This is a genomic window from Streptomyces sp. PL-29, assembly GCF_058344425.1.
In genome coordinates this window covers 6,788,282-6,902,269 of record NZ_CP136996.1, presented here as the reverse complement: position 1 = coordinate 6,902,269, position 113,988 = coordinate 6,788,282, and the positions used below count along the sequence as shown (strand labels likewise).

The 113,988-nt window shown below is 74.2% G+C and carries 87 protein-coding genes, 1 tRNA gene, 3 pseudogenes and 1 riboswitch (2 of these 92 only partly in view); of the genes and pseudogenes, 40 read left to right on the top strand and 51 right to left on the bottom strand.

Going from position 1 to position 113,988, the window contains the following annotated elements; genetic code table 11:
* Positions 1–437 carry the 5' portion of a lysophospholipid acyltransferase family protein gene (locus tag R4Z63_RS31380; RefSeq protein WP_384453765.1) on the bottom strand. 223 nt of this gene lie to the left of the window's left edge, so only the first 437 of its 660 coding nucleotides appear in the window; the start codon lies at positions 435–437; its stop codon lies beyond the left edge, outside the window.
* Positions 438–655: 218 nt separating this feature from the next.
* On the opposite strand from R4Z63_RS31380, the gene R4Z63_RS31375 reads away from it, so the two are divergent.
* Positions 656–2,965 (top strand): serine hydrolase, encoded by a 2,310-nt coding sequence (locus R4Z63_RS31375; RefSeq protein ID WP_384453762.1) that lies wholly within the window; start codon positions 656–658, stop codon positions 2,963–2,965.
* Between the two features lie 69 nt (positions 2,966–3,034).
* Here the strand turns inward: R4Z63_RS31375 and R4Z63_RS31370 are convergent, their stop codons facing one another.
* The 3 genes from R4Z63_RS31370 to R4Z63_RS31360 all read right to left on the bottom strand — a co-directional run bounded on the left by R4Z63_RS31370 (position 3,035) and on the right by R4Z63_RS31360 (position 6,553).
* Entirely contained in the window at positions 3,035–4,225 is a 1,191-nt protein-coding gene (locus R4Z63_RS31370; protein WP_384453759.1) for a S8 family peptidase, read from the bottom strand.
* A gap of 247 nt (positions 4,226–4,472) precedes the next feature.
* Positions 4,473–5,276 carry a hypothetical protein gene (locus R4Z63_RS31365; protein WP_037917353.1) on the bottom strand — a complete coding sequence of 268 codons (804 nt, stop codon included), beginning with the start codon at positions 5,274–5,276 and terminating at the stop codon, positions 4,473–4,475.
* On the bottom strand, positions 5,276–6,553 hold the full coding sequence (locus R4Z63_RS31360; protein WP_384455648.1) for a VWA domain-containing protein: 1,278 nt from the start codon (positions 6,551–6,553) through the stop codon (positions 5,276–5,278). Before R4Z63_RS31360 ends, R4Z63_RS31365 begins: the two co-directional genes overlap by 1 nt.
* A 104-nt stretch (positions 6,554–6,657) precedes the next feature.
* Here R4Z63_RS31360 and R4Z63_RS31355 point away from each other — a divergent pair, with 104 nt between their 5' ends.
* Positions 6,658–7,023: a DUF6204 family protein gene (locus R4Z63_RS31355; protein ID WP_384455645.1), complete on the top strand. Its 366-nt coding sequence runs from the start codon at positions 6,658–6,660 to the stop codon at positions 7,021–7,023.
* A gap of 39 nt (positions 7,024–7,062) precedes the next feature.
* Here the strand turns inward: R4Z63_RS31355 and R4Z63_RS31350 are convergent, their stop codons facing one another.
* Both R4Z63_RS31350 and R4Z63_RS31345 read right to left on the bottom strand, forming a co-directional pair.
* On the bottom strand, positions 7,063–8,694 hold the full coding sequence (locus R4Z63_RS31350; protein ID WP_384455642.1) for an FAD-dependent monooxygenase: 1,632 nt from the start codon (positions 8,692–8,694) through the stop codon (positions 7,063–7,065).
* A 115-nt stretch (positions 8,695–8,809) separates the two neighbouring features.
* Positions 8,810–9,220 carry an organic hydroperoxide resistance protein gene (locus R4Z63_RS31345; RefSeq protein ID WP_037917345.1) on the bottom strand — a complete coding sequence of 137 codons (411 nt, stop codon included), beginning with the start codon at positions 9,218–9,220 and terminating at the stop codon, positions 8,810–8,812.
* 128 nt (positions 9,221–9,348) lie between these two features.
* On the opposite strand from R4Z63_RS31345, the gene R4Z63_RS31340 reads away from it, so the two are divergent.
* Together R4Z63_RS31340 and R4Z63_RS31335 are read left to right on the top strand one after the other, a co-directional pair.
* A complete protein-coding gene (locus R4Z63_RS31340) occupies positions 9,349–9,858 on the top strand; it encodes a MarR family winged helix-turn-helix transcriptional regulator (protein ID WP_384455638.1) in 510 nt (169 codons plus the stop codon).
* A gap of 51 nt (positions 9,859–9,909) precedes the next feature.
* Positions 9,910–10,944, top strand: coding sequence for a PHP domain-containing protein (locus R4Z63_RS31335; RefSeq protein ID WP_037917341.1), 1,035 nt, complete (start codon positions 9,910–9,912; stop codon positions 10,942–10,944).
* Between the two features lie 86 nt (positions 10,945–11,030).
* Here the strand turns inward: R4Z63_RS31335 and R4Z63_RS31330 are convergent, their stop codons facing one another.
* The gene (locus tag R4Z63_RS31330) at positions 11,031–11,918 is read right to left on the bottom strand and encodes a UbiA family prenyltransferase (protein WP_384455635.1); all 888 of its coding nucleotides are present in this window, start codon (positions 11,916–11,918) and stop codon (positions 11,031–11,033) included.
* A gap of 76 nt (positions 11,919–11,994) precedes the next feature.
* Here R4Z63_RS31330 and R4Z63_RS31325 point away from each other — a divergent pair, with 76 nt between their 5' ends.
* The 3 genes from R4Z63_RS31325 to R4Z63_RS31315 are packed head-to-tail and all read left to right on the top strand — an operon-like array spanning position 11,995 to position 14,644.
* Complete coding sequence (locus tag R4Z63_RS31325; protein ID WP_037917339.1) at positions 11,995–13,053, top strand: type III polyketide synthase; 1,059 nt, start codon at positions 11,995–11,997, stop codon at positions 13,051–13,053.
* 5 nt (positions 13,054–13,058) lie between these two features.
* The gene (locus R4Z63_RS31320) at positions 13,059–13,622 is read left to right on the top strand and encodes an isoprenylcysteine carboxyl methyltransferase family protein (protein ID WP_384455632.1); all 564 of its coding nucleotides are present in this window, start codon (positions 13,059–13,061) and stop codon (positions 13,620–13,622) included.
* Complete coding sequence (locus R4Z63_RS31315; RefSeq protein WP_384455629.1) at positions 13,619–14,644, top strand: NAD(P)/FAD-dependent oxidoreductase; 1,026 nt, start codon at positions 13,619–13,621, stop codon at positions 14,642–14,644. Before R4Z63_RS31320 ends, R4Z63_RS31315 begins: the two co-directional genes overlap by 4 nt.
* 68 nt (positions 14,645–14,712) lie before the next feature.
* Here the strand turns inward: R4Z63_RS31315 and R4Z63_RS31310 are convergent, their stop codons facing one another.
* Entirely contained in the window at positions 14,713–15,747 is a 1,035-nt protein-coding gene (locus R4Z63_RS31310; protein WP_384455627.1) for a hypothetical protein, read from the bottom strand.
* A gap of 176 nt (positions 15,748–15,923) precedes the next feature.
* Between R4Z63_RS31310 and R4Z63_RS31305 the strand changes: the two genes are divergently transcribed.
* Complete coding sequence (locus R4Z63_RS31305) at positions 15,924–17,525, top strand: carboxylesterase/lipase family protein (RefSeq protein WP_491522642.1); 1,602 nt, start codon at positions 15,924–15,926, stop codon at positions 17,523–17,525.
* Positions 17,526–17,552: 27 nt separating this feature from the next.
* On the opposite strand, the gene R4Z63_RS31300 is transcribed toward R4Z63_RS31305, so the two are convergent.
* The 6 genes from R4Z63_RS31300 to R4Z63_RS31275 all read right to left on the bottom strand — a co-directional run bounded on the left by R4Z63_RS31300 (position 17,553) and on the right by R4Z63_RS31275 (position 30,746).
* Positions 17,553–17,792, bottom strand: a complete 240-nt coding sequence (locus R4Z63_RS31300) for a hypothetical protein (protein WP_384455624.1) — start codon at positions 17,790–17,792, stop codon at positions 17,553–17,555.
* Between the two features lie 120 nt (positions 17,793–17,912).
* Positions 17,913–19,835, bottom strand: a complete 1,923-nt coding sequence (locus tag R4Z63_RS31295; protein WP_384455621.1) for a hypothetical protein — start codon at positions 19,833–19,835, stop codon at positions 17,913–17,915.
* Entirely contained in the window at positions 19,832–23,704 is a 3,873-nt protein-coding gene (locus tag R4Z63_RS31290; protein WP_384827349.1) for a DUF5682 family protein, read from the bottom strand. The genes R4Z63_RS31295 and R4Z63_RS31290 overlap by 4 nt, the downstream gene beginning before the upstream one ends.
* Positions 23,701–24,858, bottom strand: coding sequence for an ATP-binding protein (locus R4Z63_RS31285; protein ID WP_037917330.1), 1,158 nt, complete (start codon positions 24,856–24,858; stop codon positions 23,701–23,703). Before R4Z63_RS31285 ends, R4Z63_RS31290 begins: the two co-directional genes overlap by 4 nt.
* A gap of 102 nt (positions 24,859–24,960) precedes the next feature.
* Positions 24,961–29,877 carry a DNA-binding protein gene (locus R4Z63_RS31280; RefSeq protein WP_384456143.1) on the bottom strand — a complete coding sequence of 1,639 codons (4,917 nt, stop codon included), beginning with the start codon at positions 29,875–29,877 and terminating at the stop codon, positions 24,961–24,963.
* Positions 29,874–30,746, bottom strand: coding sequence for a DUF4132 domain-containing protein (locus R4Z63_RS31275; protein ID WP_037917327.1), 873 nt, complete (start codon positions 30,744–30,746; stop codon positions 29,874–29,876). Before R4Z63_RS31275 ends, R4Z63_RS31280 begins: the two co-directional genes overlap by 4 nt.
* Positions 30,747–30,945: 199 nt before the next feature.
* Here R4Z63_RS31275 and R4Z63_RS31270 point away from each other — a divergent pair, with 199 nt between their 5' ends.
* Positions 30,946–31,662 (top strand): HNH endonuclease family protein, encoded by a 717-nt coding sequence (locus tag R4Z63_RS31270; protein ID WP_384456147.1) that lies wholly within the window; start codon positions 30,946–30,948, stop codon positions 31,660–31,662.
* On the top strand, positions 31,659–31,976 hold the full coding sequence (locus tag R4Z63_RS31265; protein ID WP_384456150.1) for a hypothetical protein: 318 nt from the start codon (positions 31,659–31,661) through the stop codon (positions 31,974–31,976). Before R4Z63_RS31270 ends, R4Z63_RS31265 begins: the two co-directional genes overlap by 4 nt.
* Here the strand turns inward: R4Z63_RS31265 and R4Z63_RS31260 are convergent.
* From R4Z63_RS31260 to R4Z63_RS31245, 4 genes are all read right to left on the bottom strand, one after another.
* Positions 31,963–32,706: a lytic polysaccharide monooxygenase auxiliary activity family 9 protein gene (locus R4Z63_RS31260; RefSeq protein WP_384456153.1), complete on the bottom strand. Its 744-nt coding sequence runs from the start codon at positions 32,704–32,706 to the stop codon at positions 31,963–31,965. The two genes, R4Z63_RS31265 and R4Z63_RS31260, sit on opposite strands and share 14 nt — an antisense overlap.
* A 59-nt stretch (positions 32,707–32,765) precedes the next feature.
* Complete coding sequence (locus tag R4Z63_RS31255; protein WP_384456156.1) at positions 32,766–34,103, bottom strand: fibronectin type III domain-containing protein; 1,338 nt, start codon at positions 34,101–34,103, stop codon at positions 32,766–32,768.
* A 248-nt stretch (positions 34,104–34,351) separates the two neighbouring features.
* Entirely contained in the window at positions 34,352–34,885 is a 534-nt protein-coding gene (locus R4Z63_RS31250; protein WP_384456158.1) for a GNAT family N-acetyltransferase, read from the bottom strand.
* A 270-nt stretch (positions 34,886–35,155) separates the two neighbouring features.
* The gene (locus R4Z63_RS31245) at positions 35,156–36,142 is read right to left on the bottom strand and encodes an isopenicillin N synthase family dioxygenase (protein WP_384456161.1); all 987 of its coding nucleotides are present in this window, start codon (positions 36,140–36,142) and stop codon (positions 35,156–35,158) included.
* A 250-nt stretch (positions 36,143–36,392) separates the two neighbouring features.
* On the opposite strand from R4Z63_RS31245, the gene R4Z63_RS31240 reads away from it, so the two are divergent.
* The 3 genes from R4Z63_RS31240 (at position 36,393) to R4Z63_RS31230 (ending at position 38,639) form a co-directional block, all read left to right on the top strand.
* The gene (locus R4Z63_RS31240; protein WP_037918455.1) at positions 36,393–37,166 is read left to right on the top strand and encodes a VOC family protein; all 774 of its coding nucleotides are present in this window, start codon (positions 36,393–36,395) and stop codon (positions 37,164–37,166) included.
* A gap of 403 nt (positions 37,167–37,569) precedes the next feature.
* Positions 37,570–37,758, top strand: a complete 189-nt coding sequence (locus tag R4Z63_RS31235; RefSeq protein WP_030657858.1) for a DUF6381 family protein — start codon at positions 37,570–37,572, stop codon at positions 37,756–37,758.
* A 299-nt stretch (positions 37,759–38,057) separates the two neighbouring features.
* On the top strand, positions 38,058–38,639 hold the full coding sequence (locus tag R4Z63_RS31230; protein ID WP_384453218.1) for a TIGR03086 family metal-binding protein: 582 nt from the start codon (positions 38,058–38,060) through the stop codon (positions 38,637–38,639).
* A gap of 102 nt (positions 38,640–38,741) precedes the next feature.
* Here the strand turns inward: R4Z63_RS31230 and R4Z63_RS31225 are convergent, their stop codons facing one another.
* Positions 38,742–40,124 (bottom strand): M64 family metallopeptidase, encoded by a 1,383-nt coding sequence (locus R4Z63_RS31225; RefSeq protein WP_384453221.1) that lies wholly within the window; start codon positions 40,122–40,124, stop codon positions 38,742–38,744.
* 140 nt (positions 40,125–40,264) lie between these two features.
* Between R4Z63_RS31225 and R4Z63_RS31220 the strand changes: the two genes are divergently transcribed.
* Positions 40,265–41,641 (top strand): tetratricopeptide repeat protein, encoded by a 1,377-nt coding sequence (locus tag R4Z63_RS31220; protein WP_384453224.1) that lies wholly within the window; start codon positions 40,265–40,267, stop codon positions 41,639–41,641.
* Here the strand turns inward: R4Z63_RS31220 and R4Z63_RS31215 are convergent.
* From R4Z63_RS31215 to R4Z63_RS31205, 3 genes are all read right to left on the bottom strand, one after another.
* On the bottom strand, positions 41,604–43,127 hold the full coding sequence (locus R4Z63_RS31215) for an MFS transporter (protein WP_384453227.1): 1,524 nt from the start codon (positions 43,125–43,127) through the stop codon (positions 41,604–41,606). The genes R4Z63_RS31220 and R4Z63_RS31215 overlap by 38 nt on opposite strands.
* Before the next feature lie 98 nt (positions 43,128–43,225).
* A complete protein-coding gene (locus R4Z63_RS31210; protein WP_384453230.1) occupies positions 43,226–43,630 on the bottom strand; it encodes a hypothetical protein in 405 nt (134 codons plus the stop codon).
* 362 nt (positions 43,631–43,992) lie between these two features.
* The gene (locus R4Z63_RS31205) at positions 43,993–44,253 is read right to left on the bottom strand and encodes a DUF6158 family protein (protein ID WP_037917315.1); all 261 of its coding nucleotides are present in this window, start codon (positions 44,251–44,253) and stop codon (positions 43,993–43,995) included.
* Between the two features lie 141 nt (positions 44,254–44,394).
* Here R4Z63_RS31205 and R4Z63_RS31200 point away from each other — a divergent pair, with 141 nt between their 5' ends.
* Positions 44,395–44,997: a TetR/AcrR family transcriptional regulator gene (locus R4Z63_RS31200; protein ID WP_037917313.1), complete on the top strand. Its 603-nt coding sequence runs from the start codon at positions 44,395–44,397 to the stop codon at positions 44,995–44,997.
* A gap of 38 nt (positions 44,998–45,035) precedes the next feature.
* Positions 45,036–46,295: pseudogene (locus R4Z63_RS31195) on the top strand (MFS transporter); the annotation flags it as partial.
* On the opposite strand, the gene R4Z63_RS31190 reads toward R4Z63_RS31195, so the two are convergent.
* Entirely contained in the window at positions 46,263–47,171 is a 909-nt protein-coding gene (locus R4Z63_RS31190; protein ID WP_384453234.1) for a LysR family transcriptional regulator, read from the bottom strand. The pseudogene R4Z63_RS31195 and the gene R4Z63_RS31190 overlap by 33 nt on opposite strands.
* 267 nt (positions 47,172–47,438) lie before the next feature.
* Complete coding sequence (locus R4Z63_RS31185; RefSeq protein WP_384453237.1) at positions 47,439–50,327, bottom strand: TIM-barrel domain-containing protein; 2,889 nt, start codon at positions 50,325–50,327, stop codon at positions 47,439–47,441.
* Positions 50,328–50,738: 411 nt separating this feature from the next.
* On the opposite strand from R4Z63_RS31185, the gene helR reads away from it, so the two are divergent.
* Entirely contained in the window at positions 50,739–52,949 is a 2,211-nt protein-coding gene (gene helR, locus R4Z63_RS31180; protein ID WP_384453239.1) for an RNA polymerase recycling motor ATPase HelR, read from the top strand.
* A gap of 188 nt (positions 52,950–53,137) precedes the next feature.
* Here helR and R4Z63_RS31175 read toward each other — a convergent pair whose 3' ends face one another.
* From R4Z63_RS31175 to R4Z63_RS31165, 3 genes are all read right to left on the bottom strand, one after another.
* A complete protein-coding gene (locus R4Z63_RS31175; RefSeq protein WP_384453242.1) occupies positions 53,138–53,374 on the bottom strand; it encodes a hypothetical protein in 237 nt (78 codons plus the stop codon).
* A gap of 143 nt (positions 53,375–53,517) precedes the next feature.
* Complete coding sequence (locus R4Z63_RS31170) at positions 53,518–54,195, bottom strand: response regulator (RefSeq protein WP_384453245.1); 678 nt, start codon at positions 54,193–54,195, stop codon at positions 53,518–53,520.
* The gene (locus R4Z63_RS31165) at positions 54,192–55,361 is read right to left on the bottom strand and encodes a sensor histidine kinase (RefSeq protein WP_384453247.1); all 1,170 of its coding nucleotides are present in this window, start codon (positions 55,359–55,361) and stop codon (positions 54,192–54,194) included. Before R4Z63_RS31165 ends, R4Z63_RS31170 begins: the two co-directional genes overlap by 4 nt.
* Before the next feature lie 269 nt (positions 55,362–55,630).
* On the opposite strand from R4Z63_RS31165, the gene R4Z63_RS31160 reads away from it, so the two are divergent.
* Positions 55,631–57,832 (top strand): MMPL family transporter, encoded by a 2,202-nt coding sequence (locus R4Z63_RS31160; RefSeq protein WP_384453250.1) that lies wholly within the window; start codon positions 55,631–55,633, stop codon positions 57,830–57,832.
* A 52-nt stretch (positions 57,833–57,884) separates the two neighbouring features.
* On the opposite strand, the gene R4Z63_RS31155 is transcribed toward R4Z63_RS31160, so the two are convergent.
* The 3 genes from R4Z63_RS31155 to R4Z63_RS31145 form a co-directional block, all read right to left on the bottom strand.
* Positions 57,885–58,658: a GntR family transcriptional regulator gene (locus R4Z63_RS31155; protein ID WP_384453253.1), complete on the bottom strand. Its 774-nt coding sequence runs from the start codon at positions 58,656–58,658 to the stop codon at positions 57,885–57,887.
* Positions 58,659–58,798: 140 nt separating this feature from the next.
* Positions 58,799–59,659, bottom strand: coding sequence for an MBL fold metallo-hydrolase (locus tag R4Z63_RS31150; RefSeq protein WP_384453256.1), 861 nt, complete (start codon positions 59,657–59,659; stop codon positions 58,799–58,801).
* A gap of 96 nt (positions 59,660–59,755) precedes the next feature.
* The gene (locus R4Z63_RS31145; protein WP_384453259.1) at positions 59,756–61,315 is read right to left on the bottom strand and encodes an IucA/IucC family protein; all 1,560 of its coding nucleotides are present in this window, start codon (positions 61,313–61,315) and stop codon (positions 59,756–59,758) included.
* A 131-nt stretch (positions 61,316–61,446) separates the two neighbouring features.
* On the opposite strand from R4Z63_RS31145, the gene R4Z63_RS31140 reads away from it, so the two are divergent.
* From R4Z63_RS31140 to R4Z63_RS31130, 3 genes are all read left to right on the top strand, one after another.
* Entirely contained in the window at positions 61,447–62,961 is a 1,515-nt protein-coding gene (locus R4Z63_RS31140) for an IucA/IucC family protein (RefSeq protein WP_384453262.1), read from the top strand.
* Between the two features lie 33 nt (positions 62,962–62,994).
* Positions 62,995–63,765 (top strand): class I SAM-dependent DNA methyltransferase, encoded by a 771-nt coding sequence (locus R4Z63_RS31135; protein WP_384453265.1) that lies wholly within the window; start codon positions 62,995–62,997, stop codon positions 63,763–63,765.
* A 148-nt stretch (positions 63,766–63,913) separates the two neighbouring features.
* Positions 63,914–64,312, top strand: a complete 399-nt coding sequence (locus R4Z63_RS31130; RefSeq protein WP_384453267.1) for a VOC family protein — start codon at positions 63,914–63,916, stop codon at positions 64,310–64,312.
* Positions 64,313–64,416: 104 nt separating this feature from the next.
* Here the strand turns inward: R4Z63_RS31130 and R4Z63_RS31125 are convergent, their stop codons facing one another.
* Positions 64,417–65,619, bottom strand: a complete 1,203-nt coding sequence (locus R4Z63_RS31125; RefSeq protein ID WP_384453270.1) for a cytochrome P450 family protein — start codon at positions 65,617–65,619, stop codon at positions 64,417–64,419.
* Positions 65,620–65,803: 184 nt separating this feature from the next.
* Between R4Z63_RS31125 and R4Z63_RS31120 the strand changes: the two genes are divergently transcribed.
* Positions 65,804–67,360: an FAD-binding oxidoreductase gene (locus tag R4Z63_RS31120; protein WP_384453273.1), complete on the top strand. Its 1,557-nt coding sequence runs from the start codon at positions 65,804–65,806 to the stop codon at positions 67,358–67,360.
* Between the two features lie 12 nt (positions 67,361–67,372).
* Positions 67,373–68,515: a hypothetical protein gene (locus R4Z63_RS31115; RefSeq protein ID WP_384453276.1), complete on the top strand. Its 1,143-nt coding sequence runs from the start codon at positions 67,373–67,375 to the stop codon at positions 68,513–68,515.
* Here the strand turns inward: R4Z63_RS31115 and R4Z63_RS31110 are convergent.
* Both R4Z63_RS31110 and R4Z63_RS31105 read right to left on the bottom strand, forming a co-directional pair.
* The gene (locus tag R4Z63_RS31110) at positions 68,469–68,861 is read right to left on the bottom strand and encodes a hypothetical protein (RefSeq protein WP_384453279.1); all 393 of its coding nucleotides are present in this window, start codon (positions 68,859–68,861) and stop codon (positions 68,469–68,471) included. The two genes, R4Z63_RS31115 and R4Z63_RS31110, sit on opposite strands and share 47 nt — an antisense overlap.
* 67 nt (positions 68,862–68,928) lie before the next feature.
* The gene (locus R4Z63_RS31105; protein WP_384453281.1) at positions 68,929–69,876 is read right to left on the bottom strand and encodes an AEC family transporter; all 948 of its coding nucleotides are present in this window, start codon (positions 69,874–69,876) and stop codon (positions 68,929–68,931) included.
* An 83-nt stretch (positions 69,877–69,959) separates the two neighbouring features.
* Here R4Z63_RS31105 and R4Z63_RS31100 point away from each other — a divergent pair, with 83 nt between their 5' ends.
* From R4Z63_RS31100 to R4Z63_RS31085, 4 genes and pseudogenes are all read left to right on the top strand, one after another.
* Positions 69,960–71,378, top strand: a complete 1,419-nt coding sequence (locus R4Z63_RS31100; protein WP_384453284.1) for a sensor histidine kinase — start codon at positions 69,960–69,962, stop codon at positions 71,376–71,378.
* Positions 71,375–72,055: pseudogene (locus R4Z63_RS31095) on the top strand (response regulator). The gene R4Z63_RS31100 and the pseudogene R4Z63_RS31095 overlap by 4 nt, the downstream one beginning before the upstream one ends.
* Positions 72,056–72,246: 191 nt before the next feature.
* The gene (locus R4Z63_RS31090; protein ID WP_384453290.1) at positions 72,247–73,305 is read left to right on the top strand and encodes an alpha/beta hydrolase; all 1,059 of its coding nucleotides are present in this window, start codon (positions 72,247–72,249) and stop codon (positions 73,303–73,305) included.
* Between the two features lie 8 nt (positions 73,306–73,313).
* A pseudogene (locus tag R4Z63_RS31085) lies at positions 73,314–74,540 on the top strand (acyltransferase family protein); the annotation flags it as partial.
* 122 nt (positions 74,541–74,662) lie between these two features.
* Here the strand turns inward: R4Z63_RS31085 and R4Z63_RS31080 are convergent.
* On the bottom strand, positions 74,663–75,085 hold the full coding sequence (locus R4Z63_RS31080) for a DUF350 domain-containing protein (protein ID WP_037917286.1): 423 nt from the start codon (positions 75,083–75,085) through the stop codon (positions 74,663–74,665).
* 94 nt (positions 75,086–75,179) lie between these two features.
* Between R4Z63_RS31080 and R4Z63_RS31075 the strand changes: the two genes are divergently transcribed.
* A complete protein-coding gene (locus R4Z63_RS31075) occupies positions 75,180–76,973 on the top strand; it encodes a GNAT family N-acetyltransferase (protein WP_384453293.1) in 1,794 nt (597 codons plus the stop codon).
* A gap of 23 nt (positions 76,974–76,996) precedes the next feature.
* Here the strand turns inward: R4Z63_RS31075 and R4Z63_RS31070 are convergent, their stop codons facing one another.
* Positions 76,997–79,060 carry an AMP-binding protein gene (locus tag R4Z63_RS31070; RefSeq protein ID WP_384453296.1) on the bottom strand — a complete coding sequence of 688 codons (2,064 nt, stop codon included), beginning with the start codon at positions 79,058–79,060 and terminating at the stop codon, positions 76,997–76,999.
* A 135-nt stretch (positions 79,061–79,195) separates the two neighbouring features.
* Here R4Z63_RS31070 and R4Z63_RS31065 point away from each other — a divergent pair, with 135 nt between their 5' ends.
* On the top strand, positions 79,196–81,109 hold the full coding sequence (locus tag R4Z63_RS31065; RefSeq protein ID WP_384453299.1) for an ABC transporter ATP-binding protein: 1,914 nt from the start codon (positions 79,196–79,198) through the stop codon (positions 81,107–81,109).
* A 7-nt stretch (positions 81,110–81,116) separates the two neighbouring features.
* Positions 81,117–81,503, top strand: coding sequence for a VOC family protein (locus R4Z63_RS31060; protein WP_037917279.1), 387 nt, complete (start codon positions 81,117–81,119; stop codon positions 81,501–81,503).
* Between the two features lie 154 nt (positions 81,504–81,657).
* On the opposite strand, the gene R4Z63_RS31055 is transcribed toward R4Z63_RS31060, so the two are convergent.
* Both R4Z63_RS31055 and R4Z63_RS31050 read right to left on the bottom strand, forming a co-directional pair.
* Positions 81,658–82,005, bottom strand: a complete 348-nt coding sequence (locus tag R4Z63_RS31055; RefSeq protein WP_037917277.1) for a hypothetical protein — start codon at positions 82,003–82,005, stop codon at positions 81,658–81,660.
* Positions 82,006–82,155: 150 nt separating this feature from the next.
* Complete coding sequence (locus R4Z63_RS31050) at positions 82,156–82,878, bottom strand: FadR/GntR family transcriptional regulator (RefSeq protein ID WP_384453302.1); 723 nt, start codon at positions 82,876–82,878, stop codon at positions 82,156–82,158.
* A gap of 158 nt (positions 82,879–83,036) precedes the next feature.
* Between R4Z63_RS31050 and R4Z63_RS31045 the strand changes: the two genes are divergently transcribed.
* Positions 83,037–83,531 (top strand): gluconokinase, encoded by a 495-nt coding sequence (locus R4Z63_RS31045; protein WP_384453311.1) that lies wholly within the window; start codon positions 83,037–83,039, stop codon positions 83,529–83,531.
* A 7-nt stretch (positions 83,532–83,538) separates the two neighbouring features.
* Here R4Z63_RS31045 and R4Z63_RS31040 read toward each other — a convergent pair whose 3' ends face one another.
* The 4 genes from R4Z63_RS31040 to R4Z63_RS31025 form a co-directional block, all read right to left on the bottom strand.
* Entirely contained in the window at positions 83,539–84,501 is a 963-nt protein-coding gene (locus tag R4Z63_RS31040) for a hypothetical protein (protein WP_384453305.1), read from the bottom strand.
* Between the two features lie 79 nt (positions 84,502–84,580).
* Positions 84,581–86,167 (bottom strand): cytochrome P450, encoded by a 1,587-nt coding sequence (locus R4Z63_RS31035; RefSeq protein WP_384453308.1) that lies wholly within the window; start codon positions 86,165–86,167, stop codon positions 84,581–84,583.
* 88 nt (positions 86,168–86,255) lie between these two features.
* The gene (locus R4Z63_RS31030) at positions 86,256–87,038 is read right to left on the bottom strand and encodes a serine hydrolase domain-containing protein (RefSeq protein ID WP_384584264.1); all 783 of its coding nucleotides are present in this window, start codon (positions 87,036–87,038) and stop codon (positions 86,256–86,258) included.
* A 153-nt stretch (positions 87,039–87,191) separates the two neighbouring features.
* Positions 87,192–90,800, bottom strand: coding sequence for a S8 family serine peptidase (locus R4Z63_RS31025; protein ID WP_384456184.1), 3,609 nt, complete (start codon positions 90,798–90,800; stop codon positions 87,192–87,194).
* A 176-nt stretch (positions 90,801–90,976) separates the two neighbouring features.
* Here R4Z63_RS31025 and R4Z63_RS31020 point away from each other — a divergent pair, with 176 nt between their 5' ends.
* The 3 genes from R4Z63_RS31020 to R4Z63_RS31010 all read left to right on the top strand — a co-directional run bounded on the left by R4Z63_RS31020 (position 90,977) and on the right by R4Z63_RS31010 (position 94,859).
* Positions 90,977–92,485: a DHA2 family efflux MFS transporter permease subunit gene (locus tag R4Z63_RS31020; protein ID WP_384456187.1), complete on the top strand. Its 1,509-nt coding sequence runs from the start codon at positions 90,977–90,979 to the stop codon at positions 92,483–92,485.
* A gap of 4 nt (positions 92,486–92,489) precedes the next feature.
* Complete coding sequence (locus R4Z63_RS31015; protein WP_384456190.1) at positions 92,490–93,116, top strand: DUF6629 family protein; 627 nt, start codon at positions 92,490–92,492, stop codon at positions 93,114–93,116.
* Between the two features lie 90 nt (positions 93,117–93,206).
* Positions 93,207–94,859, top strand: a complete 1,653-nt coding sequence (locus tag R4Z63_RS31010) for a GMC oxidoreductase (protein ID WP_384456193.1) — start codon at positions 93,207–93,209, stop codon at positions 94,857–94,859.
* 110 nt (positions 94,860–94,969) lie between these two features.
* On the opposite strand, the gene R4Z63_RS31005 is transcribed toward R4Z63_RS31010, so the two are convergent.
* From R4Z63_RS31005 to R4Z63_RS30985, 5 genes are all read right to left on the bottom strand, one after another.
* The gene (locus tag R4Z63_RS31005; RefSeq protein WP_037917262.1) at positions 94,970–95,449 is read right to left on the bottom strand and encodes a carboxymuconolactone decarboxylase family protein; all 480 of its coding nucleotides are present in this window, start codon (positions 95,447–95,449) and stop codon (positions 94,970–94,972) included.
* The gene (locus tag R4Z63_RS31000; protein ID WP_384456196.1) at positions 95,446–96,528 is read right to left on the bottom strand and encodes an NAD(P)H-dependent amine dehydrogenase family protein; all 1,083 of its coding nucleotides are present in this window, start codon (positions 96,526–96,528) and stop codon (positions 95,446–95,448) included. Before R4Z63_RS31000 ends, R4Z63_RS31005 begins: the two co-directional genes overlap by 4 nt.
* Positions 96,529–96,597: 69 nt before the next feature.
* Positions 96,598–96,762: a DUF6126 family protein gene (locus tag R4Z63_RS30995; protein ID WP_384456199.1), complete on the bottom strand. Its 165-nt coding sequence runs from the start codon at positions 96,760–96,762 to the stop codon at positions 96,598–96,600.
* Between the two features lie 18 nt (positions 96,763–96,780).
* Positions 96,781–97,413, bottom strand: coding sequence for a helix-turn-helix domain-containing protein (locus R4Z63_RS30990; RefSeq protein ID WP_384456202.1), 633 nt, complete (start codon positions 97,411–97,413; stop codon positions 96,781–96,783).
* A 106-nt stretch (positions 97,414–97,519) separates the two neighbouring features.
* Positions 97,520–99,055, bottom strand: a complete 1,536-nt coding sequence (locus R4Z63_RS30985) for an ATP-dependent DNA ligase (protein WP_384456205.1) — start codon at positions 99,053–99,055, stop codon at positions 97,520–97,522.
* Between the two features lie 150 nt (positions 99,056–99,205).
* Here R4Z63_RS30985 and R4Z63_RS30980 point away from each other — a divergent pair, with 150 nt between their 5' ends.
* Positions 99,206–101,989 carry a CocE/NonD family hydrolase gene (locus R4Z63_RS30980; protein WP_384682665.1) on the top strand — a complete coding sequence of 928 codons (2,784 nt, stop codon included), beginning with the start codon at positions 99,206–99,208 and terminating at the stop codon, positions 101,987–101,989.
* Positions 101,986–102,858 carry an ABC transporter permease gene (locus R4Z63_RS30975; protein ID WP_037917251.1) on the top strand — a complete coding sequence of 291 codons (873 nt, stop codon included), beginning with the start codon at positions 101,986–101,988 and terminating at the stop codon, positions 102,856–102,858. The genes R4Z63_RS30980 and R4Z63_RS30975 overlap by 4 nt, the downstream gene beginning before the upstream one ends.
* A 78-nt stretch (positions 102,859–102,936) precedes the next feature.
* On the opposite strand, the gene R4Z63_RS30970 is transcribed toward R4Z63_RS30975, so the two are convergent.
* Positions 102,937–103,887 (bottom strand): aldo/keto reductase, encoded by a 951-nt coding sequence (locus R4Z63_RS30970; RefSeq protein WP_384456261.1) that lies wholly within the window; start codon positions 103,885–103,887, stop codon positions 102,937–102,939.
* Between the two features lie 209 nt (positions 103,888–104,096).
* Here R4Z63_RS30970 and R4Z63_RS30965 point away from each other — a divergent pair, with 209 nt between their 5' ends.
* Positions 104,097–105,080: a phosphotransferase family protein gene (locus tag R4Z63_RS30965; RefSeq protein WP_384456264.1), complete on the top strand. Its 984-nt coding sequence runs from the start codon at positions 104,097–104,099 to the stop codon at positions 105,078–105,080.
* Between the two features lie 613 nt (positions 105,081–105,693).
* Positions 105,694–107,517, top strand: coding sequence for a CocE/NonD family hydrolase (locus R4Z63_RS30960; RefSeq protein ID WP_384456267.1), 1,824 nt, complete (start codon positions 105,694–105,696; stop codon positions 107,515–107,517).
* A gap of 81 nt (positions 107,518–107,598) precedes the next feature.
* Here the strand turns inward: R4Z63_RS30960 and R4Z63_RS30955 are convergent, their stop codons facing one another.
* The 4 genes from R4Z63_RS30955 to R4Z63_RS30940 form a co-directional block, all read right to left on the bottom strand.
* Positions 107,599–108,420, bottom strand: a complete 822-nt coding sequence (locus tag R4Z63_RS30955) for an ABC transporter ATP-binding protein (RefSeq protein ID WP_384456269.1) — start codon at positions 108,418–108,420, stop codon at positions 107,599–107,601.
* Complete coding sequence (locus R4Z63_RS30950) at positions 108,417–109,478, bottom strand: FecCD family ABC transporter permease (RefSeq protein ID WP_037917243.1); 1,062 nt, start codon at positions 109,476–109,478, stop codon at positions 108,417–108,419. The genes R4Z63_RS30955 and R4Z63_RS30950 overlap by 4 nt, the downstream gene beginning before the upstream one ends.
* Positions 109,442–110,431, bottom strand: a complete 990-nt coding sequence (locus R4Z63_RS30945; RefSeq protein WP_037917241.1) for an ABC transporter substrate-binding protein — start codon at positions 110,429–110,431, stop codon at positions 109,442–109,444. The genes R4Z63_RS30950 and R4Z63_RS30945 overlap by 37 nt, the downstream gene beginning before the upstream one ends.
* Positions 110,432–110,492: 61 nt before the next feature.
* Positions 110,493–110,572, bottom strand: a riboswitch (cobalamin riboswitch).
* A gap of 196 nt (positions 110,573–110,768) precedes the next feature.
* A tRNA-Trp gene (locus R4Z63_RS30940) sits at positions 110,769–110,845 on the bottom strand.
* A 200-nt stretch (positions 110,846–111,045) separates the two neighbouring features.
* On the opposite strand from R4Z63_RS30940, the gene R4Z63_RS30935 reads away from it, so the two are divergent.
* Positions 111,046–112,383, top strand: a complete 1,338-nt coding sequence (locus tag R4Z63_RS30935; protein ID WP_384456273.1) for a glycoside hydrolase family 18 protein — start codon at positions 111,046–111,048, stop codon at positions 112,381–112,383.
* A gap of 534 nt (positions 112,384–112,917) precedes the next feature.
* Positions 112,918–113,988: the 5' portion of a sigma-70 family RNA polymerase sigma factor gene (locus tag R4Z63_RS30930; protein ID WP_037917236.1), read on the top strand. Its footprint extends 519 nt past the window's final position; 1,071 of the gene's 1,590 nt are visible here — the first part of the coding sequence; the start codon lies at positions 112,918–112,920; its stop codon lies off the right edge, out of view.

Here is a 113,988-nt window from a genome sequence, read left to right as displayed (position 1 = left end):
ACGGGTACGACGGGGGCTCCCGTGGCGGCGGCGAGCCGGGCCAGTCCGCTGCGGAAGGGGCCCGGAGCGGACTCCCCCGCGTCGCGGCGCGTCGGCAGCCGGCCCTCGCCGTAGAGCAGCACGCTGCGGCCCGAGGCGAGGGCCACGGCGGCGGCGTCCAGCGCGTCGCCGGCCCGGGCGGTGCCGCGGTGAACGGCGATGTGCCCCTCGCGGCGCAGTGCGGGGCCCAGCAGAGGTACGCGCCAGAGACCAGCGGTGGCCAGGATGACCGGCTCGATCCCGTGCCGGCGCAGGGCCGTGACCACGACGGCGGGGTCGGCGAGCGAGGTGTGGTTGGCCACGAGGATGGAACCGGTGGCGGGCCGGGCACCGGGGTCGGCGGTGACGGTGAGCCGCCCGAAGGCGGGGACCAGGGCGGCGGCGATTCGGCTGAGCATGGGCGGGCCCGTTCGTTCGTGCGGTGGGGTCGCGCTCCATGGTCGACGGCGGCGGCGGTGCGGTCATGAGTAGGCGTACTCACCGAATATGACCGAACGGTCACAAGATCGGGGTCGGGGAACGCGTGGTGCGGGGCCCGCATCTAGCAGCGTGGCGGGGCCCTCTCGGCTGCCCGTCGAAGGTATCTGCACGGTGTGAACGGCAAGGCGGGGCTTGGATGAAGGCGGTAACAGTGACGGACGGTTCCTCGGACGACCCGAAGGACACGGGAACCACCGTCGCGGGGGCGGAACCCGGGAAGGCGGGGTCCCCTTCGGCGGACACGAACGCGGAGGCCGAAGACACCGCGGCGGACGCATCGCGGCCCGCGACGGGGTCGGACGACGAGCCGGAGGACACGGCCGAAACCAAAGCGGACCAGGAGTCCGCGCAGACCCCTTCGACGGCGCGGAAGGAAAGCCGGGCGGAGGCCGGCGCGGGGAAGACGCCGGACGCCGCCTCGGCGGACGACGAGCCCGCGGCCGACACACCGGCCGACACACCGGCCGACACCGATGCCCGGGACGACGGGCCCAGCGCCGCCGCCCCGGACGCCGAGCCCGCGGCCGAGGCACCGGCCGGCCCCGACACCGACCCCGAGGCCGACGCCGACGCCGACGCCGACGCCGACGCCGACAGCGGTGCCCGAACCGAAGACCCCCGGGCCGACGCCCCCGACGACGACACCGACGCCGAACCGGCAGCGGACGCCGGGGACTCGCGCACGCAGATCCTCCGCCTCCCCCGCGCCACCGCCGAGGACCGCAAGGCGCGGAGCAAGCCTGAACCTGAGGCCGAGGTCGAGGCCGACGCCGACGCCGACGCCGACGCCGACGCCGAAGACTCGCGCACGCAGACCCTGCGCGCGCCGGGCGCCGCCGCTCCGGACCGCAAGGCTGGGGAGACGCCCGGCACCGCAGGCGCCGGTGTGGGCGAGAAGGCGTCCGCCGCCGGAACCGCTCCGAAGGTGCCGTCCTGGGCGGCAGTACGTGACAAGGCGGCACGTGAAGAGGCGGCGCGTGCAGGGGAATCCGATCCGGTGTCGGACTCCGATCCGGACTCGGATGCGGTTTCCGACCCCGAACGGACGAGCCGGTTCGTCGCGCTGAAGGATCCCGACGCGCCGGCGCCCGTCGCGGCGCGCCCCCTGCCTCAGGCGCCCGCGCAGCCGGCCGCGCCGGGCCCCCTGCCGCCGCTGGACCTGCTGGCCGAGCTCACCAACACCCCTCCCCCGCCGGAGACCCCTCGCCGGACCGTGCTGCGCCGCGTCAAGGTGTGGACGCCGATTCTGCTGTTGCTCGCCGGTGCCTGCATCGGCGGCCAGATGCTGCGGCCCCTGCCCGCCCCCCGGCTCGTCGCCGCGGAGACCGAGCACACCGTCGACGGGCAGTTCTCCATGCCGTGGCCCGGCCAGGGCCAGGGAGCCGTCCGCGTCGTCGGTTCCGGCGACATCGGCACCTTCGGTGAGCAGCGGCCCGTACCGACGGCCAGCGTCGCCAAGATCATGACGGCCTACGTGATCCTCAAGGGCCATCCGCTGCGCAAGAACGAGGCCGGCCCGGACATCACCGTCGATGCGAAGGCGGTGGCGGACGGAAATTCCGAGCACGAATCCCGGATCAGGGGTCTCACCGCCGGGTCGAGGTTCAGCCAGCAGGACATGCTGAAGATGCTGATGATCCCCTCGGGCAACAACATCGCCCGTCTGCTGGCGCGCTGGGACACGGGCACCGATTCCGAGGCCGCGTTCGTGGAGAAGATGAACGCCGCCGCCCGGGAACTCGGCATGAAGGACACCACGTACACCGACCCGAGCGGTCTGGACGCGGGCACCGTCAGCACGGCCGCCGACCAGCTGAGACTCGCCGAGGCGGTGATGAAGGACGACGCCTTCCGGGCGATCGTCGCCCTGCCGGAGGCCTCCATCAAGGGCCTGGGCGAGAAGCTCGTCAACAACAACCACCTGCTCACCGACTCCAACCTCAGCATCCGCGGGATCAAGACCGGCTCCAGCACACCCGCCGGCGGCACCTTCGTGTGGGCGGCCTACAAGACGGTCGGCGAGGAGACCGAGCTGATCGTCGGTTCGTTGATGGAACAGCGCGCGCCCGCCCCGGACGTGGACGCCCTCAACAGCCTGGCCCTGGTGAAGACGAACAGCAAGAAGATCATCGAAGCGGTACGGACGGCCCTCGCCTCCGGCCCGCTCGTCCGCAAGGGCGACGTCGTCGGCTACGTGGACGACGGACTCGGCGGCCGTACTCCGCTCGTGGCAGTCAAGGACCTGAACGTGACCAGCGTGCCCGGGCAGCGGTTCAGGCTGTCCCTCGACGCCGGCTCCTCAGCGCTCCCGCGCACGGCGAAGTCCGGGACGGAGGTCGGTGTGCTGACGGCGGGTGAGGGTGAGGGCGCCAAGAGCGTCCCGGTGGCCGTCAAGGGAGCTCTGGCGGAGCCCTCGTTCGGGACGAGGCTCACGCGTCTCGGCTGAGCAGGGTCCCGTCCGCCGGTTCGGCCCCGAACCGGCGGCAGGCGGCTGAGGACGGGCGACGACCGTCCGTCACATGCCGTCCGTGAACAGCAGTCGGCCGGGGCTGCCTGCGTCGGTGCCGGTCAGGACGTCCTCGGTGGCCTTCTCCACGAGCCACCCGGCGACCTCCTGCGGGGCGGCCGCCGGATGGGCCGCCTTGTAGAGGGCGCCCGCTCCGGTGACGTGCGGGGCGGCCATGGACGTGCCGTCGAGGGCGATGGTGCCGCCGCCGAGCAGCGCGGAATCGATCTGCTCGCCGGGGGCGTGGATCTCCACGCACTCGCCACGGTTGGAGAAGCGGGACTGCTCGTCGCGCCGGCTGCTGGCGGCCACGGTCACCACCCGCTCCGCCGAGGCCGGGGAGACCGTGCAGGCGTCGGCCGCCGCATTCCCGGCGGCGACGACCGGGAGGGTGCCGGCCTCGGCCACGGCGGTGGCGGCCCGGTTGACGGCCTCGGAGCGGCCACCGCCCAGGGAGACGTTGAGTACAGCGGGCTGCCGGGCGTTCGCCGCCACCCAGTCCAGTCCGGCGATGACCGCCGAGTGGTCGCCCCGGCCGTCGCAGCCGAGTACGCGGACGCTGACCAGGCGCACGGAGCGTGCGACGCCGTACGTCCGGCCGCCGATGGTGCCCGCGACGTGGGTACCGTGGCCTTCGCAGTCCTGGCCGCCACCGCCGTCCCCGACGGCGTCGAAACCGGGCTCGGCCCGGCCCTCGAACTCGGGGTGGGAGTAGTCGATGCCGGTGTCGAGGACGTAGGCCGTCACGCCGGCGCCGTCGCCGCCGGTGGTGAAGTGACCGTCGAGCGGGAGGGTCCGCTGGTCGATGCGGTCCAGGCCCCATGTCGGTGCAGGGGCCCGGGCGGTGGACGGTGCGGCCGGGCCGGGCGGCGTCGGTGGGGCCGAGATCTCCGCGTCGGCCTCCACCGAGCGCACCCCGGGGGTGGTGCGGACGTCGTCCAGCTGGCCGGGGGTCAGCGGCACCGCGAAGCCGTTCATCGCCGATTCGTAGACGAAGGTGGGCTCCAGTCCGAGCCGGTGTGCGAGGGCGGCGGCGTCCACGCCGTCGTCGAGGCTGACGATGAACGCGCCGGGAACCGCGGCGGCGGGCAGCAGGAGCGGAGCCGGCACGGGTTCCGGAACGTCCGCGGCCGCGGCGCCGGCGCGTGCGGGGGCAGCCGCGATCAGGGCGGCGACGGTCAGGCGGACGAGCAGGCGCATGGAGGTACTCCCCGGGAGATGGGCGGTCATCAGGAGACGGCCGCGCCCTCGCCGGTGTCCAGGTGCGGCCTCCCTCTCCTTCGGACAGGGCCCGGGCGGGCTTGAGGAGCCGCCCTCACATGGCCCAGCACTCCTGCCGGGCCCGGCCTCGGACCGGGCGGTCACGACCGGGGCGGCGACCGCCCTCCGCTCGCCCGTCACCGGCCGTTCTCCCGCCGAGGGCGGGAGAACGGCCGGTGAGCCGGGGTCAGGCGCCGGGCGGCACCCGGGACGGGCGGCCCCGGCCGCGCGTCAGGGAGTAGCCGAAGATGCCCGCGAGGGCTCCGAGCACTCCGCCGGCCGCCGTCCAAAGCCAGCGGTCGGACCACCAGCCGCCGGACCAGCCGTCCTCCGGGTCGCGCAGGGAGCCGGTCACCGTACCGGCGACCAGCGGTTCGGCGAGGGCCCCGTCCACCGCGAAGGCGCCTCCCTGCTCCCGGGCGTCGGCCTCGACGGCCACGCGCACCGGCAGGCCCAGGTCCTCCTCCGGCAGGTCCACGACCGTCAGGCGGACGTAGTAGCTGCCCGGGAGCGGGTCGTTGGCCCACGGCTCCGCTCCGGCGCGTACCGTGCGCAGGGTGCAGGACAGCTCGACCGAGGCCGCCTCCTTGGCCGCCGCCCTGCTCTGCATGCCGTACGTGCAGGCCTGCCGGCGGCGGAGCCCGTCGTACACGTCGAGCCGCCAGGTCGAGGTGCCGTGCCGGGCGGCGGACTCGGGCAGGGTGACGTCGGCCTTCACGGTGACGCGCTGCTGGGCATCGACCGGAAGCACCCAGTACAGGTAGTCGCCGCTGGAGGCGCCGGCCGTGGCCTTCTGGCCGGGCCACAGCGGTGTGGCGGTGCGGAAGCTCGTGCCCGCCTCGGTCGGGGCGGCGGCCCCGGCGGTGTCCTTTCCGGGGGTGGCACTCGGCGACGGGGTGTCGGCGATGGCCGTACCGGCGGCCGTACCCGCCACCGCGAGGGCGGCGGCCGCCGCGAGCAGGCCCGCGGCCAGTCTGCGTACGGTACGCATCAGTTGGTCCTCCAGACGGAGATGCGCCAGCGGGAGATCCATCCCCACACCAGTCCGGCCAACAGTCCGGCCAGCACCAACACGGCCAGCGTCCACCAGCCGCGCCCGAGGCCGAAGGCCGCGGCGTCGGAGGCGTCACGCGGGCCGTCGACCAGGTCGATGGTCAGCTCGACGGGCATGCCGGGAGTGGTCTTCACGGAGGCGGGAGCGGAGAAGGAGTTGCTGACCTGGAGGCAGACGGTTTCGGCCGCGGGCTTCGCGTCCGAGCCGGTGTCGTCGGTCTCGGCCTTGGGGTAGCGCAGGCCGGTGGAGAGGACGTCGGTGCGGCCGTCGCCGGCCTCCGAGCCGCGGACGATCTCCCGCCCGTGGATGGTCGTGGCGCGCAGCAGGACGCCGTAGTCGTTGTTGACCGCCCTGTCGGCTCCGATGCTCACCGAGGCGCGCAGTTCCTGGCCGGGCAGCACGTCCACCCGGTACCAGCGGTGCTCGCCGAAGGTCTCGCGGTCGCTGTAGAGACCGGCCTTGAGCTGCGGGGCACTCGCGCACTGCTTCGCGCCCTCGGTCGCCACCGGGTTGACGACCGGGTCGGCGGCCCGGTCAACGAGTTGGCGGACCCGGCCGGAGAGGTCCGCCTTGTGCTGGACGGAGGTGTAGGTACCGCCGGTGGCTTCGGCGATGCAGGTCAGCTGGGCCCGGGTCTTGGCGTCGGGAACCAGGCCGAGGGTGTCGATGACCAGGTGGATGCCCTTGGCCGCGATGTCGCGGGCCACTTCGCACGGGTCGAGCGGGGCACAGGTGTCCTCGCCGTCGGTGATGAGCACGATCCGCTTGGTGGCGTTGCCTCCCTCCAGGTCCTGGGCCGCGCCGAGCAGGGCCGGCCCGATCGGGGTCCAGCCGGTCGGGGCGAGGGTCGCCACGGCGGTCTTGGCCTCGGTCCGGTCGAGGGGGCCCACCTTGTAGAGCTGCTTGGTGTCCTTGCAGCCGAGCGTGCGGTCGTCACCCGCGTAGTCGGCGCCCAGGGTCCGTATCCCGAGCTGGACTTCCGCGGGGACGGCGTCGATGACCTCGTTGAAAGCCTGCTTCGCGGCGGCCATGCGGGACCCGCCGTCGATGTCGTTGGTCCGCATGGAGCCACTGACGTCCAGGACGAGGTCGACCTTGGGGGGTTCCTTCGCCGCCGGTCCGTCGGCGGCCGTGGCGCTCGCCGGGAAGAGCCCGACGGCCAGAGCGGCGAACAGGGCGCAGGCCCTGGCCGCGAGCCGTTTTCTTGTGATCATCGCCGGATCGTATTGAGGATCGTCCGGCAATCCAAAAACGGGGGTGGGGCGGACCGGTCGATATCCGGATGCGGGGTACGGAGCCCCCGTCCTAGGCTGCGCGGATGAGTACCCGTACTTTCCGTATCACCGTCCGCGGCGCGTTCGACGGACTGACCGACGACCAGCGGGCCGAACTGCTCGCCGCCGCGTCCGAGCACGACATGCTCCGCGCGGAGTTCACGGCCGAGGGGCATCTGACGTACGACCTCGCGGCGCGCCCCTTCTTCACCTTCCGTTTCTTGGACTCGGGGGAGGCGGAGGAGGACATCCTCGACGCGGCGGCCCGGGCGGAGCTGGCGGCAGAGGCCTGGCTGACGGAGCGCGGCTACGGTTTCAAGCAGCTGCGGTCACAGGCGCAGGACCTGTCGCTGGCGGCGCTGGGCAAGCGGGGGCGCCGGGAGGCCGCGCGCGCCGGGGCGCGGGACTGACGTCCGGCGAGGAGCCCGTCCGGGCGGGCCTCCGAGGGGTCAGCCACGGACGTCCCGGGCGAACACGGTCGCGAGATGTGCGGCCAGTCGCCCCGGGGTCGGCGGGGAGAGCCGGGCGCCGAGGTATCCGTCCGGGCGCACGAGGAGCGCGGTCGGCGGCCGGGAGGCGTAGATGCGGGCGAACTCGCCGCCGGTGTCGTGGTACGCGGGCAGGGCACCCGGGCCCGCCGGGGCGTCGGGCGGGGTGTCGGCCGGCAGGACGACGCACGTCTCGACCCGGCCGCCGGAGTACTCCCGCGCCGTCAGGGCGAGTTCGTCGAGGCCGGTACCGTGGAGCAGGAGGACGTGTTCGCGCCCGCGGAGCAGGTCGGCGAGGCGCAGCGGGACGGCCGCGATCGGCGAGGTGAGGCCGCCGCAGTCCGGGGCCCGGTCGCCGGGACGGGGTCCGGGGCCCTCTCCCGGGGGGTCGGTGATGGGGCTTCCGCGGTAGCCGACGAGCAGTTGGGCCTCGCGCAGGATCAGGGTGCGGGCGTTCTCGGGGTCGGACTGGACTCCTCGGGCGGAGGCATGGCGCACCGTGCGGCCCACGACCTCCTCGCCGACGGGGCGGCGTTCGGCGTCGTAGCTGGGCAGGAGGCCGGGGTGGGCGGCGCCGTCGACGGCCAGGGCGAGCTTCCATGCCAGGTTCCAGGCGTCCTGGATTCCGGTGTTCATGCCCTGGGCGCCGGTCGGCGGGTGGATGTGCGCGGCGTCGCCGGCGATGAGGACGCGGCCATGCCCGTACCGGTCCACGATCCGGTGGCTGATCCGGAAGACCGAGGACCAGCGCATGTGCGAGGCGGTGGCGGGGGTCGGCGAGAGCCGGTCCAGGACGGTCTGGATGTCGGCCAGTTGCGGAGCCGGGCCGTTCTGGAGGCCGTGGGCGACACCGTCGGCGGCCTGTTCGGCCGTGGACAGTTCGGGCGGTACCTTCATGGACATCCGGTAACGGGCGCGGCCCGGCAGCGGGATGCACACGAGTACGTCGTCCACGGCGCCGGCGGCGTCCAGGTGCATGGCGCGCAGGGAGTACCCGTACGGCAGGTCCCCGTCGGCCTCGACGTCGGCGAGCATGTACTCCTCGGGGAAGGCGCCGCCCTCGAAGGACAGCCCGAGTCCCTTGCGCACGACGCTGTGGGCGCCGTCGCAGCCCACCAGGTAGCGGGTGCGCAGCTCTTCCTCGGCGCCCGAGCGGGTGCGCAGCCGGCTGGTGACGCCGTCCGCGTCCTGGCGGAACGAGACCAGTTCGGTGCCGCGTTCGACGGCGGTTCCCCAGCGGGCCAGGTGCTCTTCGAGGATGCGCTCGGTCTCGTACTGCGGCAGCGCCGCGAAGCGGTAGGGCACTTCGGGCGGCAGGACGAGGTCGATGCGGGGCTGCTCGACGCCGTTGACGTACGTGAGCTGGCCGCGCAGCGGGACGGCCGCGTCCAGCACGGGGCGGACCATCCCCATCCGGTCCCAGATCTCCAGGGTGCGCGGCTGGATGCCCACGGCCTTCGCGTAGGGCAGCCGGGCGGGGAGCCTGTCGACGATCCGGCAGGCGACGCCCCTGCGGCGCAGCTCGGCGGCGGCGGTCAGGCCCACCGGACCCGCGCCGACGACCAGTACGTCCGTCGTGTTGGTGTGCGCCACTGGCGCCTCCCGGCGTGCGGCCCCCGTCGGAGTCGGTCCGACTCCATGGTGGCCGCACGCCGGGCGTCCGGCATCTCCGCCGGTCCCCGGCAGGTTCCCGGCCGGACGGCCCGCGTCACTCGATGACGAGGTCGACCTCGATGTTGCCGCGGGTGGCACGGGAGTAGGGGCAGACCTCGTGGGCCTGCTTGACCAGCAGGGCGCCGGTCTCACCGGCGAGGGAGTCCGGGAGTTCGACGCGCAGGGTGGCGGCGAGGCCGAAGCCGGCGCCGTCCTTGAGGATCGAGACCTCCGCGGTGACCGAGGCCTCGCTGGTGTCGACCTTGGCCTGGCGGCCGACCAGGCCGAGCGCGCTGGCGAAGCAGGCGGCGTAGCCGGCGGCGAAGAGCTGCTCGGGGTTGGTGCCCTGTCCGTTGCCGCCCAGCGCCGGGGGCATGGCCAGGGCGAGGTCGATCTGGCCGTCGGAGCTGACGGCGCGGCCCTCGCGGCCGTTGGCGGTGGCGACAGCGGTGTAGAGCGCGTCCATGAGAGTTCCTCTCGCAAGCGGTGAACCGTGGTGGCGGCCGAGGCCGGCCGCGCCCCATCAGTAGAGCACGCAATTAAGTTGTGCGCAATTCAATGCCTCTCCAGGTCTTGCCGGGTAGACTGGCCGGCATGACCGAGCAGCCCACCTCCATCGGCTCCGACCAGGACTTTCTGCGCCTCGACGGGCAGATCTGCTTCGCGCTGAACGCCGCGAGCCGCGCCTTCGGAGGCCTCTACCGCGTGGTCCTCAAGGACCTGGGGCTCACCTACCCGCAATACCTGGTGATGCTGGTGCTCTGGGAGCACGGCCAGCTGCCGGTCAAGGAGATCGGACAGCACCTGCGGCTGGACTCGGGCACCCTGTCCCCCTTGCTCAAGCGGCTGGAAGCGGCCGGGCTGGTACGCCGCGAGCGCAGCACCGAGGACGAGCGCTCCGTCCGCGCTCACCTGACCGAGGAAGGTGCGGCGCTGCGCTCCCGCGCGGCGGAGGTGCCCCGGCGGATCGCGGCGGCCACCGGTTTCGAGCTCGCCGAGGTGGCCGATCTCCAGGACCGCCTGGGTCGGCTCACCGCCGCGCTGGACGCCGCCGTGCCCCTGGCGGAGGCGCAGGAGGCGGCCCAGGGTCCACGGGAGGCGTAGCCGCCGTCCGCGACGGACACTGGGGCCACCCCGTGCGGCAGGAGGTGGCCGATGGACCCGGCTGCGGCGCTGGACCGGATCGCGTTCCTGCTGGAACGCGCGCAGGCGCCCGGCTACCGGGTGCGGGCATTCCGCACCGCGTCCGCGGTGGTCGTGCGCCTGGGGCCCGAGGAGGTGGCGGAGCGGGCCGCCGCCGGCTCCCTGGAGGCGGTCAAGGGACTCGGCCCCAAGACGGCCGCAGTGGTACGGGAGGCACTCGCCGGCGGGGTGCCGGCCTATCTGCGCGGCCTGGAGGACCAGGCCGCGGCGCTTCCGGAGGGCCCCCCGCCGTCACCGGCCGCCGCCGCACTGCGGGCGGCCCTGCGCGGGGACTGCCACCTGCACTCGGACTGGTCGGACGGCGGCAGCCCGATCGAGGCGATGGGCCGGGCGGCTGCCGACCTGGGCCACGCATGGGCCGTGCTGACCGACCACTCGCCGCGACTGACCGTGGCACGCGGCCTCTCCCCCGACCGCCTGCGCGAGCAGCTGGACGCCGTGGCTGCGCTCAACGCCACCTGGGCGCCCTTCCGGCTGCTCACCGGGATCGAGTGCGACATCCTGGACGACGGGGCCCTCGACCAGGAGCCGGAACTGCTGGACCGGCTCGATCTCGTGGTCGGCTCGGTGCACTCGAAACTGCGGATGGACGCGCCCGCGATGACCCGGCGGATGCTGGCCGCCGTGCGCAACCCGCTGATGGACGTCCTGGGGCACTGCACGGGGCGGCTGGTCACCGGCCGGACCCGGCCGGAGTCCCGGTTCGACGCCGAGGCGGTGTTCGCGGCCTGTGCGGAAACGGGCACGGCCGTGGAGATCAACAGCAGGCCCGAGCGGCTTGATCCGCCGCGGCGGCTGCTGCGGACGGCCGTGGCGGCCGGGACCTTCTTCGCCATCGACACCGACGCGCACGCCCCGGGCCAGCTGGACTGGCAGGTCCTCGGCTGCGAACGGGCCGTGGAGTGCGGTGTTGCGACGGAGCGTGTCATCAACACCTGGCCGGCCGGCCACCTCCTGGCCTGGACCCGCACCCGCCGGGCCCCCTGAGGCGCGACCGACCGTGAGGCCGTCGCGGGGGCGGACGTCGCGGGGGCGGCCCGGCCCCGCCGGGCGAACACCGCCCGGCGGGGTGCTCAGGGGCGGAGCTCGGCGACCAACAGGACCACGTCGGCCGCGGCCACCGCCATCACCGTCAGGAACGGGAGCTTCCCCGCGGGCCTGCGGGACGCCAGGAGCAGTGCCGCCGCCGTCGCGCCCAGTAGTGCCCAGCCGTACGCCGTCACCCGCCCCGGCGGTCCGGCGACCAGGGCCGCGGTCGAGCCCAGGACGAGCAGCCCGGCCACCGTGGCCGAGCGCCGGGCGCCCAGCCGCTGCGGCAGCCCGAGCACCCCGGTGGCCAGGTCGTCGTCGATGTCGGGCAGCACGTTGGCGAAGTGGGCGCCCGCCCCGAGCAGGGCCGCCGCCGCCATCAGCCACGGCGGCGGCCAGGGCCCACCGGGCAGCCCCAGGGTGACGAAGGCCGGCAGCAGGCCGAAGGCCAGGGCGTACGGGGCCCAGGAGGCGGCCGTGCCCTTCAGCCGGAGGTTGTATCCCCAGGCGGCCGCCACGCCGACCAGGTGCACCGCGCCGGCGAGCCCGCCGGCCGCCAGGGACAGCGGCACACAGAGCAGGAGCGCGACGACCGCCGCCCGTGCCACGGCGGCGGCCGACACCCTGCCGGCGACCAGGGGCTTGTCCCTCCGGCCCGAGACCAGGTCGCGCCGCAGGTCGGCCCGGTCGTTGCACCAGCCGACCGACAGCTGGCCGGCAGCCACGGCCCCCGCCGCGAGGGCGGCCCCCGCCGGCCCGTGCCCCGCCGCGACGGCCAGCACAGCGGTGAAGAGCGTGACGGCCGCCGCGGGCAGCGGGTGGGAGGCCGCAGCCAGGGCGGCCAGGGCGCGGGCGGCGCCGACCGCGCCGGGGCCCTCGGCATTCTCGGGGCGCTCGGGACGCTGGGCACTCTGCGCGGTTCGCACGGGCACGGCGACACACTAGGCGGCGCCGCGCCCGAATCAGCGCATTCGTAACGAAGTGTCAGTTCTTTTCTATGGTGACTCAATGACACGTGTTCTGGCAGTGCGCAGCGTGTTCCCGCCCCACCGCCATTCCCAGGCCGAGATCACGGAGGCGCTCGTCCGGTTCCAGCCGCCCGGCGCCGACACCGCCCTGCTGCGCCGGGTCCACGCCTCGGTGCGCGTGGAGAGCCGTCATCTCGCCCTCCCGCTGGAGCGCTACGGGCCCGCCAACGACTTCGGCACGACGAACGCCCTCTTCCTGGAGACGGCCCGGGAAATCGGATCACGGGCGCTGGAACTGACCCTCGCCGACGCCGGTCTGACGGCCCCCGAGATCGATCTGGTCATGTCGACCACCGTGACCGGGCTCGCCACCCCCTCGCTGGAAGCGCGCCTGGCCGCACCCGCCGGGCTGCGACCCGACGTACGGCGGCTGCCGCTCTTCGGCCTCGGCTGTGCCGCCGGGGCAGCCGGAGTGGGCCATCTGCACGAGCTCCTCGCCGGCCGGCCGGGTCACGCGGCCCTGCTGCTGTCCACCGAGCTGTGTTCGCTCACCCTCCAAGCCACCGACTCCTCGATGGCGAACCTGGTGGCCGGGGCCCTCTTCGGCGACGGTGCGGCCGCCCTGGTGGCGGTGGGCCGCGGCCATCCGCTGCACGCGACAGGCACCGGCCCCGAGGTCGTCGCCACCCGCAGCCGCCTCTACCCGGGCACCGAGCACGCCCTGGGCTGGGACATCGGCCACTGGGGCATGCGCATGGTCCTCGGCCGCGAGCTCCCCGATCTGGCGCGGCTGCACGTGGCCGAGGAGGTGGAGAGCTTCCTCGCCGCGCACGACCTCAAGCCCGCGGACGTCGACGCGTGGATCTGCCATCCCGGCGGCCCGAAGATCCTCGACGCCCTCTCGGACGCACTGGCCCTGCCGGAGGCGGCCTTCGCGGCGAGCCGGCGGTCACTGGCCGCCGTGGGAAACCTCTCGTCCGCCTCGGTCCTGCACATCCTGGAAGGCGTCCACCGCGACGGACCGCCGCCCGGCTCCGTCGGGCTGATGCTCGGCATCGGCCCCGGCTTCGCCTCCGAACTCGTCCTCCTGCGCTGGTGAACCCCGTGAACTCCCTGAGCCTGTACCAGCTGCTCGTCTGTCTCGTCGCCGCCGAACGGCTCGCCGAGCTGGCCACCGCCCGCCGCAACACCGCGTGGAGCCTGGCGCGCGGCGGCCAGGAGTACGGCCGCGGCCACTACCCGGCCATGGTCGCCCTGCACACCGCGCTGCTGGTGGGCTGCGTCGTCGAACCCTGGTCGGCCGGGCGGCCTTTCGTCCCCCTGCTCGGCTGGTCGGCCCTCGCCGTCGCCGTCGCCGCCCAGGGCCTGCGCTGGTGGTGCATCGCCTCCCTCGGCCCGCGCTGGAACACCCGGGTGCTCGTCGTCCCCGGACTTCCGCTGGTGGAGAGGGGTCCGTACCGGGTGCTGCGCCATCCGAACTACGTGGCGGTGGTCGCGGAGGGCGCCGCGCTGCCGCTCGTGCACTCCGCCTGGCTGACCGCGCTCGGCTTCACCGTGCTCAACCTGGCCCTGCTGAGGGTGCGGATCGGCTGCGAGGACGCCGCCCTGACGGACGGCGGACGGCTGCGGGCGCCCGCCTCCGTCCCGTCGGCGGGAGCGCCGTCATGATCGACCTGCTGGTCGCCGGCGGCGGTCCGGCCGGGCTGGCGACCGCCATCCACGGCGCCCTCGCCGGCCTGGAGGTCGTGGTGGCGGAGCCGCGCCCCACCCCGATCGACAAGGCCTGCGGGGAAGGCCTGATGCCCGGGGCGGTACGCCGCCTCGGTGCGCTGGGCGTATCCGTCTCCGGACAGCCGTTCCGAGGCATCCGCTACGTCGACGGCACCAGCGGCCTGCGCGCCGAGGGGCTCTTCCGGTGCGGGCCGGGCCTCGGATCCCGCCGCACGGACCTCCAGTCCGCGCTCGCCGGCCGGGCCGCGCAGCTGGGGGTACAGTTCCTGCCGCGACGCGTCGACCGGGTGCACCAGAGCGCTGAACACGTCACCGCGGCCGGATTGACCGCCCGCTATCTCGTCGCTGCGGACGGCCTGCACTCCCCCGTCCGGCGCGGGCTCGGCCTGTCGGCCCCGGCCGCCCCCCGCCGTCCGGCCCGCTACGGACTGCGCCGCCACTTCACCGTCGCGCCGTGGAGCGACCTGGTCGAGGTGCACTGGTCGGCGCGGTCCGAGGCCTACGTCACCCCGCTCGCGCCCGACCGGATCGGCGTCGCGGTGCTCACCGCAGACCAGGCGCCCTTCGACGAACAACTCGCTCACTTCCCCCACCTGGCGGACCGACTGAGCGGATACGCCGACACACCGGTGCGCGGCGCCGGTCCGCTGCGCCAGGGGGCACGTGTCCGCGTCGCGGGGCGGGTGCTGTTCGTGGGGGACGCAGCGGGCTACGTGGACGCCCTGACCGGCGAAGGGCTCACCCTGGCCGTGACGGCCGCGGGCGAACTCGTGCGGTGCGTACGGGCCGGACGACCCCAGGCCTACGAGCAGGCCTGGCGGGAGCTGTCGCGCAGCTACCGCGCGCTCACCGAGGCGCTGCTCTGGGCGCGGCGGCGGCCGCGCCTCGCGCCCCGCATCGTCCCGCTGGCCGCCCGCCTGCCGAGGGTGTTCACCGGGGCGGTCAACCTGCTCGTCTGAGGAGCGCGCGAACGCAGCGGCACCCCGCGCGGTGCGCGGGGTGCCGCTGCGGCGGTCGGAGCCGCCCGTCAGGCCGAAGCCTCCTGACGGTTCCTCAGTGCCAGGCCGGCAAGGACCGCCCCGGCCGCCGCGCACAGCATGACGGCGGCACCCGCCCAGGCCAGGCCGCCGCCCACGGTGCCGGCCAGCGGGTCGAAGGCCAGCGAGCCACCGAGGACGTGCAGGGCCACCACGCCCACCGCCGTGGCCGCGCCGGCCCGCCACACGGCCGTGGTGTCGCGCAGCGCCACGAGCGCGCCGACGGCGAGGCACGCCAGGGTGACCAGGAGGGGCAGCAGGCCGAGGGGGCCCGCCGACGACAGGGCCGTCAGGTCCTGCGGCAGGTGCAGGGCGCCGCTGACCAGCAGGGCGATCGCCACGGGCCAGCGCAGCGCGTGCCCGCGCGCCGCACTGCCGGCCGGTGCCGGGACGGGAGCCGGCGGCCGGGGCTTCGCCCGGCGGGGCGCGTCGTACGGCTCCCTGTACGTGGGCTCGTGAGGCTTCGCGTACGGCCCCGGCGTCGGCGCAGGGTGCGGCTCGGCGGCGGGTGCGGGCGCCTCGGCGGGTCGGGCGCGGTTCTGCTGCTCCGGCTCGCCGGGCGCGTCCCGGCCGAGGATGTTCACCAGCAGGGCGACGTCCTCGATGGACCGCCCGACGGCGGCGGCGCGCAGCGTCATGTCCGCCTCGCCCACCTCCTGCGGGGCGTCGCCCAGCAGGGTGACCATCCGTTCCACGTCCTGCACGGGCCGGGTCACGGCGGCCGCGCGCAGCGCCTCCTGTCCCGCGTCGGGCAGCCGGCCGTCCTCCTTGAGGAGGCCCACCAGAGCGGTGACCTCCTCCACCGGGCGGCAGGTGGCGGCCGTTTCCAGGAGGGTCCGCATGCGCAGCGTGCTCGGCGCGTCGGAATCGTCCGGGACATCCGGGCCGGCTGGGGCGACCGCTCGGTCCGGGGCGGCCGGCTCCGGTGGGGCGTCGGGGGCATCGGGGGCATCGGGGGCGGTGTTGTCGGGGGTCCCGCGGCTGCTTTCGTGCTGCGTCGCCGAGAGAGTGATGGGGTCATTCATGGAAAGCTCCGTTCGCCGACGCGCGGGTCTAGGCAATCGCACGCCGGTCATCGTGCGTCATGGTGAGCGCACGCTTTGTTACATTGAGTGCCACTTCCGCCCACTGCGCCATTCGGGGCGGGCAAACGGGGGTCGCCGTGACGGGCCCCGAGGGGAAGGGCGAAGCCGTGCCCGACATGCGAGGGGTCCGACGCCGGTGCGCGCTGCTGCTGCCCGTCGTGCTGCTGCTGACGGGCGCCTCGGCCGGGCCGGAGGGACCCGTCGTGGACACCGACCGCGGTCCGGTGCGGGGCCGGACCCACGGGGCGTACAGCACCTTCGAGGGGATCCCCTTCGCCGCTCCCCCCACCGGCCCGCGCCGTTGGCGGCTGCCGGAGCCGGCAGACCGCTGGAACGGCGTACGGGACGCGGGGACGCCCGGCGCCCGCTGTGTCCAGCTGCCCGTACTCGCTCCCGGCGGACCGGTCGGCTCCGAGGACTGCCTGTACCTCAACGTGACCGCCCCGGCCGGCCCGGCGGTCCGGGCTCGGCCGCGGCCGGTCATGGTCTGGTTCCATGGCGGAGGCTTCTTCAGCGGCTCCGGAGACGCCTACCGGCCGGACCGCCTGGCCGTCCAAGGTGATGTGGTCGTCGTGACGGTCAACTACCGGCTGGGCGTCTTCGGGCTGTTCGGTCACCCGGAGCTCGGCGGTGCCCCCGGCTTCGCCCTGGCCGACCAGCGGGCGGCACTGCGCTGGGTAGGGGCGAACGCGACGCAGTTCGGCGGGGACCCGGGCAACGTCACCGTCTTCGGCGAGTCGGCGGGCGCACTGAGTGTCTGCGCACACCTCGCCTCGCCCGCCTCGGCCGGCCTCTTCCACCGGGCGATCGTGCAGAGCGGCTCGTGCTCGACCGCGGCACCGCCGTCGGCACTGCTCGCGGACGCCGGGACCTACGAGCCCTTCGTGCCGGCGCGGCGCACGACCGAGGAGGGCGCCCGCGCGGCGGCCCGGCTCGGCTGCGACCGGCCCTCGGGCGTGCTGGACTGCCTGCGCGCACTGGACGCCGGCACCCTCGCGACCGCCGACCTGATGCAGCGTTTCTCACTGGTTCCGTACGGCGACGGCACCCTGCCGACGGAGCCGCGCCGTGCGCTGGAGGCCGGACGGTTCCACCGGGTGCCGGTGGCACTGGGAACCACGCGGGACGAGATGCGGCTCTTCCTGGCCCAGACCCTGGCGGCGTACTCGATCGGGGACGAGAACGCCTATCGGGCCCGGACCGAGCGGTCCTTCGGGGCGGAGACGGCCCGCGCCGTGGAGGCCGCTTACCCGGTGTCGGCGTACCCGACCCCCGCGATCGCCTGGGCCACCGTACTGACCGACGCGTCGTTCATCTGCCCGACGCTGCGGGACGGCGCGGCGCTGGGGCGGCACGTGCCCACGTACGGCTACCGGTTCGACGACCGCGACGCACCCGACTTCACCGGGCTGCCGCCGGTGCCGGGGCTGCCGCTCGGAGCGGCCCACGGCTTCGAACTGCCGTACCTGTTCACCCTCACCCCACTGGCGCGGCCACAGCAGCGACTCGCGGACCGGATGGCCGGCTACTGGACCGCCTTCGCCCGGACCGGCGTGCCGACGGCACCCGGCGCGTCGGGGTGGCCGCTGCTGGGCGTGCCCGCGCGGCTGCTGTCGCTGGCTCCCGGCGCCGACGGGATCCGCACGGTGGACGGGCGCGCCGAGCACCACTGCGGCCTCTGGGACGAGCGGTGGCCCGGTGTCACCACTGCTGAGTGAGGACCTCCTGCTCCGCGGTGCGCAGGGTCAGGGTGCCGTGATCGCCGTAGATCTCGCGGCGCCACCGCGTGAACAGGGCGGCGACGGCCCGTGCGTCTCCTCATCCGTCGTCGCGTCCAGGTCGCAGTCGGCCGGTGCCGGCGTGCGCACCCCGGTCTGCTGCGCTGCGGTCCGGTCCGCCCCGGTGGTACCGCACCCCGCCAGGACCGCGCACAGGAGCCCCGCCACCGCCAGGCGTCCGGCCCCGGACACCGCTGTCTTCGTCATCGCGTGCATCCCCCCTCGGGCTCCAAGAGGTGTTCACGCGCGCAGCGGTTCCCTCCGACCCCTCGGCCGGGGCCCGGAAGGCCGAGGCGCATCCGGGCCGGGGACCGGCCGCCGGAGACCTCACGGCGCTGCGGGCCTACTTGCGGTCGGTGCGGCCGTCCACGACGCGGCGACCAGGGAGCGTTCCGCCGCCGCCAGGTGTGTCGCCGCGGCCAGCCAGGCCCAGGCGTAGCCGTCGGACGAGGGGTCGGCGAGCCGGCCGAAGGCGTCGCGCGGGCGCCGGTCGGCCTCAGCCGCGAGGGCGGCGGCCAGGTCCGCCGCGCCGGTGAGCCCGGCCCTGCGGAGCGGACCGTACGCGGCCGGCGGCGCCGTGCCCCGGGCCGCCTCGGCAACGGCGCGCCGGCCGCCGGCGACCCCGGTCTCAAGGAGACGGCGCACCCGCCACAGCGGGGAGTCCGCCAGCGGGTCCGGCGCGCCGGCCGCCGCCACCGGGCCGAGCTCGGGCGCGGGACCGGCGGCGTCCGGCGGGGGGAAGTGCTCGCCTTGGAGGCGGTCGTAGCCGAGGTCGGCCCGTGCCAGCCACTCCTCGGGCAGCCGCAGCGTGTACGGCTCGCCGGGCACCGGGCCCACCGCCACCGGGCGGAGGGTGGCGGCGCGGCCGAGATCCGGACGGCCCAGGACGCGCAGCCGCAGTCCGGGGTACGAGGCGATCCGCCGCAGGTTCTCGGTGTGCCGCAGCTCCGGGTGCGGATGCGCGGGCAACAACCTCAGCAGGGGCGCGTCCGGCCGTGCCTCACGGACGAGGAGGTGGTCGCCGGCCGGCCCGGCCACCACGACGTCGCAGCCGATCAGAGCGGTTTCCGCGTCGGCCGCCTGGGCCGGGTCCGCCAGCAGCGCGGCGACGGCCTCGGCGGCGGGCCGGGCAAAGAGCGCGGCCGCGGGCCCGTCGGCCCACGCGGCGCCGGTCAGCGGGGTCGCCTTGACCCCGCGTCCGGCGCCGAGCCGGCCCTCCGCCGAGACCGTCGCGCCGACGATACTCAGGCCGCCCCGGGCGAGTCCGGCGTGGTCGAGGGTGGCGCCGCCGAGGGCGACGGAGGCGCGACCCGCCCCACGGGCACGGGCCAGGCCTCCCGGTCGGACGTCGGAGATCGAGTAACGGGAGCCGTCCGGGGCGAGCAGGTGGGTGACGACACCGCCGTAGCCGGTGGCCGAGAGCACCGGCTCGCGGCACAGTCCGTGCACCCGGAGGCTGCCGCCCGCCGTGTAGGCGCGCCGGGAGGTACCGGTCAGGGCCGGATCTGCCGTACCGGAGGCCAGCACCCCGGCCGTGTGCAGGAGTTCGCGGAAGGATCCGGTGAGGTCGCCCAGCCGGTGTGCGGTGTGGCGTTCGCGGGCCGCGCGCAGGCCCCGTACGACGCGCAGGGCGGCCGCTTCCGCGCGGGGCAGTCCGGCGAGGCGGGCGGTGTGCGCGGCGCGCAGCAGCTCGGCCTGGACGACGGCGCCGCCTGCGGTGACGCCCGCCGCCAGGGCTTCGGCCGCAGCATGCCAGAGCGCGGCTGCGGCGCCGAGCTGTGCCGGTGTGAGGGCCGCAACGGGCTCGGCGGTCGGGGCGGCGCCGGCGGCGGGCGGCGCCGCCGCCTCGCGCGCTCCCGCGGCCACGGCACCGGCACCGGCACCGGCACCGGCACCGGCACCGGCACCAACGATGGCGACGACCGCGTCCGTGTCCGGTTCGGGCTTCGGCGGTACCGCGTCCGCGAGCGGGGCGGCGCCCAGCGCCGCGGCCCGGTGCAGGCACCGGGGTGCCAGCAGGCACGTGCAGGTGGCCTGTCCGGCCTCGGTCACCGTCCCCGACGGGCCGGGGCGCAGGGTGACGAGGGCGTCCGCGCCGAACCGGAAGGCGACGCTTCCGTCAGCTGCGCGGAGGGCGGCGTCCGCACAGCCGGCGGTGGCGTCGTCCAGCTTCTTGCGTAGCCGTGCCGTCAGGTTTTCGACCGCCTCGGCGAGTACCTCGGGTGCGACGGGCGGCAGTGCGGTGCTCAACGGGACTCCCCACGGAGGCGGTCGCCCACCCAGCGGGCGAGGGCGAGAGGGCTGAGGGCGGCCACCGGCATGCCGGCCGCGACGAGTTGCCGGGCGACCGGGACCGAGTAGCGGGGGTGGCCCGTGTCGTCGAGCGCGGCGCAGCCCATCAGGTGGGCACCGGAGGCGGCCAGCGCGCGGACCTCGCCGAGTAGGCCGCCGATCGGAGCGCCCTCCTCGAAGTCGCTGACCACGACGACGAGGGTGCGGCTGGGGACGGTGATCAGGGAGCGGGCGTGGGCGAGACCGGCGGCGATGTGGGTGCCGCCGCCGACGCGCACCTCCAGCAACAGCGACAGCGGGTCCTCGACCCGGTCGGTGAGGTCCACGACCTGGGTGGAAAAGGCGAGGAAGTGGGTGGACAGGGTGGGGACGCCACCCAGTACCGCCGCGGTCAGGGCCGACCAGATGACGGAGGCCTCCATGGAGCCGGACACGTCGACCACCAGGACAAGCCGCCAGTCGGCCTCGCGGCTCGCCCGGGTGCTGAAGACGGGCCGCTCCGGCACGACGACCACCGTGCCGTCGGCACGACGGCGGGCGTGTGCGAGGTTGGCGCGCAGGGTCCGGGCGAGGTCGAGCGCACCACCCGGGCGTCGGGTGGGACGGGGGGTGCTGAGCCCGGACAGGGACGGGCGCAGCCTGGTGGCGAGCTCTCGGGAGAGCTCGTCGACCAGCCTCTTCACCAGGGGCCGGAGACGGGCGAGTTGGGCCTCCGGCAGGCCGCCGGCGAGGGACAGTACGGAGCTCAGCAGTTCCACGGAGGGCCGTACGGCCGCCGGGTCGAGTTGGGCGAGCACGTCGGTGCGGCCCGCGTCGGCGGCACCGGCCAGGACCTCTTCCCGTACGTCGGCGCCGAACAGCGCTTCGAGCTCCTGCGACCATGCGCGGGCGGTCGGGAAGGAGGCCTCCTGGCCGCCGCCCCGGCCCGGCCCCCGGCCGGTGCCGAGGTCGCCGGCGCCTTCGCCGTGTCCCGTGCCGTACAGCTCGTCCAGTGCACGGGCATAACGGCGGGCGCCGGCGGGGAGCCGGTCGCGTTCGCGGCCGAGCAGCAGCCGCCAGCGGTCGGCCGGGGCGAGCCGGCGCTGCCCGGCGTCGGACCCGGAGGTCCGGACGGGCGGTGCGCCGAGGGCGGCCGAGTCCGCGGCCGGGACCGCGGGCAGGGCCGCGGCCGGGTCCCGCGGCGGGGGCAGCGGGAGGGCCTTGAGTGCGGCGAGGCCCGCGGCATCGGCGGCGGCCCAGAGGCCGAGCAGGGCGGGCGGGGCGTCGAGCGCGAGGTCCACGCGGTCGCCGAGACGTTCGGTGACCGTGTCCAGCAGCCGGTCGCGGGCAGCCGGGGCGAGGGCGTCGAAGCCCCCGCGCAGGGCCGGGAGCCGGTCGAGGAAGTCCTGGTCGGCGAGGTGGTCGACGCGGTCGAGGAGCGGCGTGAGGGCGGTCGGGGAGGACTGCAGCAACGGGCCTGCGGCGGTGAGGAGTCCGGCGAGCCGGCGGGACAGCGCGCGGCGGCTGTCGGCGGTTCCGGCGCCGTCGATCCACCCGGCGGCGCGGTCGCCGAGCGCCCCGGCCGGGTCGAGGTCGAGGAGCACCCGGACGGCCTGGGCCGCGCCCTGCATCAGCGGGGACGCGGAGGCGGCGAGGGCGGCGAGCGCGGCGTCCGTGCGCAGCCCCAGGTGATGGGCGGCGGCGCGATCGGCGAGGGCCACGAGGGCGGCGGCGTCGGACGGCTGCTCGCTGCCGGCGAGGCCGGGTAGGGACCGCACGGCGGCGTCGAGGAGGTCGTCGGTGAGGGCGGCGCAAGCGGCGCGGGACGCGGCGGAGGTGCCGGGGAGGTGGCCGCGGTGCAGGGCTTCCAGGAGGTCGAGTGCGTCCAGGAGTTCGGGCAGGGCCGCCGTCTGCGGCAGGACGGTGGCCGCCTCGTGGAGGCGTACGTCGACCAGCTCGGGCAGATCGCACCGCGCGGCGGCGGCCAGACCGGTGAGGATCTGCGTCGGGGTCGGGCCGCCGTCGGCGGCGGCCCGGCGGGCGTCCTCGCCGAGCGTCCCCGCCGCCGCCTGGGCGGCGGTGACGCCGCGCACGCCGGTGAGGTCGAGCCGGGCCGGGACGGAAGGCGTCCAGGAGAGCCGCCATCTGGTGCCGAGGGCGGTGCCGTCCCCCGTGGCGGCGACGGTGAGGGGCTCTCCGTAGGCAGCCCCGCACACGAGGAGCCGCTGGAGGAGGACCTCGCGCCGGCCGTCGAGGGCGGAGCGGAGCGGGTCGAGGCGGATCTCGCGGGGCGCGGGATCCGCCGGGCACGGCAGGCGCAGCTCGGCGAGTTCGGCCTCGACGGAGGGGCCGAGGCCGGAGCGGGGGGCGTGCGGGGTGATCCGCCCGCGGCCGGTGCCGACGAGCACGGCTTCGAGGGCCTGGGCCAGTGCCCGGCCGCGGCCGAGGGGTTCGCCCTGGCCGAGGACGGTGGTGACGGCCTCGACGAGTTCTCCGCGGCCGGGTGCGGGCAGCCCCCGCAGGACGGCGAGGTCGCAGGCGAGCCGCAGGGTCTCGGCGGCCTCGCCGGTCCCGGCGGTGTGTCCGGCCCGGCGGAGTTCCCGGCACAGGCCGGTGACGGCGTGCGAGGCTGCCTCCCTGAGCCGCTCGGGGTCGCCGCCGGCTTCGAGGACGGCCTGCTGCCAGAGCGGGTCGCGGATGCCGGCGGGGTAACCGGAGCGGGAGTCGAGCAGGTCGAAGGAGTACGGCACGAGGGAAGTGACGGCCGCTTCCCCGCCGCTCCCCCGCCCGGAGGCCTCGCCGACCGGGCCGCGGCCGGGGGTCGGGCGTCCGCCCGTCGCGGAGGGCCCTGCGGGCGGGGCGCCCGCACCAGCGGCCGATCCCGGGCCGGTGCTGCCGCTCGGAGCGGTCCCCGAGCCGAGCGGCCCGGCGCCGCCGGGGGCGCCTTCCGTCCCGGTGGGGGAACCGGCTTCCGGGGCGGGTTCGCCCCCGGCGGCCGGCGCCGTGACGGCCGTGGAGTTGCCTTCGGGGCCGAGGAGGGCGGGGGCGTGGAAGGAGCCGATGACGGCGGCCACGCGCCGGCCGCCGGCGATGGCGCCGGCGATCACGGCGTGCATGTGGGCCTCGCGGGCGAGGTCCCGGGCAGGGACCGGGCCGTCCTCGCGCAGCGCCCAGCCGACGCCGAGCGCTGCGCGGCGTACGGCCTCCGGGCTGCAGCCCGGGGCGAGGACCTCGACGGCACGGTCCCACAGGTCGTCGCCGTCACGGCCCGTGCCCGCGGCGGTGAGGGCCGCGGCGAAACCGCCCGCGGGCCGCGGCGCGCCACCGGATTCCGCGGCCGTGTCCGTCCGGGTGGCCGTGCCCGTGGCCCGGACCGGGACCGTACGGGAGGCCGCGTTCGAGGTGGCGTCCGCCGCCCGGGGCGAAGCCTCGGGCACGGTGTCGGGCCGGTCTGCGGGTGAGGAGGGGTGCGGGACGGCGGGGCGGGGGGTCCAGCCGGGGTCGGACAGCGGGAGGTCGCAGCACAGGACGACCGCGCCCGAACGGCGGGCCCAGCGGATCGCCGCCAGTTCCGGGGAGAAGTCCGCGAACGGGTAGAAGGCCAGGCGTCCGTCCTCGCCGCTGCCCGCGAGGGCGACGGGCGCGACGGTCTCCGGGTCCGCCAGGTGCTCCACCCAGTTCTGGAAGTCCGCCGGGAGCTCGACGCAGACCGCGTCCGCGCCGGATGCGTCCAGCAGGGCCGGTACCACCGCGGCCAGCGCGGGGCTGTGGTGCCGTACCCCGATCAGGAAGGGAGCGCGGGCCGCGGCGAGCCCATCGACCGCGGTCCGGGGGTCGGTGTGCGTCAACGCAGGCTCCCGCGCAGGTCCCAGAGACGGCGCCACATCGCCGAGCCGTCCTCGGCCCGGCGCCGGACCGGGCCGTCCCAGTAGCCCAGCAGCCGTGCGTGGTCGGCGGGGTCGTCCTTGCGGACGACACCCAGCAGGTGCCCCGGCAGCAGGTCCAGCACGTCGCCGTCCGGCAGGTACGCGGCGGCGACCCCCAGGGAGGCCGCCACCTGCACGGCTTCGGCGGTGGACATGACCGTACCGGGGCGTTCCACGTCCCAGCCCTCGGCGGAACGTCCCGAGCGCAGGTCGCGGAAGACGGTGACGAGTGCGTCGAGCACCGCGTCGTCGACTCCGAAGGCGGCGCCGGCCCGCTGTACGGCGGCGACGGCCTGACGGCGGATCAGTACCGCCTCCGCGTCCGCGTCGGCGATCGGGGCGACGGTCTCGAAGTTGAACCGCCGCTTGAGGGCGGCGGACATCTCGGAGACGCCGCGGTCGCGCAGGTTGGCGGTCGCGATGACGGTGAAGCCGGGGGCCGCGCAGACCACCGCGTCCTCCGTGGCGGTCAGTTCGGGCACGCTGACCCGGCGGTCCGACAGGATCGAGACCAAGGCGTCCTGGACCTCAGGCAGGCAGCGGGTGATCTCCTCCACCCGGACCACGCGCCCGGTACGCATGGCGGAGAGGACCGGGGAGTCGACCAGGGCCTGGGGGGTGGGGCCCTGCGCGAGCAGCAGCGCGTAGTTCCAGCCGTAACGGAAGGCGTCCTCGGTCGTGCCCGCGGTGCCCTGGACGGTGAGGGAACTGGTGCCGCAGACGGCGGCCGCGAGCAGTTCGGAGAGCATCGACTTGGCGGTGCCGGGCTCGCCCGTGAGGAGAAGTCCGCGCTCCCCGGCGAGGGTCACCACGCAGCGTTCCACCAGGGCGCGTTCACCGACGAACTTGGGCGTCACGGTGAGCTTGGCCGGGAGGCCGGCGCGGCGCCCGGGCAGGGTCAGTTCGGTTCCGTCGCTGCCGCAGACGAAGGTGACGACGGCGCGCGGGGTGAGTGCCCAGCCGGGCGGCCGGGGGCCGGAGTCGTGGGCGGCGAGGAAGGCGAGCTCGGCGGCATGGCGCTCCTCGGCGGGCAGCACCTGCCGGGCGGCGGGGGCGGATGGGGCGTTGACGGTCATCGGGTTTCCTCTGCACGGGTACGAAAGGGGTGGTGCGGTGCCGGCGGGGCCCACCGGCGTCCGGTGGGCCCCGCCGGCGCCGGGGGTTCCGGGCCGGTCGGGTCAGCGGCGGCGGGTACGGGTGCGCTTCACCTTGAGCTCCTGCAGGCGCGGGACGTCGCCCTCACGGACCCGCCGCCAGGCCCGGCGGTAGAGCGCCGCGGCCGGTTCGGCGGGTGCCAGTACGCCCAGGAGCGGCCGGCCGGCGGGGGTGAGGTCGTACATCGGGAGCTTCCACTGCTCCACCGGCAGGGCCGGGGAGGCCAGGTCGGTCCAGGCGCCAGGCAGGAACAGCGAGCGTCCGGCGCGGCTGCGGTCGGCGGACACCACCAGGTCGGTGGCGGCCAGTTCGGCTCGGGCGGCCTTGAGCCGGACCGGCTTCCAGCCCGTCCACCGGGCGGTGTTGCGGTCGGTCGGGTCGGGCATGGCGAGCAGGGCCAGGTACAGGGCGGCCGCGTCCGCGCCCAGTCCGTACGCGGCGCGGACCTCCTCCACCAGCTCGGGCACCGAGCGGCTCGGGTCCTGCGGCCACCAGGTGCCGGCCGGGTCGGTCTCGCCGGCCGCGGGCGCGCCGGGGTCGGCGAGGAGTGCCGCGAAGCGCGGGTCGTGGGCGGTCCGCAGGGCCGTCTCGGCCGCGGTGGGCTGCTGGTCCTCGCCGCGCAGTGCCGGCAGGTAGGGGTCGGAGCCGGTGGAGTCCAGCAGCGCCGTCCGTACCGCGGGCCTGGGCTGGTCGTCGTGGGTGGCCATGACGACCGCGCCGTAGCGCTCGTAGCCCTCGCCGGTCTCGGTCGGGGCGCCGGCGACCTTCCGGAAGTGCGGAAGGCTCGTGTAGTGCGCGATCTCCAGGAGCAGTTCGGGCGAGGCGAGGCGCTGCCGCACGGCGGTCAGTGCGGGCGGCAGGACCGCCCGCACCGGGTCGCCGGCGGGCAGCCGGTGGGCCAGCCACACGCTCATGGCCAGGGTCGCCATCAGGACCTGCGCGTCGAAGGGGTCGGTGGCAGCGACGGCGGGCTCCACGTGGTCGCCCTTGACGATCCACGGCACGTCGACGGAGAGCTCGCGCGCGGCGTCGGGGGCGAGCAGCGCCGCCAGCACGCGGTGGGCGGGCCGTCCGCCGCGGACGGCGCGTGCCGCCTCGGTGGCCAGCCAGTCGGGGACGGGGGTACGGCGGCCGACGTGCCGGTTCCACACCTCCGCGGCGGCGGCCGCGTCGGGGCCCTCGCTCCACAGGCGTACCGGATCGGCGGGCAGCAGGGCCGCGACCACGGCGCGCCGGACGTCCGCGCCGAGGGCCTTGAGCTCGTCGCGGGCACGGGCGGCGTCGGCGGCCTTGACGCCGAGGGCGGCGCGCACCTGCGCGGGCAGGAAGTTGCGGTCGTAGCTGTCGATGTGCGGGAGTCCCGCGATCACCAGGCGGGCGAGGGCGCCGGAGACCCCGGTGAGCCGGGAGAACTCCTCCGCTGCCTCCGGTCGGAAGGGCGCCGGGCCGTGCTCGGCGGCTGCGCCGAGGAAGGCGGTGAGCCAGCCGGGGTCCCGGTCGGGGTCGCCGAGGGGCGCCGTGCCGCGCACGGTGTAGGGGCCGGGGAGGGTGAAGCGGCCGGTGGGGTCGTGGAGGAGGGCGCCGAACTCGTGCCCGTCGGGCAGGGAGGTGCCGTACCCGGTCACCGCGAGGACGGCTCCGCCGCCGAGCGGCAGCAGGCTGCGGTGGTGGAGGTTGCGGTCGAGGCCGTCGGGGCCGCGCAGGTGGGCCTGGTCGAGGTGGGCCCGGACCTGGCGCCAGGCGCCGGCCGAGCCCTGTGCCGAGGCCATGCCGAGCGCGTCCACCTCGCCGAGGACGGTGAGGAGGGCGGCCCGCTGTACGTCGGTGGTCGTCGCGGCGACGGCCCGGTAGGCGGCGGCCGCGGGCCGGTCGAGCAGCGGCGTCCAGACGAAGTCGTAGTACGGCAGGCCGGGCGTGTCGAAGTGGAGCAGTCCGGGCACCACAGCGGCGTCGGTCCCGGCGCGCGCGGCGCCGAGGAGGGTCAAGGTGTGGTGAGTGCCGTCGGTGTCACCGGCGTAGTGGTGGTGGGTGTGCTCCAGCAGCCCGCTGAGGGCTTCGCCGAGCAGTCGGTCGGCGGGTCCGGGCTCGCGGTCCGCTGCGGGTGCGGTGTCCGCGGCGAGCCGGGCGGCGATGCCGTCCAGGGCCTTCTGCTGGGTCAGGGCGAAGCGCAGGACCTCGACGATGCCGCCGATCAGCTTCGGATCGGTGACCTGCGGCAGGGCGGCGCTCACCAGGTCCGGCAGGTCGTCGGCCCGGGCCGCGGCGGCGGCCGCCTTCAGGAGGGCTCCGACGGTCTCGCGGTCGGCCGTGCGGAGCGCGGCCGAGCCCTGCGGGTCGCGGGGACGCAGCGCGTACCAGTGGGAGAGCGGCGGGAGGTCGACGCTGCCCGTGCCGAAGGGGGTGTCGTGGCGGTCCTGGCGGGTCTTGGCGGTGACGACGCCTTCGGGGTCGGTGAGAGCCAGTTCGCGCCAGCTGTGCGAGAGGGCGCGCGGCCTGTCGTCGCCCGGGAAGGTGAGGGCGGCCACCGGCTTGTTGCCGTCTTCGGGGACGGTGACGGTACGTCCGGCCGTGTCGGTGCCGACCCAGCCGTTGCCGGGGAGGCGTACGGCGTGCCAGCCCAGGAGGCCGTCGGCGGGCGCGCCGAGCACGGAGCCCGCCACGGTGGGCGCGGGAAGCAGTCGGCTGGAGTGGCCGGACGAAGCGCTCCCGCCGTACGCCCTCGCGGTGTCGGCGAAGAACGCGGGCATGGAGGAGCGTCCACAGGCGCCGCTCGCCGGGTCGTACTCGAACCAGCCGCCGTCGTTGTCGTGGTCGCGCTGCCGCCACACCCAGTACGAGGTCCCGTCGGACAGGACCGGCCGCTCGTCGGGCAGCCGGGTGTCGCCGCGGTACAGGACTCCGCCACCGGTGGTGCGTCCGCCGCCGGGCAGCGGGAGGGAGAGGTGGTCGCTGCGCAGGGACCAGTAGGTCCGGTCGGCGTCCAGGGTGAAGACGGTGGCGGGCGAGGAGTGCCAGTAGCCCTCGATCCGGTGCGAGCTCCAGTCGGCCCAGAAGACGAGCAGCTCGCCGTCGACGTAATGGAACCCCGTGCGGCGGTGGGATCCAGCCGGGATGCGCAGGTCGTGCGTGAGGACGGTCGAGTCGGCGTCGATGACGCGGACCTGGGCCGCGTTGGCGACGATCAGGTACGGCCAGGCCTCCACGACGGTGAGGCCGTGGCGGTCCCTGCCGGGGGTCAGTTCGCTGACGGCGCTCTCCCAGGCAGGCCAGGCCAGTTCCTCGAAGAGGCCGCCGCGCAGGGTGCGTGCGAGGGTTTCTCCCAGGTCGGTGGCGGCCGCGGCGGCGACCTCTTCGCGGGCCAGCAGCAGGGCCTCGGCGGGCAGCCAGGTCAGCCGGTCGATGGCGTCGGGGACCGCGGGCAGGCCTGCGGCGACGGAGGCGCGGGCGACCTCGCCCGTCCACTCGGCCAGCAGCCGGCGGGCGCCCGGCGAGGCGGCCACGCGGCGGACGACGTCGGTGCAGCCGCTGCCCAGGCTGTTCAGCGCCCGGCGGAAGGCCGGCTGGAAGCGCGGGTCCGCCGCCACCGCGGCCAGGTCGCGGCGCTCGTCGCGGTCGGACCAGTCCGACAGGTTCAGCGCGTCGTGGCGGTGCCGGGTGGTGTGGTCCTCGGGTGCGGCAACCGGGACGTCGAGGGTGAGAAGCAGGTCGAGGAGGTCGGCGTCCTGGACGCCGATGCGCAGGCCGCCCTCCCGCTCGGGCCGGGCGAGTTCGGCGCGCAGCTGCGGGGCGCAGCGCTCGACGACGTCGAGGAGGGCCGGGTGCGAGGGGCGGCGGCCCCAGCCGGAGTGGCGGGCGGCGTGGAAGCGCTCCAGCCAGCCGGAGGTGCCGTCGGTGCAGCGCTCCTCGTCGGGCAGGGTGGCGTCGGCCAGGCCGGCGGTGGCCCCGGACTCCTCCAGGACGTCCAGCCACAGGTCGGTGAGGTCGACGTCGCCGCCGGGCGGCGTCAGTGCCAGAAGTGTGCCGCGTACGGCGGGGATGCGGCGGGCGAGTGCGACGAGGGCGCCGCGGTGGGCCTTCCACCAGCCCAGCGCGGCGCGCAGGGTGGCGGGCAGGGGCAGCAGTTCGGCGAGGTAGTCCTGTTCGGGCTCGGTTCCGGTCAGGCCGGCGTTGCGGGCCAGGCGGCGCAGCTCGACGGCGGCCTGGGCGGAGGGCGGCAGGCCGCCCGCGGTGCGGCGTACGCACAGGCGGCGGAAGCGCTCGTATGCCTCGGCGGGACTGACCCGGCCCGCCAGGGCCTTGCCGTAGCCGGCGAGCACCTTCACCGGCAGGGCGCCGGCCAGCGCGAATTCGAGGAAGACGGAGTCGAGGCGGTCCTCGTCGACGGCCAGGCCGTAGCGGGCCTCGGCGGTACGGGCGCGGCCGAACAACTGGGCGGCGTAGGTGGTGTTCTCGACGCCGAGGAAGACGCGCGCGGCCTGCTCGTGGAAGAGGGGCAGGAAGTGCGGCACGGACGCGGCGAGGCGGTCGGCCAGTTCGGTGCACGCGTCGAGCGCGGCCTTGGGCTTGGTCTTGGCCTGGCGGGCGATCCGGTCGAGTTCGGGGACGACGGCGAGGGCGTGGTGTCCGTCCTCGGGGTGGTGCACGAGGATCCATTCGGGGAAGCCGAGTGCCTGGCGGCGGCTCAGGCCCACGACGGGCGGCTCGGCCTCGTCGCGTACCAGGCCCAGGAAGCCTGCGGCGAGGTCCTCGGCCGCGCCGAGTTCGGCGGCGGCGAGCCGGACGACGACGCGGCCCTCGTCGAGGCCCGGGTGCCGGTAGGTGCGAGCGGTCAGGTCGACGGCTCCGGCGCCCGCCCCGGTGGTGCCGTGGGGGAGGACCGCGCCGGCCTGCAGCAGCAGTTCGGTCTCGTTCGCCGCGGTGTCCTTCAGGTTCCTGCTCATGCGTCCCCGCCCTCCTCGATCTTGCGCCCGGCGTAGAGTGCCGCGGCCATGCGCATGCCCTCGGACCAGGCCACCGGTCCGACCTTGGTCAGCGGCAGCGCCCGGCCGTCCGCGTCGTGCCAACTCAGGGCGCCGGTGCTGGTCTCGTCGTCGTAGTAGGGCTCGCCGATCCAGACCGTCGCCTCCGTGCCGGTGCCGGCTCCGGCGTCGCGGACGCCGCAGGTGGCGTAGCCGCCGGAGACCCGGTAGCCGAGGGCGGTGGCGCGGGCGGCGAGGCTGAAGCGGGTGGGGAAGGCCCCGCCCGCGTAGTCGCGGACCTCGGTGGCCGTGGCGGCGACGTCGTGGGGCTTGCGCCAGGTGGCGCGGTGGATCTGCTCGACCTGCTGCACGATGCCCAGCTCGGCCGCGAACTCCCGTACGTCGTCGAGGTCGGGCAGCAGTACGGGGTGGGGCAGGGTCACGGTGCGCGGGGAGAGCCGGACGGTCTCGCCGTCCAGGTTGACCACCTTCAGCTCACCGGCCGCGGTGGCGTCCCGCAGGAAGCCCACCTCGCCGGGGTCGTCGCCGACGACCGCCAGGTCGCGCAGGGCCTTCTGCCAGGCCTCGTCGGGCCAGACCCGGGCGAGCAGTTCGGTCGGCACGGGCAGCGAGGAGACCATCCAGGCGTCGACCTGGGCGACGCAGGCCGCCTCGTGCCGGTCGAGCCATTCGGCGAGCCGGCGCAGCCGGTCGACCTCGGGATGGTCCTTCAGCGCCTTCGGCAGTGTCTTCAACTGCCGTCCCGCCGCCCGGCCGGTGACGGACCTCGCCGCCACCCGCCCCTCCACCAGGGCGATCTCGTACCCCTCGCCCGCCGCCAGCCATGCCATCAGACCGTGCCCCTCCGCCTGTCCGTACGTGTGCGCGCAGCCCTGACAGGGGGGTGCGAACCCCCTGAGCTGCGGATGTCGGGAGACTAGCGAGGGCCACTGACATTGATGCCGTCGGAGGGGCACGCGGAGGTGGTTGTCCGGTTCTGGGTAGTCTTTCCCGGACAGTGGCGGAGCGGTATCGGCTCGTGGTGGGGTTATGGGACGTCAGATACATGTACCGGGTGCGCTGGTGGCGGCCCTTCTGCTGACGGCCGCGGCCGGCTGCTCGGATCCGGGCACGCCGGGCGGCGGGGACCCGAAGCCGCAGCCGTCCGCCTCGCGGGCCGCGCCGCCGGCGGGCGCGCCGGCCGCCGGGGACGTGCTGCCCGGCATGGTCACCACTGCGGTGGCCCGTGGCCAACTGGCCGAGCTGAAGGTGGCTCCGGTGGGCACGATGGCCGGCTACAGCCGGGCGAAGTTCACGCACTGGGCCGAGCAGGGCAACAAGTGCGACACGCGCGAGACGGTGCTCAAGCGGGACGGTACCGAGGTGACGCAGGACGGCGAGTGCCGGGCCGTGTCCGGCACCTGGACGAGCCTGTACGACGGGGTGGTCGTCAACGACGCGTCCAAGATGGACATCGACCACATCGTGCCGCTCGCCGAGGGCTGGCGCTCCGGCGCATCCGGCTGGGACGCCGCCCGGCGCAAGGCCTTCGCCAACGACCTGACCCACCCCCAGCTGCTGGCGGTCAGCGCGTCCTCCAACCGGTCGAAGGGCGATCAGAGCCCCGACCTGTGGCAGCCGCCGGACCGCTCCAGCTGGTGCCAGTACGGACGGGCCTGGACCACCGTCAAATCCACCTACGGGCTGACCGTCACCGAACCGGAGAAGAAGATGCTCACCACGATGCTGGACACCTGCACCTCATGACGGGGGCGGAGCACTGGCAGGATGACGTGCTCGCCGGACCGGGCGGAGCCATGACCGACGAGGTCGGCGTCGTCACCGGCCCGCTCACCCTGCGCACCACGGCCGCCGCCGGGGGCACGGTCCGGTTCGACGTCCAGTACAAGGACGCCGACGAGTGGTACACACTCACCGGCAGCCCCCGACCCCACCACGGCGCCCCGGCCGCCCTGCACGCCGCGGCCCTGGCCGCGATCCGCGCGGGCGGCGCGGCCGAGGCGCCCGCCGTCGGCTCCGGAGGGGGCGGGGCCAGGCGGCTTCCGCCTACCGGAAGGTGACGTCCGAGCAGGAGTAGAACGCTTCCTCGCTCTGGAAGGAGCCGTCGGGCCGCTTCAGCCCGTGCCAGATCGTGTAGATCAGGTGCTTGCCCTTCTTCTCGGGGAGCACCGCCCGGAACGTGAACGCCTTCGCGCCGAGGAATCCCGAGGGGGCCGCTGTGGCCGCGGTGTTGTCGGCGCTGAGGAAGGGCGTGTCCTCCAGGTCGGACCACTTCAGCGGCTTCTTCGGGTCGTAGCCGTCCTTGGTGACGTACATCTCCATGCGGTACGGGTTGTGCAGCGCGCTGATGTCGTAGCGGAGGTCGTACTCGGCGCCGCCGGGCAGCGTCGTCGAGGGGAAGTCGTCCCGGGCCAGGTCGAGGCCGGAGAACTGTGCGTTGCCGGCGCTGCACAGCTTGCCGTCGGGTATGCGGGCGCGGTGCTGCGGCGAGGAGGTGGGGGTGCTGTGGTCGATGGCGCGGCCCTGGACGATCGACTTCCAGTCGCCGGGGATGCCGGGGCTCTGGGCGAGGGCGAGTCGGCAGGCCTCGCCGACCTTCGGGTTCTTGGTGCAGGCCACGCTGCGGCTGACCGGGTCGGCGGTGGATCCGTGCGCGGAGGCGGGCGCGGAGCCGAGGGCGGTCACGGCGAGGGGGAGGGCCACGAGCGCGGTGAGGCGCAGGAAGGCGGTCCGGCGGGCCGGGAGCCGTGCCTGGTCGGGAGTGCTGGTGGCGGGGCGGGCCGTGGTCATGAGGGGGACGCTCCTGGTCATGAGTCGGTCGTGCGCGTGGGTCGGTGGTCGGCGGCCGGTCAGCCGGCTGTCTTCACGGTCAGCTCGCGGGAGAACGCGCCCCATGTGCCGTCGCCGAGCCGCGCCCGGATCTTCACGGTGTACGTCGTGCCGGGATGGGCGCCGACGAGCACCTCGCGCGAACCCCTCGTCGTCGGTACGGGCAGCACCGGGTCGCCGGTGCCCCACATGAAGGTCTGGGCCGGCTTGCCGTTCAGGTAGACCTGGTAGGTGGTGATCTGGCCGACGCCCTGCGGGACGGACCAGGTGAGGTTCAGGTAGTGCTGGGTGACGGCGCCGTCCTGCTTCGTGGCGGTGGTGGCGGCGAGGTCGCCGGGGGCGGCGGTGCCGCCGTTGCCGTCGGGGGCCGCGGTGGTCGTCACCTGGGCTTCGCGGGTCGGGTCGGACTCCTTGCCGGAGGAGTCCACGGCGGTGACCTTGAAGCGGTAGGCGGTGCTCGCGGTCAGGCCGGAGACGGTGGCCGAGGTGGCCTTGGCGTCCGCCTCCTGGACCTTGGCACCGTTGCGGTAGATCCGGTAGCCGGTGACGGCGACATCGTCGGTCGCCGCGCGCCACCGCAGGGCGGCCTGGTACGGGCCGGAGGCCGCCGCCTCCAGGTCCGCGGGGATGACCGGCTTCGCCCTGTCCTGGCCGGGCGCCGCGTGCGTGGTGAGCACGATGTCCTTGCTGAAGCCGGTGGTGCGGCCGTCGGCGCGGACGGCACGGACCGTGAAGGCGTAGCGGGTGGCGGGAGCCAGCCGCTCGATGTCGGTCATCGTGTCCTTGACGGTCTTGATCTGCTTGCCGTCCTGGAAGACCTCGTAGCGCACGATCTCGGCGCCACCGGCGGGCGGCTTCCACATCAGGTGGACGGCGGTGTCGTCCTTGACGAAGGAGCCGCCGTCCGCGGGGACGGCCGCGCTCGTGCCGGTGTCGCCGCCGCTGCCCGAAGGGCCGTTCACCTTGCATCCGGTGATCTTGGGTATGCCCTTGCCTGCGGGGTTGATACCGACCTTGACCACCCGGTTGCCGCTCCCGGCCAGGTCGGCGCGGTCGGCGACCGGCTTGACGGTGACGTGCCGGCCGGTCTGGCGGAGTTCGTACGCCCAGGGGTTGTCCAGGGTGACCTGCCCCTGCGACACGTCGAACTCGGCGGTCCAGTCCCGTACGGGCCGGTCCCCCTTGTTCGCCAGGGAGACCTCGCCGGTGGCCCACCACACGGTGGCCTGGTCAGCGACGCGGCAGGCGGCGTTGAGGCCGTTGTCCTCCTCTCCCGCATTGGCGGCCACGGGGACGACGACGGAGCCGATCCCTACGACCACGGCCGCACAGGCCAGGGCAATTCGCTTTCGGGACATCAGAAACCTCTTGGTAGAGCCGATCCGCCGGTGCAGCGGCGGTATCGGAAGTGCCTCGGTCAACACCCGTGACCCTAAGCGCGGTTCGCGCCGCGACCGGGCCTCCGACGGGCTGCCGGGCGGCTGTTATACGTCCCTTAAGGTCCGGATAGGGCGCCCTTGATCCCCTGTTGGCGCCCTGCGACCCTGCGGCTTTTGAAGATCACTCTCTGTGTCCGGTGCACTGTTGCGGGGCCCCGGGCCCCGGATCAGGCCTCGTACTCGGTGAGGTCGATGCCGTGAATGTGGACGGGGTGGCCGTGGCGGGGGTCGGTGGTCTCGCGTTCCCGCACCATGTCGAGCTTGCGGATCGCGTTCTCGGAAGCGGTGTCGCCGAGCCGGTTGACGGCGACGACGCGGTCCAGGCCGCGGTCCTGGAGGGCGAACTCCAAGGTGGCGTGGGCGGCTTCGGAGGCATAGCCCTGACCCCAGTACTGGCGGCCGAGCAGCCAGCTGATCTGCACGTCGGCCCGGGCGTCCGGCAGGCCCTCGATGACCGAGAGACCGACGGCTCCGACGAGCTCGCCGGAGCCGAGGAGCTCGACGGCGAAGAGCCCGAAGCCCTCCTCGTCCCACTCCTCCTGCCAGCGCTCGATCGTCTCGGCCGTCTCGTCGAGACCGAGGGTGGATCCGTCGCCGACCCAGCGCATCACCTCCGGGTCGGCGTGGATCTCGGCAAGGGGGACGAGGTCGTCGTCGGTCCAGAGGCGGAGGAGGAGGCGGGGGGTACGGATCTCGGTCATGTGCCTCATCCTGCCGAAATTCCCCGGACCAGCGGTAATCGGCCTTCGAGGCCGGACCACGGGCCCGCGTCCGGCCGTGCTCGTGCTCCCGCGGGCGGCGCCCTCGCGGCGGTACCGTGGGCGGCGGGAGAGATCGGCAGGGGCGGGGCGGCGGCTGCGGCAATCGATGTCGGGGCCTGGCGGTGACGCCCCGCGCACGGCACCCCGGCGGGTCGTCACCCCACAGGTGGATCGGGCACCTCTCTCGCCCCCTGGGGGCTTCGGGCGGCGTCAGTCCGTGGGACTCGTTCCGGTCGGAACGGTGATGGCCCGGAGCTTCTCCCGCAGGTACGTGTGCGAGTCGACGGGGTCGTGCAGCACGCGGCCGATGGGGGCGGGGAGGGACTCCACCCGGGTGTGCGCGTCGCATTCGTAGAAGTAGACGAGCGAGATCAGCTCCTCGGCGGGGGCGTCGGCCGGTGGGGGCAGTACGCGGTGGCGGCCGGCGCGCCAGCGGTCGCCGGTCCAGCGGGCCATCAGGTCGCCGATGTTGACGGTGAGCGCGGCCGGGTCGTAAGGGGCGTCCTGCCAGCCGTCGGCGTCGGTGTGGATCTGGAGGCCGCCGGAGCCCGGCTGCCGGTCGAGGACGGTGACCGTGCCGAAGTCGGTGTGGGCGCCGATGCGGAACTGGCCCGGCAGGGGCGCGCCGACGGTCTCGGTCCCGGGGTACCAGTTGAGGTTGAACCCCCAGGTGGGGTGCCCCGTGTGGCGCGTGAAGCGGTCCTCGGCGAGCCCGAGGGCGGTGGCGAGGAGTTCGAGCAGCTCGTCGCAGAGAGCCCGCATCCCGGTCAGGTAGTCGGTCACCAGCGGCCGCAGCTCCGGCGCCTCCTCCGGCCAGGTGTTGGGCCGGAACCACTCGATGTCCACGGCCGGGTCCCCGGTCGGTTCGTCGGCCGCGAAGGACCACGACTCCTTGAGGTCGGGCGGCGAGGCGGTGCCTTCGGCGTAGCTGTTGGCCTCCGCTCCCGGGCCCAGCCAGCCCCGGCCGCCGACCGTGACGGTGTACGGCTCTTTCAGGGCGGCCGGCAGCCGGAAGAACGTCCGGGCGGTCTCCCGGATCCGTTCCGGCAGCGAGGGGTCCACCCCGTGGCCGGTGACCAGCAGGAACCCGGCCACCTGCAGGGCCTCGTCGACGCGGGCGGCAGTCCGGGCCCGCTCCTGCGGCCCGCCGGACCACCACCGCCCGAGATCGATCACGGGTACCTGGGATCCGGCCATGGGAGACCTGCCTTCCGACGCCGCGCGGTGGTGTCCGGTACCGAGGCTATCGCCGCTCAGGACCGGAGAGGCTCGACACGGAACGACACGGAACGTGGTTCTCGGCCACTTTGTGTGCGCTTCGACGGCCGCGGGCCGCGATGATCGTCACGATAAGGACCAGAATGGTACGACGGGTGCCTCAGGGACGGAGCATGCGGTGGAGATTTCGACACGGGAGGTCTTCGGGGCACCGTGCTGGGTGAGCCTGATGACGCGGGACCTCGAGACCGCACAGCGCTTCTACGGCGCGGTGGCCGGGTGGCGGTTCCGGCCGGCCCGCCTCGGTGACGCGTTCTCGGTGGCGTTCCTGAACCGGGTCCCGGTGGCGGGCATCGGGGCGCTGGCCGCGGATCTGGGGGTCGCGGCGGCATGGACCCCGTACTTCGCGGTGGACGACGCCGACGTCGCGGTGGACCGCATCCGGGAACGGACCGGCACCATCGCGGTCGGCCCGGTGTCCTTCGAGTCCGGCGGCCGCGCGGCGCTCGTCGCCGATCCGGACGGCGCGGTCTTCGGGATCTGGGAAGGCGATGTGGCCGCGGACTGGCGGGCCGGCAAGGGTCCACTGCCGGCCTGGCTGGAACTGCGCACCAGGAATGCCCTCGACGCCGCGATGTTCTACGGCGCGGTACTGGAATGGGCCACCGACCGGCCGGGCTGCTGCACGGTCTCCTACGAGGAGGACCAGGTCGTCCTGCGGCAGAACGGCGAGCCGGTCGCCCGCCTCAACAGCGGTCCGGTCGAGCTCGCCGCCTACTCCCCGTACACCCGGCCGCGGTGGCACGTGCACTTCCGCGTGCCCAGGCTCCGGCCGGCGATCGAGGCGGCCGTCGTGCTCGGCGGCCGCATGGTCTCGGACATCACCTCGAACGCCACGGAGCGGTGGGTGACCCTCCGCGACCCGGACGGGGCGCTCTTCACACTCACCACCGGCCTCGGGGCGGATTCGGACGAGGACCTCGCCCGGCCCGGCCTGTACTGACGGGACGGGCCGGTACCCGACCGCACGGGCCCGTACCCGATCGCACGGGCCCGTACCGGCCGCAGGCGCGGCGGCGCCGGATGTCCGAAGGCGGCCGGGGCCCGGTAGGGGGCGAAAGGCGGCTCGCGCGACGGACGCGCACCCGCCGGGCGTACGTCCCCCTCGGACCTGCGCGGTGGCCGCTCCGGCGCGCGTCCGGGCGAGGGCGCGCCGTTGGCGGGTGTGGGGCCGCGACGGGGTCCGTTCGGCTCACCACCGCGTGTTCAACCGCGGCCCGGGGTCCGGCGTCCATGGGCAGGTCGGGCGCGGCGGATCACCGTCGGTGACGCTTCGAGATGCGGGCGTACCGCAGTGCTGGTTCGCTGATTCCGCCCGCTCTCCCCCACGGACACAAGGAGCGATCATGAGCGTTTCAGGCGAGTCCCGCGGCCGGTCCCAGCAGATGCGCACGAAGGCCAAGGAGCTGAACGAGGCCGCCGAGCGGTCCACCGACCCGGAGGAGCGCCGCCGGCTGAAGGAGAAGGCCCGCCGCCTCCAGGAGCAGAGCGAGCAGGAGAGCCGGATGGACGACCGGGGCATGGACCCCATGTAGTCCGAGCCTCACTGGTCCGGAGTTTCAGTAGTCCCGAGTCCCACCCCGCGGGACCGCGCATCGGCCGGTGTCCGCCGCGATCCCCCGTCGCCGCGGCACCGGCCGCCGTGCAGCCGGTGCCGCGGGCCCGGCCCGGCGGGAACGACCGGTCCCACCGCCGTCCGGCGGGGCGCACCCGCCCCGCCGGGTGGACGCCCGTCATGGCGGACCGGCGCCCCGCCACTCGGCGAAAGGCCGGGCGTCCTGTCCGGCAGCGATCTATGGTGGCGGTCCGATGCCGGAACACGGGAGGGCGACGGATGGCCGTCGACGGTTTCACACTGCTCGCTGACGCACACGACTACCTGCTCGCCGCCGTCCGCGGTGTTCCCACCGCGGCATGGGGGGATCCGACGCCGTGCACCGGGTGGACGGTGCGTCAGGTGCTCAACCACGCACGCCTGGACCAGCAAGCTCTGGTCATGCAGATCACGGGCGTCGCGCCCGCGACCGACCCCTTCGAGCCCCCCGACACGACCAGCGGTGACCCGGTCGCGGAACTGGCGGCCGTGCTGAAGGAGACGCTGGCGGCGTGGGAGTCAAGGAGGGGCGACGAAAGCGTTCCCACCCCGATGGGACCGATGCCGGCCGATGCCGGCACGGCCGCCGCGGCACTCGACGCCGGCATCCACGCCTGGGACATCGCCCGGGCCACCGGGCAGGACCTGCCGCTGACCGAGGAGATGGCCGAGGCCCTGGAGGACATCGCGGCGAGGATCGTCGACTTCGTCCGGGACTCCTTCGGCAAGTACGCACCGCCGCTGACCGTTCCGGAGGGGGCGAGTCGCGCGGAGAAGCTCCTTGCGTTCACCGGGCGGGACGCCCACTGGTCGCCGCGCTGACCCCTCGGCGCATGCACGCGCACCCTCCGGGACGGGCCGCCGCGCCCGGCACCCGGTGAGCCGGGCACGAGGCCGTGTGCGGCCGGGGACGGCCCGGCGCGCCTAGAGCCTGACCTGCCATTCCACCGTGGAGCGCAGGGCGCGGATGGTCTTCGGGTCGCGGACCGACGGCGTGCGGTCCTCGGCCGTCACCGACAGGCGGTGGGTCCGCAGGTCGAAGAGCCACAGTTCCGCCACCGACACCTCGGTGCGCCCCGCGAACCTCGCCAGCTCCCTGCCGTCCAGGTACCAGCGGACCACGAGCTGCCGGCCGTCCGCTCCGGAGAGCCTCGGGACAGTCACTCTGGCCGTGTTGCGCAGCCTCAGGGTTCGGTCCGTCGGCGTGACCGCCGTGGCGATCCGCGCGTGCCGGTGGAAGCCGGCGATCATCGCCTCGACTCCGGGCAGGTTGAAGGCCTTGCCCAGGGTCCGCATGAGGGAGCTGTCCGTGGGCCGGTACAGCCCCGTCGCGTAGTAGTTGCCGCCCTCGTACGCCCCGACCTCGCCCCCGTCGGGGGACTCCTCGCCGAGCCAGCGGTACCACTTGGCACGCCGGGAGGCCATCCGGTCGGCGGTCAGGCCCGAGCTGTTGGACTCGGCGGGTTCGGGGCCGGTGTACTTCTCGTAGTCCGGCACGCCAGGGTAGAAGTACTCGTCGGCGAGCTTGCCCAGCGAGTGGCCGGTCTCGTGGATGGCGACCTGGCCGGACTTCGGATGGCCGGCCGAGGCGGTGGATATCCCCTCGTAGCCGAGGGTGGCGCTGGGCTCGTTGTAGCCCGCTCCGCCGTACTTCGCGCTGTTCGCCAGCACGATGACCAGGTCGGCCTCCGGCGCCTTCGCCACGTACGCGTCGACCCTGGGCTGATCGATGCAGAGCAGCCGTTCGATGCCCTCGCACCAGAAGTACGAGCCGAGGGCGGTGTCGCGGACGGTCTCCGGTTCGGGGTCGCCGGAGACGCCCGACTCGCGGGAGACCGCGTCGACGGTCCAGACGTTGAAGAGGCTTCGGTAGGTGGTGTACGGCTCGACTGCGGCCACCTCGGCCCATTTCTGCTCGGCGTCCGCGTGGAACTGCGGCAGTTCGGCCGCGGTGTAGCCGTCCCCGATGACGACGACGTCGAGGCGGTCCGCGGTGGAGCCGTTGTCGATGATCTTGGTGAGCTCGCCGTCGGCCGACCGCTCGGCCTCCGTGAGCCGTCCCGCGCTCTTCGCCGGGCTGTCGGCAGCGGGCACCAGGGCATGCCCGGATCCGGCGTCACCGCCCTGTTCGGGCCCGGGGATCTCGACCTCCACCCGGAGCCCGGCCGGGTCGGCCGCCGCGTCCGCCGGGCCCGCGGCCGCGAGCGCGGCGCTCACGCAGAGGATCGCGAGCAGCGTCCGCAGCGTCGGGCGCCCGACCGGGCGGCGGGCCGCCCGTCCGATGGCCCCGCCAGTGACCGGATCCATGAAGTCCTCCCCTGGGACAGGAAGTTAAGCAGATGGATAAGCGTGTTGAATCGGCTGCTTAAACTAGGCGGGGCGCGGGAGGTGCGCAATGGCGTACTCCGGCTGAATACTGGGGACTTCGAGCAACCAGGGGGTACTTCATGGACGAACCGGGCGAGATCGGCCGTCGGGTCCAGCGCATGCGCCTCGAACGTGGTCTGACCCAGAAGCAGTTGGCACACCCGTCGTACACCTCGGCCTACATCTCCACGCTGGAGTCGGGCAAGGTCCGCCCATCCGAGACCGCGCTGCGCTTTCTTGCCGGCCGCCTGGGCACGTCGTACGAGGAGCTGGCCACCGGCCGCCCCGCCCACCTGGCCACCGAACTGCGTCTCGCCCTCACCGACGCGCAGCGCACGCTCACCACCGGCGCGGCCGACGAGGCCGCCGTACGCTACCGCCGCCTGCTCACCGAGGCGGCGGAGCTCGGGCTGGTCCCCGAACAGGCACAGGCACGGCTCGGGCTCGGCGAGTGCGCCCTGGAGTCCGGTGAACTCCAGTCTGCCATCGAGCACTTCGAGGAGGCCGAGCGCCTCCTGGCCGACGAGCCGCTGACGCACCGCGTCCGCCCGCTGCGCGGCCGGGCCGTGGCGCACCTGCTCGCCGGCGAGCTCCGCTACGCCTGTTACCTGCTGGAGTCCGCCATCGACGAGCTGGGCGCGAGCGGGCTGGCCGATCCCGACGCGCTGGTCCTGCTGCACGCCGCGGTCATCGGTCCCTACATGGACATGGGCGCCCACGCGCGGGCCGCCCGCTCGGCCGAGCTCGCACTCGCCCTGGCCCCCCGGGTCAGCGATCCGGCGCTGGTGGCGGGCATGCACCGGCAGGTGGCCCGGACCTTCCTCGCCGAAGGGCGGGTGGCCGAAGCGGACGCCTCGCTGGCGCAGGCACAGGCGATCTACGGCAGGCTGCAGCTGAGCACGGACCTGGCGCACTGCCACTGGATGCGCGGCTACGTACTGGCGCAGAACGGGGAACTCGGCCCGGCCGAGCGGGAGCTGAGCACGGCCCGGGACATGCTGTCGGCCCGGCGCGCCGGCCTCTACACGGCCCAGGTGGAGGTGGAGCTGGCGGACGTACTGCGCCGCCTGGGCCGGACCGAGGAGGCCGTCCGACTCCTCGCGGCGCTGCTGGAGCTGGGCAACAGCCACGGGGCCGTGCACGCCGGCGGCGCGCACCGGCTCCTCGGCCTGATGGCCGAGGAGCGTGGTGAGACGGAATCCGCCGAGGAGCACTACGTACAGGCGCTGGCGCTGCTGGAGCGCAGCGGGGCCACGGGCGACCTCGCCGACCTGTGCCGGCTGCTGGGCGACCTGCTGCGGCGCACGGGCCGGGTCGAGGCGGCCCTGGACGCCTACCGCACGGGCCTGGGGCACCGGGCGGCGCCGGGCACCACCACCCTGGGCCCAGCGCCCGCGGCCGCGTTCCGGCCCGGTCGGATCAGTGGTTCTCGGTGGGCCGCAGATCGCGGGGAATGAGCGTCCAGGTCGTGGCAGCCGCGGCGACAGCGAGACCGCCCGCCATCAGGAACGCCGGGGTGATGGCGAGGGTGTAGGCGTGCGAGGCGGTCTCGAGCAGAGCCTGTCCGACAACGCCCCCCAGCCGTTCGGCGATGTGCGCCGCCTCACCGACGGAGTCCCGTGCGGCGGCCGCGGTCGGGCCGTCCAGTGCGAGGTCGGGCAGGTTGCCGCGGTAGAGCGCGGCCGCGGTGGAACCGAGGACGGCGACCCCCATCGCGGAGCCGAGCTCGTAGCACGTCTCCTCGATGGCGGCGGCGCTGGAGACCTCGGCGGCCGGGGCGGCGGAGACCAGCGTCACCGAGGCCACGGTCGTGGCGAGGCCGGCGCCCAGTCCCATGACGGTCAGAGCGGCCGCGAAGGCCGGGTAGCCGAGGTCGGTGAACTGCTGCAGGGTCCACGGCAGGGCCATGCCCGCGGCCAGGACGACGAGTCCGGCACCGAGCACGTGGCGGATCGCGAAGCGCTGCATCAGCGCGGGCGCGACCATGGAGGCGGCGATCAGGGCGAGCGGAGCCGGCAGTAGGCGCAGACCGGCCTCCAACGGGGCGTAGCCCTCGCCGTACTGGAACCATTGGGTGACCAGGAACAGGATCGCGCCCATGCCCACCATGGGCAGGAAGATCGCGGTGGCGGCCACGCTGAAGGCGGGCTCGGTGAAGAGCCGCACCTGGAGCAGGGGGTTGTCGATCCTGGTCTGGCGGCGGACGAAGACGGTCAGCGCGACGGCCGCGACGAGCAGCAGGGCCCAGGGCAGGGGGTCGGCGACCCCGCCCTTGCCGAGCTGCTTGATGCCGCCGGCCAGGGCGAGCATGCCGACGACGGACTGCCCGACACCCCACCAGTCCCACGCGCCGGTGCTGCGCGGGGAACGCGATTCGGGCAGGTAGCGCAGGCCGGCCGCGACGATGACGGAGGCGACGGGCAGGTTGAGGAGGAAGGCCGAGTGCCAGCCGTGCTCCTGGACCAGGAGGCCGCCGACGACCGGTCCGAAGGCCATGCCGCCACCGAACACGGCGGCCCAGACGGCGAGGGCGAAGGCGCGTTCCCGGGCGTCGGTGAAGACGGTGCGCAGGATCGAGACGGTGGCGGGCATGATGGCCGCGCCGCCGATGCCGAGCAGGGCTCGGGCCGCGATCAGGTGCCACGCCTCGGTGGCGCACACGGCCATGAGCGAGGCTGCCGAGAAGATACCGAAGCCGGCCATGAGCAGCCGCTTGCGGCCCCAGCGGTCACCGAGGGCACCCGCGGTGACGAGCAGGCCGGACAGGGCGAGCGCGTAGACGTCGATGATCCACAGCTGCTGCACGGCGCTGGGCCGGAGGTCGCCGACGAGCGAGGGGAAAGCCACGTTGAGGATCGTGGTGTCCATGGAGATGAGCAGGAGACTGCCCGAGAGTATCGCCAGGACGATCCACCTGCGGGGGTCCGGCGTGGGGGTGTGCATGGGCTTCCGTTCGGGGTCTGTACGGGGTGACGGGCGGGTCGGGGTGCAGGGCCGGCGGGGAAGGCGGCGCGAGGGGCTGCGTCCGCCGAGGAAGGGGGTCAGATCCGGACGGCCGCACTGCCGGGTGGCGAGGTGCCCGTCCCGTGCACGCTCGGGAACTGCGTCGCGAGGTCCTGGCAGGGCGTACCGGATCCAGTGCGGCGGGCGGGTGGCCCGCAGCCGTCCCGGCCGCCCGCCGGGGCCGGGGAAGGCGAGGGCCCTCCGGGGCCGGCGGTCCGCTCCGCCCAGGAGCCGGGGCGGGCGCGCACGGTGACGTCGCGTGAGTCGACCACCTCGACCGGCCGGCCTGCGGCGGTCGCCGGCCGGGCTTCGCGGGGCGCGCGGCGACGGCCGGGCGCGGCGCGGCGGGTGCCGGCTCCGGCGGCGATCCGCACCATCGAGGAGCTGTGGTCGCCGGCGAGGACGCATGCCGCGCCGTTCAGCGGTTCTTCTTCGTGCGCCATATCGAGCCTCCTTCGCCTCGAACGATACAAGAATGTCTCATTCGAGCCAAAGGCGACCCATAACTGGTGGACCGAAGGGGCCTCCGCCGGCGATTCCTCTCCCACCGCCCTCCTCGACCGGTCCGCGTCGCCGCCACCAGCGCCGGGCCGGGCGCGGAACGGCAGGTGGGGATAGGGGGACAGGCGGGGCGGGACAGGCAGGGCGGGACAGGGGGCGCCGCCGGGACGGCGGCACACACGTGCCGTCGCGCCGATTCACCGAGGAGTCGTCCCGCGGGCGACCCAACGGGGCCCACGACGACACCTCGGCAGCACGTCACGAAGCGGTCGCCCCGCGGGCGGCCGAACGGGACGACCCCTGATCACATGGGCCGTTCCCTGCGCTCGCCGTCGGTGCGGGCGCGGGCTCCCGATCGGGTGCGCGCGGCGGTCTGGGCTCGCTGCGGATGGCGGCGCACGTACTCGTGCTCCAGTTCGTTCATCCGCTTCGTGTGCGTGACCAGGGCGTCGTCGGACCCGTACAAGAGGGTCTCGTGGCGCGTGCGGTGGATGGCCTCCAGCTCCTTGAGCAGCCGGCCCTCCTCCAACGTGCGTGCCGACGGACCGCCGTCGTGCTCCGTCATGGCAGGTGCACCTCCTCCTCGTCCCCCGCCCCACCATCATCCTCCGCGCCGCGCCGCGCGTCCCGTCAGCGGCCGCCGCTCCGGCCCGACCCCCGGCGCGAGCGGTAGACACTGTCTACTCCCGCTGGTAGACAAGGGTCCATGAACCAGGAGAGACATCTGCGGGAACGACTGATCGACGCCGGCGCCGAGCTCGTTGCGAGCGAGGGCACCTCAGCCCTCGGACTGCGGGAGATCGCCCGACGGGCGGGGGTCTCGCACGGGGCGCCGCGGCGGTACTTCCCCAGCCACCACTCCCTGCTGTCGGCGATCGCCCGGCGCGGCTTCGCCGATCTCGGCGAGCAGGTCGGCGCGCTGGAGGCCGCGGCGGGGCAGGCATCGCCGCGAGAACGGGTGCGGGCGATCGGGCGCACTTACGTCGGCTACGCACGGGAGAACCCCGGAATGTTCGAGCTGATGTTCCGCCACGACCTGCTCGACAGTACGGGCCGGGACCCGTCGGACGAACCGCGGCTGCGGGAGTCGACCCTGCCGCTGTTCACCCTTCTCGTCACGCTCGTCGCCCGCTGCGGGGCGGCCGAGCCGTCCCTCACCGCCGCCGCGCTGTGGGCCAACCTGCACGGCGTGGCACAGCTGTGGCGCTGGGGCAGCCTGCCCCTGGCCCTGGGCGAGGACCCGGCCGTGGGTGCGGACCGGCTGGTCGACGCGGCCGTCGACGCGCACCTCGGGGGTACTCCCGCGTGAGGCAGCGGGCCACCCTGCTGGTCAGTGTGACCGGAGCGATGCTCGTCGCGCTCGACGGCACCGTGTTGGCGGTGGCGCAGCCGAGCCTGGGCCGCGACCTCGGGGCAAGCGTCGCGCAGGTCCAGTGGACCAGTACCGCCTACCTACTGGCGGTGGCCGCGTTCCTGGTGCCCGCCGGGCGGCTCGGTGACCGGTACGGGCACGCCCGGCTGCTGTTCGTCGGCGTGCTCGGGTTCGCCGCGGCCTCGGCGGGCATCGTGTCAGCGCCGGGCGTGGGCTGGGTGATCGCACTGCGCGCCGTGCAGGGCCTGTTCGGTGCGCTGCTCCAGCCGGCGACGCTGGCGCTGCTGAGGCTGGCGTATCCGCCCGAGCGGCTGGCCACGCCGGTGGCCGTACGGACCAGCGCGATCGGGGCAGCCGCGGCCGCCGGTCCACTGCTGGGCGGTCTGCTGGCGGCCTGGTGGGACTGGCGGGCCGTGTTCGTACTCAACGTGCCCGTCGCCGTGCTGACCGCCGCGCTGACGCTCGCCGTTCGGACCCCTGCGCCGCCGGCGGGTGCGCGGGCGCGACGGTGGGAACTCGGTGGCGCGGCTCTGCTCGCCACTGCCCTCGCGGTCTTCGTGCACGCGCTGGTGGGCGTGCCCGAGCACGGATGGACGGCGACGTCGACGCTGCTCGGGTTCGCGGGTGCCGCCGGGCTCGCAGCCTTGTTCGTACGCCGTGAGCGGCGCTCGGCGCGGCCGCTGCTCCCCCCGGCCGTGGCCCGGGCCCGAGCGGTCACGGCCTCGATGGCCTTGCTGCTGGCGGTCTCCGCAGGCATGTTCGGGGCCTTGTTCACGGCGGCGTTCCGGCTCCAGGACGTCTACGGGCTGGGCCCGCTGGACACCGGACTGCGGGTGCTGCCGCTGACGGTGGCGATCATCGCCGGTGCTCCGGTGGCGGGGATGGCACTGCGGCGGTTCGGGGCGCGCCGGACCGCGTTGACCGGTACGGCGCTGGTCGCCGCCGGGATCGCCGGGCTGGGCTCCGCCTCGGGGCCCGCCTTCGCGGTGCTCGGCGCCGGCTTCGCCACCGTCATGGTCACCGCCACCGGCGCGGTGGTCGGCGAGGCCCCGGCCGAATACGCCGGGGTCGTCGGCGGGCTGAAGCAGACCGCCATGAACGTGGGCCCGGCCCTGGGCATCGCGGTCGCCGCGGGCACCGGAGTGCGGGGGCCGTCGCTGACGGCCCTGGCCGTGCTGGCGGCGGCCGGTCTGGCGGCGGCCTCACGGCTGCCCGGCCGCGCGCGCCCGGCAGCTGCGGGCCACCTCGTCGGCGAAGACGAGGGCCGGCGGGGCGAGGGCCGCCCAGCGGCGGACGGCCCAGCCGACGGCGAGCGGCGGCAGGGCGGGGACCGGCACCAGGCGCAGCGGGCCGTCGGAGCCGGGGACCTGCCAGCCGGGCAGGGCCGGCACCACGGCATGGCCCAGGCCTAGTTCGGCGAGCAGCAGGGCGGTGTCCCAGTCCGCCACGCTGGTGTCGGAGCGCACGTGGATGCCGGACTCGGCGAAGGCGGCGTCGAGGTGGGCCCGGGAGGCGGAGTTCCGGGGCAGCCGGATGTGACGGATCCCGGCGAGGTCGGCCGGGGTGAGTGCGTCCCGTCGGGCGAGGGGGTCGTCGGCGCCGACCGCGAGCACCCAGGGCAGTTCCATCACGGGGCGCTGCTCGATGCCGCGGACGGGGCCGCCGATGGTGATCCAGGCGAGGTCGAGGTCGCCGGAGGCGAGGGCGTCGAAGCAGCCGCTGCTGGAGTTCTCGGTCTGGAACTCCAGGCTCACCCCGGGGTGACTGCGACGGAAGGAGACGACGGCCTCGGACATGAAGTGCCGCACGGTCGTCGCGCCCGTGGTGACACGCACGCTGCCGCCGCCGCCCCGTACCAGCTCCTCCACGCGGCGCAGGGCGCCGTCGAGACCGGCGATGCCATCGGCTGCGGCCGCTTGCACGATACGGCCGGCCTCGGTCGGCACGACGCCGCGGGCGTGCCGCTCCAGCAGGCCGGTACCGGTCTCCTTCTCCAGACGGCGGACGTGCTGGCTGACGGCGGACTGGGTGCAGCCGAGGTCGCGGGCGACGGCACTGAGGCTGCCGGCGCGGCAGACGGCCACGAACACGCGGAGGTCGTCGAGGGTCATGAGACCCAAGGTATTCCTTGGATGTGGGGAGGAAACCAGAGGATTGACTTGGGTTTTGGGGTGGATCAGGATCGGTGCAGGGCCCGGGCGGCAACCCGTCCCCGCCTTCGCCACGGGGTCCGGACCCCCGGCGAGAGGTGCGGACGGGTGCCGACCCACCACCCCGAAGCCGGTTCCCGGGAGGGTCCGTGTCGGACAGCACGGCCGCATGGCTGCGGGAGCACGGCCCGGCGGGAGTGCCGGGCCGTGCTCGGCGGCGGCCAGGGGTCAGCGGTCGGGGGCGGCTCGCTCCGGGGGCCCGGCGGCCCGGCCGGTGAGGGTGATCTCGGCGGCACTGGTCCAGGGGCCGCGGCCGCCGGCCTCGGTCAAGGCTCTGAGTCGGAGGTGGCGGCCGGTCTTCGGGGCGAGGACGGTGGTCTTGGCGGCGGCGGTGTCGGCGAAGGTGCCGCTCGCCACCGGCGCACCCCAGTCGGCGCCGGTGTCGCGGACGTAGACCTCGTAGCCGCCGATGCGGCCGTTGACCCCGCCGTCCTGGCGCGGGAGGTAGCCGAGGGAGTCGAGGGTGTAGCGGGCGCCGAGGTCGATCCGGATCTCGTGCGGGAGCGCCGCGGGCGTACCGGAGGACCAGGCGGTGTGCCACATCGTCGCGGGGTCGCCGTCGAAGGCACCGACGGCGGCGCCGTTCTCGGCGGCCGTCTCCTGGCTGTCGGCGTGGATCAGGGACCAACCCGCCCGGTCGATCGGGGCGGAGGAGGGCAGGGGCTCGGCGGCGGGGACGGCGGTGCCGGCAGCCGAAACGGTGAAGGCACCGGACGTGGTGCCGGTCTTGACCCTCAGGACGCCCTCGCGGTCGGCCGGATCGAAGAACCAGCCGGTGGCGGCGGAGTCGTAGGCGGAGGAGGAGGCCAGGCGCGGCACGGCGGCCCGGTCCACCGTGACGGCGGTGGGCGCGGCGGACACGTGGAGGGTGAACTCGTAGCCGCGGGCCGCCGGTTTGCCTGCGTAGCTGCCCGTGGGGGCGCCGACGGAGACGGTGACCGTGCCGGTGCCCGTCGTCGGCGCGGTGACGTCGACCCGCTGGAGGGCGTAGGCGCCGGACTCGTGGGCGCGGGTGCGGCCGTCGTCCTCGTAGAGGCTGAAGGAGGAGGCGCCACGTGGGTGGATGTCGTAGGCGAGGGTGGAGACCGGCTTCTCCCCCGTGTAGTTCATCTGCGGCCACATCGGCACGATGCCGCCGCCCTTGACGAACAGCGGGAGGATATCGAGGGGGGCCGGGTACCCGTCGAGCCAGCCGGGGCCCGCGTACGTGCGGCCCGTCCAGTAGTCGGTCCAGGTGCCGGCGGGCAGGTAGACGCCGTCGCGGACCTCGGTGTCGGAGACGACGGGGGCGACGAGGAGGGAGTCGCCCGCCATGAACTGGCCGCTGGTGGCGTTGCCGCGGGCGACCGGGTCGTCGGGATACTCCAGCACCATGGCACGGGTGCTGGGAACGCCGGTCTCGTGGGCGACGCGGCTCATCGTGTAGAGGTAGGGCATCAGTCGCATCTTCAGCTGCAGGTACTTGCGGTTGACGGACAGGTACGGCTCGGCGAAGCGCCACGGCTGCTTGTCGCGGTAGCCGGCGGACGGGTTGACCGCTCCCCAGCCCGACATGGTCATGAAGGCGGGGGTGAAGGCCTTCCACTGGAGGTCGCGGGTGTACGTCTTCGGGCTGCCGCCGAAGATCCCGTCGATGTCGCCGGCGGCGTAGTTGAGGCCGGAAAGGCCCGCGCCGGTGATGGCGGGGACGTGCCAGCGCATGTCGTCCCAGGTGCCGTAGGTGTCGCCGGTCCAGACGACGGCGTTGCGCTGGGTGCCCGCCCAGCCGTCGACGGTCCAGACGAAGCGGCGGGCGTCGGAGTTCTTCTCGATTCCTTCGACGGCCTGCCGCACGCCGTCGAAGGCGTGTTTGTAGCCGCTTCCGATCCATGCGACGTCGGTCTTCACAGCACGGCTGCCGGCGGTTCCCACCTCGTCGGTGATGGCCCCGAGGCCGGTGGAAGTCCACAGGCCGGTCTGGAAGCCCTTGGCCCTGAGGGCGTCGACGGTCGGCTTCAGTGGTGCGGTGTAGCCGCAGCCGTAGCCGTCGTTGGGAAGGAACCAGCCCGAGGGCATGTCGGCGGCGCGGGCGTCCGACGCGTAGCCGACGACGTCGGGGGTGCTCTGGTGGCGGGGGCGGCCGTGGTCGCCCTGGTAGTCGGGGTTGGAGGCGTTGAAGCAGTCGGCGTTGCCGAGCTCGAAGCCCCACAGCGGCGCCAGGAAGGGTTTTCCGCTGACGTCGGTGTAGGCGTCGAGCACGGATTTCGGCGAGTCGCCCGTGAAGTACCAGGCGTCGAAGCGCCTTTCGTCGTGGGTGAGGGTGGTGGGGGCGTTGAAGCCGTAGGAGCCCGGGGCCCAGGTGTTGCGCATCACGCCGTAGCCGTTGGTGGACATGTAGAAGGGGGCGGGGCTCGCGTTGTCGTTCTCGCGCCACTTGTTGTCGACGGCGATGGGGACGGTGCGGCCGCGCAGCGCCCACGCGCCGAGGCGCAGGCCGGTGCCGTAGAACTGCTCGTCCGCGCCGAGGGCGAGGTGCTGTGTGGTGCGGTTGCCGGTCCAGCTGGTGGGCCGGGTCTCCTGCCAGACGGGGGTGGTGTCGTCCGCGCGGTAGACGGAAAAACGCAGCGGCGACTTGTCGACCCTGATCGAGAGGGAGCCCGTGCTGATCCGGTGGTACGCGCCCGCGTCACTGTGGGTTGCCGCCACCGAGCCGAAATCGGTGGTGACGGCGAGGTCGGAGCCTGCCGGGTCGTCGGTGAAGGTCCCATCGGGCGAGAGCCAGAGGCGGAAGATGTCGGCGCGGGCGACGACCACGCGGGCCTTGGCACCACTGGAGGCCGTGATGGTGAAGGTGTTGCCGGACCGGGTGAAGCCGGTGACATCGCCCGCGGTGGCCGTGGCCCCCGAGGGGACGGCGGTGGCGGGTGCGACGAGTGGTCCGGCGGCGGCCAGTCCCGCGACGGCGAGGGCGGCGGCGAGCAGGGCGGTGCCCGGGGTGCGGGGGCCCCGTCGCCGTGGTGTGCGCGGCCGTCCGGATAAGGGGACCCGTCGGCTCCTGCTGAAGCTTGGCAGTCTCATGGGGCAGCTCCTCGTGCGGTCCGGAGACGGACACAGCTCTTTGGCATGCACCCGGCAAGATAGCGTTCAGGGCCGCCCGCTTGAAGGATTCTGCTCGAAATGGCTTCCGCTCAAGCATCTTTGAGCATCTATCAGACATGTGCGGGTGCCCGGAAACCGCACGCGGCAAGGGGCGGTGCAGCGGTGCCGGGCAGCAGTGGGCAGGCGTCGAGGCGCGACGGACGGGGCTGCGGGAAGCGTCCTGAGCGGACGAGAAGGTCGACGAGAAGAGTCAAGGAGGTGAACCCACTCCTTGCCACTCTCAACTTATAGCGCACCGGGGGGCTTGCGGCAAGGCCCCGTCGGCGGGGCAAAATCGCGCACCGAAACCAGAAGCTGCAGAAATGGGAGATTCACGAAGTGCATGCGTTCTTGCCGGTTCACCCATCGTGCGGCGACGTCGAGCCGGTTCCGGCCGCCCCGCGGACCCGCAGCGCGTTCGACCTTCCCGACCATCTCTCCCCCAAGGCCGACCCGGCCCTGACCGACGGCGACGAACAGCACTTCGCGGCCGTTTCGGAGAGCCTCGCCCAGTCCATCGCCGAACTCTCCGCGCGCCTCGACGCCGAACGCAGGGCACCCGGACGCATCGGCCGTGAGGCGATGGACCGGGACGCGGAGATCCACCGCCTGACCGCGCGCCTGCGCACCCTGCGCCGCTTCGGACTCGACCTGTGCCTGGGACGCATCGTCCCGGCCGACGGCCGGGAGCCCGTGTACGTGGGGCGGCTCGGCCTCACCGACAGCGCGGGGCGCCGGCTGCTGCTCGACTGGCGCGCCCCGGCGGCCGAGCCGTTCTTCGCGGCGACCCACGCCGACCCGATGGGGCTGGCGAGCCGCCGCCGCTACCGCTGGACCAGTGGCCGGATCAGCGACTACTGGGACGAGGTGTTCAGCAGCGACGCGCTCGAGGGCCACGCTGCTCTGGACGACCAGTCCGCGTTCATCGCCAGCCTGGGCGGTGACCGGTCGCCCCGGATGCGCGACGTGCTCTCCACCATCCAGGCCGACCAGGACGCCGTCATCCGGGCGGGCTCCCGCGGCGCCCTCGTCGTCGACGGCGGACCCGGTACGGGCAAGACCGTCGTCGCACTGCACCGCGCGGCCCATCTCCTCTACTCCGACCCCCGCCTCGGCCACCGCCGCGGCGGCGTCCTGTTCGTCGGCCCGCACCAGCCCTACCTGGCCTACGTCGCCGACGTGCTGCCCAGCCTCGGCGAAGAGGGCGTACAGACCTGCACGCTGCGCGACCTGGTGGCGGAGGGCGCCGGGGCGGCGGAAGAGCGCGACCCGGCCGTGGCCCGGCTCAAGTCCTCGGCGGACCTGGTGAAGGCGATCGACGCGGCCGTCCGCGTCCACGAGGAACCGCCGACCCGGGGGATGACCGTCTCCAGTCACTGGTCCGACGTCTGGCTGAGCGCGGACGACTGGGCGGCGGCGTTCGACGCGGTGGAGCCGGGAACCCCGCACAACGAGGCCCGTGAGCAGATCCTGGAGGAACTGCTCACGGTCCTCATGGCCCGGCACGAGGACGGCGGCGAGGGCCACGACGTCCCGCCGGAGCTGCTGCGGCGGTCCCTATTGCAGGACAGGGAGTTCACCAGGGCCCTCAACCGGGCGTGGCCGATGCTGGAGGCGACCGACGTCGTCGGGGACCTGTGGTCGGTGCCGGCCTACCTGCGCAGGTGCGCGCCCTGGCTGGGGCCCGAGGACGTGGCCAGGTTGCAGCGGGCGGAGGCCCAAGCCTGGACGGTGTCCGACCTGCCGTTCCTGGACGCGGCCCGGCAGCGGCTGGGGGACGCGGAGGCATCCGTGCGCCGGCGCCGGCACGAGGCGGCCGCGGCCGCCGAGCGCGCACGCAGGGCCGACGTCATCGACAGTCTGCTGCAGAACGTCGAGATCGACGAGAGCGAGGGCGCGATGGGGATGCTGCACGGTCGCGACCTCCAGGAGGCCCTGGTCGACCGGAGCGCGCTGCCCGGTGCCGAACCGGACCTCCTGGCCGGCCCGTTCGCGCACGTCGTCGTGGACGAGGCGCAGGAGCTGACCGACGCCGAATGGCAGATGCTGCTGGCCCGTTGCCCATCGCGGAGCTTCACGGTCGTCGGCGACCGGGCCCAGGCACGGCACGGGTTCGCGGAGTCCTGGACGGATCGACTCGAACGCGTCGGCTTCGACCGGATCACGGTGGCCTCCCTGAGCATCAACTACCGCACCCCGGAGGAGGTCATGGCCGAGGCCGAGCCCGCCATCCGGGCCGTGCTCCCCGATGCCAACGTACCGACGTCCATCCGCAGCAGCGGCATCCCCGTCGTCCACGGATCCGTCACCGACCTGGAACCGCTCCTGGAGAGCTGGCTCAGCACGCACCGCGGGGGGATCGCCTGTGTCATCGGCGACCCGGCGTTCCGGCCGACCCCGCGCGTCCGTTCGCTGACGCCGTCGCTGTCGAAGGGGCTCGAATTCGACCTGGTCGTCCTCGTCGACCCGGATCGGTTCGGCCAGGGGATCGAGGGAGCCGTGGACCGGTACGTCGCCATGACCCGCGCGACCCGCCGGCTCGTCGTCCTCAGGAGCTCATGACCGCCCCGGCGGGCTCCCCCGCGGCCTTCCCCGTCGGGCCCGGCGCGCCCGGCCCGGCTGTGCCCCCGCACCGTCCGGCGTCCGGCAGCACCTGGAAACGCGACTCCACCAGGGCCGGCATCGCGGTCGGCGGCGACCGGGTCGCTCAGGTGCTCCCGGGCGGGTACGAGGCACGCGCATCCGTCGGCTCAGCCGGCGTCGGCGTGACCGTGCGCCCGTGGTGGGGTGACCGCGAGGACGGGCGGAGCTGGGGTGCTCCAGTGGTGACCGCAGGGGTCGAAGACCAGCCGTACCGGCTGTGCCGGTCGCTGGCGCCAGGAGATGCGCTCCGGCACTCCGCCACACACCGGACAGCACGGCAGCGGACCGGCCCCGGGCAGGCAGCCGGGGGCGGCCGCGAGCGGCGTGACGTGCGGATCGCGCATGGTGGCTCCCTGGTCGTGCGGGCGGGCTGATCGCACTGTGCCATGGCCGAGGCCTCCTCCGCACGGGCGAATCATCCAGTGTTCCGGCTGGTCAGAGGTAGGGACACCAGGAGGATTCCGATCCTCTTGCGGGCACTTGGTGATCAACCGCTCCCGCAACCTGCCTCCACCAGGCCCGATTCGTAGGCCGCGATGACCGCCTGAGCACGGTCGCGGACGCCCAGCTTGCCGAAGACGCCGGTGATGTGGTTCTTGACCGTGGAAACGCTGATGTCCAGTTCCGCGGCGATCTCCGTATTGTCGAGGCCGGTGGCCAGGAGCCGCCAGATCTCCCGTTCGCGCGGAGTCATCCCGGGTGGGACGGACGCCACGGCGGCCGCGGCCGGGCGGGCCGGCGCGGGGGTGCGTACGTAGGCGGAGAGCAGCCGGGTGAGCAGCCGGGGTGCGACGACCGCCTCGCCGTCGTACACGGTGCGGACCGCGGCGGAGAGTTCCTCCGGGGAGACGTCCTTCGGGAGGAAGCCGTACGCTCCCGCGCGCAGGGCGGAAACGACGTACTCGTCCATGTCGAAGGTGCTGAGCGCCAGGACGCGGACGTCGGGGAGGGTCCGTGCCAGCTCCGTTGTGGCCCGGACGCCGTCGAGGACGGGCATCCGGATGTCCATGACCACCACGTCGGGCCGCAGCTCCCCGGCGAGGGTGACGGCTTGGGCGCCGTCCTCGGCCTCGCCGACCACCTCGATCTCGGGGTCGGGGCCGAGGATCAGGGCGAGACCCCGCCGGACCAGCGGCTGGTCGTCGGCTATGAGCACGCGGATCATCGGTGTGGCTCCCCGCCCTCGCCGCCCCGCCCCGACGGTGCCGGAAGGCAGGCCGCCACCCGGAATCCGCCGCCGTCCCGTGCGGACGCCTCCAGGGTTCCGCCCTGGAGTGCTACGCGTTCGTGCATACCGATCAGACCGTACCCGGTGGCCGCTGCGGGCCGGGCGGGCGGCGGGGACACACCGGCCCCGTCGTCGCACACCTCCACACAGATCTCGTCCCGTCCGTAGGTCAGCCGCACCCGGGCCCGGGCCTGATCGGCGTGCTTGCGGGTGTTGGTGAGCGCCTCCTGCACGATGCGGAAGACCGTGAGGCCGACGCTGGGCGGCAGCGGGCGCACGGTGCCGCCCACGGTGAACTCCGTCTCGGTGCCCGCCAGCCGTGACTCGGTGACGATCCGCTCCAGGTCGGCGGCGCCCGGCTGGGGCGCCGGAGGGGTGTCGTCCGGTTCCTCTCCGGCGCGCAGCACGTCGAGGAGTTGGCGCATCTCGCGCAGGGCGGTGCGGCCGGAGTCCTCCAGGCTGACGAGGGCCTCGCGGGCCGCCTCGGTGTCGTGTGCCAGATTGGCCCGGGCGCCGCCCGCCATCAGCTGCATGGCGGTGATGTGGTGGGCGACGATGTCGTGGAGTTCGCGGGCGATCCGGCGGCGTTCCTCGGCAACCGCGCGCTCGGCCCGGCGGGCGTGGTCGGCTGCGGCCTCCCGATGCCAGCGGTTGACGACCAGGGCAGCGCCGGCGACCAGGGCCGTGGCCGCAGCGCCGGCGACGAGCGTCCAGCCGGCCGGTACCAGCCGGCCGCCCTGGCCCACCGTGGCCAGCGGCACGGTGAGGACGGCGGCCGACGCGGCGACCGCGGGTCTGCTGAACCGGACCACCGAGTACAGGGCAACGGCGAGGCCGAGCGGGATGTGCGGTGCGGCATCCGGGACGGCGAAGTTGGGCACGACCCCCAGGAGCAGCACCGCCGCGAGCACGGCGACCGGGCGGCTGCGGCGGGCGAGCAGGCACACGGCCGCCGCCACCAGCGCGCAGACGGCCGGAACGGGCACGGACGCCCCCTCTGTCCGGATGCCGAGCGAGAAGCCCAACAGGTCCACCGCGGCGACCCCGAGGGCCACCAGTGCGTCGTTGCGCGTCCAGCGCAGCCTGTCGGCGCCTGTGTCCATCCCTGCCGGTCCTCCCCGCCGGCGGGCCTCCCACCGGTGCGGGGAGCGGTTCGTGCCGGTTCCTCTCGTTCCATTCTGGCAGCCCGGCGGACCGCTGCCGTCGTCCCGTGGGCCTGCCGCGGACCAGGACCGTGGTCCTGGTCGGGGCCGGACCCCGGACCCTGCTCCCGGGTGCGGTTCCTCCCGTGCGCCGACGTGTCGGCCGCCCGCTCCTGATGGTCTGGAGACCGGCCGGGAGCCCCCGGTCCGCCCGCAACCTGAGGAGTACCGTGATCCGCGCCCTGACCGGGTTCTCGACGAGGAATCCGTGGAAGGTGATAGCCCTCTGGGCCGTGCTCGGCATCGCCCTGGCCATCGCCGGCCAGGCGTTCGTCTTCCGCGCCACCCAGAGCAGCACCGGCAGTTTCCTGCCTCCGTCCTACGACTCGGCGGCGGCCCTGAAGGTCGCCGAGGAGCGGTTCGGGGTGGAACCGGACGCCAACACGCTCACCGTGCTGGTGGCTCGACCGGACGGGGCGCAGCTGAGCGCCGACGACGAGCGGCGCATCGACGAGGAGGCCGCGGAGCAGGGACGCCACCGGGTGGTCATGCCCACACCCGAGAAGGAGATGCCGTTCGCCCAGGACCATTCGCAGACCCCGGAGGTCGCCGGACTCGTGACGGCTCCCGACCGCAGCGTCCGGCTCCTGTCCGTGGAGCTGAAGGGCAACCCCATGGACCCAGGAGTCCAGGACACCTACCGGGCCTTTCGCGAGCAGTCACGGGCCGGATTCGCGGAGGCCGGGTTCCGGACCGGCTTCACGGGCGGGCTCGCCTCGGCCGTCGACGGCGTCGACGCCGAGGAGAGCCGGGCCCGGGTGATCGGCGTCGTGATGCTCGGTGTGATCGTCCTGCTGCACATCCTGGTGTTCCGCGGCGTGCTCGCCGCGCTGCTCCCGCTGATCGCCGTGTCCGTCATCGGCGGCGCCGCGACGGGCACGGTAGTCGGTGTCGCGATGCTGACCGGTACCGCCCTCGACCCGTCCACCCCTCAGCTCATCAACGTCGTGCTGGTGGGCATCGGCATCGACTACTTCCTCTTCCTGCTGTTCCGCCTCCGCGAGCAGCTGCGCCGCAGGCCAGAGCAGTCGGGCAAGGCCGCCGCGGCCGAGGTGTCCGGGCGCGTGGGTACGGCGGTGACCTCGGCGGCGCTCACCATCGTCGCGGCGTTCGCCACGCTCGGAGTGGCCTCCTTCGGACAGTTCCGGGTGCTCGGTCCGGCCATCGCCGTGTCCGTGCTGGTGATGCTGCTCGGGAGTCTCACCTTCATGCCGGCCCTGCTCGCGGTCACCGGGCGCAGGATGTTCTGGCCGTCCCAGGCCCACCGGCGCGAGCCCCGCGGCGGCTCGGCCGCCCGGCTGGGCACCTGGCTGGCCCGGCGTCCCCTCACGGCGGCCGTCGCCTCCGTCCTCCTGCTCGGCGCCCTCGCCGCCGGCATGGCCGGCATACGGATGGACTACGGGTCGGGTGACGCGGGCGGTGAGCCGACGGCCGCCGCGGCCACCGCGGCCGAGATCTCCCGGGCGATGCCGGCCGGGGTGTCGGACCCGATCAGCGTCTACGTCACGACGTCGGACGGCGCACCGCTGACCGTCGGCCGGGTCGAGGGTCTGTCCGGCGCACTGTCCCGGCTGGAGGGGGTGGGGCAGGTCGCCCCGACGGTGCTCAGCGAGGACCGTCGGGCAGCCCGCCTCGACCTGTTCCCGAACGTCGACCCGCACGGCCAGGAGGCCCGCGACCTGGCATCGGGCACGGTTCGCGACGCGGTCTCCGCGCACCGGCCGGACGGCACCGAGGCCCACGTGGGCGGCACCGCGGCGGTGTTCGCCGACGTGTCGGCGGCCGTGGACCGGGACCTGCGGCTGGTGTTCCCGGTCGCGGCGGCCCTGATCGCGCTCATCCTCTTCCTGCTGCTGCGCAGCCTCCTCGCCCCGCTGATCCTGATGCTGGCGGTGGGTCTGGGATTCGCTGCGACGCTGGGTGCCGCGGCGCTCGTCTTCCAGCACGGGCTGGACCAGCCGGGTGTGGCCTTCACGCTGCCACTGGTGCTGTTCCTGTTCGTGGTCGCGCTGGGCACCGACTACAACATCCTGGTGACCGACCGGATCCGGGAGGAGATGGAGCGGCCCGGTCCGGCCCGGGAGGCGGTGGCTCGGGCGGTGCGGCACACCGCGCCCGCCGTCGCGACGGCCGGGGTGGTACTGGCCGCCTCCTTCGGCAGCCTCGCGGTCAATCCGGTCGCGGCCACCCAGCAGATCGGCTTCGCGACGGCCCTCGGGATCCTGCTCTCCGCCTTCGTCCTGTCGATCGTGCTGGTCCCGGCGTGCGCGGTGCTCCTGGGCCGGTCTCTGTGGTGGCCCGCGAAGCCCCGGCCGGCGGCGGCCGAGCCGGCATCGGAGACCGGGACGCCCGAACGCGCCTTGGTGCCCTGAGCGCGGCGGCCCGGCCGGATAGCGACCGCGCCGCCTCGGCCGGGCGGCCGGACTACAGGACGCGGAATCCGGCAACGGCGGGGTGGCGGCGGTCGCGATGGAAGGTCAGGTGGTCCCAGGTGGGGAAGGCCAGGTCGGTCACGGCCAGCAGCCTGCCGGAAGGATCCTGGACAGTACGGCGTACGGTCAGGCCGCAGGCGGGGCCCGGGGCCGGCGGGTGGACCGTGCGGGTCATGGTGATGGTCTCGGCGACCCGCCCGGCCGCCGAGACCCGCTCCAGCCAGCCCCGGAGAGGAGCCGGGTCCGCGTCGCGGGAGTGCTCCGCCCGGTTGCGGCAGGCGGCCAGTTCGGGGGTGCGCGCGACGGCGTCCGGGCTGAAGTAGGTGACGGCGTGCCGGAGGGTCTCCCCCGCCCGGCCCTGCTCCCGCCGGTGATGGACCAGGGTGCGCTCCCCGCCGGACATGCCGAGCGGCACGGCGATCGACGGCGGGACGGTGACCACCGTGACCCAGCTCCGAGTGGGGCCGGGCGCGGGGGACGCGGGCCCGAAGTCCACCGGATCGGCCGCCGTGGGGAGGACCTCGGCCGTGACGGCGGGGCGGGAGCCGCGGCGCCCGGTCACGACCAGTCCGCCTTCGCGCAGGTGCTGCAGCGCGGCCCTGATGGTCTGCCGGTTGACCTGGTAGCGGGCGGCCAGGCTGCGCTCCGAGGGCAGCCTTCCGCCGGGGGTGCGCGCGGCTCGGTCGAGATCGCGGCGCAGCGCTGCGGCGATCCGCTGGTACTTGGGCACGGCGGCCGGGCCGCCGCCCCGTGAAGGGGAGGGCATGGCTTCTCCTCTGACGGGCGGTCAAGGACTGCGCGGTCTGCCCGACCAACCTAGCATTGGTCTATACCTTTGAGTGAGAGGGGATCGGGCACGTCGCCCACCTTGGCCGGTTCCCGACCCCGCGCCGCCCGACCCGAGCGTCAGTCGCGGTAGACGAGGACGAAGTCCCCGCAGGGGTGCGTGCCGCGGCGGTCCGCCGTCTCGTCGAGGGCCCTGCGCAGGGCGCGCAGATGGTCCGCGGTGAGCTGGAGCGGCGGCTCGTCCGGCTGGTACGTGGTGCCCCGGGGATAGTCCTCGCCCGGCGTGGCGGTCATCTCGATGTGACAGCCGAGGACGTGGCGGACCGGCCGGGTGGAGCAGAAGTCCAGCAGCCGGTCCACGGTGGCCGAGTAGGCCTCCCGGTCCTCGATGTAGAGCCGCCCGGGGTAGAGGGAGTCGCCCGTCAGCAGGAGGCCGGTGTGGCGGTCGTGGAAGACCAGGGCGGCCCGGTGGTGGCCGGGGCCGGGGATCAGGTCGAGGACCCGACCTCCCAGGTCCAACGTCCCGGTGCGGTGGGGCCAGTCGGTGAGACCGAAAGCGGCCGTGACCTCGGCCAGCCGGGGGCCCACCAGCGTGGTGCGCGGCCGGTCCGTGAACTGCCCGTCCGCCGCGACGTGGTCGCCGTGCCCGTGGGTGTGGGCGACCACCAGCGAGTACCCCGGCCTCGGATGGCGCTCCAACCAGTCAGCGACGAGCCGGTCGACGGTGTCCCGCAGGGGGAAGTGGGCCGGGTCGGTGGAGGCGCCCGTGTCGAGGAGCAGGGCCCGTTCGTTGCCGAAGAGCAGGAAGAGGAACGGAGCTTCGAAGTGCACGGACTTGTTCTGCCGCAGAATCACCGTGTGTTCGGAGTAGGCGTGGACCTGGATCTCCGGAGCCGGGTCGTGCTTCGGGGAGGGCCAGCCCGCGTGCCAGACGACGTCGAGGCTGCCTGCGACCGGGGCGCCCCGGCGGAAATCGATCACCCCTCCAACCTATCCTCACCGCCCGGCGCCCGGGAGCGGGCCGTCGGCCGGACCCGCCCGGATCGCGCGCCCGGCGACGGAGGCGACGGACAGACCCTAGGTACGCAGGGGGTTCGGCAGGGGGCGGTAGCGGGCGTCCGCCCCGTCGGCGCGGGTCCAGCGCAGCAGCAGGTTGGTCTTCGCGGGCAGCGCGGGGGCGGTGAGGAGCGCGGCGATTTCGGGAAGCCCGCGCTGTTCCTCGTAGCGCAGCAGTTCCTCCCGTACGGCGGGCCACAGGAGCGGTGAGACGTCCGGGTACCGGCCGGCGAGCGCCCCCGCGATCTCCGCCAGGTTGTTGACCACCAGGCAGTACACCAGGCGTTGCCAGGCGTCCGCGCGCGACAGGTCCGGGAGGAGTTTGACTCCTTCGGCGTCCCGGAAGAGGGCCTGCACGGGCATGCCCGACGCGTCGACCGCGACCAGGGTGTTCTGCAGGTGCGCCTCCAGTACGACGCCGTGCCGGGCGAAGAGTTCGAGCACCGGCGGCACGACCTGGCGCAGGTAGGCCCGCCACCACGCCAGCGGGTCGCCGGCACCCGGCGGAGGGCTTCCGGGACCGCCCTCCGCCAGCGCTGCGGCCAGCAGCGGGGTGCCTCCGGGCACGGTGTGGGCGCGCAGGCCGTCGCGTACGAGGACCGCGAGCTCCTCGAAGGCGAAGGCGGCGGTGCGGTATCCGCGGTCGGCGAGCCAGGCGGCGTCCGAGCCGGCCTCTCGCAGTGCGGCGAACCCGGCCTCCACGGCCGCGTCGGTCCGGCGCAGCTTGAGCAGGTCGTGCCGCCAGAGCCGGCGCACGTCGTTGGTGATCCGCACGTCGAGGCTGAACTTCACGAACAGGTCCGCCGACGGATCCGGAACGTGGAGGGTCCGGATGGACGCGGTGGGCCAGGCCGGCCGCCGGCTCTCACCGAGCGGCAGCAGCCGCCCGTCGGCGAACGCCTCGCGCACCGCGGGCCGGTCCCCCGCCAGGCGGAGCTGCCAGGGGTGGGCGGGCAGCAACCGGTAGCCGGCGGGAGGGCGCGGCCCGTCGAGGAGATCGGCGAGGGAGTCGATCGCACCGGTCGCGGCCGCGCCCCCCTCCTCCCAGCAGCTGTCCTCGCGCAGCCCCAGGAAGACCAGCGGGAAGCGGGCGTGCGCCTCGGGTGCGTACGGCAGCCAGCTCCCGGCCGGCGCCCCGCCGCGGGCCTTGGGGGCGGGGTGGTGCGGGTGGCCCATCACCAGGGACTGCTCCGAGAGCAGATACGGGTCGGCCGGGGGCTCCGCGCAGGCCCGGGCGGCGAGCAGCGCGGCGAGCGCGTCGCGGCTGTCGGTGATCTCGACCGGCAGTTCGTCGTTGGTGACGCCCGTGAATCGGCCGAGCTCGTCGGAGACGAGTTTGACCAGTTCGGTGTGGCGGAGCGGGTGCCAGCCGCTGGCCGTGCGCAGTTCGGGGCACACGGGGCGGCGGCCGCCACGCACGCGGAGCAGCCGCCCGCTGCCCCGCAGCCGGTGGACGGCCGTGCCGGCGGGCCCGTCCGGCCCCGCGGGCTCGGCCGCCTCGCGGAGCAGGCAGTTCAGGAGCGGGGTGGCGGCGTAGGCGTCTGCGGCGGCGTTGAGGTCCACTGGTTCCATTCGGTCCATCCGGTGGGCAGGAGGTCCGCGGAGCGGGACCACCGGCCGTGATCGTCGGTATCCGCAATGATTACTTGATCATCCCGTGAAGCGACATTCGAAGCGAAACTCGAAGCGCCATTCCGAAGGCGGAGCCCAGCATGCCCTTTCCCTCCTCCGCGGCCGAAGAAGCCGTCGCCGCCGAACTGGCCGCCGTACGGCCCGCGCTCGTGCCCGCCTACGCCGCCTCGCTGGGCGGCGCCCGGGCGGCCGTGCTCACCCGGCTGTGGCGGGCCCTGGCCTTCGAGCCCCTGCCCTGGATCGCGGGCCGGAAGGGGGCGCCGGACGGGCTGACGCTGCTGCTGGCGGGGGGCGGCCGGCTGGAGGGTCCGCCGCCGGACCCGTACGCGACACGGCCCTACGTGGAGGAGCTGCTGCTGGACGGCACGGCCCACCACCGGGCCGGACAGCTCGTCCGAGCCCTCGGGATCCCGCACGGGGAGGACTTCGCTGCCGAGCTGGACGCCAGTACGGCCTCCCTGGCCCTCTCCCGGGCCGGACAGCCGTCCGACGGGCAGGACTCTGTGCCGCAGAGCACCCGGGAGTGGGAGCAGCGGGTGGTCGACGGCCATCCCTACCATCCCAACTGCCGTTCCCGGCCCGGCTTCTCGGTCGCCGAGGAGCTGGCCTACGCACCCGAGCACCGGCCGGTGGTGGAGCTCGGCCTGGTCCCCGTGCGGGCCGAGGAGTGTCTGGTCACCGGCAACTGGCCGGAGCGGCTGCGGGAGGACGGGCGGATCCTGGTCCCGGTACATCCGTGGCAGGCGGCGCACGTAGTGGGGCGCGAGCGGGTGCGGTCCGGCTTCGCGGCCCACCCGCTGATGGCGCTGCGCACGCTGGCTCCCGCCGACGGCGGCGCGCACGTGAAGACCGCGCTGAGTGCCCGGCTGACCTCCTCCGTCCGGGACATCTCGGTGTACTCCATCGAGACGGCGGCGGCCGTGTCCGGCTTCGCGCAGGGGCTGGCCGAGCGGCTCGACGGGCGGCTGCACATCACCCGCACGCTGGGAGCGGCGACCGCGCACAGCCCTGACCTCGCGGCCGTGCTGCGCGAGCCGCCCGAGCTGTACGCGGACGCCGCCGCCGGTGAGCGCGTGCTGCCGGTGGCCGCCCTGGCCTGCTATCCGCCCGCCCGGTCAGCGGCGTGGCGGGCGCGGTTCGCCCGCCTCGCGCTGTCGGTGTGCCTGCAGGTGCTGGAACTGGGGGTGGCGCTGGAGGCCCACGGGCAGAACCTCCTGGTCGTCCTGTCCCCCACGGGCGCGCCCCTGCGGCTGGTCTACCGCGACCTCGCCGACATCCGGATCAGCCCGGCCCGGCTGCGGGCGCACGGACTGCCGGTGCCGCCGCTGTCGGGCAGGCTGGTGACGGACGACGTGGCCGTGCTGCGCCGCAAGCTCTTCGGGTCCCTGTTGACCGGGGCGCTCGGCGCCACGGCGGGCTCGGCCGGAGCCTTCGCCGAGGTGCTCGCGGAGGTGGCCGGCCTGCCGGCCACCTCCGACACCGAGGCCCTGCTCACGGGCCTGCTGCCCACCAAGGCCCTCACCCTCATGCGGCTGAGCCCGGACGTCCCGGGCGACCAGTGGGCGGAATTGCCCAATCCGCTGAGCGGAGGATGATCCGGGGCCCCGGGCGGGCTACTGTTCAGGGGCATGACAGCTTCCTCGTACTTGCACTCCGTACGGGCGTACTACGACGCCGTCGCCGTCGACCACGCGCGGCGACACCGCACGGAACTGGCCGGGAAGCCGCTGGACAGAGCCATGCTGGCCGCATTCGCCGCGTGCGTGCGCGGCGAGGACGGCGGGGCTGGCCGCGCGGTCGCCGACCTGGGCTGCGGTCCGGGGCGGGTGACGGCACATCTGGACGGCATCGGGGTGCGTGCCTTCGGCGTGGACCTGTCCCCGGCGATGGTGGCGGTGGCCCGCCGGACGTATCCGGGGCTGCGGTTCGAGGTGGGGTCGATGGCCGCGCTGGACATCGCCGACGGGGTGCTCGGCGGGGTCGTCGCCTGGTATTCCACGGTGCATACGCCGCCCACGGAACTGCCCTCGGTTTTCTCGGAATTCGCGCGCGTGCTGGCGCCGGGCGGTCACGCCCTGATCGCCTTCGAGCCGGGCGACGAGCGGTCCCGGCCGCAACGCACGGCCGGGGACCCCGTCGGCCTGGACGTGTACCGGATACCGCCGGACCGCATCGCCGCCCTGCTGTCCGGGGCCGGCCTAGCAGAGGTCGCCCGCCTCCTCCGCGAACCGACCCCCTGCGAAACCTCCCCGCAGGCCTTCCTGCTGGCCCGCAAGGGACGGACGGGCGCGGAGCCGACCGCCGCTTCCGCCCGGCACGCGGACCCGTCCGGGACCCCCGGACCACCCCCGGCCGCAGGCCTCGCCGGTCGGCGACCGACGGCCCGCCGCCGGGGCTGACGCCCCTGATCGCGCACCGCTGCCGGTCGGTCGGAACCGCGGCCACAGGACGCTTCGAGGCGGACCGGTGGTCACCTGTCCACCCGCCCGGCAGCCCGGCCGGTCCGGCCCTCGGCGATCGGCGGGGCGGCTCCGTACACTGCCCGGCATGGCATGCCGCATCAGTGAGCTGGTCCTGGACTGTACCGAGCCCGAGCGGCTCGCCGAGTTCTGGGGCAAGGTCCTCGGTTACGTCGAGCTCGGCCGCGAGGACGACGGGAGCATCGAGATCGGGCCGCCCGGCGCCGGGTTCGGCGGCCCGCAGCCCACGCTCGTCCTCAGCCCGAGCGACGATCCGCGGACCGGCAAGCTCCCACTGCACATCGACGTCAACGCCACTGACCGGGACCCGGCCGCAGAGCTGGAACGGCTACTCGCCCTCGGTGCCCGGCCCGTCGACATCGGCCAGGACGGCACGGAGAACTGGCACGTCCTGGCCGACCCCGAAGGCAACGAGTTCTGCCTGCTCCAGCGCCGCCTGCCGCCCCTCGGGCCACCGGCTCCCTGACGCCCCGCACCCCCTCTGAACGCCGGCTCCCTGACGCCCTGCACCCCTCGGGCACGACCGGGTGCCGACACGGTCCGCCGCCCCGGACCGATCCAGGCGCCGGGTCACCAGCACAGGGGCAACCGTGTCACGCCACGCATCAGGGTGCCCGGGAGCCAGTCGCGCGGTCCGGCCTCCGGGTCCTCGGCCAGGCCGGGGAAACGTTCCAGCAGCGAGCGGATCGCGATACGGCCCTCCAACCGGGCGAGCGGTGCGCCGAGGCAGTGGTGGATGCCGTGGCCGAAGGCCAGGTGGCCCTGGCCGGTGCGCCGGATGTCGAACACCTCCGGTCCGGGCAGCCCCGGCGCGGTGAACCGCGCCGGATCTCGGTCGGCGGCGGCGAGGGCGACCATGACGGAGGATCCGGCCGGGATGGAAACGCCACCGAGCTCCAGATCGGTGTCGGCGAACCGGTACGTGGCATGCTGCACCGGCCCGTCGTAGCGCAGCATCTCCTCCACCGCGCTGCCGATCAGCCCGTCCGGGTCGGCACGGAGCGCGGCGAGCTGCCCGGGATGTGCGAGCAGGGCCCGCACCCCGTTGCCGATCAGGTTGACGGTGGTCTCGTGGCCCGCGACCAACAGCAGGAAGGCCATTCCGATGAGCTCGTCCGGGGAGAGCTGATCGCCGTCCTTGTCGCGGGTCCGGATCAGGGCGCTGAGCAGGTCCTCGCCCGGCTCCTGGGCCTTGGCCGCCACGAGTTCGAAGAGGTAGGCGGTCATCTCCTCAAGGACGCGGGGGTCCGCGCCGGCGCCGTCGAGCGGGGCGACGATCTCGCCCGACCAGTAGCGGAAACGGGCGCGGTCCAGGTTGGGGACGCCCAGCAGCTCGCAGATGACGGTCATCGGCAGCGGTACGGCGAAGGAGGCGATCAGGTCGGCCCGGCGTCCGGGCAGGGCCTCCATCGCGTCCAGCAGCCCGTCGGTGATCTGTTGGACCCGGGGCCGCAGGGACTCGACCCGGCGGGCGGTGAACTCGCGGGCCACCAGACGCCGCAGCCGGGTGTGGTGCGGCGGGTCCGTGTCCAGCATGTTGGTGGCGACGGCGGGGACCTGCGTGACCTCGATCAGCTCGGATCCGAGCCAGTTCTTCGACAGGGCCGGGTGGTTCAGGGCCTCTCTGGCCTCTTCGTGGCCGACGACCAACCAGGCGCGTTCACCGCCCAGCACCAGCCGGTGGACGGGGCCGGCGGCGCGCAGGGCCTCGTAGAAGGGGTACGGGTCGGCGTTGAACTCTTCGGCGTGCGCTGTGAGGTCCACAAGACTCATGGGGGGCAGCCTACGGCGGCGGGTTCGCCGGGCGGGGGTCGGTTCGGGCGTTCATGCGAGCGCGATCCGGGCCGCGGGCCCGACGAGTGGAAACCGCCTCCGCGATGCGCCGTTCGGGGGTCAGCGCGGTGCGCGTGGGACCCGCCTGCACCGGGATCCGGGTGGACGGTGGCAGGAAGGAGGCATGAGCCTCCCTCGGCGCCGGGTCCTCGGCGGTGCGGCCGCGGCCGTCCTCGCCACCGTCGGCGCGGCGGCCGGGGGCCCCGACCTCGGCGCACTGGCCCGCGGGATCGACGGGCGGCTGGTGCTTCCGGGGGACCGCGACTACCCGGAGGCCCGGCGGCTGTTCCAGCCCCGCTACGACACCGTCGCGCCGGCCGCGGTGGCCTATCCCGCGCACGCCGGGGACGTCGCCGTCTGCCTGGACTTCGCCCGGCGCTCGGCCGTGCCCGTGGTACCGCGCGGCGGCGGGCACAGCTACGCCGGCTGGTCCGCCCGAACCGGCGCCCTGGTCGTCGACACCGGAGCGATGGCCGCGGTGAGCGTCGAGGGGGACCGCGTACGGATCGGGGCGGGCGCCCGGCTCGGCGACGTGCACACCGCCCTCGCCGCCCGGGGGCGGGCCGTGCCGGCCGGGCTATGCCCGTCCGTCGGCATCGCCGGGCTCACGCTCGGCGGTGGCCTCGGCCTGGCCTCCCGGGCGTACGGGACCACCGCGGACCGGCTGACCGGGGCGCGGGTGGTGACCGCCGACGGGACCGTCCGCGAGGTCGCGGCGGACCGGGATCCGGACCTGTTCTGGGCGCTGCGCGGCGGTGGCGGTGGCAACTTCGCCGTGGTGACCGAGTTCCGCTTCCGCACCCACCCCGCCGGCGACTGCGCCTTCGCGGAACTGCACTGGCCCGCCGCCGCTTCCGCGGACGTCCTGCGCGGCTGGCAGCGCTGGCTGGGCGGTCTGCCGGACCCGTTCTGGAGCCAGGTGGAGTTCACGGTCGAGGCAGGGTCCGGGTCCGCACCCGGACCCGGGCCGGCGTCCGGGCCGCGCGGCGCCACCGCGGTGGCGCCCTCCGTCCGGGTGGTGTGCCTCGACGGACGCCAGGAACTGGAACGTCAGTTGACGCGGCTGTCCGACCTGGTGGGCGCGGTGCCGCAGGACAGCTGGATCGTCGTACGCAGCCACGGGGACACCCTGCGGGCCATGTCCGGGTGCCTGGACCTGAGCGCTCCGGAGTGCCGGCTGCCCGGCATCCTGCCCGGTCGGGATCCCCGGGGGCGCCTCGGCAGGGACTCGTACGCCGCCCGCTCCGACTTCTGGGACGGCGCGGGTCTGCCGGACGCGGCGATCGGCGCGGTCCTGGACGCCGTCCGGCGATACGGGGCCGACGCTCCTCGCGGCGGGCTCGGCGTGGTCCAGCTCGACGGGGTCTGCGGCGGCGCCGTGAACCGGGTCGCGGTCGGCGACACCGCCTTCGCGCACCGCGACAGCGCCTTCCTCGCCCAGTACCTCGTCTACTGGCCGGAATCCGCTTCCGCCTCCGACACGGCCCGGCACGAGGCCTGGCTCGACGGGCTGTGGCAGGACCTCCGCCCGTGGGCGAGCGGCCGCGCCTACCAGAACTACATCGACCCGAAGCTCAGTGGCTGGCGCGAGGCCTACTACGGCTCGAACCTCGCCCGGCTGGAGGAGGTCCGGCGTACCCACGATCCGGACCGGCTCTTCCGTTTCCCCCAGGCCGTTTAGGGAGTGTCCGGCATGCGACGTACGTTGACGGTGACCGCGGCCGCGGCCGCCCTGCTGGTGTCCGCGGGGCCGCTGCCCGTGGCCGGGGCGGAGGTCGCCGCCGCGGTGGCCCCGGGCCGCTGGAGCGCGCACGACGCGGAGTCCTTCTGGACGCCCGAGCGGATGGCGGTGGCCCGCCCCCTGCCGCCCGTTGCGCCGGAGGCGGCCGTGGCACCGGGGCCCCCCGTCGTACCGCCGTCGCCCGCCCCACCCGGGGCACCTGCGCCGCCGCTTCCGGTCCCGCCGGTCCCACCGGTCCCACCGGCGGGACCGGCGGGACCGGCGGGAACGCGGCCGGAGACGCCGCCGCCCTCCCCCACCGCGCCGGTCCCCCTCCCGGCACCCGCTCCCCCTCCCGCCGGACCGGCCCAGCCCCGGATCCCCGCCGCCGGCCCCGGTGTCGGGCAGGACTTCGGCGGTCTTCCGGTCGTCGGCCGGATGTTCCTCGTGAAGGGCGGCGGCTCCTACTTCTGCACCGCGAGCGTGGTCGCCTCCCCCGGCCGCAATCTGGTCATCAGCGCCGCGCACTGCCTGCTCGGGGCCGACACCCGGCAGGTGGCCTTCGTCCCGCGGTACACGCGGGCCACGCCGCGGCCCTTCGGCATGTTCCCGGTCGTGCGCACGGCGGCGGGGCGCTCCAAGATCTGGATCGACCAGCGCTACCGCACCCAGGGCGTCAACCGCGCGGCCGCGCTCGACGTGGCCTTCGCCCAGGTCGGGCCAGGTCCGAAGGGGCGGCGGGTGCAGGACGTGGTCGGCGGCAACCGACTGGTCACCGGTGCGGGCTTCACCCACGCGCGGGTCACGCTCATCGGGCACCCGTCCACCGCCGCCCGGCCGCGCCGGTGCGTGAACCGGACGACGAAGTACACCAGCACCGACGCCCGGATCCCGGGCTCGTTCCTGCGGATCGCCTGCACCGGCTACCCCGGCGGCACCAGCGGCGGCCCCTTCCTGCTGCGGCTGAACGACCGCACCGGAACCGGCGACGTGGTCGGCGTCATCGGCGGCTGGAAGACGGGCGGGAACACGCCCGACGTGTCATACAGCTCCTCCTTCGGCACGGACATCAGGAAGTTGTACGAGAAGGCGGTTGCCGGGGCGAAGGCGCGGTGAGGGCCCGTACCCACCGCGTCCGCCGCGGGTTGCCGACCGAACGCGGGGTCGCCGGCAGCCCGTCGCCGGTCAGCGGCTCGGCGGGCGCCAGGCCGAGCCGGCGGCGCAGGTCGGCCAAGGCCGCGTGGACGGGTGCGAGGACCACCTCGGCGCCCGGCGCGGCGGACGCGAGGGCGTACGCGGTGGTCTCGATCGCCTCGGCGGCGTCCTCGGCCGCGGTCCGGCTCCACCCGCCGGGCGCGCCGGACCCCCAGGGCGCGACGCTGTCGTAGAGGTGGCAGGCGGCATCGGCCGCGGCGTCGGCCCGTTCCCCGACGCCCGGCGCCGCGATGGTCGGCAGTTCCATGCCGGATCAACGAGCCGGTCCCGCCCGGGGGTACGTGAACACCGGTGCCGTTCGTACCGCGGGCCGCTCAGAAGGCGAACGTCCGCAGCCAGAGGGGCAGCAGCACCAGCGACACGAGCGAGGTCTTGATCACGACCGAGGCGGCGAGGTCGACGCCCACGCCGTAGCGCTGGGCGAAGATGAACAGGTTCTGCTGGGTCGGCATCGCGGCGATCAGAACCAGGTACGCCAGCCAGTCGCCCCGCACACCGAAGACCGGCCCGCAGACCGCCCACGTCAGCAGGGGGAACGCCAGGCACTTGAAGCCGATCAGGGCCAGTTCCTCGCGCGTGGTGCCCCGCAGGCGGAGACCGACCCCGCCGAGGTGCAGACCGAGGGCGAACAGGGCCACCGGCGAGGCGCTGTTGCCGACGAAGGCGGCTCCGTCGAGCAGCACGGCCGGAACCCGCACCGACAACAGGTTGAGCAGGATGCCCGTGTTGCAGGCGAGGACCAGCGGGGTGGTGAGCGAGGTGCCGGCGGCCCGGTACAGCCGCCGGCCCGGTCCGGCCCCGTCGGGGGCGGACCGGCCCAGCTCCATGAGGGCGATGACGACCAGGGACAGGACGCAGACCTGGAAGAGCAGGATCGGGAAGATCGGCGCGGCCGTCCCGAAGACGGTGATGAACACGGGGACGGCGAAGTAGGCCGTGTTCACCTGGACTGCGGCCATCACGCGCAAGGCCACATCGCGGGGCTCCCGCAGCCCCCGGGCGACCACCGCCAGCGCGACGGCCGCCGCGGCGATCGTCGCGGCCGCTGCGTAGCCGCCGATCGACCGCCGGTCGAACAGGGTGGCGAGGTCGCTCGTGTAGATGTTGCCGAAGAGATAGCACGGCACCGCGAAGAGGAAGGCGTAGTCGGAGAAGACCTTGGACGCCGCTGCCGGAACGGCCCTGCGGCGCGCGAGGAGGACTCCGCCGCCGAAGGCCAGCAGCACCGGCACCAGTTTCTCCAGCGCGGCCGCCCCGCCCATGCCAACATCTCCCCCATGATCGGCTCGGGTGCAGCGTACCCCGGCGCCCTCGCGGGCCCGGCGGATCATAGGCTGGTGCGATCATGAGCGACAGAGCCCGCGAACGGACCGGAAGCCACCCCCCGGCAGGGGCGCCCGCCCGCACCGCCGACCCGTGGGGGCCCGGCGCCCGGACCCGAATCAGCGAGGCCCTGCGCGCCGGCGCCGCTCCGACCCCGCCGCTGTTCGCACGGGCTCCCAAGGCCTGGCAGCGCGCGCTCCCCTACCTCGTGACCGGGGTCTTCGTGGTCGCGCTGCTGCCGACGACCATATCGGTGCTCACCAACGACTACGGCATGAACGGGGGTTGGGCGGGCGCGTTCGCAGTGGCGCAGACGGTGCCGCTGCTTCTCGCGGTGACCCGGGCGCTGCCCGCCTGGCTGCTCGTCCTGGTGGCGGACACCGCCGGTGCGGTCCCGCTGGCCCTGGCCGACGAGGTGGCCGGACACCCCTGGCCGTGGACGCCGATGGCCATCGTCGGCTACCTCGTGCTGATGGCCTGCCTGGGGCTGCGCGAGTCCGTCCGGACCCTGGTCGGGGTGTGGCTGGCGACGGGCGTCGTCGGTGCGGTGCTGGGCTTCTTCCAGCCCCGGCACACCATGAACAGCGCAGCGCTGCTCTTGGTGCTCGCCGGTGTCGTGCTGGCGCTGGCGGGCGCCCTGCGCGGGCTGGGCGACGCGCGCCGGCGGATCGCCGAGCAGGAGGTCATCAGCGAGGCCGAACGGTCCCGGCGCACCCTGCTGGAAGAACGCGCGCGGATCGCACGCGAGTTGCACGACGTCGTGGCCCACCACATGTCGGTGATCACTGTGCAGGCCGATTCGGCGCCCTACCGGCTGCCGGGCATGCCGGAACCGGTGCAGCAGGAGTTCGCCGCGATCGCGGCCGGCGCGCGGGAATCGCTCGCGGAGATGCGCCGGCTGCTGAGCGTCCTGCGGGCCCCCGACGGGGCGGGTCCCGCGGACGGCCCCGGTGGAGGCGACGGCGCCGCCGCCGGCGAGCGGGCTCCGCAGCCGGGGATCGGCCGGCTCCAGCAGCTGGTGGAGGCCACCGTACGGGCGGGCCAGCCGGTGGAACTGTCGCTGGCGGCCGGCGCGGCGCAGGCGGCCCCGCCCGCGGTGGACCTGTCGGCGTACCGGATCGTGCAGGAGGCACTCGCCAACGTGGTGCGCCACGCGCCGGGCGCACCGACCCGGGTCTCGGTCACGGCCGACGAGGACGAAGTGCTGGTGCTCGTCGTCAACGGGCCGGCGGACCGGGAGGCGCTGGTGGAGCCGCGGGGTCCGGGCACGGGGCACGGTCTGGTGGGGATGCGGGAGCGCGTACGGTTGACCGGGGGGACGCTGGACACCGGGCCACTGCCCGACGGGGGCTTCCGGGTCGCCGCGCGCCTGCCGGTGCGCGGCGGTGACGGGAACGCCGCGGCGTGCGAAGCGAACGAGACGTACGAGGAGCGCAGTTGACCATCCGCGTGGTCATCGTCGACGACCAGGCCATGGTGCGGGCGGGATTTGCCGCGCTGCTGTCCGCGCAGGCCGACATCGACGTGGTGGGCGAGGCCCCCGGACGGCCGGCAGGGGGTGCAGGTGTCCCGCTCCATGCATCCCGACGTGGTGTTGATGGACGTACGGATGCCGGAGATGGACGGACTGACGGCGGCCAGGGAGATCCTCGAACCGCCGCCCGGGTGGTGCACCGGCCGCGGGTGCTGATGCTGACCACCTTCGACATCGACGACTACGTGTACGAGGCCTTGCGCGCCGGGGCCTCGGGCTTCCTGCTGAAGGACGCCCCGCCGGCCGATCTGATCGCGGCGGTACGCGTCGTGGCGTCGGGCGAGGCACTTCTGGCGCCCTCGGTGACCCGGCGGCTTATCGCGGACTTCGTCCGGCAGCGGCCCGCGCCGCGCAGGGACCCGGCGCTACGGCTCAACGGTCTGACCCCGCGCGAGACCGAGGTGCTGGAGCTGATCGCGCGGGGGCTGTCGAACCAGGAGATCGCCGGTCACCTGGTCCTGGCGGAGCAGACGGTGAAGACGCACATCGGGCGGGTGCTGGCCAAGCTCGACCTGCGGGACCGAGCCCAGGCGGTGATCTTCGCCTACGAGGCGGGCCTGGTGCGGCCGGGCGGCTCGGCCTGAGCCGACGGGCAGCCCGGCGCGCGGAGCGGACGGGACGTCCGCCGGGCATCGGCCCGCGGCGGGTCCGCGCGAGGCCGCGTCCTCCTCCACCCCCTACCGGGGTATGACATCCGGCTTGGCTCCACGGTCGGACGTGCCCGCAGGTGCCGTCTTCCTACCTTCGCCCTCGTCACGAGGAGAGGAGAAGGGGCATGCGCCGCTTGGGAAGGACACTGGTCACGGCCGCGCTGGCAGTGGCCGCCGCCGGGGGGACGGCCGGTTGGGCCTCGGGCGACAGCCAGTCGGCGGTCACCGGGCCGCCGCCGGGCAGCGCCGCCTGGCGTGCCGACACGGCCTACGGCCGGGCGCTGCCCGATCCGGCGACGGCGACGCCGCACGAGGTGGCCCGGTTCTTCGCAGGGCTCGACGCGGCGGCGCGCACGGCGCTCGTACGGTCCCATCCGCTGGTGGTCGGCAATCTCGACGGGGCTCCGGTGCCCCTGCGGTACGAGGCCAACCGCATCGCCGCGGCCGCCACGGGTGATGCGCGGTACGCGTCCCTGGCCGCGCCCGACCGGCAGATCCTGGCCTTCGACCCGCGCGGCCGGGGGCAGGTCGCCGAGGTCTTCGGAGATCTGGAACACGCCGCGCACGTGTCGGTGATCGTGCCCGGCAACGACAACGACGCCGCTTCCTACGACGCCCGGCGCGCGCCGCACACCGGCCCGGCCGGAATGGCCCGGGCGCTGCGCGCGGCGACCGAGGGGGCCGCGCCCGGCGGTTCGGTGGCCGTCGTCGCGTGGACGGGGTACACCACTCCGGTCGGCGTCGGCCTCGACGCCGCCGGCGGACGGCTGGCCGCGGCCGGGGCGAGCCGCCTGACCCGCTTCACCGCGGGGCTCGACGCGGTCGGCGCACCCGACCCGGTGCTGTTCTGCCACAGCTACGGCTCGGTGGTCTGCGGACTGGCAGCCCGGCACACCGACGCGACCGACCTCGTCGCCTTCGGTTCTCCGGGCATGCGGGCGGACACCGCGGACGCCCTGCACACCGGCGCCCGTGTCTGGGCGGCCCGGGGGCCCTCGGACTGGATCGCGGATGTTCCGAACGTCAGCCTCGCCGGGATCGGCCACGGCGCGGACCCGACCTCCGCGGCCTTCGGCGCGCGCCGGGTACCCGCGGCCGATGTGCGGGGCCACGCGGGCTACTTCGCGCCCGGCACGCAGTCCCTCGCGGCGTTCGCGGCGATCGCCAAGGGGGAGGCCCGATGAGAGCCGCGATGAGCCCGGCCACGGTCCTGGCACCCCTGCGCCGGACCGTCGGGCGGATCGACCGGCGGACCCCGGCCCACCGCGACCGGGCGGTCGACGGGCTGCGCGCCCTGGCGCTGCTGGCCGTACCGACCGGCCACTGGATGCTCGGCGGCTTCACCCTCGACGCCGACGGCGCTCTGCACAACTCCAGTCCGCTGTCGTCCTTCGGCGAACTGGCACCGGCGAGCTGGCTGCTGCAGATGCTGGGAGTCTTCTTCCTCGTCGGCGGGTACGCCTCGGTGCTCTCCCACCGGCGCCGTTCGGGGTCGACGGGCGCCTGGCTGAAGGGCCGGATCGTCCGCCTGGGGCGGCCGGTGCTCGGCGTCACCGCGGTGTGGGGACTGGCCGCGCCGGTGCTGTACGCGGCCGGGGTGCCGGAGGCGACGCTGCGGACCGGCGCGACGCTGGTCGTCCAACCGCTGTGGTTCGTCGCCGTGTACGTGGTGGTCACCGCACTGACCCCGTACTGTGCGCGGGCCGCGCAGCGGCTCGGAGGCTGGGCGGCGGCGCCGATGCTGGTCTCGGTCGCGGTGGTGGACCTCCTGCGCTACGGCCCGACCGCGCAGTCCGTGCCGTCGTGGCTGCCGGTGCTGAACGTCCTGCCGGGCTGGCTGTTCGCGTACCAGCTGGGCGTTGCCTGGGGCGAGCGGCGGATCGGGCGCCGCGAGGCCCGGCTGCTGCTGGTCGGCGGGGTGCTGCTGTTCGCGGTGCTGCTGGCGGTCTTCCACTATCCGGCGTCGATGGTGGGGGTGCCGGGTGCGGCCCGGACCAACTCGCACCCGCCGTCGCTGCTCGTGCTCGCCCTGGCCTCGGCGCAGTCGGGTGCGGCGATCCTGCTGCGCGACCGGCTGGCCCGGCTGCTGGCCCGGCCCGCCCTGTGGGCCCCGGTGGTGGTGGTCAACCTGTGTGCGATGACGATCCTGTGCTGGCACCAGACGGCGATGCTGGCGGCTGCCGTGCCGGCGTCGTTCGCGGGTGGTGTGGCCGGGCTCACCGCGGCGCCGGACAGTCCGGGCTGGATCGCGGCGCGGATGGCGTGGATGCCGGTGTTCGCGGCGCTGCTGGTGGCGATCGCCCGGTACGCGCGGCGGTTCGAGGCGCCGCCGGCGCCGGGCCGGCCGCCGAGCGCGGCGCGGCGTACGGTGGCGGGACTGCTGGCGGCGGGCTTCGGACTGTTCGCGCTGGGGCTGGCCTACTGCTGTGACCGGAAGGGTGTCCGCGCGGCGAGACCGGGCCGGGGGTGCCGGTACCGGTACGCAGCGACCGCCGCTCCCCTGACGGAGCGGCGCTCTCTGCGCGTTCGACTGCTCCCGCGTCAGGCGATCGAGGCGGCGACGATCGCGGCGACGGCGAGGTTGCAGGCGGCGGAGACCCACACCGCAGGGTGGGGCTCAGGATCGACGACGATGGTGCCGAGCTTGCCCGGCGTCACCAGGTCGAGCACCAGGAAGGCCACGGCCATCAGGAGCAGACCGAGGAGGCCGAAGGCCGCCGTCGCCGCCAGGCCCTTGCCGAAGTCGTCGTAGGTGGTCCAGATCGACGTGAAGACGATGCCGCCGACACCAAGGAGGGCCGAGCTGAGGAAGAGGGCCGCATTGCGGTTGCGCTCCTCCCAGATCAGCTTCGGGAGCTTCCCGGGCGTCAGCACGTCCACCAGGACGATGCCGAGAATCAGCAGCACCAGGCCCAGGGCACCGTAGGCGCCGGTGCGGCCAAGTCCGTTGATGATGTCGCTCATTGAGAAGCCCGTCTCCGATGGGTGTGAAAATACGTGCCGTGGGGAGGCCGAATCTATCGCACGCCCTTCCGGCGGACCATGGGGAGGTCGGCGAATGGCAGAGGTCAGGGCCGCGCGGGCGGCTGAGGCGGAGGCCCTGACCGCTTTGGTGATGCGGTCGAAGGCGCGCTGGGGGTACGACCGTGGATTCCTGGCCGCCTGCGCCCCGGAACTGCGGATCCGGCCCGACGAGGTGGCCGCGCGCCGGATCGTGGTCGCCGAGGATCCGCAAGGGGCGGTCCTCGGGCTCGCCTCCCTGGAAGGCGCCGCCCCGCTGGCGAGGTTGGGGCTGCTCTTCGTCGAACCGTCGGCCATCGGGCGGGGCGTGGGGCGGCTGCTCTACCGCGACGTGCTGCGGCGGGCCGTGGACCTGGGGGTGCGCAGGCTGGTCATCGACTCGGACCCGCACGCGGCGGGCTTCTACCGGGCGATGGGAGCGGTGGCGGTCGCGGCCGGATCCGCCCCGGCGGCGACCGGGCAGCCGGGTTCCCTGGTGCGGTTCGAGGCCGCCCCGGCCCCGCTGGCCGACTGGGCCCGGGCCTGGACCGGCGGCGGGCGGGCCGTGCACGTGGGCAACGTCGCCGAGTTCAACGCGCAGTTCGGCGACTCCTCGCTGGACCGCGAGCAGTCGGCTGCACACCACTACTCCTGCCTGGCCGCCTTCTACAGCCCCTACCCGTCCGCACTGGTGCTGCCCCGGGCGGTGCCCGCCGGCTGGACGGAGCTGGTCTGCCGGCAACTGGACTGGACGGGGGTCGAGGTGTACGACGGCCTGGTGGAGCGGGGTCCCGGGCTCGTGGACGCCGTACGGGCCCGGCCGGCGCTGGCCGCACGGCTGACGGATGCCGGGGAGCCGCTCGTACCGTGGGGGCGGACCCGGCCGTTCGGGCTGCTGACGGGGCGGGCATGGCAGCCGGCGGAGCTGCGCTACGAGTCGAAGGCCGCGGCGCACGCTCTGTTCGGGCGGATCCTGGCGCAGGGCGGGCACCCCGGGATCGTGCTGCCCGCACAGGCGCGGGCGGCGACGCGGTGGGTGGCGGTTCGGCTGCTGGCCGCACGGGCGCGGGCGGGCATGGGCACCGTGCTGAAATCGGAGCACGGCGTGGGGGGTTCGGGCACCACGGTGCTCACCGCCGGGCAGGTCCGGGCGGCGGGTGGAGCCCGGGCCGTCCTGCGTCGGCTGCCGCGCGGGCCGCTGCTGGTGGAGGAGTTCATCGAGGGGCCGGCGGAACCGGGCGCCGCCCGGGACCTGACCTACGACGGTTTCGTGGACGCGGCCGGCGAGGTGCACGAGGTCGGCGCGGCTGTGATGGACGTGACGGCGGCGGGCGCCTACCGCGGCGCCACGGTGGGCCCCGGAGCGGTCCCGGAATGGGCGCGCGAGCCGGTCCTCGCCTTCGGCGGGGCGGTGGGGCGGGAGCTCGCCGCGTCCGGCTACCGGGGCTGGTTCGACGTGGACTTTGTCGCGGGCACCGCGGGGCGGCTCGCCCCCACCGAGACGAACCTGCGGCTGACCGGGCCGTCGGCCGCCTTCATGGTGGCGGCCCGGCTCGACGCGCTGCGGGGCGCGGGGCACCTCGTACGGATCGTCGACCGGGTGGAGCTCGGGGCTCGGCTGCCCGAGGTTCAGCTGGACGAACTGTGTGCGGGCCTGGCCCGGGCATGCGCGGACATCGGGGCGGTGTTCGTCCCCGCGATCCCGACCGCGGCCTTCGAACCGGCGCCCTGGCTGGGGGTGCTGGTGGCCGCGCACGCTCTGGAGGTCCTGGACGCGGCCGAGGACCTGGTCCGCTCCGGGGCGGCGGCCGTCGGCGCGATGTTCGACGATCCGGCGCACGCCGCCTCATGAGGGGGGTCGCGGACGGAGGGCGGTCAGGTCCTGTCCTCGACGTCGAAGGGCGAGTCGGGCGGGCGGGCCAGGTGGAGGGCCAGGACGATGCCCGCGATCATCAGCGGGATGTTGAAGGTGTAGACGAGGAGCGCCTGGAGCGGCCAGTCCTGTCGGGCGGCCAGCCGGTAGGCGTTGTCCTGTGGCCACCAGGCGAGCAGCAGGTAGCTCACGGCGAGGTGGACGGCCCTGATGCGGACCGGGGACCGGCCGCGCTCGCGGCGTTCGACCAGGCGGTGGCCGGTGAACAGGAACGCGAGGCCCGCGCCGAAGGCCACGCTCTCGGCCACATAGAGGAGGAAGAAGAGGGCCGCCCACGGGTAGGGCACGGCGGAGAGGTCCGTGGATCCGGGCCACACCGCAGGGGTGAGCGCCAGGGTGAGGAAGGCGAGGACGATCGTCAGGCACCCGGCGGTGACGAGGCGGCCGCCGTCCGCGTCGCCGGGACGGACCACCGCCCGGGTGAACTTGCCGCCGTGCAGGGCGGGCCGGTCGGAGCCGGGCCGTGCGGGCAGCGGCAGGGCCGAACGGTCCTCCTGTCCGCCGCGCTTGCGCGGCAGGGCCCGCAGCCGAATGAGGACGGTGGGCGACTCCTCCTTGCGGACGACGCCCGCCAGGTGGTTGCGCAGGCCGCGGATCTCGGGCAGTGGCGCGGAGGCGTCCCAGGCCGGGTCGCCCGGCGGCGGGGACACGTAGGCGACGAGCCGGCGCTCCCCGTCCTTGTCCACACCGGCGAGAACGGCGCCGCCGATTCCCGGGTGGGTTCGGATCGCCGCCTCGACGGGGTGGGGGTCCAAGGAGCCCCCCTGGACGGGGATCCGGTGCCGGAGCCGGCCGGCGTACTCCAGCAGACCGTCGGGGCGGAGCACGCCGAGGTCGCCGGTGGGGAGCGCGTCACCGCCGCCGGGCGGGGTGAGGTGTATCTCCCCGTCCCGCACGTCGACCCGGCATCCCGCGAAGGGGGTGCCCAGCAGGGCGAGCCGCTCCGGTTCGGTGACGGGGGCGGGCAGGTGAGGGAGTTCGAAGCAGGTGCCCGCTCCGGCGGTCTCGGTGAGGCCGTAGACGTCGAGGATCCGTACGCCCGGGCGCAGCCGGACGTGCAGGGCGTCCAGTTCGTCGAGGTGGAGGCGGTCGCCGGTGACGGTGGCCAGCCGCAGCGAGCGCAGCGGACGGGGGCCGCTCCTGCGGTCGGCGGCGGCGGGCCGGGGCCCGTCGATCACCAGCGCGGCGATTCCGGCGGGGTCCGTGTGCAGCACCGTGACCTGCTCGGCCTCGACCGCCGCGCGGACCTGGTCCGGGGTCTCCGTACGCCAGGAGGCGTCCGGCGGCACGACGAGAGCGCCGCCCGTGCACAGGGCCCGGGTCCAGCCCGCGGCGAAGGCGGTGACGTCCGGGCGGGCGGTGATGAGGTGGCGGTCCTGCGGGGTCGGCCGGGCCAGCTCCGTCCAGCCCGCGTGGGCTGCGAGCAGCACCGGGTGGCCGACGGCGACGGGCCGCGGTGTGGTGCTCGCCGTGAACAGGACGGCCGCGCGGCCGCCGGGGGGCGGCGGTGCGAGGCCGTCGGCCGCCTGCGTGAGGTCCGGTGCGTGTCCGGGCCGGGCGGCGATCTCGGCGGCGTCGTCGTCGGTCCGGATCGCGCGCAGGCCCGATCCGGTGTCGAGGGCGGCCCGGTGGGGCGCGCGAGTGAGCAGCGCGAACGGCGACAGGTGGTGCAGTGCGGCGAGCTGCTGCCGGCCGGTGCGGGGCGTCTCGGCGTCGAGGAGGGTGTAGGAGCCGCCGGCCTTCAGGACGGCGAGGATGCCGACGACGAGCTCCTCGTGGCGGGTGGTGCCGAGGGCGACGAGACCGCCGGGCGGCAGACCGCGGGCGAGCAGATGGTGCGCCAGCCGGTTGGCCCGGGCGTCCAGTACCCCGTAGGGGAGCCGGTGCTTCGGGGCGGCGATGAGGGCGGGCGCCTCGGGCGTCTCCCGTGCCCAGCGCTCGAAGTGGTGCAGGACGGTGCCGGTGGTTCCCCCGGCGTGGCGGACGGAGTCGGATCCCTGCGTCATGGACTGATGATGCCACCGGGTACCGACAGCGCAGCAGAGCCCGAAATCAGGTTCCGCGGGCCGCAGTTGCTCCGGACGGGGGGCCGGAGCCGAATCCTTGACCTCACCTTTGCTTCAGGTCCTAGCGTGCTGTGCATGGACATGGAAGTCACCGCTTGGACATCGCTGCACAGCGCGATCAACGCCCGGCAGGGCCGTCGCCCCCTCTCCCGGGACGGTCTGCGCCGCGTGGCCGCCTTCGCCCGCCCGCACCACCGCGGGCTCGTTCTCTTCCTGCTGCTGAGTGTGGTGACCGCCCTGCTGGCGGTGGCCACCCCGGTGCTCGCCAGCCGGGTCGTGACCGCCATCGTGGACGGCCGGGACACCGGCACGGTGACCCGGCTCGCCCTGCTCATCGCACTGATCGCGGTCGCGGAGGCCGGGCTGGGGCTGCTGGCCCGCCGGCTCTCCGCCACCCTCGGCGAGGGGCTGATCCTGGACCTGCGGACCGCGGTCTTCGACCACGTGCAGCGGATGCCCGTCGCCTTCTTCACCCGGACACGGACCGGAGCCCTCGTCAGCCGCCTCAACAACGACGTCATCGGAGCCCAACGGGCCTTCGCGAACACCCTGTCGGGAGTGGTCGGGAACACCGTGACCCTGCTGCTGACCCTCACCGTGATGCTCGGCATCTCCTGGCAGATCACCCTGCTGGCGCTGGTGCTGCTGCCCGTGTTCGTCCTGCCGGCCCGCCGCATGGGCGCCCGGATGGCCGCCATGCAGCGGGAGGCCTCGGCGCTGAACGCCGCAATGGGCACGCAGATGACCGAGCGGTTCTCGGCGCCCGGCGCGACCCTGGTGAAGCTGTTCGGGCGGCCCGCCGACGAGTCCGCGGAGTTCGCGGTCCGGGCGGCCCGGGTGCGGGACATCGGGATCCGCACGGCGATGGCCCAGTCCGTGTTCATCACGGCCCTCACCCTGGTCTCGGCCCTCGCCCTGGCGCTCGTCTACGGACTCGGCGGGTACTACGCCCTGCGCGGGAGTCTGGACGCCGGTTCCGTCGTCGCCCTCGCGCTGTTGCTGACCCGGCTGTACGCGCCGCTGACGGCGCTCGCCGGTGCCCGCGTCGAGGTGATGAGCGCGCTGGTGAGCTTCGAGCGGGTCTTCGAGATCCTCGATCTCACGCCGCTCATCACACAGCGGCCGGACGCCCGCCGGGTGCCGGAGGGGCCCGTGACCGTGGAGTTCGACCGGGTCTCCTTCGGCTACCCGGCCGCCGACAAGGTCTCGCTCGCCTCGTTGGAGGAGGTCGCCGCCCTCGACGTACGCGGCGGCACGCAGGTGCTGCACGAGGTGTCCTTCCGCGCCGAGCCCGGCCAGATGATCGCCCTGGTGGGCTCCTCCGGCGCCGGCAAGTCGACCATCGCGCAGCTGCTGCCGCGGCTTTACGACGCCGACGCGGGCGCGGTCCGGCTCGGCGGGGTCGACGTACGGGACCTGACGGCCGACTCGATCCGCGAGACGCTCGGCATGGTCACGCAGGACGGCCACCTCTTCCACGAGTCGGTCCGGGCCAACCTGTTGCTGGCCCGGCCGGACGCCACCGAGGAAGAGATCTGGGAGGCGCTGCGCAGGTCCCGGCTGGACGGCCTGGTCGCCTCACTGCCCGACGGTCTGGACACCGTGGTCGGCGAACGCGGCTACCGGCTGTCCGGCGGCGAGCGGCAGCGACTGACCATCGCCCGGCTGTTGCTGGCCCGACAGCGGGTCGTGGTCCTGGACGAGGCCACCGCCCACCTGGACTCGACCTCGGAGGCGGCGGTGCAGGAAGCCCTCGGAGAGGCCCTGGCGGGCCGCACCGCCGTGGTGATCGCGCACCGGCTGTCGACGGTGCAGGCGGCCGACCTGATCCTCGTGGTCGAGGACGGCCGGATCGTGGAACGGGGCACGCACACCGCTCTGCTGGCGGCGGGCGGCCGGTACGAGGAGCTGTACCGCACGCAGTTCGCCGCGGCGGACACGCCCGCGGGCACGGAGACGGACGGCGCTGCACCGGTGCGGGGAGCATGATGCTGTGATGGACATCAAACTGGAGCTCGTCGCCGTGCCGGTCACCGATGTCGACCGCGCCAAGGCCTTCTACGAGAAGATCGGTTTCAACGCCGACCACGACGTCACCGTCAGCGAGGACATCCGGTTCGTGCAGCTGACCCCGCCCGGGTCGGCCTGTTCGATCGCCATCGGCAGGGGCCTCACCCGGATGACTCCCGGATCCCTCGACAACATGCAGGTCGTCGTGGCCGACATCGAGGAGGCGTACGAGGACCTGCGCGGCCGGGGAGTCGAGGTGACGGAGGTCCAGGACCTGCCGTGGGGCTCCTTCGTCTACTTCTCGGACCCGGACGGCAACGGCTGGGCGGTCCAGCAGACCACCCCGCGGCCGTCGGCGGGCACCGGCGTGTGACGTCCGCGCCGCACGGCGGGGACGCCGCGTCGCACGGCGGGGACGCCGCGTCGCACGGCGGGGACGCCGCGTCGCACGGCGGGGACGCCGCGTCGCACGGCGGGGACGCCGCGTCGCACGGCACAAGTTCCGTGCGACGCGGGGTCCGACGCTGTCAGGCCTGCGCGGCCGCGTGCCGGTGGTCGAGCTCCCAGGCGTGGTGCTTGAACTCGTGGCGGAAGTCCGCGTGGTCCTCCCACTGGCGGGCGATGCCGCGCAGCACGTCCCAGTGGTGCTCGACGGACTGGTCGATGACGCGGCGCACGGCCGGCTCGGCGGATTCGCGCTGCGGCATGAGGCCCTTGACCGCCGAGGCCTCCAGGACGGAGTTGCGCAGCGCGCGCAGCGCACGGGAGGTGTCGTCCATCGCGAAGCCGTGCTCGCTGCCCGTCGCCTCGTCGAACAGCGGGGTGAGCCGCGCCTCGATGAATGCGGTGATCCGCTCGAAGTGCTGCACGTCCATCGGGGCTCCCTCTCCTGCCGGACCACGGCGTGACCCGGCGTCTCCACTGCTTGTGCCGTTCGCGGCCATTATCGCCGAAGCGCCGTACCGGTGATCAATGCTGGAGTTCCACCGGCAGGTGGCGGCGTCCGAGGGGGCGGCCGGCCCGGCTCAGGGGGCGAGCAGGACGTCCAGTTCTTCCAGGGCGCCCTCGGCGATCCGACGGGCCAGTGCCTCGGCGCGGGCGGCGTCGCCCTCGCGCACCGCCTCGGCCACCTGGACGTGCAGGGTGACGGCGGCGGGGTCCGGGTCGTGGAACATCACCTCGTGTGCGGTCCGCCCCGTCAGGACCTCGGCCACCACGTCGCCGAGCCGGGCGAACATCTCGTTCCCGGAGGCGTTGAGCAGCACGCGGTGGAACACGATGTCGTGCCGCAGATAGGCGTCGAGCTGGTGGCCGCGCGAGGTGCGGACCATGCCGAGAGCCGCCGCGGTGAGGTCGGCGCAGTGCTGCGGGGTGGCCAGGGCCGCGGCGAGCCCGGCCGCGACCGGCTCGACCGCGGAGCGCAGCACGGTGAGGGAGCGCAGCTGGCGGGACCGGTCCGGGCCGGCCAGCCGCCAGCGGATCACCCTCGGGTCGTAGACGTTCCACTCCTCGACCGGCCGCACTGTGACGCCGACCCGGCGGCGGGACTCGACCAGGTGCAGCGACTCCAGGACGCGCACCACCTCGCGCACCACCGTGCGGGACGCGTCGAAGCGTGCGGCGATCCCGTCGGTCCGCAGGACGCTGCCCGGCGGGTACTCCCCCGCGGCGATCGCGCGGCCGATCGTGTCCAGCACACGGGAGTGGAGGCCCGGTCCGGGCCCGCTTTCGGCGCCTTCGGTGGTCATGGCGCAAGCGTACGGTCACGACCTCACGAGTAAAAGATGTGATGCTTGCAGCCCAGGGCTTGAATACGTAGTACTTAATGCGCTTCAGTGATGCCAGGCGGACCGATGTCGACGAGGACGGCGAGGTGGACGTGGGCACCCAGCGCGTCATTGTGGTGATGGGCGTGGCCGGCACGGGCAAGACGACCGTCGGCCGACTGCTCGCGGAACGGCTCGGCCTTCCCTACGCGGAGGGCGACGCCTTCCACCCAGCGGCCAACGTCGCCAAGATGGCGGCCGGCCACCCACTGGACGACGCGGACCGGTGGCCCTGGCTGGACACCGTGGGCGAGTGGATCCGCAACCGCGCCGGGATGTGCGGCGGCGTGATCGCCGCGTCCTCCCTCAAGCGCGTCTACCGCGACCGGCTGCGCACCACCGCACCCCGGGCCGTCTTCGTGCACCTCACCGGTGAACGGCCGCTGATCGAGGCGCGGATGGCGGCGCGCAGGGGCCACTTCATGCCCACCACGCTGCTGGGGTCGCAGTTCGCCACGCTGGAGCCGCTCCAGGACGACGAGCTCGGCGCCACGGTCGACGTCTCCGGCACCCCCGAAGAGGTCACCGGGCTGGCCGTGGCCGCGCTCGGCCGCCTCTGCCCCACCGAGAGCTGAGGGACCGTCACGGTTCCTGCAGTTGGGCGGCGGCGAGGGCGAGCCCGCCCGCCGCCGTCGCGCAGCGGGCCGCGAGGTGCTCGACCTCGGCGCGCAGGGCCTGTGTCTCCCGCCCCTGCCACTGCGGTGACCAGGCGGCGGCCCTGCGCAGCCGGACGGCGTGCGCGCGCAGCGCGGCGGCGTGGTCGCGCAGGCTCCCCCCGGGGGGCCGCGGTACCGGCCGCAGCTGCCGCGGCCGCTGCGGCGGCCGGTCCGCGACACGGCGCCGGATGGGACCTCGATCGCGGTCCGGCTCCGCCGGGGGCCGTACGGGCAGCCCCGGGCCGCTGTCGCAGAAGGCCCACAGGGCGGCGCCGAGTCCGAGGAGCGGCCTGGGTTTCTCGGCCCGGCAGGTGGCGACCTGCCAGCCGGCGTGGTCGTTGAAGGGGTTGGCGTCCGTGAGGGCGTTCCAGGCGAGGATGTCGGCGAACGACGGGGCCAGCAGGGCGAACGCCCGCTCGGCGCCCTGCTCGCGCATGACGGCGCGGAACAGTCGGACGGCCTCGCCCTGGCGGCCCGCTTCGACGGCCCGCAGGACGGCCGCGGTGCCGGGGTCCTCGCGGAGCTCGGGACGGCCCGCGCTCACCGCCCGGATCCGGGCCTTGAGGCCGCAGACGGCGATGCTGATGGCGAGGCTCTCCCGGCCGGCCAGCACGCCCGCGAGCCGCCCGGCGCGGGCCGCGCCCCGGCCGCGGGCCGCCCAGCCGAGGCCCGCCGGGTCGGTCAGGGTCCGCAGCAAGGTGCGCCAACCCCGCCTGCTGCGGCCGCCCCTGGTGAGTGCCGCCGTGGGCAGGCGGGCGCCGAAGGCCAGGCCGGATGCGTAGCGGGCGGCCTCGCCGACCGCGTCGGCGGCCTCGGCAAGTGCGCGGCACGGGGCGTCGAGCTGGTCGGCGTCCGGGGCGGTGGACGCGGAGGGCGCGGCGTCGGACATGGGATCCTCGTGGGGTTCGGCAGGGTGGGAGGCGTGCTGGGCAGGGCGGTGCGGGTGGGGAGCCTGCGCGCAGACGTCGTCAGCGGCGGGTGAGAGCGAGCCTGATGCCGCGCGGATCGAGCGTCACGGGCAGCGGGCCGACCGGATCCAGGACCGGCCGGGTGCCCGTCACTCGGTGGCCGCGCAGTACTTCCGCGCAGAAGGCGGCGGTGATCATCAGTCCGAGCTGATCGCCCGGGCAGCGGCCGCCGCCGTGGCCGAAGGGAGCCATCCGGATGTCCCGGTCGGCGCCCGGGTTCTTCCAGCGACCGGGGACGAAGACGTGGGCGGCCGGCACCCGCTCGGGGTCGCGCTGGTGGAAGGCGGCGGGCAGCAGCACCCGGGTGCCGGCCGGGTGGCGCACGCCCTGCCACTCGGTCTCTTCACGGGAGACGCGGACCAGGTCGGGCACCACCGGGTACAGGCGCAGCGACTCACGGACGCAGGCCCGCAGCCTGGGCAGTTCACCCCGGCACGGGCCGGCGGCGACCTCGGCCACCGCTTCGGCCGCGGCCGCCTCCTGCTCCCAGGGGTGCGCTCCGAGCAGGAGCAGCGTGCGCAGCAGGGTTTCGGGCACCGCCGTCATCGCCAGCAGCCAGAGCCGGGCCTCGTCACCCGGCTCGACGGCGCCTTCGGGATCGCCGGGGCGGGCCAGGCGGGCGGCCCGCCCGGCGAGGGTGTCGGCGTCAGCGTGCCGGAGGTACTCCCCGATGCGGGCGCGGGCCCTGTCCTGCGCCGATCGCGTGGTGCGCCTCGGGCCGCCCCGCGGGCGCTTGTCCTCGGCGCGCAGTTGGGCGAGCCATCCGGCGAGTTCGTCGTCCTCGGCGGCCGGATCGCCGAGGACGATCCGCCGGGCGGCCCGGTTCACGGCGTGCCGGACGCGGACGAGTTCGAGGGTGCCGGTGGTGGTGAGGTGCCGGGCCTCATCGGCAACGGTCGTGAGGATCGGGCCGGCCGCGGGGTGCACGGGCTGCCCTGCGGCCAGTACCTCCTCGTTCAGTCGTCGCCGCTCGGCGCGCTGTCCACCGCGGACGCAGCCGGAGCCGTCTCCGTCGGGGCCGGGCTCGTGCGTGCTCAGGCCGCGGCACCTCTGCGGCGGGTCGGCAGCGAGGACGGTGGCGGGTTCGGCGTAGAAGCGGCGCAGGTCCCGGGGGTCGAGCAGGACGAGCACCGTCGTCCCGGACCGGGTGCGCACGAGAGCGGGCGCGTCCCCGTGACGTGCCCGCAGGGCACGGAGCGCGGCTGCGGAGGCGCGCACCCCGTCCGGCCTGCGGCGTGCACGCGGCCGGCCCGTGCCGTCGAGCAGGGCTCCCAGCGCGGCGAGCACGGTGGTCACGGCCGCCGAGGACACGGCGGGCGCGAGGAGCGCGGCGGGGCCGGCGGAGGCTCTGTGCCGCGGCGCCCCGGCGGACGGCCTGCGGCCGGGAGCCTCCGGGCCGAGCGACGGGCCGGGGCCCGTGAGCGGTGTTCCGCCGCCGGGTGTGCGACCGGAACGCGCGCGGGCAGCCGGTCCGCCGTGGGGCCGGGGTCGGTCCCGAGCGGGCCGCAGCGGCAGCCCGGTGCGTTCCGCGAAGGCCCGCACCCGGGCCTTGATCCCGTCGAGGGCGGCCCCTTGGACCGTACGCATCCGTGTACCTCCGCGGCGGGAACGACGACAACGGCCGGTGGCATCGGCATCACCGTACGTCGCGCCCGCGGAGCGCGCGCTCCGAGCGCTACGCCCGGGGGATCCCGCCCGGCGCGCCGCCGCTCCGCGCCGATCCGCCGGGGGTGAAGACGGCTTCGCGGAAGGCGGTGCGCAGCGGACCTCGGACGGCCGGGAGGAGGACCGCCCAGCGGTGGCGACGGGGGGAGATCCAGACGGCCGCGCCCGGGTCGGTCTCGGCGTGGTGGGTCCAGACGCCGTGCGGTGCGGGATGCCAGAGCAGTCCGCGGGCGGGAGTGAGTTCGCCCGTGCGGATACGGAGGGACTCGGCCGTCCAGGCGCGGGTGAGGGGGGCCGGGGCGGACACCCCGCTTGCTGGTGCACCCGGGTGAAGGAGGTGTCCCAGGAAGAGGGCGAGGTCGGCGAGGGGTGCGCGCAGGGTGTCGTGGGTGAGGCGGGTGCGGGTCATGCCGAGCGGGTTCCACACCCGGACGGAGGCGAGCTCGGCGAGGGTGGCGCCGCCGAGGTGCTCGACGAGGCGGACGAGGGCGGCCGTGCCGCCGGGGCGGGTGAGCAGGTGGTGGGCGGTGGTTCCGGCGGGGGTGCCGGCCGCGGCCTCGTCCCCGTAGGCGGCGAGCGGGGTGTGCAGGCGCAGCGCACCATCCTCGACGAGTGCCCCGACCGCCGGCCACAGCGCGAGGACGGCGGTGAGGCCGCCGACGTCGAGGACCTCGTCCCCACCGTGCGAACCGGCGTGTGGGCCGTCGGGTCCGCCGACGGCCCACACCGCCCGGGGGTCGGCGGACTCCACGAGGGCCCGGACGGCATCTGCCTGGTCGCTCAGGAGCGTCATGGTCGCTCACGCTAGCGACCCGGGCCGCGGGCCCGCGGCAGGTCGCGTGGATCGGCCGGTCCCGCCACTCGAATGGGCCGGAAAGCCGCGGCGCCCACCTGGTGTGCAGGGGCGGGGTCGGTGTGCGCCCCGCCCCTGCACAGCGCGGAACGGCTAGCGCTGGTCCGGGCGGTCGGTCACCCGGAGCGTGTTCAGCAGGGGCTTGCCGAAGCCGGAGTGCGTCACGAAGCGGACGTTGAGCACCCCGTCGGTGACCGTGACCGTGTACGTGCGGGTCAGGGCCGTGTAGGTGCCCGCCTCCAGGGCGATGTCGAGGGAGGGGAGGACCTGTGTGCCCTCGGCCAGGACGTCGAAGACGCGCTTGTTCGGCTTGGTGGAGGAGAGCTCCGCGAAGCCGAGCTCCACCGTGTAGGTGCCGTTCGGGACGTTGTCGAAACGGTACTCGTACATGCCCTCGCGGGCGTTGCGGAAGAGCCGCTGGTCGTCGGTACCGGCGATGGTGCGGCCGGTCGACCGGACGGTGCCGTTGCCCTGGTAGCCGTAGGACCCGGCCGTGTACCTGCGATCCGGGGACCAGGAGTCGCCCAGCACGTCGGTGCTGCCGTAGCCGGATCCGGCGTCCAGGGCGACCTGGTAGCGCGGGACGACGAGCTTGACCGGGACGGTGAGGACCGGGGTGCGGCCGCTCGCCGAGGCGATCTTCAGGTCGGCGGTGAGGACCGTTCCGGGGGCCAGTCCGGTCGTGTCGACCGTGAGGGTGACCGGTGCCCTGCCGCCCGTCGGCAGGTCGCCCGCGGCCGGCGCGGCCTTCAGCCAGCCCGCGTCCTCGGACACCGTGAACGCCGTGCCCAGACCCGCATTGGTCAGGTCGAGGGTCCGTGTCCGCTGCTGGTCGGCCGGGAGCACGACCTCCAGAGCCGGCTGCGACGCCGTCACCTTCCCGGTCCGCAGGGACCGGGTCACCGACGTGACGTCGGCGGCCTTGACGTCCACCGTGGCCGTGGCGGACTCGTACTGGGCCGCGGCGAGGGAGACGGTCCGCGAGCCGGAGGGGCTCTGGACGACGTACCCGCCGTCGGCGGCCGTGATCGCCGACACGGCGGTGTCACCCGCGCCGACGGTCACCGTGGCGCCCGCGACGCCGTCGCCGTCGTTGGCGTCGAGGACCCGGCCGGCCACCACACCACTCTTGGTGGTGCGGAAGGCGATGGAGAGGCCGTCGGTGATGACAGGGGTGTTGAAGGAGTAGGTGAAGGCGTCGGTGCCGGTGGCGTTCTCCACCCCGACGGTGGCCGAGGAGCCGCCCTTGATCCCGGTGCCGCCGGTGCCCTTGTAGGAGTAGGTGACGCTACCGTCCTCGCCGATGGCCGCGGCGAAGGAGAACCGGTCGGCCTGCGCCGACCAGTGGGACACCTCACGCCACTCGATGACGTAGGCCCGGTGCGGTGCGGTGCCGGTGACCGCGGTGAAGACGCCCGATCCGGTGCCCGCCGCGCCGACGACCAGGTCGTCCCAGAAGGGGTAGAGGGCCGCGTTGGGCGTGGCCGTGCTCGGGAGGTCGCCGTTGATGTCGCCGGTGTGATTGCCGCCGAAGCTGACGGTGCCGTTCGTGCCGATCCAGGCCTGGGCGTACGTCGTGCCGTACAGCGGCAGCGGGAAGGGCAGGTCGACCCGTTCGGTGGTGTTGTCACCGGTGAGCGCGAGCTGCCGGCTCCCCCCGGTGTACGGCCGGTCGCCGGCGGTGGCGCAGGCGTAGCCGTAGCCGTCCGTGCGCTCGGGCAGGTTCACCGCGACGGAGGTGTCGCCGTCGACGGTGACCTCGGCCGTGCCGCCGCTGAGGCAGCGGGAGGCGTGCGTGGCGTTCACCCGGTAGGTGCCGTGCGGCAGGGTGACCTCGAAGCGGCCCTGCGCGTCGGTCGTCGCGGTCACCGGGGTGTCGGCGATGGTGACGGCGGCCCCGGCGGCCGGGCCGGAGGCGGAGGCGACGGTACCGGTGACCTTGCCGGAGGCGGCCCGGGTGAGGGTGAAGTCGCCGGTGGCGGTGGCGTTCTCGGTCACCGTGGCGGTTGCGGTCTGCTGTCCGTAGCCGAACTTGGCCGCGGTCAGGGTGTAGGCGCCCACCGACAGGGCCGGGAAGGAGTAGGTGCCGTCGGCCGCCGTGGTGGCCGTACGGTCGATCGGGCCGTCGGCGGTGACCTTGACGCCCGCGAGGGGCTGGCCGTCGGAGCGTACGGTGCCGGCGAGGGCTCCGAGCGCACCGCGCGGTGCGGCTTCGACGGCCGCCAGGACGTCGAGACGGCCCTCTCCGAAGACGTTGTTGTCGGCCGCGTCGCCCCCGCACTGGCTGCTGTCGGTGTCCAGGGCGGTGCCGTCGAGGAGGGATTCGGTCTGCGCGATGTCCCCTTCGAGGGCGGGAGCGGCGGACCACAGCAGGGCCACGGCGGCCGCGGTGTGCGGCGAGGCCATGGAGGTGCCGGAGAAGGACTCGTACGTGCCGCCGGGGACGGAGGAGCGGACGTTCACGCCGGGGGCGGAGATGTTCGGCTTGACGATGCCACCGGGGCCCGTGCCGCGGGAGGAGAAGGACGCGATGGCGTTGTTGATGTCGAAGGCGCCGGAACTGTAGGAGCTCGCGTAGTCACCGGGTGAGCCGGTGGTGGCGCAGCCGGGTCCGGCATTGCCGTTGGAGAAGGCCGGGAAGATGCCGGCGGCCCGCCAGGTGTCGACGACCTGCTGGTACCAGGGGTCTCCGCCGGCGCCGCCCCAGGAGTTGTTGACGACGTGTGGGGCGAGGTCGGGTCGCGGATTCTGGCCGTTCAGGTCCGTCGGGGCGACAATCCACTGGCCGGAGGCGAGCAGCGAGGCCTCGGAGCAGGAGTTGGACTCGCAGCCCTTGGCGGCGATCCACCGGGCGCCGGGGGCGACGCCGATCCGGTTGGCGCCCCCGTCGTCGCCGACCATCGTGCCCATGGTGTGGGTGCCGTGGTCGTTGTTGTCGCAGGGTGCGGCGCCCGCGCAGACGCCCGCCGGGTCGAACCAGTTGTAGGCGTGGGAGTAGCTGCCGTCCGCGTTCCGGCCGCGGTACTGGCCGGCCACGGCCGGGTGGGTGTAGTCGACGCCGCTGTCGATGTTGGCGACGACGATGCCCTCGCCGCGGACGCCGATCCGGTCCCACACCTGCGGGGCGTTGATCCGGTCGATGTTCCACTCGACGGCGTCGGCGACGGCCTTCTCCCGCCGACCCTCGGCGGGCTTGGGGAGCTCGACCTTGTCGTCGGCGTCGATCCGGGCCACCTCGGGGCGCTGTGCCAGCGTCCCGGCGAGCTTCTGGCTGCCGACGACGCGCACGGCGTTCACGATCCAGTACGAGGTGTACTCGGCGCCCGCGCCTTGCAGTGCCTTGATGACGTCGGCCTGGCTGCGCGCGGCGTGGTCCTTTTTCGTCCTCAGCACGGTCTCGGCCTTCGCTGCGCGGGTCTGCTGCCTCCCCGCGGCGGTGAGGTCGGCGGCGCTGTCGAGGTAGACCCAGAAGACGGCCTTGGCGGCGCCGTCGAGCTGGGCGCGGAGCTTGGGTTCGATCTTGCGCTCGGCCGCGGTCGGCGCGCTGGGGCCGGGATCCGGTGCCGCTGCGGCGACGCCCGCGCCGAGCGGGAGCAGCAGGACCGAGGTGAGTGCGGCGAGCGCCGTGCGCAGGGACCGTGCGGGCCTGGCACGCCGTGTGGGTCGTAGGGCTGGTGAGGACCGCTTGTCGCGTTGGGCCACGTGTTGTCTCCTCGTACGCCGTGTGCGGGATGTGCGGGAAGGGTGCGCGTGACGTGCGCGGGTCATGTTGAACGAGGCGTCATGCTCATTACAAGAGGGCCTTATGAGCCGTGCCCGGCAGCGCCGGCTCGGGCCGCCCACTGGCCCTTCCGCGCCGGGCGGGCCAGCCTGAAGGCATGACCGTGCCGGCCGAGTCGCCCGACGCACCGCCCGAGCCCGCCGTCCCGCTCGCCTCGGCGCGCGGACGGTGGATCCTGCTGGCCACGGTGCTCGGCTCGACCATGGCCCTGCTCGACTCGACCGTGGTGAATGTGGCGCTCCCCCGCATCGGGGAGGATCTCGGCGCCGATCTCGCGGCGCTCCAGTGGACGGTCAACGCTTATCTGCTGACCCTCGCCGGACTGATCCTGGTCGGCGGAGCGCTCGGCGACCGCTTCGGCCGGCGCCGGATCTTCGTGCTGGGCACGGCGTGGTTCGCGGTGGGCTCCCTGCTGTGCGGGCTCGCCCCGAACGCCGCGGTGCTGGTGGCCGCCCGGGCCCTGCAGGGCATCGGCGGCGCGCTGCTCACGCCCGGCTCCCTCGCCCTGATCCAGGGCTCGATCCGGGCCGGGGACCGGGGCCGCGCGGTGGGCCTGTGGTCGGGGCTGGGCGGCGTCGGCGCGGCGGTGGGGCCCTTCCTCGGCGGCTGGCTGGTGGACGGGCCCGGCTGGCGGTGGGTGTTCCTGCTCAACGTGCCGGTGGCCGCGCTGTGCGTCCCGGTGGCGCTGCGGCATGTCCCGGAGTCACGGGACCCGCTGGCGCACGGCCGCTTCGACGCGGCGGGCGCGCTGCTCGGCGCGGGCTCGCTGGGACTGGTCACCTACGCGCTGATCGAGGCCTCGTCGGGCACCGCCCCCGTGATCGCCGCCGCGGTGGGCGGTGTACTGCTCGGCGTCGCCTTCGTCTGGGTGGAGCGGCACCGGGCCGATCCCATGGTGCCGCCGCAGATGTTCGCCTCCCGGCAGTTCACGGCCGTCAACCTCGTCACCCTGTGCGTGTACGCGGCCTTCAGCGGCTTCTTCTTCCTCGTCGTGCTCCAGCTCCAGGTCGTGGCCGGGTATTCGGCGCTGGGCGCCGGGGCCGCCCTGCTGCCGACCACCTTGCTGATGCTGCTGCTGTCGGCCCGTTCGGGGGAGATCGGCGAGCGGATCGGGCCGCGCCTGCCGCTCACCGTGGGGCCCGTGCTGTGCGCGGCCGGGACCCTGCTGACGCTGCGGGTGGGCCCGGGGGCCTCGTATGTCGCGGACGTACTGCCCGCGATGGTGGTGATGGGGCTGGGGATGGTGGCCCTGGTGGCTCCGCTGACGGCGACCGTGCTGTCCTCGGTGGACCCGGGACGGGCGGGCCTGGCCAGCGGCATCAACAACGCCGCCGCCCGCGCGGCCGGCCTGATCGCGGTGGCGGCCCTGCCGCTGCTGGCCGGGATGGGCCCCGAGTCGTACCTGTCGGCGGCGCAGTTCGACGCCGCCTTCGGCCGTGCGATGCCCTGGTGTGCCGGGGCCCTCGTGGCCGGCGCCGCCGTCGCCTGGGCGACCGTGCGCTCCCCCGCACCGGCCAGGTGCCACCCGCAGTGCCACACGCACTGCGCGCTGTCCTCGCCGCCGCTCGAACCCCGCGAGCGGGGTGGGCCCACGACGCCGGGCTGATCCCGTGTGCTGGAGCGCGACGGCCGATCTGGTGGCCGGCACGGCGGTCGCCGCCGTAGGGGTCGTGTGCCTGGCACGCGTGCGCCGGGCCCGCGATCTTGCCGTCGCGGCCCTGCCGCTGCTGCTGGGCGTGCACCAGCTGGTGGAGGCCGCGGTCTGGGAGTCGGGCGGCGACTGCTCTGCGGCCGCCACGGCCTGGGCCGTGATCGCCCTTCCCCTGCTGCCGGTGTGGGTCCCGGTCGGGGTGCTGCTCGCCGCCGCACCGGGGGCACGGCGGCGCCTGTGGGCGCCGGTGGCGGTCGGAGGCGTGACGGCCGCGGTACTCGTGCACGCCCTCGCGACCGGGCCGGTGAGCGCCGAGATCCGGGGCCGCACCCTCGGTTACGAGGTGCATGTCGCCTGGACGCCCCTGGTCCTGACGGGCTACCTGTTCGCCACTCTGGGCGCCCTGCTGCTCGCCCGGGACCGGTGGCTGCGGGCCCTCGGCTCGGTGCTGGCGGCGGGAGCCCTGGCCTGCGCGGCGCTGTGGCGGCTGGAATTCGCCTCCACCTGGTGTGCCTTCGCCGCGGTGGCCTCGCTGCTGGTGCTGGGCTGGGTCCGGGACCGGCAGCCGGCCGCGGGGAGCGGCTGATCGGCCGAAAGTTTTCTGGACGTATGTAGTGACTTCACATGCGGACAGCAGTAGAACTCGTTCTGATTCCAGCGAGAGCGAGGACGCCTTATGGGTGACAATGCACCTCCCGAAAAGAGCGTGAATGGAATTTCACGCCGCGGATTCCTGGGTAGAACAGGTTCCATTATTGGAGCCGTGGCCCTGGCCGGCCACATCTCGCCGGCCCAGGCCGCCACGACGCCCGCGGCTTCATCCGGACCGATCGCGGACGGCGCCCGGGTGCCCGCCCTCGTCATCGGCACCGGTTACGGGGGTTCGGTCGCGGCGCTGCGGTTGGCCCAGGCGGGTGTGGACGTGCAGATGGTCGAGATGGGCATGAACTGGGACACCCCGGGCCCTGACGGCAAGATCTTCCCCAAGGTGACCAGCCCGGACTACCGCTCCTTCTGGCTCCGGACCCGGACCAAGGCCCCGCTCAGCAACTTCCTCGGCTTCCCCCTCGACAAGGACGTCCCCCGGTACACCGGAATCCTGGACGCCGAGGACTTCGCCGGCATCACGGTCTATCAGGGGCGCGGCGTCGGAGGCGGTTCGCTGGTCAACGGCGGTATGGCCGTCACGCCCAAGCGCGCGAACTTCGCCGCCGTCCTCCCCTCCGTCGACGCCGGCGAGATGTACGACACCTACTACCCGAGGGCCAACGCCGGACTCGGGGTCGGGATGGTCGACCCGGCCTGGTTCGACACCGCCGACTGCTACCAGTTCTCCCGCGTCGGCCGCAAGCACGCCCAGCGGTCCGGCTTCGCCTGGACCTTCGTGCCCGACGTCTACGACTGGGACTACATGAAGCGGGAGGCGGACGGCACCGCCACCAGGTCCGCGCTGGCCGGGGAGATCCTCTACGGCAACAACCACGGCAAGAAGTCGCTGGTGCAGACGTACCTGGCCCAGGCCCGGGCCACCGGCAGGGTCACCGTATCGCCACTGCACAAGGTCACCACGGTCTCCCCCGCCGCGGGCGGCGGCTACACGGTCGCGATCGACCAGATCGACACCACCGGCACCACGGTGGCTCCCAAGACCGTCATCGCCGACCGGGTGTTCTTCGCCGCCGGAAGCGTCGGCACCAGCACGCTCCTGGTCAAGCTGAAGGCGACCGGGGCACTGCCGAACCTCAACGGCGAGGTGGGCAAGGGCTGGGGCGAGAACGGCAATGTCATGTGCGGCCGGGCCAACCACATGTGGGACCCGACCGGCCGGCTCCAGTCGACCATCCCTTGCTCCGGCATCGACAACTGGGACGCCGGTGGCGCATTCGCCGAGGTCGCCCCGCTGCCCACCGGGATCGAGACCTACGCCTCCTTCTACCTGTCGATCACGAAGAACCCCCACCGCGCCGAGTTCACCTGGAACGCGGCGGCCGGCCGGGCGGACCTGAGCTGGCAGACGGCTTGGAAGCAGCCGTCCCTCACCATGGCCAGGACCATCTTCGACAAGATCAACTCGAAGGAGGGGACGATCTACCGCACCGACCTGTTCGGCGGAAACAAGATCTGGAACGACACCCTCACCTATCACCCGCTCGGCGGCGCCGTCCTGGACCGGGCCACCGACAACTACGGCCGGCTGCACGGATACACCGGCCTGTACGTGATCGACGGCGCGCTGATCCCCGGAAACGCCAGCGTGAACCCGTTCGTCACCATCACCGCACTCGCCGAGCGCAACATCGAGAAGATCATCGCGACAGACCTCCCGTAGGGCCGCGTCCTCCCCCCAGCGGCCGGGGCCGTTCGGATCCGCCGAACGGCCCCGTACTCACACCCGGCCGAGCCCCTGCCGAGCCCGGCCGCCCCGCCCCGGCCCCCCGCTCAGTGCCCCGGCAGCACGCAGACGCTGTCGAGGCCCAGCACGTGGTTCAGCCGCCCGAAGGCCAGCCAGGACCCGATGCTCATCGTGAGTTCCACGATCTCCAGCTGGCTGTAGTGCGCGGTCATCCGGTCCCAGAACTCGTCGTCGAGCCCGTGGTGGTCAAGGGTGTACCGCTCGGCGTACTCCGCGGCCAGCCGGGTGCGCCCGTCGAACGCCTCGGTGGTGCGCCACTCGGTGACCGCGTCGGCGAACTCCTCCTCGACCTTCTGCCCGTCCCGCTCGGTACGCCAGTCCAGGCAGAAGACGCACCCGTTGATCTGTGCGACGCGCAGCCGGGCGGCCTCGAACTCGCGCAGCCCCAGGGTGGTGTGGGCGTACACCGACAGGGAGAAGTTGGCGGCGGCCATGCCGATCCCGGGCACCATGTCGCCCCACACGTACTCGATCGGGTGCTGGCCTTCGGGGATGTCGATCCTCATGACGGTTTCCTTCCGAGTCTGCCGGTGGCGGGGCGCAGCGGGACGTCGAGGGCGTCGTAGAGTCCGGGCTCCGCCGCGACGAGCCAGTCGACGGCGCCGACGAGGCGGCCGACGGCAGTGGCGTTGCCGCCCGCGGAGCGGTTCTCGCCCTCGTCGGTGGCCTCGACGGTGACCTCGATGCGGGGACAGCCCTCGATGATGACCCGGTGGGCTCCGTCGCCGCCGTCCGGCGGGGCGGGCCAGTCCGGTGCGCACGCGGGGTGGATGCGGGTGACGTGCTCGATGACGATGCGGGGCTCGCCCCCGACGATGCCCTGCACCTCGAAGCGGATGGCACCCTGGGTGCCCGCCGCGAAATCGCCCATGGTGCGGGTGGTCACGGCGGTGTCGAGGGGGCGGCGCTCCGACGTCTCGCGGATGGCGTCGAGTTCGACGCCGAGCGCCCTGGCCATCATCCGTATCTGGCCGCCCCAGACCATCGTCGGAACCGACGGCATGAGCATCATCGGCTCGAAGTCCATGGGATGCCCCATGCCGATGAGGTCGCGGACGGAGTCCGGCTGGTCGTAGGTGGAGTAGTCGAAGATCTCCTGGCAGCGGATGGCGTCGATGCTGGTGCCGAGGCCGCTGAGCAGGAGCGGGAGCACGTCGTTGCCCCAGCCGGGGTCGACGCCGGAGGCGAAGAGCGAGCCGCCGCCCTCCGCGATGGCCGCCAGCACCGGGTCCCGGAACTCCGGTGGGGCACTGCGGGGGTCGTAGAGCGGGTAGAGGGCCGGGCTGACCACGACGGCACCCGCCCGGATCGCCCGGGTGATGTCGGCGAGGGCCTCGTCGGGGCGGACGTCCCCGGACGCGGCGTACACCACCGCCCGGGGGCGGCCCGCCAGTACGGCTTCGGCGTCGCCGGTGGCCTCGACGCCCAACAGGCGGTCGAGGCCGCCGAGTTCGCCCGCGTCGCGGCCGATCTTGGCTGGATTGTGGACGATGACTGCGCGCAGTTCAAGCGCGGGATGGGCCGCAACGGCGCGGATGGCCAGACGGCCGACGTTGCCGGTGCCCCAGACAACCGTGGGAATCATGCGCGGAGGGTAGCCACCGTCCCCGCACCTTTCCATAGCCGCGCGGCCCGAACCCTCATGCTCCGGGTGTTACTGGTTCTGGCCGCCCAGGACGAAGAGGAGGTAGACGAAGAAGGCGAAGAGGTGGCCGACGAAGAGGTAGGCGATCAGGCGGATGATCAGGCCGCGCGGGAACTTGGCCTCGAAGCGCGCGCGTACGCCGACGGGCTTGTCCGCGGGGGTCACGGGGGTCATGGACGGGCTCCTCGCCTATCAGTGGTGCGTGGTGGACGCGGCCCCGCCGAGACACAGCCCGGCGAGGCTGCTCTGGAGCAGGGTGTGGACGAACAGCAGGTCGGCTCCGCCGGTGGAGGCAGCGCCGATCCGGTGCGGGGTGAGGGAGTCGAAGTGCGCGCTGTCCCCGGGCTCCAGCAGGTACTCGGCCTCGCCCAGGTGCAGGCGCAGCCGCCCCTCCAGGACGTACAGCCATTCCTCGCCGGGATGGACGCGAACCAGTTCCCCGGAGCCGCGGCCGTACGGCACGCGGACGCGCAGTGCCTGCATTCCCCGCCCTGCCCCGCCCGCCTGCCGGTACGTCCAGCCGTCGGCCTCGCGGGCGGCCGGACCGCCGGCCCGTACGATGGGGTCGGCCGCCGGGGAGGCCTCGCCGAGCAGTTCGGAGACCGTCGTACCGTAGGTGCGGGCGAGCCCCAGCAGGAGCGGCAGCGAAGGCTGACGCCGGCCGGTCTCCAAGCGGGACAGGTGGGCGGGCGAGAGCCGGGCCCGCGCGGCGGCGGCCTCCAGGGTGAGGCCGGCACGTCGGCGCAGCTCGCGCAGCTGCGGCGCCACGGCGGGCAGCTGGTCGGCCGCGCCGTCCGGGCGGTCGGGGGTGGGACCGGGCGTCATGCCCCGATTGAGTCAGACTCTTACCTTCCTGGCAAACCGTCTTGCCTCTGAGGCAAGTCGACCGGGGCCGCGACGCCGGCCGGCGCTTCGGCCCGCCCCGGCGCTTTCAGGGGGCGTTCCCCCGGCCCAGCACCGTCTCGACGGTGTCCGCCTGCCCCGCATCCTTGTCCGGGCGGTGCCTGACCACGCGCGCGAAGCGCAGAGCCACTCCGGCCGGGTAGCGCGCCGAACGTTGCAGCCCGTCGTAGGCGATCTCCACCACCAGTTCGGGGCGGACCCGCACGGTGAAACCGTCGTCCGAGGTGGCGAGCGCACGCAGCGCCGCCGTCTGCCAGCGCAGCATCTCGTCCGTGAGGCCCTTGAACGTCTTGCCGAGCATGGCGTAGGTCCCGTCGGCGGCCCGCGCGCCGAGGTGCAGGTTCGACAGGAGGCCGGTGCGCCGCCCGTGGCCCCATTCCGCGGCGAGCACGACCAGGTCCAGCGTGTGCACCGGCTTCACCTTGAGCCAGTGCTTGCCGCGCCGGCCGGCCGCGTACGTCGAGTCGAGGGCCTTGATCACCACACCCTCGTGGCCGCGGCGCAGGGTCTCGGCCCAGAACTCAGCGGCCTCGGCCCGCTGGGCCACCGGGTCGCGGACCTCCAGGCGGCGGACCCGGGCGGCTGCGGGCACGAGAGCGGCCAGCGCCCCGTACCGCTCGCGGACCGGGAGGTCCAGGAGGACGTCGCCGCCGACGGCCAGGACGTCGAAGAAGCGGGCGACGACCGGCAGTGTCCGTCGGGCGGCCGCCACGTCCACCCGGGAGCCGACCCGGCTCGCAATGTCCTGGAAGGGGACGGGACGACCGTCCGCCGTCTGCCCGATCACCTCCCCGTCGAGGATGAACCGGTCCTCCGGCAGCGACCGGGCCAGTTCGGCGACCTCCGGCAGCCGCTCGGTGATCTCGTCGAGGGAGCGCGTGTAGACCCGTACGCCGTCCCCCTCCCGGTGGACCTGCACCCGGATCCCGTCGAGCTTCTCCTCCACCGCGCACGGTCCGAGTGCGGCCAGCGCCTCGGCGACCGATCCGGCCGTGCCCGCCAGCATCGGCTGTACGGGCCGCCCCACCTGCACGGTCACGGCCCGCAGCGCCTCGGCCCCGTGGGCCAACGCCGCCTCGGCGACCCGGGGAAGCGAGCCGTCCAGCATCACCGCGCGGCGCAGCTCCGCCGCGGGCACTCCGGCGGCCGCGGCCACGCCGTCCAGGGCCAGCGCGTCGAGCGCGCCCTGACGCACCTCGCCCGACAGCAGACTGCGCAGGAAGGCCTGCTCGGCCCCGGTGGCGGCGCCGAGCAGCCCGGCGACGATCCGGCTGCGCCGGGCGGCGGACCCGGTGCCGGCCTGCGCCGCGAGCCGGCTCACCGCCGCGTCGACGTCGCGGAGGGTCAGGGTGGGTTCCGGTGCCGGTGCGGTCTCCTGGGCCAGGGTGCGCCAGCCGATCCCGGGACGGCCCTGCGGCAGGCGTCCGGAGAGGTAGGAGATCGCCAGCCCGGCCTCCTCGGGCGGGGCGGCCGCGAAGAGCTCAGCGAGCAGGGCGGTCTTGCGGGAGCGGGCGGAAGTGGCGGCGACTTCCCGTGACACGCGGGCGACCTCGGCCAGGAGCATGCGGCCATCCTGCCGTCCGGCGGCGCGGCGTGCAGGTCGGCCCCGTACCGCAGGCGCGGTAGGGGATCACCGCGGACTGGTCCCTGAGAAGGTCGCCGGATCCGCCTGTGGGTGCTCGGAGGCCGGGTGGCGGGCGTCTAGGGTGCGCGTATGAAGCTCCGTATGCCCCGGCGCCGCCGAGACCGCCTGCTCGCGGGCGCCGCCGTCCTGGCCGTCGTGGCGGGTGCCGGTACGTGGACGGCCGCGTCCGCGTCCGGCGGAACGCCCGCCGTGCACCGCCAGGACCAGGTCCTGAAGATGCCCGGTGCCGACATCGACACCTCTTTCTTCCTCCCGGACGGCGGGGAGGACGGTGGGGCGAGACGGCCGGCCGTGCTCCTCGCCCACGGCTTCGGTGGCAGCAAGGACGACGTCCGCGCACAGGCCGAGCGGCTGGCCCGCGACGGCTACGCCGTCATGACCTGGTCGGCGCGCGGCTTCGGCCGCTCCGGCGGCCGGATCGGGCTGAACGACCCCGAGCACGAGGTCAAGGACGTCTCCCGGCTCATCGACTGGCTCGCGGCCCGGCCCGAGGTGCTGCTCGACGCAGACGGCGACCCGCGCGTCGGCGTGTCGGGGGCCTCCTACGGCGGTGCCGTCTCGCTGCTGGCCGCCGGTCACGACCGCCGCGTGGACGCGATCGCCCCGGCGATCACCTACTGGAACCTCGCGGACTCCCTCTTCCCCGGCGGGGTCTTCAAGAAACTGTGGTCCGGCATCTTCTTCACCACCGGCTCGGCCGACGGGATGCAGCGCGCCGCAGCGGCGCCGCCGGACACCGGCGGCACGCGGCCGCCGGGCACGGACGGGGCCGCGCCCGGCGCCGGGTCCCAGGACGGTGCCCCGGCCGCTCCGGGCTGCGGGAGGTTCACCCCGGAGCTGTGCGCGATGTACGAACGCGTCGCCGTGGCCGGGAAACCCGACGCCGAGGCCCGCACCCTGCTGGAGGCGCGCAGTCCGTCGGCGGTCGCCGACCGGATCAAGGTGCCGGCCCTCATCGTGCAGGGGCAGGACGACTCCCTCTTCCCGCTGGACCAGGCCGACGCCATGGCCGCGGCCATCACGGCGAACGGCGCGCCCGTGTCGGTGGACTGGGCGGCCGGCGGACACGACGGCGGCATGCGCGAGGCGGACCGGGTGGAGGCCCGCGTCGCCGCCTGGTTCGACCGCCATCTCAAGGGCGACGAGGGCGTGGACACCGGCCCGGCGTTCCGGGTCTCGCGCGCCGGGGGGATCGACTCCACGGACGGCGAGGTGATACTGCGCGGCGCGACCGGCGACCGCTACCCGGGGCTTACTTCCGGCCCGAGGGAGTTCAGCCTGTCGGGGCGGGAGCAAAGCTTCACCAACCCGGCGGGCGGCGCGCCGCCCGCACTGTCCTCCCTGCCCGGCATCGGCGGGCAGCTCGCCTCCCTCGGGGCCGGATTCTCGCTGGACTTCCCCGGGCAGAACGCCCGCTTCGAGTCGGCGCCGCTGGACCGGGACCTGCAGATCACCGGCAGCCCGACCGTGACGCTGAAGGTGAGGTCGACGGCAGCGGACGGTTCCGCCGTGCTGTTCGGCAAGGTGTACGACGTGGGGCCCGACGGGCGGCAGCAGGTCCTGCCTTCCCAGCTGGTCGCCCCGCTGCGGGTGGAGAACGCGCAGCAGGGCGCCACCGTGCGGATGAGGCTGCCCGCGATCGACCACTCCGTCACCGCCGGACACCGGCTGCGTCTCGTGGTCGCCGCCACGGACCTCGGCTATGCCGGCCCGGCCGCGACGGCCCGCTACACGGTCTCGGTGGACGGCCCGCTGGCCGTGCCCGTCGCGCCCCGGGTGCGGACGGCCACGGCGGGACTGCCCGCCTGGACGTGGGCCCTGCCGCTGGGCGCGCTGGCGCTGGCCGCGGCACTGCTCGGGTTCCGCAGGACGGGCCGGGCCGCTGCGGGCGCGGCCGGGCCGCGGTCCGGGGGACCGCGGCCGGACCCGGCGCTGGCCGACGTACCGCTGCAGATCACCGGGCTGACGAAACGGTACGCGAAGTCGCAGGACCGGTACGCGGTACGGGATCTCTCGCTGCGCGTGGAGAAGGGGCAGGTGCTGGGGCTGCTCGGGCCGAACGGAGCCGGGAAGACCACCACGCTGCGCATGCTGATGGGGCTGATCTCGCCGGACGCCGGGGAGATCCGGGTGTTCGGGCACCCCGTGCGGGCCGGGGCGCCGGTCCTGTCGCGGGTCGGGGCCTTCGTCGAAGGCGCGGGATTCCTGCCGCACCTGACCGGCCGGGCCAATCTGGAGCTGTATTGGCAGGCCACCGGCCGCCCGGCCGGTGATTCCCACATGGCGGAGGCGCTGGAGATCGCGGGGCTCGGCGACGCGCTGGAGCGCGCGGTGCGCACGTACTCCCAGGGCATGCGGCAGCGGCTCGCCATCGCGCAGGCGATGCTCGGGATGCCGGACCTGTTGATCCTCGACGAACCGACGAACGGGCTGGACCCGCCGCAGATCCGCGAGATGCGGGACGTGATGATCCGCTACGCGGCCGGCGGACGGACCGTCATCGTCTCCAGCCACCTGCTGTCGGAGGTCGAGCAGTCCTGTACGCACCTGGTGGTCATGGACCGCGGGCAGCGGGTGGCGGCGGGCGAGGTCGCAGAGATCACCGGGGGCGGGGACACCCTGCTGGTGACGCTGGCGGAGCCGGTGGACGAGGTGGCCGTCGGGAAGGTGGCGGCACTGGAGGGCGTGGGGTCGGTGGTGGTCACGGACGACGGGCTGCTCGTACGGCTCGAAGGCGCGACGCCCGCCGGGCTGATCGCCGAACTCGTGCGGCTGGAGGTGCCGGTGACCGGAGTGGGGCCGCACCGCAGACTGGAGGACGCGTTCCTCACCCTGATCGGAGGCCCTGCGTGAGTACGGCGACGACGGCGCGGGAGGCGGCTTCCGGTTACCGGGCGAGCCGGACGCTCCCGCTGCGCGTGGAGGCGCTGCGGCAGTGGCGCCGGCGGCGGACCCTGGTGATGGGCGGGGTGCTGGCCGCCCTGCCCTTCATCCTGATCATCGCGTTCGCGGTGGGGGGCGGGCCGGGCAGTCGGCGCGGCGGTGGCAACCGGATCACCCTGATCGACACGGCCACGGCCTCGGGCGCGAACTTCGCCGCGACCTGTCTGTTCGTCTCGGCCGGTTTCCTTCTGGTGGTGCCGGTGGCGCTGTTCTGCGGGGACACCGTGGCCTCGGAGGCGAGCTGGTCCTCGCTGCGCTACCTGCTGGCCTCACCGGTGCCGCGGGCGCGGCTGTTGTGGAGCAAGCTGGTGGTGGCGCTGGGCTTCAGCCTGGCGGCGATCGTGCTGCTGCCGGTGGTGGCGCTGGCCGCCGGCACGGCCGCCTACGGGTGGGGGCCGCTGAAGCTCCCGGCGGGCGGGGCGCTGGCGGCCGGGGACACGGTGCCGCGGCTCGCGCTGGCGGTCGCCTTCGTGTTTGTGTCGCAACTGGTGACGGCAGGGCTGGCGTTCTGGCTCTCCACGCGGACGGACGCACCGTTGGGTGCGGTGGGCGGCGCGGTCGGGCTGACGATCGTCGGCAACGTGCTGGACGCGGTGACGGCGCTCGGCTCCTGGCGCGAGTTCCTGCCGGCGCACTGGCAGTTCGCGTGGGCGGACGCCCTGCAACCCCAGCTGGAGTGGGGCGGCATGGTGAAGGGGGCGGTGGTTTCGGTGTCCTACGCGCTGGTGCTCTTCGCCCTCGCCTTCCGTGGCTTCTCCCGCAAGGACATCGTGTCCTGACGGGCGGCCGGCAGCCTGCTCGACGAGCGCTCCTCCTGCCCTTGGGGCACGGGGAGCGCTCGTCTGCCGGGCATGGCCCTACGCGGGGACCGCCGGGGCGATCGCGTCGATCTCGGCGAGCAGGTCGGCGTCCAGCGGGCGTTCGCCGGCAGCGGCGTTGGCCCGAATCTGCTCGGGGGAAGTGGCGCCCGCGATCACCGAGGCGCAGCCGGGCTGGCCGGAGAGCCAGCCGATGGCCAGTTCCAGGACCGTGCGGCCGTACTTCTCCGCGATCGCGGCCAGCGCCTCGACCACGTCGAGGCGCTCCTCGGTGAGGTAGCTGTCCCTGCCTTCGAGGCGGGAGCCGGCCGGGACGGGCGCGCCTCGGCGGATCTTGCCGGTCAGCAGGCCGTTGGCGAGCGGGTAGTACGGGAGTACGCCGACCCCGTAGTGCAGTGCCGCGGGTACCAGCTCGCGCTCGGCCGACCGCTCCAGCAGCGACCACTCGTTCTGCGCGGACACGAAGGGGACGAATCCGCTCTCGCGGGCGACGTGGGCGGCTTCGGCGAGCTGCCAGCCGGAGAAGTTGGAGTGGCCGACGTAGCGGACCTTGCCCTCGGCGACGAGCTCGGTGAGCGCGGCGAGCGTCTCGGTGATGGGGGTGGCCGGGTCGTGGCTGTGCAGCTGGAGCAGGTCTATGCGGTCGGTTCCGAGCCTGCGCAGGGACTCCTCGACGGCGCGCCGGATGTAGGCGCGGCCGCCGGGGGATCCGGCGGCGGGGCCGTACTTCATGTCGACGCCGTCGTACCCGAACTTGGTGGCGAGGACGACCTGGTCGCGACGGCCCTTCAGGGCCTGCCCGAGGTGCCGCTCGGAGTCGCCCCCGCCGCCGTAGATGTCGGCGGTGTCGAGGAGCGTGACACCCGCGTCCAGGGCGGCGTCGACGACGGCGCGGGTGGCCCGGGCGTCGAGCCGGCCGCCGAAGTTGTTGCAGCCGAGGCCGACCGCGGACACTCGCAGACCGGAACTGCCCAGGGGGAGATGGCGCATGTGTGTTCGTTCCTCCGACTCGACGCGTACATGATCAACAGCTCGTCAGTCTAATCCGGGGTGTAGGCGGCTCAGTCCGGTCTTCGCAAGGGCTGGGTGAGCGGTCGACAACGGGCAGCGGAACGCCTTCGGCCCTCATGGTCCTGGAGACCCGCTCTGAGACTGGCGCCGCTGTCCACCGGTGGGATCCGTGGCGGTAGCCTGCCCCCATGGTTGCGGGCGAGGGAACCGAGCACACCGGTAACAATCTTGAGGACCAGGGCTGGGGTGCAACGCGTGCCTGGGTGGAGAAGGGGCTTACCGAGGCAGAACGCATCGAGGACGTTTCGAGGTTCCGTGGCGGCTGGACGTCGGAAATGCGCCGTCTGGACATCTGCGGGCCGGGCGGTCGACGGTCGCTGGTCCTGCGGTCTTTCGTCAAGCCCTTCTACGTTCGCCACGCGGAGGGCCTGTTGACCCGCGAGGCAGCCATTCTGCGCCTGCTCGGCAGCACGGATGTGCCCGCGGCCAGGCTGGTGGCGGTGGACCCGACAGCACAGTACTGCCACCATCCGTCCTTGCTGATGTCCCTGCTGCCTGGGACCGTGCGTCTGGGTGATGAGGGCGCCGACCGGCGTGCCGAACTGCTGGCCCGCCAGTTGCTGCGCATCCACCGGCTGCCAGTGACCGCAGAGGCACGGCCTCGCACCTATCAGGCGTGGACCTCTCCCGAGCGGGTGAACCCGCCCGAAGACACCGAGCGGCCTGAGCTGTGGCAACGGGCCGTGGACGTGATCCGCCGCGAGCCCCCGGACTACCGGGCCTGCTTCCTGCACCGGGACTTCCATCCCGGCAATGTCCTCTTCACCGGCGACGGCGACGGATTGCGGATCAGCGGCGTCGTCGACTGGGTGGAGACCTCGTGGGGACCGGCCGACCTGGACGTGGCCCATTGCTCGACAGCCCTCGCCCTGCTGCACGGGGTTTCCACGGGCATGCAGTTCGCCGACCTCTACGTTGCGGCGGGAGGGACGCTGGCTGAAGATCACGCTTCTCATCTCTACTGGCGCCTGCTGGACGCCTTGGCCTTCGCTCCTGACGCGGAGAAGGTCGCCGTCCCATGGCGCGAAGTAGGCCGTGCCAATCTGACCCCCACCTTGCTGACCAGGCGGCTGGAGGGATACCTCCAGGCGCTTTTCGCACGCTACGCCTGAAGCCGGATCGGTGGCCTGCGACCAAGAGAACAACCCCGTCATGCAGGCAGTTGTTCGGGACATTCGAACCACCCGTCTTCCAGGCGAGCCGAGATCGTAAGGGTGCAACGGGTTCGCCTCATGGTCCGCAAGCCGATTACCGAGGCGCCGCTTGACTTGTTCGCCCCCTGAGACGTCTAGGTTCGGGCGGTCGCGTGGCGCGTTCGACTCCCGGCCATCCTGTGCGGAATCGTTCATCTTCGCCGCCGTACGCCATCTCCCGCTCCCACATGACCGTCCGATGTTCGGAAACGACAAGGAGCCAGCCTAGAACGGCCGAGTGGGGCGCCTGCCACCCCTCTCGCCCGTTCTGCCGCATACCTGCGGCCGGATCAGGTCGATCAGTCACCATCCCTCGGGGACTGCGGGCGATCGCCTGATGGCATACCTTGACCGTTTTCTTCGACGCGGGCGGGCCGGGAGCGTTCAAACCGTCTGGACGAGTGAAGCTCGCAGATCGTCACCAAGAGCGGAGATGTCCTGATATGCGCTACGAGGTCCACCGACAGGGCTAGAACGGATCCCCACGGCACCGACCGGCACGCCCGGTCTGCGATTTCGAGAGGACGACTTCGTGAGCCACTCGCAGGACGACAACCCGATCACCCCCGTCACCGCGGCCCAGTTGATCCGGATCTCCGGGCAGGGCATCTACACCTCGGCCACGTCCGTGGACCCGGACGCCGTCAACGTCGCCGAGGCGCTGGTCGCCACGCTGAACGGGACGGCCGAGACCCCGCTGCTCACCCCCGAACTCCAGCGGCTGACGGAACAGGTGCGGCAGAAGGCGACCTTCGGCTTTCCCCGCATCACCACCCACGACGGCGTGAGTCTCTCCGCCCACACCATCAGGCTCAACACCTCGGAGCCCCGCCCAGTGGTGATCGTGCCGTCGGGTTGGACTCCGTTCGGCTGGATCATCTTCGAGTACGCCTACCTCCAGCTGGCGCTCCGCGGCTACCACGTCCTGGCCTACACTCCGCGCGGCATTGGCCTCACCTTCCCCGTCTCAGACGGCTCCTTCGCGGACGCGCCCTGGACCTCCGGCGGCACGATCGACGTGGCCGGCCCTTCGGACTGGGCCGACGGCTCCACCGTCATCGACTACGCCCAGCAGCACTTCGCACCGAGCAAGATCGCCTTCCTCGGCGAGTCCTACGGGTCCGGGATCAGCCAGCTGGTGGCGGCCCACGACCCGACCGGCCGCGTGGACGCGGTCGTGGCCCTGAGCACGTGGGGCGACCTGGCCGACAGCCTCTACCAGAACGACACCCGGCACATGAAGGCCGTACAGGCCTTGATCGACTTCACCGGGGGGCCGATCGAGCGGAAGTTCGACCCGGCGACCCGGCAGATCCTCGAGGACTTCCTGGCCGGCGAGAACCTCGAAGGCGTGGTGGCCTGGGGCAAGAAGCGCTCCCCGTCCTCGTACGCCGACCGGACCAACGCCCGCGGCGTCCCCACCTTCATCTCCAACACCTGGCACGAAACGCTGTTCCCGGCCAACCAGGCCATCGAGCACTTCGAGCGGCTGACCGTGCCCAAGCGGCTCAACCTCTGGATCGGCGACCACGCCGCGCCCGAGGGCGCCGGCCTCACCATCCCGTTCAGCGGGCCGAACCTGCCCGTCGAGGAGGCGTTCGCCTGGCTCGACCACCACCTGCTCGGGGCCGACAACGGCGTTCCCGGCTGGACGCCGCTGAGCAACCAGATCATGTTCACCTACCGGACCGAGCCCGACCCCGGGACCGGCCAGCACGTCATCACCGAACCGGCCGTCCGCGAAGCGGCGCAGTCCTGGGCGGACGTCACCGCCTCCACCGAATCCTGGTACCTCACCGCCTCCTCCACGGACCGCCGTGACGGCGGCCTCGGCACCGCGCCGGAGACGGGCTGGAAGCGGGAGTTCACGGCCGGGCAGATCACGGCCGCCACCGCGGTCGACGCCATCATCACCACGGGCCAGGCGGAGTGGAAGGGCAACCCGAAGCCCTACCCCACGGGCACCTTCGACCGCCGGCACCTCGCCGTATGGACCAGCGGCCCGCTCCAGACGGGCCGCCGCATCCGCGGTGTCCCCCAGCTCACGCTGACCGTGCGCAGCTCCGCCCCGGACGCGACCCTGGTGGCCTATCTGTTCGACGTCGCCCCCGACGACACCGCCCGCATCATCACGCACGAGCCCTTTACGCTGCGAGAGCTCGCCCCCGGCGAGGACCGCAGGGCCACCTGGCAACTCCAGGCCGCCGGCTACGACCTCGCCCCGAACCACCGGCTCATGCTCGTGGTGAACAGCAAGGACCAGCTCTACTCCGACGCGGGCGACGGCGCTGCCCACAGCATCACGCTCACCGCCGCCGAGGACACCTCCGCCCGCCTGGTCCTGCCCCTGGGATAGCCCCGCACGGCAGGAGCACCCCGGCCGGGTCGGCCGGGAACGGTGTCACCCTGGGCTTCGCCACCGTCCCGGCCCGGTCCATCACCCCGCAGCACTCCGCCAGGAGCCCGCCGCCTCGGGCAGGTAGACGACGTTGGGCGCGCCCGTGTCGGGGTGGACCTCGATGCGGGCCCGCACGCGATACACCTCGGCCAGCAGTTCCTCGGTGAGCACCTCGGCCGGTGGCCCCGAGGCGGCGACCCGGCCGGCCGCGAGGACGTAGAGCCGGTCGCAGAAGGCGGCCGCGAGGTTCAGGTCGTGCAGGACGAGGAGGCTGGTGGCCGGCAGCGCCCTGACCAGACCGAGCACCTCCAGCTGGTAGCGGATGTCGAGGTGGTTGGTCGGCTCGTCGAGGGCGAGCAGTCCAGGGTCCTGGACGAGGGACCGCGCCACCAGGACCCGCTGTCTCTCACCTCCGGACAGCTCGTCGAAGCGGCGGGAGGCGAAGGCACCCGCCCCCACGGTCTCCAGAGCCGCGGTGACGCACTGCCTGTCGTATGGGCCGTCCTGTTCCCAGAAGCGCTTGTGCGGGCTGCGTCCCATGGCGGCGACCTCGCGCACGGTGAGCCCGAACGTACCGGTCGCGTCCTGCGGCACCACCGCCACGCGCCGTGCCCGTTCCTTGACGGTGAGGCTGCGGGCGTCGGCCCCGTCCAGCAGCACCCGCCCGGCGGTCGCCCGCAGGGCCCCGTGGACGCAGCGCAACAGGGTGGTTTTGCCGCTGCCGTTGGGGCCGACCACTCCCACCGTCTCGCCGGGCTTGGCGGTGAGGTCGATCCCGTGCAGCAGCGTGTGCCCGTCGGTCTCGTAGCGCACGCCCTCCACCGCGAGTTCCACCGGCCGGGCCGGCCCGCTCCCGGTCACCCGGTCACCCCTTCGGTACGGCTGGAACGACGCAGCATCCAGAGGAAGAACGGCCCGCCGACGAGCGCGGTGACCACCCCCACCGGTATCTCCTCGGGGGCGGCGGCCGTGCGGGCGATCAGGTCGGCCAGGAGCAGGAACACCGCCCCGCCCAGTGCGGCGACGGGCAGCAGCGCCCGGTGGCCGGCGCCCACGGCCATCCGGGCGGCGTGCGGGACCATCAGTCCGACAAACCCGATGGCCCCGCTGCACGCGACGAGCACGCCGATGACGAGGGAGGTCAGGACGAACACCGCGGCGCGGAAACGTCCGGTGTCCAGTCCCAGCGTGTGCGCGCCCTCCTCCCCGGCGAGGAGCAGGTCGAGCGGCCGGGCGAGGGTGAGGAGCAGGGCCCCGCCGACGAGCAGTGCGATGGTCGGCAGGGCCAGCTCGTCCCAGCGTGCCCCGCCGAGGCCGCCGAGGGTCCAGAACAGCACGGAGCGGATCTGGTCGGGGTGCGCGGCGAGCACCAGGACCAGGCTGGTGAGGGCGGACAGGATGTACTGGACGGCCACGCCGGCCAGGACCAGCCGGCCCGTGGTCATGGTGCCGCCGCGCCGGGCCATCGCGTAGACGGCGACGAGCGCGGCCATCGAGCCCGCGAAGGCGGCCAGTGGTACGCCCATGCCGAATCCGGCCGCGGCCGTGCCGAAGACGATCACGAGGACGGCTCCGGCGGAGGCCCCGGAGGAGGCTCCGAGGAGGAACGGGTCGGCGAGCTGGTTGCGCACGAGGGCCTGGAGCACGGTGCCCGCCACCGCGAGGCCGGCACCGACGACGGCGCCGAGGAGGATCCTCGGCATCCGCACGTCCCACACGATGGAGGCGAAGGCGCCGGCGGGCCGGTCCCCCGTCAGGCCTCGGACGACGATGTCGAGCACGCGGTCGGGGGCGATCCGCACGGGCCCCAGTGCCAGGCCGGCGACCGCCGAAACGGCGAACGCGGCGGCGAGGGCGGCGAGGACCGCGCCGGTGCGGAGCCTCACGCGGGATTCGGGTGGAGCTGGCTCCCCAGCGATTCCACGGCGTCGGCGACCCGGACGCCGAGAACGGCCGAGGACAGCGGCAGTACGACGAACCTCCGGTTCTTGACGGCGGGCACCTCGGCGAGCGCAGGGTCGTCCAGCAGGCGCTGTTTCTTGGCCTCGACGGTGGTGCCGCCGTAGTCGTAGATGAGGACGACCTCGGGCTTGCGCTCGATGACCTTCTCCCAGGCGACGTCGCCGAAGGTGTCGTCGAGGTCGGCGAAGACGTTCGTGCCGCCTGCGAGGGAGATGATCTCGTTGCCCACGCCGTTGCCTCCGGAGGTGGCGGCGGTGGCCTCGCCGGAGTCGTAGGCGAAGACGGTCGGGCGGGGCCGGTCCTTGACGCGTGCGGTCACGGCGTCGATCCGGCGCTGTTCGTCCTCGATGAGCCGCGCTCCGCGGTCGGGCACCCCGAAGGTCCGTGCGACCTCGGTGATCTCGGTCTTGAGCTGGTCGAGGCCGACGGCCCCCTCCGTGCAGTACTCCACGTTGAGGCGGGAGCCGATGCCGGACGTGGCGAGGCCCTCGCGGTCACGGCCCTGTGTCTTGTCGAAGGCGCTGGCATAGCCGCCGTAGACGAAGTCCGGGTCGGCGCCGAGCAGGACCTCCTTGGAGGGGTACTCCTCGGCCAGCACCTTGATCTTGTCGTAGGCCGGCTTGTAGGCGGGCAGTACCGCGTCGTCGAGGTAGGCGGTGCCGGCGATGCGGTCGTCCAGGCCGAGGGCGAGCAAGAGCTCGGTGGCGTGCTGGTTCATGGTGACCGCCCGCCGGGGCGGGGCCTGGTAGGTGCTGCTCACACCGCAGTTGGTGACGGTGTACGGGAAGCCGGGGGCGGCGTCCGCCGAGGCTGCCTGCGGCCCGGCGCCGGGGGTACCGGCGCAGGCGGTCAGGGACATCAGGAGTGCGAGGGGGGTGAACGCGCGCAGGGCGGCGCGGGAACGCGACATGGCGGGGCCTCTCCGGGGGATCCGCGTCCCCTGGTCGACGTGAAGGGCAGAGGCGGTGCGTCAGTGTCTGACTCCCGGTGTCCCGCGCGGAGACGGCCGGTCACAGTGGCGGGACCGTACCGGAATCGCACCGGTTTCCTGTCCTGCACCGCCTGGTTGTGCGCCCCAGTCTGCCAGAACCCGCACGTGGGGCGGGGGGCGGGCGTCCGAAGTCCGGACTTGCGGGCGGTACGGCGCCGTGCGTGCCGGGTCCGGTCCGTACGGCGCACTCCCGCCGACGCGCCGTCGGGCCGGGTTCCCGACGACTCCGGCCCGGCGGACCGGCGGTCCGAACCGATGGCAGGGGCGGCAGGATTCGAACCTGCGGCCTACGGTTTTGGAGACCGTTGCTCTGACCGACTGAGCTACACCCCTTCGACGCGTCCCACCATGGCACGGTCGGGCCAGGCGATCCAACGGGTTTCCGGCGCGCCGCCGAACGGAGTCAGCGGCAGAGCTCCGTGGTGGGGTCGAGTTCCGGCCGCCCCCTTGACCACCCTGGTCCAGACCAATAGTTTCCGGCGTGCACAGCCGCACGCGCCCACGCCCACTCCTCGCCTCCGCAAAGGAAGCCCATGCGCCGCAGCATGCTCGGCAGACTGGCCGTAGCCGCCTGTTCCCTCTCCCTGCTGACCGCCTTCGCCCCCGCTGCCGTGGGCGCGGACGGCGACGCCTCCGCCGCAGGCGGGTCGGGCCGCTCGTACAGGAAGGTCGGCTACTTCACGCAATGGGGCGTCTACGGACGAGACTTCCAGGTCCAGGACCTCGACGCGAACGGCTCGGCCGGCAAGCTCACCCACATCAACTACGCCTTCGGCAACGTCAGTGCGGAGGGCAGGTGCTTCACCGGGAACGTCCCCGGAAAGGCCGACGCCTGGGCCGACTACGCCCGTCCGCTCGATGCCGCGAATTCCGTCGACGGGGTCGCCGACACCTGGGACCAGCCGCTCGCCGGCAACTTCAACCAGCTGCGCGAGCTGAAGGCCAAGCACCCCGGCCTGAAGGTGCTGATCTCGCTGGGCGGCTGGAGCTGGTCCACCCACTTCTCCGACGCCGCGCTCACCCCGGCCTCCCGCAAGGCCCTCGTGGCGTCCTGCATCGACCTGTACATCAAGGGCAACCTCCCCCAGGACGGCACGCGCGGTGGTGCCGGAGCCGCCGCCGACGTGTTCGACGGCATCGACCTCGACTGGGAGTGGCCCGGCTCCGCGGGCGACGCCGACACGAAGTACCGGCCCGAGGACAAGCGCAACTTCACCGCGCTCGTCAAGGAGTTCCGCACCCAGCTCGACGCGTACGCACGGAGCCGGAAGAAGGCCAGGTACGAGCTGACCGCCTTCGTCCCGACCGCGCCCGCCAAGATCGACGCCGGCTTCGATGTCCGCCGGATCATGCGCGACCTGGATTTCGTCAACCTCCAGGGATACGACTTCCACGTCTCCGGCGAACCGCGCACAGCACAGCAGTCCGCTCTGTACGCCCGTGACGACTTCAGCGTCCACGGCACCGTCGAGGCCTGGAAGCGGCGCGGGGCGCCCGCGCACAAGCTCGTGATGGGCATGCCGTTCTACGGACAGGGCTGGACCGGAGTCGCCGGCGGCGGGGACGGAATGGGCCGGCCCGCCACCGGACCTGCCCCGGCCACCTGGGCCGCCGGATACGAGGACTACAAGGCTCTGAAGAAGCTCGCCGATTCGGGCGCCTACCAGGTCCACCGGGACCGGCGCGGCGGGCACGCCTGGCTGTTCGACGGCACCACCCTGTGGACGTACGACGACCCCCGGGTGCTGCGCGTCAAGACCGGATACATCCGCGAAATGGGCCTGGGCGGGGCGATGTTCTGGTCGCTCGACGCCGACACCGCGGACGGTGAGCTGATGACGGCCGTCGACCGGGGCCTGCGGGGCCGCTGACCGGCGCCGCCGGGCCGTGGAGATCCGTCCGGCCCGGCGGCGCCCCTCCACGTACGCCCCCCCCCGCAGGACCCGGACGAGCGCGACGGCACGGGCGGGCCGCCTCCCCGCCCTCTGACGCCGCCCGATCCGAAGCGGCGCCCGATCCGAAGCGGCGGCCGATCCGAAGCGGCGGCCGTCACCACCATCACCGCCGGGCCGGGTCACTGATCCGCAACCCGTGCCACCGGAGTGGACCCGGTCGGGGGCCCGCTCACCGCTCCGCCCCTGCCCGGTGTCCGGCCGGGCAGCCGCTCTGCGCGCAGGCGGAGGCAGTCCGCCCCCGCGGCCGCGCCCTGGACGACGAGGAGAACGCGTCGTACGCGCCCTCCCTGCGCGCGGCGGCCGAGCCACCGGCGCCCCTGCCGTGACCCCGGTGGGTGCCCGGAAATGGCCTCCGGGAAAATTCTTCCGATTAACTGTTATCGGGGCCCCCCTCCGCGGTCTCCCATGCATCGGGCATCATCGACCGCCGGTACGGACAGGGACATTCACATGACTACTCAGCACACCGCAGCGCTGGTGGCAGCGGCGCGCAGGGGCGATCCCCGCGCGCAGGACGAGCTCGTCGGCGCCCACCTCCCGCTCGTCTACAACATCGTCGGTCGGGCCCTGAACGGTTCCTGCGACGTGGACGACGTGGTGCAGGACACGATGCTGCGGGCCCTGGACGGACTGGGCGGTCTGCGCGCGGACGAGTCCTTCCGGTCCTGGCTGGTGGCCATCGCGATGAACCGGGTGCGGGCGCACTGGCAGGCCCGGCAGAGCGGCTTCGGCGAGAGCTCCCTGGAGTCGGCCTGCGCCGTGGCCGACCCGGGCGCGGACTTCGTCGACCTGACCGTCGTACGCCTCAACCTGGCGGGCCAGCGACGCGAGACGGCCCGGGCGACGCGCTGGCTGGAACCCGACGACCGGGCGCTGCTGTCGCTGTGGTGGCTGGAGTGCGCCGGGGAGCTGACCCGGGCGGAAGTGGCCTCGGCGCTGGAGCTGTCCCCCCAGCACACGGCGGTCCGGGTGCAGCGGATGAAGGCGCAGCTGGAGGCGGCGCGGGTGGTCGAGCGCGCCCTGGACGCCCAACCGGGATGCGGGGAGCTGCGGACCGTGCTGGCAGGCTGGGACGGGCAGCCGTCGGCGCTGTGGCGCAAGCGAATAGCCCGTCACGCCCGCGAGTGCGTCCGGTGCTCCGGGCTGTGGAGCGGCCTGGTCCCGGCGGAGGGGCTGCTGGCCGGGCTGGCCCTCGTCCCGGTCTCGGCGGCCCTGCTCGCGGGGGTGCGTACGGCAGGCTTCGCCCCGGCTTCCTTCGCGGACGAGGCGGTCTCCGCGAACGGCGCCGACGGCGGATTCGGTGAGGCGGCGACGCAGCTCACTCCGGTGGCCGGTACCGGTGGCCGGGGCGCGCTGCGCAAGCGGCGGCGGAGCCGCCGCCGGGTGGTCGGCGGCGCGGTGGTCGCCGCCTGCGTCGCGGGCGGCGGCCTGGTGTACCTCGGAGGCCTGCCCGGTTCGGGGAGCCCGAAGGACGAAGGCGGGGCGTCCGCGGCGCCGGTGGCCGTCCTCTCGGCGACGGAG

Bases quoted from the DNA above. Each gene is read 5' to 3' on its own strand.
- R4Z63_RS31375 (WP_384453762.1), top strand. From the start codon at position 656: ATGAAGGCGGTAACAGTGACGGACGGTTCCTCGGACGACCCGAAGGAC.
- R4Z63_RS31370 (WP_384453759.1), bottom strand. From the start codon at position 4,225: ATGCGCCTGCTCGTCCGCCTGACCGTCGCCGCCCTGATCGCGGCTGCC.
- R4Z63_RS31365 (WP_037917353.1), bottom strand. From the start codon at position 5,276: ATGCGTACCGTACGCAGACTGGCCGCGGGCCTGCTCGCGGCGGCCGCC.
- R4Z63_RS31360 (WP_384455648.1), bottom strand. From the start codon at position 6,553: ATGATCACAAGAAAACGGCTCGCGGCCAGGGCCTGCGCCCTGTTCGCC.
- R4Z63_RS31355 (WP_384455645.1), top strand. From the start codon at position 6,658: ATGAGTACCCGTACTTTCCGTATCACCGTCCGCGGCGCGTTCGACGGA.
- R4Z63_RS31345 (WP_037917345.1), bottom strand. From the start codon at position 9,220: ATGGACGCGCTCTACACCGCTGTCGCCACCGCCAACGGCCGCGAGGGC.
- R4Z63_RS31340 (WP_384455638.1), top strand. From the start codon at position 9,349: ATGACCGAGCAGCCCACCTCCATCGGCTCCGACCAGGACTTTCTGCGC.
- R4Z63_RS31335 (WP_037917341.1), top strand. From the start codon at position 9,910: ATGGACCCGGCTGCGGCGCTGGACCGGATCGCGTTCCTGCTGGAACGC.
- R4Z63_RS31325 (WP_037917339.1), top strand. From the start codon at position 11,995: ATGACACGTGTTCTGGCAGTGCGCAGCGTGTTCCCGCCCCACCGCCAT.
- R4Z63_RS31315 (WP_384455629.1), top strand. From the start codon at position 13,619: ATGATCGACCTGCTGGTCGCCGGCGGCGGTCCGGCCGGGCTGGCGACC.
- R4Z63_RS31310 (WP_384455627.1), bottom strand. From the start codon at position 15,747: ATGAATGACCCCATCACTCTCTCGGCGACGCAGCACGAAAGCAGCCGC.
- R4Z63_RS31305 (WP_491522642.1), top strand. From the start codon at position 15,924: ATGCGAGGGGTCCGACGCCGGTGCGCGCTGCTGCTGCCCGTCGTGCTG.
- R4Z63_RS31300 (WP_384455624.1), bottom strand. From the start codon at position 17,792: ATGACGAAGACAGCGGTGTCCGGGGCCGGACGCCTGGCGGTGGCGGGG.
- R4Z63_RS31285 (WP_037917330.1), bottom strand. From the start codon at position 24,858: ATGACCGTCAACGCCCCATCCGCCCCCGCCGCCCGGCAGGTGCTGCCC.
- R4Z63_RS31280 (WP_384456143.1), bottom strand. From the start codon at position 29,877: ATGAGCAGGAACCTGAAGGACACCGCGGCGAACGAGACCGAACTGCTG.
- R4Z63_RS31275 (WP_037917327.1), bottom strand. From the start codon at position 30,746: ATGGCATGGCTGGCGGCGGGCGAGGGGTACGAGATCGCCCTGGTGGAG.
- R4Z63_RS31270 (WP_384456147.1), top strand. From the start codon at position 30,946: ATGGGACGTCAGATACATGTACCGGGTGCGCTGGTGGCGGCCCTTCTG.
- R4Z63_RS31265 (WP_384456150.1), top strand. From the start codon at position 31,659: ATGACGGGGGCGGAGCACTGGCAGGATGACGTGCTCGCCGGACCGGGC.
- R4Z63_RS31260 (WP_384456153.1), bottom strand. From the start codon at position 32,706: ATGACCACGGCCCGCCCCGCCACCAGCACTCCCGACCAGGCACGGCTC.
- R4Z63_RS31255 (WP_384456156.1), bottom strand. From the start codon at position 34,103: ATGTCCCGAAAGCGAATTGCCCTGGCCTGTGCGGCCGTGGTCGTAGGG.
- R4Z63_RS31250 (WP_384456158.1), bottom strand. From the start codon at position 34,885: ATGACCGAGATCCGTACCCCCCGCCTCCTCCTCCGCCTCTGGACCGAC.
- R4Z63_RS31245 (WP_384456161.1), bottom strand. From the start codon at position 36,142: ATGGCCGGATCCCAGGTACCCGTGATCGATCTCGGGCGGTGGTGGTCC.
- R4Z63_RS31240 (WP_037918455.1), top strand. From the start codon at position 36,393: ATGACGCGGGACCTCGAGACCGCACAGCGCTTCTACGGCGCGGTGGCC.
- R4Z63_RS31235 (WP_030657858.1), top strand. From the start codon at position 37,570: ATGAGCGTTTCAGGCGAGTCCCGCGGCCGGTCCCAGCAGATGCGCACG.
- R4Z63_RS31230 (WP_384453218.1), top strand. From the start codon at position 38,058: ATGGCCGTCGACGGTTTCACACTGCTCGCTGACGCACACGACTACCTG.
- R4Z63_RS31225 (WP_384453221.1), bottom strand. From the start codon at position 40,124: ATGGATCCGGTCACTGGCGGGGCCATCGGACGGGCGGCCCGCCGCCCG.
- R4Z63_RS31220 (WP_384453224.1), top strand. From the start codon at position 40,265: ATGGACGAACCGGGCGAGATCGGCCGTCGGGTCCAGCGCATGCGCCTC.
- R4Z63_RS31215 (WP_384453227.1), bottom strand. From the start codon at position 43,127: ATGCACACCCCCACGCCGGACCCCCGCAGGTGGATCGTCCTGGCGATA.
- R4Z63_RS31210 (WP_384453230.1), bottom strand. From the start codon at position 43,630: ATGGCGCACGAAGAAGAACCGCTGAACGGCGCGGCATGCGTCCTCGCC.
- R4Z63_RS31205 (WP_037917315.1), bottom strand. From the start codon at position 44,253: ATGACGGAGCACGACGGCGGTCCGTCGGCACGCACGTTGGAGGAGGGC.
- R4Z63_RS31200 (WP_037917313.1), top strand. From the start codon at position 44,395: ATGAACCAGGAGAGACATCTGCGGGAACGACTGATCGACGCCGGCGCC.
- R4Z63_RS31190 (WP_384453234.1), bottom strand. From the start codon at position 47,171: ATGACCCTCGACGACCTCCGCGTGTTCGTGGCCGTCTGCCGCGCCGGC.
- R4Z63_RS31185 (WP_384453237.1), bottom strand. From the start codon at position 50,327: ATGAGACTGCCAAGCTTCAGCAGGAGCCGACGGGTCCCCTTATCCGGA.
- R4Z63_RS31175 (WP_384453242.1), bottom strand. From the start codon at position 53,374: ATGCGCGATCCGCACGTCACGCCGCTCGCGGCCGCCCCCGGCTGCCTG.
- R4Z63_RS31170 (WP_384453245.1), bottom strand. From the start codon at position 54,195: ATGATCCGCGTGCTCATAGCCGACGACCAGCCGCTGGTCCGGCGGGGT.
- R4Z63_RS31165 (WP_384453247.1), bottom strand. From the start codon at position 55,361: ATGGACACAGGCGCCGACAGGCTGCGCTGGACGCGCAACGACGCACTG.
- R4Z63_RS31155 (WP_384453253.1), bottom strand. From the start codon at position 58,658: ATGCCCTCCCCTTCACGGGGCGGCGGCCCGGCCGCCGTGCCCAAGTAC.
- R4Z63_RS31145 (WP_384453259.1), bottom strand. From the start codon at position 61,315: ATGGACCGAATGGAACCAGTGGACCTCAACGCCGCCGCAGACGCCTAC.
- R4Z63_RS31140 (WP_384453262.1), top strand. From the start codon at position 61,447: ATGCCCTTTCCCTCCTCCGCGGCCGAAGAAGCCGTCGCCGCCGAACTG.
- R4Z63_RS31135 (WP_384453265.1), top strand. From the start codon at position 62,995: ATGACAGCTTCCTCGTACTTGCACTCCGTACGGGCGTACTACGACGCC.
- R4Z63_RS31130 (WP_384453267.1), top strand. From the start codon at position 63,914: ATGGCATGCCGCATCAGTGAGCTGGTCCTGGACTGTACCGAGCCCGAG.
- R4Z63_RS31125 (WP_384453270.1), bottom strand. From the start codon at position 65,619: ATGAGTCTTGTGGACCTCACAGCGCACGCCGAAGAGTTCAACGCCGAC.
- R4Z63_RS31120 (WP_384453273.1), top strand. From the start codon at position 65,804: ATGAGCCTCCCTCGGCGCCGGGTCCTCGGCGGTGCGGCCGCGGCCGTC.
- R4Z63_RS31115 (WP_384453276.1), top strand. From the start codon at position 67,373: ATGCGACGTACGTTGACGGTGACCGCGGCCGCGGCCGCCCTGCTGGTG.
- R4Z63_RS31110 (WP_384453279.1), bottom strand. From the start codon at position 68,861: ATGGAACTGCCGACCATCGCGGCGCCGGGCGTCGGGGAACGGGCCGAC.
- R4Z63_RS31105 (WP_384453281.1), bottom strand. From the start codon at position 69,876: ATGGGCGGGGCGGCCGCGCTGGAGAAACTGGTGCCGGTGCTGCTGGCC.
- R4Z63_RS31100 (WP_384453284.1), top strand. From the start codon at position 69,960: ATGAGCGACAGAGCCCGCGAACGGACCGGAAGCCACCCCCCGGCAGGG.
- R4Z63_RS31090 (WP_384453290.1), top strand. From the start codon at position 72,247: ATGCGCCGCTTGGGAAGGACACTGGTCACGGCCGCGCTGGCAGTGGCC.
- R4Z63_RS31080 (WP_037917286.1), bottom strand. From the start codon at position 75,085: ATGAGCGACATCATCAACGGACTTGGCCGCACCGGCGCCTACGGTGCC.
- R4Z63_RS31075 (WP_384453293.1), top strand. From the start codon at position 75,180: ATGGCAGAGGTCAGGGCCGCGCGGGCGGCTGAGGCGGAGGCCCTGACC.
- R4Z63_RS31070 (WP_384453296.1), bottom strand. From the start codon at position 79,060: ATGACGCAGGGATCCGACTCCGTCCGCCACGCCGGGGGAACCACCGGC.
- R4Z63_RS31065 (WP_384453299.1), top strand. From the start codon at position 79,196: ATGGACATGGAAGTCACCGCTTGGACATCGCTGCACAGCGCGATCAAC.
- R4Z63_RS31060 (WP_037917279.1), top strand. From the start codon at position 81,117: ATGGACATCAAACTGGAGCTCGTCGCCGTGCCGGTCACCGATGTCGAC.
- R4Z63_RS31055 (WP_037917277.1), bottom strand. From the start codon at position 82,005: ATGGACGTGCAGCACTTCGAGCGGATCACCGCATTCATCGAGGCGCGG.
- R4Z63_RS31050 (WP_384453302.1), bottom strand. From the start codon at position 82,878: ATGACCACCGAAGGCGCCGAAAGCGGGCCCGGACCGGGCCTCCACTCC.
- R4Z63_RS31045 (WP_384453311.1), top strand. From the start codon at position 83,037: ATGGGCGTGGCCGGCACGGGCAAGACGACCGTCGGCCGACTGCTCGCG.
- R4Z63_RS31040 (WP_384453305.1), bottom strand. From the start codon at position 84,501: ATGTCCGACGCCGCGCCCTCCGCGTCCACCGCCCCGGACGCCGACCAG.
- R4Z63_RS31035 (WP_384453308.1), bottom strand. From the start codon at position 86,167: ATGCGTACGGTCCAAGGGGCCGCCCTCGACGGGATCAAGGCCCGGGTG.
- R4Z63_RS31030 (WP_384584264.1), bottom strand. From the start codon at position 87,038: ATGACGCTCCTGAGCGACCAGGCAGATGCCGTCCGGGCCCTCGTGGAG.
- R4Z63_RS31020 (WP_384456187.1), top strand. From the start codon at position 90,977: ATGACCGTGCCGGCCGAGTCGCCCGACGCACCGCCCGAGCCCGCCGTC.
- R4Z63_RS31010 (WP_384456193.1), top strand. From the start codon at position 93,207: ATGGGTGACAATGCACCTCCCGAAAAGAGCGTGAATGGAATTTCACGC.
- R4Z63_RS31005 (WP_037917262.1), bottom strand. From the start codon at position 95,449: ATGAGGATCGACATCCCCGAAGGCCAGCACCCGATCGAGTACGTGTGG.
- R4Z63_RS31000 (WP_384456196.1), bottom strand. From the start codon at position 96,528: ATGATTCCCACGGTTGTCTGGGGCACCGGCAACGTCGGCCGTCTGGCC.
- R4Z63_RS30995 (WP_384456199.1), bottom strand. From the start codon at position 96,762: ATGACCCCCGTGACCCCCGCGGACAAGCCCGTCGGCGTACGCGCGCGC.
- R4Z63_RS30990 (WP_384456202.1), bottom strand. From the start codon at position 97,413: ATGACGCCCGGTCCCACCCCCGACCGCCCGGACGGCGCGGCCGACCAG.
- R4Z63_RS30985 (WP_384456205.1), bottom strand. From the start codon at position 99,055: ATGCTCCTGGCCGAGGTCGCCCGCGTGTCACGGGAAGTCGCCGCCACT.
- R4Z63_RS30980 (WP_384682665.1), top strand. From the start codon at position 99,206: ATGAAGCTCCGTATGCCCCGGCGCCGCCGAGACCGCCTGCTCGCGGGC.
- R4Z63_RS30970 (WP_384456261.1), bottom strand. From the start codon at position 103,887: ATGCGCCATCTCCCCCTGGGCAGTTCCGGTCTGCGAGTGTCCGCGGTC.
- R4Z63_RS30965 (WP_384456264.1), top strand. From the start codon at position 104,097: ATGGTTGCGGGCGAGGGAACCGAGCACACCGGTAACAATCTTGAGGAC.
- R4Z63_RS30945 (WP_037917241.1), bottom strand. From the start codon at position 110,431: ATGTCGCGTTCCCGCGCCGCCCTGCGCGCGTTCACCCCCCTCGCACTC.
- R4Z63_RS30935 (WP_384456273.1), top strand. From the start codon at position 111,046: ATGCGCCGCAGCATGCTCGGCAGACTGGCCGTAGCCGCCTGTTCCCTC.